This is a genomic window from Bradyrhizobium sp. LB14.3 (assembly GCF_040547985.1).
Lineage (GTDB): Bacteria > Pseudomonadota > Alphaproteobacteria > Rhizobiales > Xanthobacteraceae > Bradyrhizobium.
Genome location: NZ_JBEPQT010000003.1, coordinates 332,936 through 443,371, shown reverse-complemented (window position 1 = coordinate 443,371; position 110,436 = coordinate 332,936). Strand labels below are relative to the sequence as shown.

115 protein-coding genes, 3 tRNA genes and 4 pseudogenes (2 of these 122 only partly in view) are annotated in these 110,436 nt (G+C 61.8%); 62 read left to right on the top strand and 60 right to left on the bottom strand.

Features of this window, described 5'->3' with window-relative positions; all coding sequences use genetic code 11:
• Positions 1–659, top strand: the 3' portion of a protein-coding gene (gene argE / locus ABIB00_RS09470) for an acetylornithine deacetylase (RefSeq protein ID WP_354104138.1). Its footprint begins 514 nt before the window's first position; the window shows 659 of its 1,173 coding nt (coding positions 515–1,173); its start codon lies off the left edge, out of view; its stop codon occupies positions 657–659.
• Between the two features lie 208 nt (positions 660–867).
• Positions 868–1,170, top strand: a complete 303-nt coding sequence (locus ABIB00_RS09465; RefSeq protein ID WP_354104137.1) for a GIY-YIG nuclease family protein — start codon at positions 868–870, stop codon at positions 1,168–1,170.
• A 71-nt stretch (positions 1,171–1,241) separates the two neighbouring features.
• Here ABIB00_RS09465 and ABIB00_RS09460 read toward each other — a convergent pair whose 3' ends face one another.
• The 3 genes from ABIB00_RS09460 to ABIB00_RS09450 all read right to left on the bottom strand — a co-directional run bounded on the left by ABIB00_RS09460 (position 1,242) and on the right by ABIB00_RS09450 (position 4,450).
• Positions 1,242–1,868, bottom strand: coding sequence for a LysE family translocator (locus ABIB00_RS09460; RefSeq protein WP_354104136.1), 627 nt, complete (start codon positions 1,866–1,868; stop codon positions 1,242–1,244).
• A gap of 156 nt (positions 1,869–2,024) precedes the next feature.
• Positions 2,025–3,083, bottom strand: coding sequence for a phosphotransferase family protein (locus ABIB00_RS09455; protein ID WP_247350283.1), 1,059 nt, complete (start codon positions 3,081–3,083; stop codon positions 2,025–2,027).
• Positions 3,084–3,214: 131 nt separating this feature from the next.
• Complete coding sequence (locus ABIB00_RS09450; RefSeq protein WP_247350285.1) at positions 3,215–4,450, bottom strand: acyl-CoA dehydrogenase family protein; 1,236 nt, start codon at positions 4,448–4,450, stop codon at positions 3,215–3,217.
• Between the two features lie 215 nt (positions 4,451–4,665).
• Here ABIB00_RS09450 and ABIB00_RS09445 point away from each other — a divergent pair, with 215 nt between their 5' ends.
• Positions 4,666–5,328 (top strand): TetR/AcrR family transcriptional regulator, encoded by a 663-nt coding sequence (locus tag ABIB00_RS09445; RefSeq protein WP_354104135.1) that lies wholly within the window; start codon positions 4,666–4,668, stop codon positions 5,326–5,328.
• A gap of 4 nt (positions 5,329–5,332) precedes the next feature.
• Here ABIB00_RS09445 and ABIB00_RS09440 read toward each other — a convergent pair whose 3' ends face one another.
• The 8 genes from ABIB00_RS09440 to ABIB00_RS09405 form a co-directional block, all read right to left on the bottom strand.
• A complete protein-coding gene (locus tag ABIB00_RS09440) occupies positions 5,333–5,725 on the bottom strand; it encodes a RidA family protein (protein WP_354104134.1) in 393 nt (130 codons plus the stop codon).
• Positions 5,726–5,821: 96 nt separating this feature from the next.
• On the bottom strand, positions 5,822–6,037 hold the full coding sequence (locus tag ABIB00_RS09435; protein WP_247350289.1) for a hypothetical protein: 216 nt from the start codon (positions 6,035–6,037) through the stop codon (positions 5,822–5,824).
• Positions 6,038–6,266: 229 nt separating this feature from the next.
• Positions 6,267–7,496, bottom strand: coding sequence for a CaiB/BaiF CoA transferase family protein (locus tag ABIB00_RS09430; protein ID WP_247350291.1), 1,230 nt, complete (start codon positions 7,494–7,496; stop codon positions 6,267–6,269).
• 170 nt (positions 7,497–7,666) lie between these two features.
• A complete protein-coding gene (locus ABIB00_RS09425; RefSeq protein ID WP_354104133.1) occupies positions 7,667–8,869 on the bottom strand; it encodes an MFS transporter in 1,203 nt (400 codons plus the stop codon).
• 120 nt (positions 8,870–8,989) lie between these two features.
• Positions 8,990–9,160: a hypothetical protein gene (locus ABIB00_RS09420; protein ID WP_247350294.1), complete on the bottom strand. Its 171-nt coding sequence runs from the start codon at positions 9,158–9,160 to the stop codon at positions 8,990–8,992.
• A gap of 36 nt (positions 9,161–9,196) precedes the next feature.
• Positions 9,197–9,400: a hypothetical protein gene (locus tag ABIB00_RS09415; RefSeq protein WP_063682698.1), complete on the bottom strand. Its 204-nt coding sequence runs from the start codon at positions 9,398–9,400 to the stop codon at positions 9,197–9,199.
• Between the two features lie 25 nt (positions 9,401–9,425).
• On the bottom strand, positions 9,426–10,760 hold the full coding sequence (locus tag ABIB00_RS09410; RefSeq protein WP_354104132.1) for a PQQ-dependent sugar dehydrogenase: 1,335 nt from the start codon (positions 10,758–10,760) through the stop codon (positions 9,426–9,428).
• Positions 10,757–11,209: a DUF2231 domain-containing protein gene (locus ABIB00_RS09405; protein WP_354104131.1), complete on the bottom strand. Its 453-nt coding sequence runs from the start codon at positions 11,207–11,209 to the stop codon at positions 10,757–10,759. The genes ABIB00_RS09410 and ABIB00_RS09405 overlap by 4 nt, the downstream gene beginning before the upstream one ends.
• Before the next feature lie 276 nt (positions 11,210–11,485).
• Here ABIB00_RS09405 and ABIB00_RS09400 point away from each other — a divergent pair, with 276 nt between their 5' ends.
• Entirely contained in the window at positions 11,486–12,265 is a 780-nt protein-coding gene (locus tag ABIB00_RS09400) for a Crp/Fnr family transcriptional regulator (RefSeq protein ID WP_354104130.1), read from the top strand.
• A gap of 21 nt (positions 12,266–12,286) precedes the next feature.
• Here the strand turns inward: ABIB00_RS09400 and ABIB00_RS09395 are convergent, their stop codons facing one another.
• Together ABIB00_RS09395 and ABIB00_RS09390 are read right to left on the bottom strand one after the other, a co-directional pair.
• On the bottom strand, positions 12,287–13,177 hold the full coding sequence (locus tag ABIB00_RS09395; protein ID WP_354104129.1) for a hypothetical protein: 891 nt from the start codon (positions 13,175–13,177) through the stop codon (positions 12,287–12,289).
• Positions 13,178–13,215: 38 nt separating this feature from the next.
• Positions 13,216–13,503, bottom strand: coding sequence for a hypothetical protein (locus ABIB00_RS09390; RefSeq protein ID WP_354104128.1), 288 nt, complete (start codon positions 13,501–13,503; stop codon positions 13,216–13,218).
• Positions 13,504–13,827: 324 nt separating this feature from the next.
• Here ABIB00_RS09390 and ABIB00_RS09385 point away from each other — a divergent pair, with 324 nt between their 5' ends.
• From ABIB00_RS09385 to ABIB00_RS09315, 15 genes are all read left to right on the top strand, one after another.
• The gene (locus ABIB00_RS09385; RefSeq protein ID WP_354104127.1) at positions 13,828–14,928 is read left to right on the top strand and encodes an inositol-3-phosphate synthase; all 1,101 of its coding nucleotides are present in this window, start codon (positions 13,828–13,830) and stop codon (positions 14,926–14,928) included.
• A complete protein-coding gene (locus ABIB00_RS09380; RefSeq protein ID WP_354104126.1) occupies positions 14,928–15,524 on the top strand; it encodes a histidine phosphatase family protein in 597 nt (198 codons plus the stop codon). The genes ABIB00_RS09385 and ABIB00_RS09380 overlap by 1 nt, the downstream gene beginning before the upstream one ends.
• Positions 15,521–16,624, top strand: a complete 1,104-nt coding sequence (locus ABIB00_RS09375) for a CgeB family protein (protein WP_354104125.1) — start codon at positions 15,521–15,523, stop codon at positions 16,622–16,624. The genes ABIB00_RS09380 and ABIB00_RS09375 overlap by 4 nt, the downstream gene beginning before the upstream one ends.
• Before the next feature lie 2 nt (positions 16,625–16,626).
• Complete coding sequence (locus ABIB00_RS09370; protein ID WP_247350313.1) at positions 16,627–17,436, top strand: nucleotidyltransferase family protein; 810 nt, start codon at positions 16,627–16,629, stop codon at positions 17,434–17,436.
• Complete coding sequence (locus tag ABIB00_RS09365) at positions 17,433–18,200, top strand: TIGR04290 family methyltransferase (RefSeq protein ID WP_354104124.1); 768 nt, start codon at positions 17,433–17,435, stop codon at positions 18,198–18,200. Before ABIB00_RS09370 ends, ABIB00_RS09365 begins: the two co-directional genes overlap by 4 nt.
• Positions 18,197–19,150, top strand: a complete 954-nt coding sequence (locus ABIB00_RS09360; protein WP_354104123.1) for a glycoside hydrolase 5 family protein — start codon at positions 18,197–18,199, stop codon at positions 19,148–19,150. The genes ABIB00_RS09365 and ABIB00_RS09360 overlap by 4 nt, the downstream gene beginning before the upstream one ends.
• The gene (locus ABIB00_RS09355; RefSeq protein WP_354104122.1) at positions 19,138–20,343 is read left to right on the top strand and encodes a phosphopentomutase; all 1,206 of its coding nucleotides are present in this window, start codon (positions 19,138–19,140) and stop codon (positions 20,341–20,343) included. The genes ABIB00_RS09360 and ABIB00_RS09355 overlap by 13 nt, the downstream gene beginning before the upstream one ends.
• 210 nt (positions 20,344–20,553) lie before the next feature.
• Complete coding sequence (locus ABIB00_RS09350) at positions 20,554–21,666, top strand: NAD-dependent epimerase/dehydratase family protein (protein ID WP_354050910.1); 1,113 nt, start codon at positions 20,554–20,556, stop codon at positions 21,664–21,666.
• Positions 21,666–22,730: an NAD-dependent epimerase/dehydratase family protein gene (locus ABIB00_RS09345; RefSeq protein ID WP_354104121.1), complete on the top strand. Its 1,065-nt coding sequence runs from the start codon at positions 21,666–21,668 to the stop codon at positions 22,728–22,730. The genes ABIB00_RS09350 and ABIB00_RS09345 overlap by 1 nt, the downstream gene beginning before the upstream one ends.
• Entirely contained in the window at positions 22,727–24,013 is a 1,287-nt protein-coding gene (locus ABIB00_RS09340; RefSeq protein WP_354104120.1) for a TIGR04295 family B12-binding domain-containing radical SAM protein, read from the top strand. Before ABIB00_RS09345 ends, ABIB00_RS09340 begins: the two co-directional genes overlap by 4 nt.
• On the top strand, positions 24,010–25,122 hold the full coding sequence (locus tag ABIB00_RS09335) for a glycosyltransferase family 4 protein (protein ID WP_354104119.1): 1,113 nt from the start codon (positions 24,010–24,012) through the stop codon (positions 25,120–25,122). The genes ABIB00_RS09340 and ABIB00_RS09335 overlap by 4 nt, the downstream gene beginning before the upstream one ends.
• The gene (locus ABIB00_RS09330) at positions 25,119–26,249 is read left to right on the top strand and encodes a CgeB family protein (protein WP_354104118.1); all 1,131 of its coding nucleotides are present in this window, start codon (positions 25,119–25,121) and stop codon (positions 26,247–26,249) included. The genes ABIB00_RS09335 and ABIB00_RS09330 overlap by 4 nt, the downstream gene beginning before the upstream one ends.
• A complete protein-coding gene (locus tag ABIB00_RS09325) occupies positions 26,246–27,334 on the top strand; it encodes a CgeB family protein (RefSeq protein ID WP_354104117.1) in 1,089 nt (362 codons plus the stop codon). Before ABIB00_RS09330 ends, ABIB00_RS09325 begins: the two co-directional genes overlap by 4 nt.
• Positions 27,331–28,455: a CgeB family protein gene (locus tag ABIB00_RS09320; RefSeq protein ID WP_354104116.1), complete on the top strand. Its 1,125-nt coding sequence runs from the start codon at positions 27,331–27,333 to the stop codon at positions 28,453–28,455. The genes ABIB00_RS09325 and ABIB00_RS09320 overlap by 4 nt, the downstream gene beginning before the upstream one ends.
• An 11-nt stretch (positions 28,456–28,466) precedes the next feature.
• Complete coding sequence (locus tag ABIB00_RS09315; protein WP_354104115.1) at positions 28,467–29,534, top strand: UDP-glucuronic acid decarboxylase family protein; 1,068 nt, start codon at positions 28,467–28,469, stop codon at positions 29,532–29,534.
• 394 nt (positions 29,535–29,928) lie between these two features.
• Here ABIB00_RS09315 and ABIB00_RS09305 read toward each other — a convergent pair whose 3' ends face one another.
• Positions 29,929–30,426: a ferritin-like domain-containing protein gene (locus tag ABIB00_RS09305; RefSeq protein WP_354104202.1), complete on the bottom strand. Its 498-nt coding sequence runs from the start codon at positions 30,424–30,426 to the stop codon at positions 29,929–29,931.
• A gap of 193 nt (positions 30,427–30,619) precedes the next feature.
• On the opposite strand from ABIB00_RS09305, the pseudogene ABIB00_RS09300 reads away from it, so the two are divergent.
• The 3 genes and pseudogenes from ABIB00_RS09300 to ABIB00_RS09290 all read left to right on the top strand — a co-directional run bounded on the left by ABIB00_RS09300 (position 30,620) and on the right by ABIB00_RS09290 (position 31,642).
• Positions 30,620–31,049: pseudogene (locus tag ABIB00_RS09300) on the top strand (NADH-quinone oxidoreductase subunit B family protein).
• A gap of 110 nt (positions 31,050–31,159) precedes the next feature.
• Positions 31,160–31,441 (top strand): hypothetical protein, encoded by a 282-nt coding sequence (locus ABIB00_RS09295; protein ID WP_354104114.1) that lies wholly within the window; start codon positions 31,160–31,162, stop codon positions 31,439–31,441.
• A 51-nt stretch (positions 31,442–31,492) separates the two neighbouring features.
• The gene (locus ABIB00_RS09290) at positions 31,493–31,642 is read left to right on the top strand and encodes a hypothetical protein (RefSeq protein ID WP_354104113.1); all 150 of its coding nucleotides are present in this window, start codon (positions 31,493–31,495) and stop codon (positions 31,640–31,642) included.
• 731 nt (positions 31,643–32,373) lie between these two features.
• On the opposite strand, the gene ABIB00_RS09280 is transcribed toward ABIB00_RS09290, so the two are convergent.
• The 3 genes from ABIB00_RS09280 to ABIB00_RS09270 form a co-directional block, all read right to left on the bottom strand.
• Entirely contained in the window at positions 32,374–32,547 is a 174-nt protein-coding gene (locus tag ABIB00_RS09280) for a hypothetical protein (RefSeq protein WP_247353275.1), read from the bottom strand.
• A gap of 166 nt (positions 32,548–32,713) precedes the next feature.
• Positions 32,714–33,181, bottom strand: a complete 468-nt coding sequence (locus ABIB00_RS09275) for a metallophosphoesterase family protein (protein ID WP_354104112.1) — start codon at positions 33,179–33,181, stop codon at positions 32,714–32,716.
• 14 nt (positions 33,182–33,195) lie between these two features.
• Positions 33,196–33,414, bottom strand: coding sequence for a DUF6894 family protein (locus tag ABIB00_RS09270; protein ID WP_247443401.1), 219 nt, complete (start codon positions 33,412–33,414; stop codon positions 33,196–33,198).
• A gap of 139 nt (positions 33,415–33,553) precedes the next feature.
• Between ABIB00_RS09270 and ABIB00_RS09265 the strand changes: the two genes are divergently transcribed.
• The 12 genes from ABIB00_RS09265 to ABIB00_RS09210 all read left to right on the top strand — a co-directional run bounded on the left by ABIB00_RS09265 (position 33,554) and on the right by ABIB00_RS09210 (position 45,679).
• Positions 33,554–33,676, top strand: coding sequence for a DUF3556 domain-containing protein (locus ABIB00_RS09265; RefSeq protein WP_247443400.1), 123 nt, complete (start codon positions 33,554–33,556; stop codon positions 33,674–33,676).
• A gap of 172 nt (positions 33,677–33,848) precedes the next feature.
• Positions 33,849–34,832: a cytochrome c oxidase subunit II gene (coxB, locus tag ABIB00_RS09260; RefSeq protein ID WP_354104111.1), complete on the top strand. Its 984-nt coding sequence runs from the start codon at positions 33,849–33,851 to the stop codon at positions 34,830–34,832.
• 2 nt (positions 34,833–34,834) lie between these two features.
• Positions 34,835–36,742, top strand: coding sequence for a cytochrome c oxidase subunit I (gene ctaD, locus ABIB00_RS09255; RefSeq protein ID WP_354104110.1), 1,908 nt, complete (start codon positions 34,835–34,837; stop codon positions 36,740–36,742).
• A complete protein-coding gene (locus tag ABIB00_RS09250) occupies positions 36,739–37,338 on the top strand; it encodes a cytochrome c oxidase subunit 3 (RefSeq protein WP_354104109.1) in 600 nt (199 codons plus the stop codon). The genes ctaD and ABIB00_RS09250 overlap by 4 nt, the downstream gene beginning before the upstream one ends.
• Positions 37,335–37,688: a hypothetical protein gene (locus ABIB00_RS09245; protein ID WP_354104108.1), complete on the top strand. Its 354-nt coding sequence runs from the start codon at positions 37,335–37,337 to the stop codon at positions 37,686–37,688. Before ABIB00_RS09250 ends, ABIB00_RS09245 begins: the two co-directional genes overlap by 4 nt.
• Positions 37,676–38,599 (top strand): cytochrome c oxidase assembly protein, encoded by a 924-nt coding sequence (locus ABIB00_RS09240; RefSeq protein ID WP_354104107.1) that lies wholly within the window; start codon positions 37,676–37,678, stop codon positions 38,597–38,599. The genes ABIB00_RS09245 and ABIB00_RS09240 overlap by 13 nt, the downstream gene beginning before the upstream one ends.
• 72 nt (positions 38,600–38,671) lie before the next feature.
• Entirely contained in the window at positions 38,672–39,463 is a 792-nt protein-coding gene (locus ABIB00_RS09235) for a GlcG/HbpS family heme-binding protein (protein WP_354104106.1), read from the top strand.
• Between the two features lie 110 nt (positions 39,464–39,573).
• Complete coding sequence (locus ABIB00_RS09230; RefSeq protein WP_354104105.1) at positions 39,574–41,409, top strand: methanol/ethanol family PQQ-dependent dehydrogenase; 1,836 nt, start codon at positions 39,574–39,576, stop codon at positions 41,407–41,409.
• Positions 41,393–42,232, top strand: a complete 840-nt coding sequence (locus ABIB00_RS09225) for a substrate-binding domain-containing protein (protein ID WP_354104104.1) — start codon at positions 41,393–41,395, stop codon at positions 42,230–42,232. The genes ABIB00_RS09230 and ABIB00_RS09225 overlap by 17 nt, the downstream gene beginning before the upstream one ends.
• The gene (locus ABIB00_RS09220) at positions 42,232–42,867 is read left to right on the top strand and encodes a c-type cytochrome (RefSeq protein WP_354104103.1); all 636 of its coding nucleotides are present in this window, start codon (positions 42,232–42,234) and stop codon (positions 42,865–42,867) included. The genes ABIB00_RS09225 and ABIB00_RS09220 overlap by 1 nt, the downstream gene beginning before the upstream one ends.
• Positions 42,868–42,887: 20 nt before the next feature.
• The gene (locus tag ABIB00_RS09215) at positions 42,888–43,262 is read left to right on the top strand and encodes a c-type cytochrome (RefSeq protein WP_354104102.1); all 375 of its coding nucleotides are present in this window, start codon (positions 42,888–42,890) and stop codon (positions 43,260–43,262) included.
• A 5-nt stretch (positions 43,263–43,267) separates the two neighbouring features.
• Complete coding sequence (locus tag ABIB00_RS09210; RefSeq protein ID WP_354104101.1) at positions 43,268–45,679, top strand: glucose/quinate/shikimate family membrane-bound PQQ-dependent dehydrogenase; 2,412 nt, start codon at positions 43,268–43,270, stop codon at positions 45,677–45,679.
• Positions 45,680–45,699: 20 nt separating this feature from the next.
• Here the strand turns inward: ABIB00_RS09210 and ABIB00_RS09205 are convergent, their stop codons facing one another.
• The 3 genes from ABIB00_RS09205 to ABIB00_RS09195 are packed head-to-tail and all read right to left on the bottom strand — an operon-like array spanning position 45,700 to position 48,145.
• Positions 45,700–47,469 carry an SDR family oxidoreductase gene (locus tag ABIB00_RS09205; RefSeq protein WP_354104100.1) on the bottom strand — a complete coding sequence of 590 codons (1,770 nt, stop codon included), beginning with the start codon at positions 47,467–47,469 and terminating at the stop codon, positions 45,700–45,702.
• Between the two features lie 57 nt (positions 47,470–47,526).
• On the bottom strand, positions 47,527–47,928 hold the full coding sequence (locus tag ABIB00_RS09200) for a hypothetical protein (protein WP_502917798.1): 402 nt from the start codon (positions 47,926–47,928) through the stop codon (positions 47,527–47,529).
• Positions 47,929–47,950: 22 nt separating this feature from the next.
• Positions 47,951–48,145 (bottom strand): hypothetical protein, encoded by a 195-nt coding sequence (locus tag ABIB00_RS09195; protein ID WP_247443382.1) that lies wholly within the window; start codon positions 48,143–48,145, stop codon positions 47,951–47,953.
• 468 nt (positions 48,146–48,613) lie between these two features.
• On the opposite strand from ABIB00_RS09195, the gene ABIB00_RS09190 reads away from it, so the two are divergent.
• From ABIB00_RS09190 to ABIB00_RS09180, 3 genes are read left to right on the top strand one after another with little or no spacing between them, the layout of a single operon-like run.
• On the top strand, positions 48,614–49,306 hold the full coding sequence (locus tag ABIB00_RS09190) for a TetR/AcrR family transcriptional regulator (RefSeq protein WP_354104098.1): 693 nt from the start codon (positions 48,614–48,616) through the stop codon (positions 49,304–49,306).
• Positions 49,307–49,336: 30 nt separating this feature from the next.
• Positions 49,337–49,870, top strand: coding sequence for a carboxymuconolactone decarboxylase family protein (locus tag ABIB00_RS09185; RefSeq protein WP_247353243.1), 534 nt, complete (start codon positions 49,337–49,339; stop codon positions 49,868–49,870).
• Between the two features lie 4 nt (positions 49,871–49,874).
• Positions 49,875–50,321, top strand: a complete 447-nt coding sequence (locus ABIB00_RS09180; RefSeq protein ID WP_354104097.1) for a DUF302 domain-containing protein — start codon at positions 49,875–49,877, stop codon at positions 50,319–50,321.
• A 63-nt stretch (positions 50,322–50,384) separates the two neighbouring features.
• Here ABIB00_RS09180 and ABIB00_RS09175 read toward each other — a convergent pair whose 3' ends face one another.
• On the bottom strand, positions 50,385–51,593 hold the full coding sequence (locus ABIB00_RS09175) for an MFS transporter (RefSeq protein WP_247353240.1): 1,209 nt from the start codon (positions 51,591–51,593) through the stop codon (positions 50,385–50,387).
• Between the two features lie 91 nt (positions 51,594–51,684).
• Here ABIB00_RS09175 and ABIB00_RS09170 point away from each other — a divergent pair, with 91 nt between their 5' ends.
• The 5 genes from ABIB00_RS09170 to ABIB00_RS09150 all read left to right on the top strand — a co-directional run bounded on the left by ABIB00_RS09170 (position 51,685) and on the right by ABIB00_RS09150 (position 55,471).
• The gene (locus ABIB00_RS09170; protein WP_354104096.1) at positions 51,685–52,383 is read left to right on the top strand and encodes a TetR/AcrR family transcriptional regulator; all 699 of its coding nucleotides are present in this window, start codon (positions 51,685–51,687) and stop codon (positions 52,381–52,383) included.
• A gap of 43 nt (positions 52,384–52,426) precedes the next feature.
• On the top strand, positions 52,427–52,951 hold the full coding sequence (locus ABIB00_RS09165) for a DUF2231 domain-containing protein (RefSeq protein WP_354104095.1): 525 nt from the start codon (positions 52,427–52,429) through the stop codon (positions 52,949–52,951).
• Positions 52,908–53,957 (top strand): ketopantoate reductase family protein, encoded by a 1,050-nt coding sequence (locus ABIB00_RS09160; RefSeq protein ID WP_354104094.1) that lies wholly within the window; start codon positions 52,908–52,910, stop codon positions 53,955–53,957. Before ABIB00_RS09165 ends, ABIB00_RS09160 begins: the two co-directional genes overlap by 44 nt.
• A 740-nt stretch (positions 53,958–54,697) precedes the next feature.
• A complete protein-coding gene (locus ABIB00_RS09155) occupies positions 54,698–54,964 on the top strand; it encodes a glutathione binding-like protein (protein ID WP_354104093.1) in 267 nt (88 codons plus the stop codon).
• Between the two features lie 216 nt (positions 54,965–55,180).
• Positions 55,181–55,471 (top strand): hypothetical protein, encoded by a 291-nt coding sequence (locus tag ABIB00_RS09150; protein WP_354046546.1) that lies wholly within the window; start codon positions 55,181–55,183, stop codon positions 55,469–55,471.
• Between the two features lies 1 nt (position 55,472).
• Here ABIB00_RS09150 and ABIB00_RS09145 read toward each other — a convergent pair whose 3' ends face one another.
• From ABIB00_RS09145 to ABIB00_RS09130, 4 genes are all read right to left on the bottom strand, one after another.
• Positions 55,473–56,240 (bottom strand): hypothetical protein, encoded by a 768-nt coding sequence (locus tag ABIB00_RS09145; RefSeq protein ID WP_354104092.1) that lies wholly within the window; start codon positions 56,238–56,240, stop codon positions 55,473–55,475.
• Between the two features lie 70 nt (positions 56,241–56,310).
• A complete protein-coding gene (locus ABIB00_RS09140) occupies positions 56,311–57,399 on the bottom strand; it encodes a YncE family protein (protein ID WP_354104091.1) in 1,089 nt (362 codons plus the stop codon).
• Positions 57,400–57,609: 210 nt separating this feature from the next.
• Positions 57,610–58,512: a DUF1259 domain-containing protein gene (locus ABIB00_RS09135; protein WP_354104090.1), complete on the bottom strand. Its 903-nt coding sequence runs from the start codon at positions 58,510–58,512 to the stop codon at positions 57,610–57,612.
• A gap of 289 nt (positions 58,513–58,801) precedes the next feature.
• Positions 58,802–59,074 carry a chromate resistance protein ChrB domain-containing protein gene (locus ABIB00_RS09130; RefSeq protein WP_354104201.1) on the bottom strand — a complete coding sequence of 91 codons (273 nt, stop codon included), beginning with the start codon at positions 59,072–59,074 and terminating at the stop codon, positions 58,802–58,804.
• A 329-nt stretch (positions 59,075–59,403) separates the two neighbouring features.
• Between ABIB00_RS09130 and ABIB00_RS09125 the strand changes: the two genes are divergently transcribed.
• Genes ABIB00_RS09125 through ABIB00_RS09115 form a run of 3 tightly spaced genes read left to right on the top strand, consistent with a single transcriptional unit; the run spans position 59,404 to position 61,841 of the window.
• The gene (locus ABIB00_RS09125; RefSeq protein ID WP_354104200.1) at positions 59,404–60,438 is read left to right on the top strand and encodes a Cj0069 family protein; all 1,035 of its coding nucleotides are present in this window, start codon (positions 59,404–59,406) and stop codon (positions 60,436–60,438) included.
• A 3-nt stretch (positions 60,439–60,441) separates the two neighbouring features.
• A complete protein-coding gene (locus tag ABIB00_RS09120; protein ID WP_354104089.1) occupies positions 60,442–61,038 on the top strand; it encodes an ABC transporter ATP-binding protein in 597 nt (198 codons plus the stop codon).
• A complete protein-coding gene (locus ABIB00_RS09115) occupies positions 61,035–61,841 on the top strand; it encodes an ABC transporter permease (protein ID WP_354104088.1) in 807 nt (268 codons plus the stop codon). Before ABIB00_RS09120 ends, ABIB00_RS09115 begins: the two co-directional genes overlap by 4 nt.
• A gap of 332 nt (positions 61,842–62,173) precedes the next feature.
• On the opposite strand, the gene ABIB00_RS09110 is transcribed toward ABIB00_RS09115, so the two are convergent.
• Positions 62,174–62,247, bottom strand: a tRNA-Gly gene (locus ABIB00_RS09110).
• A 353-nt stretch (positions 62,248–62,600) separates the two neighbouring features.
• Entirely contained in the window at positions 62,601–62,783 is a 183-nt protein-coding gene (locus ABIB00_RS09105; protein ID WP_354104087.1) for a hypothetical protein, read from the bottom strand.
• A gap of 201 nt (positions 62,784–62,984) precedes the next feature.
• On the opposite strand from ABIB00_RS09105, the gene ABIB00_RS09100 reads away from it, so the two are divergent.
• Entirely contained in the window at positions 62,985–63,359 is a 375-nt protein-coding gene (locus ABIB00_RS09100; protein ID WP_354046531.1) for a YciI family protein, read from the top strand.
• A gap of 12 nt (positions 63,360–63,371) precedes the next feature.
• On the opposite strand, the gene ABIB00_RS09095 is transcribed toward ABIB00_RS09100, so the two are convergent.
• A complete protein-coding gene (locus ABIB00_RS09095; protein ID WP_354104086.1) occupies positions 63,372–63,965 on the bottom strand; it encodes a TMEM175 family protein in 594 nt (197 codons plus the stop codon).
• A 128-nt stretch (positions 63,966–64,093) separates the two neighbouring features.
• Here ABIB00_RS09095 and ABIB00_RS09090 point away from each other — a divergent pair, with 128 nt between their 5' ends.
• A complete protein-coding gene (locus ABIB00_RS09090; protein WP_354104085.1) occupies positions 64,094–66,151 on the top strand; it encodes an ATP-dependent helicase in 2,058 nt (685 codons plus the stop codon).
• A gap of 5 nt (positions 66,152–66,156) precedes the next feature.
• Positions 66,157–66,329 (top strand): annotated as a pseudogene (locus ABIB00_RS09085) (LysR family transcriptional regulator); the annotation flags it as partial.
• On the opposite strand, the gene ABIB00_RS09080 reads toward ABIB00_RS09085, so the two are convergent.
• Positions 66,320–66,448: a hypothetical protein gene (locus tag ABIB00_RS09080; RefSeq protein WP_354104204.1), complete on the bottom strand. Its 129-nt coding sequence runs from the start codon at positions 66,446–66,448 to the stop codon at positions 66,320–66,322. The pseudogene ABIB00_RS09085 and the gene ABIB00_RS09080 sit on opposite strands and share 10 nt — an antisense overlap.
• Before the next feature lie 75 nt (positions 66,449–66,523).
• On the opposite strand from ABIB00_RS09080, the gene ABIB00_RS09075 reads away from it, so the two are divergent.
• Positions 66,524–67,555, top strand: coding sequence for an LLM class flavin-dependent oxidoreductase (locus tag ABIB00_RS09075; RefSeq protein WP_354104084.1), 1,032 nt, complete (start codon positions 66,524–66,526; stop codon positions 67,553–67,555).
• 106 nt (positions 67,556–67,661) lie between these two features.
• On the opposite strand, the gene ABIB00_RS09070 is transcribed toward ABIB00_RS09075, so the two are convergent.
• Positions 67,662–67,747 (bottom strand) — tRNA-Tyr (locus ABIB00_RS09070).
• 205 nt (positions 67,748–67,952) lie between these two features.
• Between ABIB00_RS09070 and rlmB the strand changes: the two genes are divergently transcribed.
• Positions 67,953–68,783: a 23S rRNA (guanosine(2251)-2'-O)-methyltransferase RlmB gene (rlmB, locus tag ABIB00_RS09065; protein WP_354104083.1), complete on the top strand. Its 831-nt coding sequence runs from the start codon at positions 67,953–67,955 to the stop codon at positions 68,781–68,783.
• Positions 68,784–68,846: 63 nt separating this feature from the next.
• On the opposite strand, the gene ABIB00_RS09060 is transcribed toward rlmB, so the two are convergent.
• Complete coding sequence (locus ABIB00_RS09060) at positions 68,847–69,359, bottom strand: hypothetical protein (protein WP_247443364.1); 513 nt, start codon at positions 69,357–69,359, stop codon at positions 68,847–68,849.
• Between the two features lie 43 nt (positions 69,360–69,402).
• Positions 69,403–69,888 (bottom strand): hypothetical protein, encoded by a 486-nt coding sequence (locus tag ABIB00_RS09055; protein WP_247353223.1) that lies wholly within the window; start codon positions 69,886–69,888, stop codon positions 69,403–69,405.
• Positions 69,889–70,192: 304 nt separating this feature from the next.
• On the opposite strand from ABIB00_RS09055, the gene ABIB00_RS09050 reads away from it, so the two are divergent.
• Together ABIB00_RS09050 and ABIB00_RS09045 are read left to right on the top strand one after the other, a co-directional pair.
• Positions 70,193–70,684: a hypothetical protein gene (locus tag ABIB00_RS09050; RefSeq protein WP_354104082.1), complete on the top strand. Its 492-nt coding sequence runs from the start codon at positions 70,193–70,195 to the stop codon at positions 70,682–70,684.
• 164 nt (positions 70,685–70,848) lie between these two features.
• Positions 70,849–70,923, top strand: a tRNA-Thr gene (locus ABIB00_RS09045).
• Positions 70,924–71,564: 641 nt separating this feature from the next.
• Here the strand turns inward: ABIB00_RS09045 and ABIB00_RS09040 are convergent.
• The 4 genes and pseudogenes from ABIB00_RS09040 to ABIB00_RS09025 all read right to left on the bottom strand — a co-directional run bounded on the left by ABIB00_RS09040 (position 71,565) and on the right by ABIB00_RS09025 (position 74,520).
• The gene (locus tag ABIB00_RS09040; RefSeq protein ID WP_247327556.1) at positions 71,565–71,735 is read right to left on the bottom strand and encodes a hypothetical protein; all 171 of its coding nucleotides are present in this window, start codon (positions 71,733–71,735) and stop codon (positions 71,565–71,567) included.
• 1,183 nt (positions 71,736–72,918) lie between these two features.
• A pseudogene (locus tag ABIB00_RS09035) lies at positions 72,919–73,454 on the bottom strand (STAS domain-containing protein); the annotation flags it as partial.
• Between the two features lie 417 nt (positions 73,455–73,871).
• Positions 73,872–74,010: pseudogene (locus tag ABIB00_RS09030) on the bottom strand (SulP family inorganic anion transporter); the annotation flags it as partial.
• A gap of 246 nt (positions 74,011–74,256) precedes the next feature.
• A complete protein-coding gene (locus ABIB00_RS09025; RefSeq protein WP_354104081.1) occupies positions 74,257–74,520 on the bottom strand; it encodes a hypothetical protein in 264 nt (87 codons plus the stop codon).
• A gap of 102 nt (positions 74,521–74,622) precedes the next feature.
• Between ABIB00_RS09025 and ABIB00_RS09020 the strand changes: the two genes are divergently transcribed.
• The 3 genes from ABIB00_RS09020 (at position 74,623) to ABIB00_RS09010 (ending at position 77,890) form a co-directional block, all read left to right on the top strand.
• Positions 74,623–74,790 carry a hypothetical protein gene (locus ABIB00_RS09020; RefSeq protein WP_354104080.1) on the top strand — a complete coding sequence of 56 codons (168 nt, stop codon included), beginning with the start codon at positions 74,623–74,625 and terminating at the stop codon, positions 74,788–74,790.
• 274 nt (positions 74,791–75,064) lie between these two features.
• Positions 75,065–76,345: a sodium:proton antiporter NhaD gene (gene nhaD / locus ABIB00_RS09015; RefSeq protein WP_354104079.1), complete on the top strand. Its 1,281-nt coding sequence runs from the start codon at positions 75,065–75,067 to the stop codon at positions 76,343–76,345.
• 324 nt (positions 76,346–76,669) lie between these two features.
• Complete coding sequence (locus ABIB00_RS09010; protein WP_354104078.1) at positions 76,670–77,890, top strand: cytochrome P450 family protein; 1,221 nt, start codon at positions 76,670–76,672, stop codon at positions 77,888–77,890.
• 438 nt (positions 77,891–78,328) lie between these two features.
• Here the strand turns inward: ABIB00_RS09010 and ABIB00_RS09005 are convergent, their stop codons facing one another.
• The 7 genes from ABIB00_RS09005 to ABIB00_RS08975 form a co-directional block, all read right to left on the bottom strand.
• Complete coding sequence (locus tag ABIB00_RS09005) at positions 78,329–78,475, bottom strand: hypothetical protein (protein WP_247399140.1); 147 nt, start codon at positions 78,473–78,475, stop codon at positions 78,329–78,331.
• Between the two features lie 10 nt (positions 78,476–78,485).
• Positions 78,486–79,859 carry a Na+/H+ antiporter NhaA gene (gene nhaA, locus ABIB00_RS09000; protein ID WP_354104077.1) on the bottom strand — a complete coding sequence of 458 codons (1,374 nt, stop codon included), beginning with the start codon at positions 79,857–79,859 and terminating at the stop codon, positions 78,486–78,488.
• A gap of 512 nt (positions 79,860–80,371) precedes the next feature.
• A complete protein-coding gene (locus ABIB00_RS08995) occupies positions 80,372–81,577 on the bottom strand; it encodes an ABC transporter substrate-binding protein (protein ID WP_502917797.1) in 1,206 nt (401 codons plus the stop codon).
• Between the two features lie 78 nt (positions 81,578–81,655).
• The gene (locus ABIB00_RS08990; RefSeq protein WP_354104076.1) at positions 81,656–82,354 is read right to left on the bottom strand and encodes an ABC transporter ATP-binding protein; all 699 of its coding nucleotides are present in this window, start codon (positions 82,352–82,354) and stop codon (positions 81,656–81,658) included.
• Complete coding sequence (locus tag ABIB00_RS08985; RefSeq protein ID WP_247282959.1) at positions 82,351–84,198, bottom strand: branched-chain amino acid ABC transporter ATP-binding protein/permease; 1,848 nt, start codon at positions 84,196–84,198, stop codon at positions 82,351–82,353. The genes ABIB00_RS08990 and ABIB00_RS08985 overlap by 4 nt, the downstream gene beginning before the upstream one ends.
• An 11-nt stretch (positions 84,199–84,209) precedes the next feature.
• Positions 84,210–85,085, bottom strand: coding sequence for a branched-chain amino acid ABC transporter permease (locus ABIB00_RS08980; RefSeq protein WP_247282961.1), 876 nt, complete (start codon positions 85,083–85,085; stop codon positions 84,210–84,212).
• Positions 85,086–85,185: 100 nt separating this feature from the next.
• Positions 85,186–86,520, bottom strand: a complete 1,335-nt coding sequence (locus ABIB00_RS08975; protein WP_027568014.1) for a substrate-binding protein — start codon at positions 86,518–86,520, stop codon at positions 85,186–85,188.
• A 458-nt stretch (positions 86,521–86,978) separates the two neighbouring features.
• Here ABIB00_RS08975 and ABIB00_RS08970 point away from each other — a divergent pair, with 458 nt between their 5' ends.
• Positions 86,979–87,389: a hypothetical protein gene (locus tag ABIB00_RS08970; RefSeq protein WP_354104075.1), complete on the top strand. Its 411-nt coding sequence runs from the start codon at positions 86,979–86,981 to the stop codon at positions 87,387–87,389.
• 111 nt (positions 87,390–87,500) lie between these two features.
• Complete coding sequence (locus ABIB00_RS08965; RefSeq protein ID WP_247400144.1) at positions 87,501–87,995, top strand: MarR family winged helix-turn-helix transcriptional regulator; 495 nt, start codon at positions 87,501–87,503, stop codon at positions 87,993–87,995.
• Positions 87,996–88,148: 153 nt separating this feature from the next.
• Here the strand turns inward: ABIB00_RS08965 and ABIB00_RS08960 are convergent, their stop codons facing one another.
• The 7 genes from ABIB00_RS08960 to ABIB00_RS08930 all read right to left on the bottom strand — a co-directional run bounded on the left by ABIB00_RS08960 (position 88,149) and on the right by ABIB00_RS08930 (position 94,119).
• Positions 88,149–88,340 carry a hypothetical protein gene (locus tag ABIB00_RS08960; protein ID WP_247345233.1) on the bottom strand — a complete coding sequence of 64 codons (192 nt, stop codon included), beginning with the start codon at positions 88,338–88,340 and terminating at the stop codon, positions 88,149–88,151.
• A 129-nt stretch (positions 88,341–88,469) separates the two neighbouring features.
• A complete protein-coding gene (locus tag ABIB00_RS08955) occupies positions 88,470–90,704 on the bottom strand; it encodes an alpha,alpha-trehalose-phosphate synthase (UDP-forming) (RefSeq protein ID WP_247400146.1) in 2,235 nt (744 codons plus the stop codon).
• A 651-nt stretch (positions 90,705–91,355) separates the two neighbouring features.
• Positions 91,356–91,631 carry a DUF5985 family protein gene (locus tag ABIB00_RS08950; protein WP_247345243.1) on the bottom strand — a complete coding sequence of 92 codons (276 nt, stop codon included), beginning with the start codon at positions 91,629–91,631 and terminating at the stop codon, positions 91,356–91,358.
• Positions 91,631–91,888, bottom strand: coding sequence for a DUF5985 family protein (locus ABIB00_RS08945; protein ID WP_354104074.1), 258 nt, complete (start codon positions 91,886–91,888; stop codon positions 91,631–91,633). Before ABIB00_RS08945 ends, ABIB00_RS08950 begins: the two co-directional genes overlap by 1 nt.
• Before the next feature lie 2 nt (positions 91,889–91,890).
• A complete protein-coding gene (locus tag ABIB00_RS08940; protein WP_247400150.1) occupies positions 91,891–92,262 on the bottom strand; it encodes an SMC-Scp complex subunit ScpB in 372 nt (123 codons plus the stop codon).
• Between the two features lie 165 nt (positions 92,263–92,427).
• Positions 92,428–92,934, bottom strand: coding sequence for a PRC-barrel domain-containing protein (locus ABIB00_RS08935; protein ID WP_354104073.1), 507 nt, complete (start codon positions 92,932–92,934; stop codon positions 92,428–92,430).
• Positions 92,935–93,321: 387 nt separating this feature from the next.
• Entirely contained in the window at positions 93,322–94,119 is a 798-nt protein-coding gene (locus ABIB00_RS08930; RefSeq protein WP_247400153.1) for a Crp/Fnr family transcriptional regulator, read from the bottom strand.
• A 173-nt stretch (positions 94,120–94,292) separates the two neighbouring features.
• Between ABIB00_RS08930 and ABIB00_RS08925 the strand changes: the two genes are divergently transcribed.
• Together ABIB00_RS08925 and ABIB00_RS08920 are read left to right on the top strand one after the other, a co-directional pair.
• Positions 94,293–96,350, top strand: coding sequence for a sensor histidine kinase (locus ABIB00_RS08925; protein WP_354104072.1), 2,058 nt, complete (start codon positions 94,293–94,295; stop codon positions 96,348–96,350).
• Entirely contained in the window at positions 96,322–96,996 is a 675-nt protein-coding gene (locus ABIB00_RS08920; protein WP_247400157.1) for a response regulator, read from the top strand. The genes ABIB00_RS08925 and ABIB00_RS08920 overlap by 29 nt, the downstream gene beginning before the upstream one ends.
• Positions 96,997–97,675: 679 nt before the next feature.
• Here the strand turns inward: ABIB00_RS08920 and ABIB00_RS08915 are convergent.
• Complete coding sequence (locus ABIB00_RS08915) at positions 97,676–97,906, bottom strand: hypothetical protein (RefSeq protein ID WP_247400159.1); 231 nt, start codon at positions 97,904–97,906, stop codon at positions 97,676–97,678.
• A gap of 320 nt (positions 97,907–98,226) precedes the next feature.
• Here ABIB00_RS08915 and ABIB00_RS08910 point away from each other — a divergent pair, with 320 nt between their 5' ends.
• Positions 98,227–99,474 (top strand): cation:proton antiporter, encoded by a 1,248-nt coding sequence (locus tag ABIB00_RS08910; RefSeq protein WP_354104071.1) that lies wholly within the window; start codon positions 98,227–98,229, stop codon positions 99,472–99,474.
• 52 nt (positions 99,475–99,526) lie between these two features.
• Here the strand turns inward: ABIB00_RS08910 and ABIB00_RS08905 are convergent, their stop codons facing one another.
• Positions 99,527–101,344, bottom strand: a complete 1,818-nt coding sequence (locus tag ABIB00_RS08905) for a chloride channel protein (protein WP_247400162.1) — start codon at positions 101,342–101,344, stop codon at positions 99,527–99,529.
• Positions 101,345–101,475: 131 nt separating this feature from the next.
• On the bottom strand, positions 101,476–102,672 hold the full coding sequence (locus ABIB00_RS08900; protein WP_354104070.1) for an FAD-binding domain: 1,197 nt from the start codon (positions 102,670–102,672) through the stop codon (positions 101,476–101,478).
• 230 nt (positions 102,673–102,902) lie between these two features.
• Here ABIB00_RS08900 and ABIB00_RS08895 point away from each other — a divergent pair, with 230 nt between their 5' ends.
• The gene (locus tag ABIB00_RS08895) at positions 102,903–103,961 is read left to right on the top strand and encodes an AI-2E family transporter (RefSeq protein WP_354104069.1); all 1,059 of its coding nucleotides are present in this window, start codon (positions 102,903–102,905) and stop codon (positions 103,959–103,961) included.
• Positions 103,962–104,111: 150 nt separating this feature from the next.
• On the top strand, positions 104,112–104,621 hold the full coding sequence (locus tag ABIB00_RS08890; protein WP_354104068.1) for a hypothetical protein: 510 nt from the start codon (positions 104,112–104,114) through the stop codon (positions 104,619–104,621).
• Between the two features lie 215 nt (positions 104,622–104,836).
• Here ABIB00_RS08890 and ABIB00_RS08885 read toward each other — a convergent pair whose 3' ends face one another.
• The 7 genes from ABIB00_RS08885 to ABIB00_RS08855 all read right to left on the bottom strand — a co-directional run.
• Complete coding sequence (locus tag ABIB00_RS08885) at positions 104,837–104,989, bottom strand: zinc ribbon-containing protein (protein WP_083843319.1); 153 nt, start codon at positions 104,987–104,989, stop codon at positions 104,837–104,839.
• A gap of 118 nt (positions 104,990–105,107) precedes the next feature.
• Positions 105,108–105,830: a DUF4396 domain-containing protein gene (locus ABIB00_RS08880; RefSeq protein WP_247400166.1), complete on the bottom strand. Its 723-nt coding sequence runs from the start codon at positions 105,828–105,830 to the stop codon at positions 105,108–105,110.
• Between the two features lie 125 nt (positions 105,831–105,955).
• Positions 105,956–106,738, bottom strand: coding sequence for a Crp/Fnr family transcriptional regulator (locus ABIB00_RS08875; protein WP_354104067.1), 783 nt, complete (start codon positions 106,736–106,738; stop codon positions 105,956–105,958).
• 99 nt (positions 106,739–106,837) lie between these two features.
• Positions 106,838–108,619: a glycoside hydrolase family 15 protein gene (locus ABIB00_RS08870; RefSeq protein WP_354104066.1), complete on the bottom strand. Its 1,782-nt coding sequence runs from the start codon at positions 108,617–108,619 to the stop codon at positions 106,838–106,840.
• A gap of 9 nt (positions 108,620–108,628) precedes the next feature.
• A complete protein-coding gene (locus ABIB00_RS08865) occupies positions 108,629–109,690 on the bottom strand; it encodes an SDR family oxidoreductase (RefSeq protein WP_247400169.1) in 1,062 nt (353 codons plus the stop codon).
• Positions 109,691–109,722: 32 nt separating this feature from the next.
• Entirely contained in the window at positions 109,723–110,103 is a 381-nt protein-coding gene (locus ABIB00_RS08860; protein WP_247400171.1) for a sensory rhodopsin transducer, read from the bottom strand.
• A 2-nt stretch (positions 110,104–110,105) separates the two neighbouring features.
• Positions 110,106–110,436 carry the 3' portion of a PPC domain-containing DNA-binding protein gene (locus ABIB00_RS08855; protein ID WP_247400173.1) on the bottom strand. 110 nt of this gene lie beyond the right edge of the window, so the window shows 331 of its 441 coding nt (coding positions 111–441); its start codon lies beyond the right edge, outside the window; the stop codon is at positions 110,106–110,108.

Here is a 110,436-nt window from a genome sequence, read left to right as displayed (position 1 = left end):
AGGTCATCATCGGACACAAGGGCAAGCACGGCGTGCGCGCGACGTTTCGGGGGCTGGCCCGCCACTCCTCGATCGCGCCCGACGGGGTGAATGCGATCGAATATGCGGCCGAGCTGATCGTCGAAATCCGCCGCCGCGCGGTCACGCTCGCCGCCGTGCGGTCAACGGACAGCCTCTACGATGTTCCGCACTCGACGCTGCTCACCAGCATCGTCCATGGCGGCGCCGCGCTGAACATCGTGCCGGATAGTTGCACGGTGGATTTCGAATGCCGCGGCATCGGCATCACCGAGTCGCGCGAGGTCACGGATGCGATCGTCGCCTGGGCCACGGCCGAACTCGAGCCCGCGATGAAGGCGAGACATCCGGAGTGCGGCATCGATTTCGAGGAGATCCTCGACTATCCCGCGCTCGACACGGCCGCCGACGCCGCCATCGTCACGCTGGCCAAGAGCCTCGCCGGCCGCAACGACCACGCCAAGGTCGCCTTCGGCACCGAGGCGAGCCTGTTCGCCAGCATGGCGGATATCCCATCCGTGGTGATCGGCCCCGGCGGAATCGCGCAGGCGCACACGCCGGACGAATTCGTGGAAATGGCGCAGCTGGAGAAATGCGCGGCGTTCGTGGAGAAGCTCATTGCGCATTGCGCGAAGGGATGATCGGTGACTGCGACTAACTGGGTCCCGGCTCTGCGGAGCAGCGCTACGCGCTGCACCGCGTCCGGGACGCGAGAGCATGCGGAAATACGGTCTCGTGTCCCGGACGCGGTGCGGCACGAAGTGACGCTCCGCAGAGCCGGGACCCAGAGCGCTTGGCCGCGCCCAGAACTCATGCAATTATAAGTCGTGACACCTCAAGGCCGGTTGCATGGCTATGTCCTTCTTCGTTTACATCCTTGCGAGCAAACGAAACGGCACACTCTATGTCGGAGTGACGAACGACCTGGTTCGTCGAGTAAGCGAGCACAAAGCCAAGCTCATACCAGGCTTCACGCGGCAACACGATGTAACTCTGCTCGTCTACTTCGAAACCTTCGAGTCCGTGATCGAGGCACGCTCACGCGAGCATTCGTTGAAGCGTTGGCGACGGGCGTGGAAGCTCAAGCTGATCGAAGAGCTCAATCGGGATTGGCGCGATCTTACGAATGAGTTGAATACCTTGGTGACGTAACTGGGTCCCGGCTCTGCGGAGCAGCACTTCGTGCTGCACCGCGTCCGGGACACGCGAGCGGCGGATACCGCTCAGCGCTCCTGCAACGCCAGCCGCACGCCAATCGCGCAGTAGATGGTCCCGACCACCTTGCCCTGCCATTTCACGACGGCCGGATGGCGGCGTAGCAAATTGCCAAGACGGCCGGCGCCGACGGCGAACACCACCGTGCTGACGAGGCCGAGCAACACGAAGGCAGCGCCGAACAGCGCGAGCTGCAGCGTCGTCGAACCATGCTCGGGACGGACGAACTGCGGCAGGAACGCGAGGAAGAACAGCGCGGTCTTCGGATTAAGCACCTCGGTCAGCACGGCCTGCCGGAATGCTCGCGCTGCGCTGATCGCGGGCGCGCCGCCATTCACCTCGAGCGGCGCCTTGTCGAGAATGGCACGAATGCCGAGATAGATCAGGAAGCCTGCGCCCGCGTATTTGACGACGCTGAACAGGAGGGCCGAAGTTGCGATGATCGCAGAGAGGCCGACGATCGCCATGGTGGTGTGGACCACGTCACCGGCCGCAATTCCCGCGCCCGTCGCGATGCCGACCCTGGTTCCCGAGCTCGCCGCGCGCGCCATGGTGAGGAGTGTCGCCGGACCGGGAATGAAGACGAAGCCGAGGACGATGAGGATGTAGGTGATGAGCGCGGTGTGGTCGATCATGCGGCCATCTCTCTCGTCATTCTGTCCCGAACGGCTCAATACGACGTGACTGGGTCCCGGCTCTGCGGAGCAGCACTTCGTGCTGCACCGCGCCCGGGACACGAGAGCGGCGATCGAGGTAAAAAGGCGCGGCCGTCAGCCGCGCCTTCGGATTCCTTAAACCGCGCCCGCCTTCTGCGCGTATTCCCACGACGCTTTCGACAGCGGTACGGTGCGCTTGGCTGATTCCAGCGCCTTGGCATTCGCCGCGGTGCCGTCGCGGACGCGGCCGGCGATGCCCTGGGTGATGCCGGCGAGGCGGAACAGATTGTAGGCGAAGTACCAGTTGAGGTCAGGCACCGTCATCTTGGTGACGTTGCAATAGATCTGCGCGGCCTCTTCCACGCTCGGAATGTTGAGCGCCTTGAGGTCGGCGCCCTCAAGACCCGGCATGACCCACTGCATCAGGAGATAGGTGAAGTCGGCCATGGGATCGCCGAGCGTCGACAATTCCCAGTCGAGCACGGCCTGCACGCGCGGTTCCGTCGCGTGGAAAATCATGTTGTCGAGGCGATAGTCGCCGTGGACGATCGAGATCCGCGCCTGCTCCGGCACGGTTTTCGGCAACCATTCCGCGACCTTCTCGAACTCCGGAATGGTCTGGGTCTCGGACGCCCGATACTGCTTGGTCCAGCGGTCGATCTGGCGCGCGAAATAATTGCCGGGCTTGCCGAACTCGCCAAGACCGATCGCGACGGGATCGTACATGTGCAGCTTCGCCAGCGTCTCGATCTTGCTGGTGAAGATTTTTCGGCGGTCCTCCGGCGTCTGGCTCGGCAACGCCGGATCCCAGAACACCCGGCCGTCTTCCATCGACATGATGTAGAAGGCCGAACCGATGATGCTGTCGTCCTGGCACAGCGCATAGGCCTTCGCGACCGGAAAGCCCTGCTTTCCAAGCGCTGCGATCACCCGATATTCGCGATCGACCGCATGCGCCGACGGCAACAATTTGCCGAACGGCTTTCGGCGCATCACGTAGGAGCGGTTCGGCGTGTCAAGCCGGTAGGTCGGGTTGGACTGGCCGCCCTTGAACTGGAGCACGACCAGCGGTCCCTCATAACCCTCGACGTTGTCGCGCAACCAGGCCTCGAGCCGCATCTCGTCGATACGATGCCGCTCCTCGACAGGCTTGGTGCCCGAGAACTCTTCGTCTTTCCTGACGCCGTCAGCCACGATGACGCTCCCTCTTCAGTCCAAGCATGATCCTAATCGGTAACCGCTCTTGCACTTGCGTCAAGCGGTTATCCAACAAGGATCATGCCCTGTCGTTTCTTCAAGTCGGGAGCGCGCTTCCGCCCTCCCTCTTAATGACTGGAAGAGTTTGCATACTTCCGAACTTCAAGCCTGGCAATGGCGCGATTGTGCACCTCGTCCGGGCCGTCGGCGAGACGGAGCGTGCGGATGTGGGCGTAGTCCTTGGCAAGGCCCGCTTCGTCGGACACGCCTGCGCCGCCAAACGCCTGGATGGCCTCGTCGATGATCTTCAGCGCCATGTTGGGGGCTGCGACCTTGATCATGGCGATCTCGGCCTGCGCGGTCTTGTTGCCGACCTTGTCCATCATGTCGGAGGCCTTGAGGCATAGCAGCCGCGTCATCTCGATATTGGTGCGGGCTTCGCCGATGCGCTGCTCCCACACCGAATGCTCGACGATCCGCTTGCCGAAGGCGGTGCGCGAGGTGAGCCGCTTTACCATTTTCTCCAGCGCCTCCTCGGCCTTGCCGATGGTGCGCATGCAGTGATGGATACGGCCGGGACCGAGGCGGCCCTGCGCGATCTCGAAGCCGCGGCCTTCGCCGAGCAGGATGTTTTCCTTCGGCACCCGCACGTTCTCGAGCAGCACCTGGGCGTGGCCATGCGGCGCGTCGTCGAAGCCGAACACGGGCAGCATCTTCTCGACCTTGATGCCGGGGGTGTCGAGCGGAACCAGGATCTGAGACTGCTGCTGGTGCTTGGCCGCCTTGAAATCGGTCTTGCCCATCAGGATCGCGATCTTGCAGCGGGGATCGCCGACGCCGGACGACCACCATTTACGGCCGTTGATGACGTAGTGGTCGCCGTCGCGCACGATGCTGGTCTCGATGTTGGTGGCATCGGACGAGGCCACGGCCGGCTCCGTCATCAGGAAGGCGGAGCGGATTTCGCCGTCCATCAGCGGGCGCAGCCATTTACGCTTCTGCTCCTTGGAGCCGTAGCGCATGAACACTTCCATGTTGCCGGTGTCCGGCGCGGAACAATTGAAGACTTCCGAAGCCCAGGTGATGCGGCCCATCTCTTCCGACAGCAGCGCGTATTCGAGATTGGTCAGTCCCGCGCCGCGGAATTCGTCGTCCTCATGCTCGTTCGGCGGCATGAACATGTTCCAGAGGCCTTCGGCCTTCGCCTTCTTCTTGAGGTCTTCGAGCACCGGGATGACCTTCCAACGCTCGCCGCTGTGATCCTGCTCGTTGTAGACAGGCACCGCCGGGCGCACGTGCTTGGCCATGAAGGACCGCACGCGGTCGAGCCATTCCTTCTGCTTCGGCGACAGATCGAAATCCATGGGGACGCTCCTCGTTGTCTCTTTGCGAACTTGATTTGCGCCGGACTGTCCTCCCGCACCGTGCGACCTGCAAGCGCCAATGCGCGGCTTGCGGATGCTTCGGAACCGGTTCGCGCGTTTGCGAACGAGTCCCGATTGCGGATTGACTTTTCCGGCCTTCAAACGATAGTTTCATACAAGTGTTTGAATTGCAACTCCCTCCCCGAGGGGCACCCATGGCCAGTGATCATACCCGGACTGCCATTCTCGCCGCCGCCGAACGGCTCTATGCCGATCGCGGGTTCGGCGACGTGACGCTGCGCGACATCGTCGCGGAGGCCAGTGTCAATCTCGCGGCGGTGAACTATCATTTCGGTTCGAAGGACGAGTTGATCGCGGAGCTGTTCGTGACACGCTCGATCGCCACCAACCGCGAGCGCTTGCGCGAATTGAAGGCGGCGGAAGAACAAGGCGGCGGCCGCGCGTCGATCGAGGTGATCCTGCATGCCTTGGTCGGCCCGACGCTGCGCGGCTGCCTCGGCCCGGAGAACCAGCGCTCCACCGCGGCGCGCTTCATGATCCGCGCCTCGATCGAATCCGTGCCGCCGATCCGCCGCATCAAGAACCGCGAGATCGACCATTTGCGGAAATTCGCCGGCGCGATGCGCCGCGCCCTGCCCGACCGCAGCGACGTCGATATCTATTGGGGCTTGAATTTCGCGCTCGCCATGGCGCACCACACCATCCGCGAGAGCGAGCGGTTGACCAAGCTCTCGGAAGGCAAATGCGACCTGGACGACGTCGAGGACGTCGTCGCGCGCGTCGTCAGCGTGGCGACGATGGCGCTGACGGCGGGACGGACGGAGGCGAAGGCGCCGTCCAAGGTGGCGGCACGCTGAAACCTCACATCATCGCGATGCAGTCGATCTCGACGTCGAAGGGGCCAAACCATTCCGGCGTGCAGACAAAGATCCGCGCCGGCGGATCTTGCGGGAAATAGCGCGCATAGACGGCGTTGAACGCCGCGAAGTGTTTTGTCGAGGTGCAGTAGACGTTGCACTTCATGACGTTGTCCAGGCTCGCGCCCGCCGTCCGAAGGCACAGCTTCATCTGCTCCATGACGAGCTCGCTCTGCCGTTCGATCGGCACTTCCGCGATCTCGCCCGTCTCGGGCTCGAACGGCGGCAGGCCGGCGACGAAGATCATGTTGCCGGCGCGCGTGACCGGCGAGGTCGGCGCCTTCCAGCGATCGAGAAAGGCCGAGATCGGTTCGACGCGGAGCGCTTCGCGTTTCATGGGCGGCCACCTTCCGTTCAAGCGAGATGACGGCTTGCTACATCATCCTGCAGCCGCCATGCTTCGCTTCCGATCGAAGTTTGCTCGCCGAACCGCCTAGGCGTGCTGCGGCATCTCCTCGGCCTCTTCCTTGGCGAGCAGCAGCAGCATCTCGATGCCCATTTCGCCTTCCTGCGGCGAGCGAATGAACTTTATTTCGTCGGCGCTTTGCCGCAGCGCGGCAACGATCGCGACGGCCTGGTTTGCCGTGGCCGCCTCGGTCGCCAGAATGGCCTTCTGGTCCTTGGCCTGAAACCCGATCGTGTAGGACATCGTTCCCTCCCGGACTGAGTGGAAGGATCGAATCTGAGTCGCGCGCGGAACGGAAGCCTGTGTGAGTACGGACCGGGATTATCTGGGGATTGCCCGCAAGCCTCAGGCAAGCCCGAGCATCGCGCGCGCCTCGTTTGGCGGTCGCGACGCTCGCCCCCAGGCTCTTCAGGATGCCGGCGGCATGCGCGACGTTCCGCGAGCGCCGGCCCTCTTCCCTTCTCCCAAAAGCTCAGATGATACCCTGCTGCTTCAGCGTCTCGATCTTGTCCGCATCATAGCCGAGCTTGCCGCCGAGCACCTCCTGGGTGTGCTCCCCTAATAGCGGCGGGGCGCGGTAGGTCTCGATCGGGGTTTCCGAGAGCGTCAGCGCGTTGCGGATCAGCGAGAGATCCGGCTCGAAGGGATGGTCGACCTTCACCCGCATGCCGCGCGACTGGACGTGGGGATCGGAAAACACCTGCTCGAAATTGTTGATCGGACCTGACGGCACGCCGGCCTCCTCCAGCTTGTCCAGCCAGTAGGCCACCGGCTGCTTCAGGAACAGGCCGGCGAAGATCGCCATGATTTCCTTGCCGTGCACGACGCGGTCGTTGTTCTTGACAAAGCGCTTGTCGCTCGCGAGTTCGGGCTCACCGAGCACGGCGCAGGTGCGCTGGAACTGGCCGTCATTGCCGACCACCAGCATCAGTTCCCCGTCGGTGCAGCGGAACACGCCGGCCGGCATGCCGCCATTGCCCCAGGTGCCGCGGCGCGGCGGGGTCTTGCCGTTGACGAGGTAGATCTGCAGCCAGTGCGACAACGATGCAATGACGGTGTCGAACAGGCAGACGTCGATATGCTGTCCCACGCCATCATTGGCGTCGCGATGGTACAGCGCCGAGAGAATCCCGATCGATGTGTTCATGCCGGTCATGTAGTCGACGATCGACGGGCCGACCTTCATCGGGCCCTCGCCGGGCTCGCCGTCGATATGGCCGGTGACGCTCATCAGGCCGCCCATCGCCTGCAGGATGGCGTCATAGCCGGCGCGCGGCGCGTAAGGCCCCGTCTGGCCGAAGCCGGTCACCGAGCAATAGATGATGCCGGGGTTGATCGCCTTGATCGTCTCGTAGTCGAGGCCGTAGCGCTTGAGATCGCCGACCTTGTAGTTCTCCATGAAGACGTCGACGTCCTTGGCGAGCTCGCGGATGATCGCCTGCCCCTCGGGCTTGGCGATGTTGACCGTGACCGACTTCTTGTTGCGGTTGGCGCAGAGATAGAAGGAATTGTTGTTGTTGGCCTTGCCCTCGGGATCGGTCAGGTAAGGCGGCCCGAAGGCGCGCGCGTCGTCGCCGGTGCCCGGCCGCTCGATCTTGATCACCTCCGCGCCGAGATCGCCCAGCATCTGGGCCGACAAGGGTCCGGCAAGCACGCGGGTGAGGTCAAGGATCTTGATGCCTGAAAGCGGCAGGGCCGACATGTCGAAGTCCTCCGGGAACTGGATATTGGCGCGGCGGCGAGGTCGCGGGCCGCGCTTCCTGCGGATACACTATTTTGGCGGTCTGAGCACTGCACTGTGGGCATACGGCCATCCCCCCGCTCGCCCGGCGCAGGTCACCCTCGCAGCGAATTTCCGCAGTGCGAGTATTCTCAGGTCACGGTCGCCGCCACCACCTCCGGCCGCCGTCGGCCGAGCAGGACCAGGATCAGCACCGTTGCGCAGGAGAACACGAAGGTAAGCCCCAGCGCGCCGCGGCTGCCGAACTGGGTGAGCAGGCCGACCAGCAGCGGCGGAGAAAGGGCGGAGGCGAGATTGAGCGGCAGCGCGATCATCGACATCGCCTTGGCGAACTCGGCCTGATCGTAGAACACCAGCGGGATCGTCGCCCGCGCCACCGCCATCGCGCCGCTGCCGGCACCATAGAGCAGGATGAAGACCGCCACCGCCCAGGTCGCGCCCTCGCTCGACATCAGCAGCAGCATGGCGACCGGGAGCGCCGTGCCGGCGACGAGCCCGGTCGTGATTCCGTCCCACCGCCCGCCGCCGAGAAAATCGAGCCCGCGGGCGCTGACCTGGATCACGCCCAGCATCGAGCCGAACAAAAGCGCCTGCGCCGGCGCCAGCCCCTCCGCCCTCAGCAACTCGATCATGATGGCGCCGATGCCGAAATTGACAAAGGCATTGAGCGTGATCGCGGCGACGACGAGACTGAAGGTGCTCCTGGGGATCGCAGGCGGCGGCGAAGACTTCAGCGGTCCACCACCATCTCCGGCAACTTTCCGGCGCGGCGCGAGAACCGCAAAGAGCGGAAGATTGATGACGAGCATCATCGCCGCGTAGACGAGGCACATCGCGCGCCAGCCGAGCTGATCGCTGAGAAACGAGGTGGTCGGCCAGAAGATGCTGCTCGACAGGCCCGTCACCAGCATCAGCGCGCCGATCGCGTTCTTGGCCTGCCGCCCGGCGACCTCGTTCAGCATGATATAGGCGCCGGTCGAAAGCGTGGCGCTGCCGGCGACGCCGAGAACGATCCAGGCGACGAAATAGAGCATCGGCTCGCGCGCGAGGGACAGCAGTATGAAGCCCGGCACGGTGAGGACCGTGCCCGCCACCATCACGTTTCGCGCGCCGTGCCGCGCAAACGACTTGGCCAGCCAGGGCGCGCACAGCCCCATCGACACATACAGAACGGATGTCCCGGCGAACACAGCCGGCAGGCTCATGCCGAGATCGGCCGCGAGAGCGCGCCCGACGATGGCGGGAAGACCTATTGTACCCCACCCAACAAGTTGGGTAACCGCGAGCACCAGCAGGACGCCGATGAGCCTGCTGTCAGATTTCAGAAACCGCATTCCAGTCGTCGCCTGCCCGCCAGACGCAGATCACGCCTGTGACGCCAGTCTTACCCTCGGATGCGACGACCGGGAATGGCGGTTCCGAATGGCACGGCCGCGCCAGCCGCGGGGCAGCCGTCAGGCAGGATGGCCGGGATCGACCTGCTTCGGCGTCTTCTTGTCGCGTTGCGGTGTCATCTTGGCGGGATCCGGTGCATCCGGCACGCCGCGCGGCCCGAGCTGATCGCGCTGAATGTCGTCTTCGGAGCGAGAGGGCTCAATGCCGTTCGGCTCACGGGGCTTGGTCATCGCAGTCTCCTGAAGTGCTCTGCTCGGAGTGACCCGTCAAATGCCGAGCGCGTTCTCGCCGGCTTCGCGGCCAGGCACGCTGACATGGACCTCGTGTCCCTCGCGAAGCGCCAGGGATGCCGCGGCGACCGCCGATTCGAACGCGGCTTCCTTGGTAGCGTATCTACTCTTGACGTCGCCGTCGTGCAGCACACCCCATTCGTCCTGCACTGGCACGATGGCGTATTGAGCAAGGCCCATTGTCCAACTCCTCCCGTTCTCAGGTCTATCTTTGCGTGACCTGGGGATGCACAGCGGTCACACGCCACACAATGTTGCCGCTGTCGTCGGCGACCAGCAGCGCGCCGGTCTTGTCGATGGCGACGCCGACGGGCCGCCCGCGCGCGTGATTGTCGTTGTTGAGGAAGCCGGTGACGACGTCCTGCGGCGGGCCACTCGGCTTGCCATCCGTGAACGGCACGAACACCACCTTGTAGCCGTTCAAGACCTGCCTGTTCCAACTGCCATGCTCGCTGACGAAGGCGCCGCCGCGGTAGGCGGCCGGCAGACTCTCGCTTGTGTTGAAGACCATTCCGAGCGGCGCAACATGCGAGCTCAACGCGTAGTCAGGCACGATCGCCTTGGCGACGAGGTCGGGCCGCTGCGGCTTGACGCGGGGATCGACGTGCTGGCCGTAATAGCTGTAGGGCCAGCCGTAGAAGCCGCCGTCCTTCACCGATGTCATGTAGTCGGGCACGAGATCGGGACCGAGTTCGTCCCGCTCGTTCACCACCGTCCAAAGCGCGCCGGTCTGCGGCTCGAAGCTGAGGCCGTTGGGATTGCGCAGGCCGCTCGCGAAGATGCGCCAACGGCCGCTGGCACGATCGACCTCGAGGATGTTGGCGCGATTGTGCTCGGCCTCCATGCCGTTCTCGGTGATGTTGCTGTTGGAGCCGACGCCGGCATAGAGCTTTGAACCGTCGGGGCTCGCGACCAGGCTCTTGGTCCAGTGATGATCGATCGGTCCGCCCGGCAGCGGCGTCAGCACCGTGCCCGGGGCGGTGATCTTCGTATCACCCTCCGTGTAGGGATATCTGACGATCGCATCGGTGTTGGCGACGTAGAGGTCGTTGCCAACCAGCGCGACGCCGAACGGCGAATTGAGATGGTCGAGGAAGACGCTTTGCGTGTCCGGCACGCCGTCGCCGTTGCTGTCGCGCAGCAGCGTGATGCGGTTGCTCTCGCCGGTGTCGCCGCCTGATGTCGCCCAGGACTCGATGTATCCCATCACGATTTCCTTGGGCCGCTTGATCGGGGCCGCCTTCGGCGCCTTGGATTCCACCACCAGCACGTCGCCGTTGGGAAGCACGTAAAGGAATCGCGGATGCTGCAGGCCCGTCGCAAAGGCCTTGGCCTGCAAGCCCTGCGCAACGGCCGGCGTCTCGTCCTTCTTCCAGCCGACAATGCGGGCGATGTGCATCGGCGGCAGCAGGTATTGCTGGATGTCGGGAAGCGTCGGGTTGGCGCCGGTTTGCGCCTTCGGATCGCCACTACCGTCATTGCAGGCGGCGAGGCATAGCAGCGAGGAGCACAACAGGGCGCGAGCGATCGAGGATTTCATCGCGCAACTCCCACGCGGTGGCGATAGACCATGGCCCAGCCAAGCCAGCCGGTGACGGGCAGGATCAGCACGGTAATCGCCGAAAGCAAGAGCCCCGTCGGCCACACCGATGTCCAGGCATCACGCGTGTGGATCAGGGCGTTGACGGTGGCCAGGATCAGCGCCACCGCGTTGCCGATCAGGTGCGGCCAGGCCGGCGGCTGCGCCCGCACCAGGCGGTTGCCGAGGAAATCGGTCAGACCGGCGATTGCCGCCAGCACGCCGAAGATGACGCCGACGACCAGAAGCCAGGCCGAAAAATCCGCCCACATGATCTCGGCACTGACGACATAGGCGATGTCGGTCAGCAGCGCCCCGATGAAGCAAACGATCGGTATCGGCACCAGCATCGGATGAATCGGATGGCCCGCGATTTGCGCGGTGGTGTGCACGCGCACGTTGTCTTGCACGGTTGGCCTCGCTTGCACGGTTGGCCTCGTATGACTTTCGCCCTGCCCGACGGCCAACTCGTCCTTGGGGTGAAGGTTCCTACGCTTGTCTCTGGCCTTGCGCCGTCACCGGTGCGCTGGCCTGATCCGCCGCGCGCCGATGCCGAGGGCACTCGGGCGGACTGCATTCCTTCGGAATTTGGCTCGCAACACGGAGCCGACGTATCAAAGTTTAATGCGTTCTACCCTTCTCTTCGACCAGATTAGGAGACGGGTTTTGGGGCTATCGGACCACCAATGCAGGCAGGATTTGCGTTCTCCAAGCTCGCCGACCGGCTGGCGAGCCTCGCTCCAGTAACTGCCGACGATCTCCACCTGCTCGCGGACATGGCAAGCACAATTGCCCATCTAGGTTCGCGTCAGACCGTTCTGCGGCATGGCGACGATGCCACCCAGTGCTGTCTGCTGCTCCAGGGATATCTGTCCTGGCAGGACGCAGAGAGCGCGGACGGGCAGATCACGTCAATCCATGTTCCCGGTGACATCGCCAATCTACACACGCTTCATCGCCCTCGCGTTGACGGCAACCTGATCGCGCTCGGCCCGGCCATCGTCGCTCTCGTGCCACATCGCTTCTTTCACGATCTGTCCGCGCGTTCGCCCGCTATGTCCCGCGCATTGCTGCTGATGCTGCTCACCGATCACGCCATTCAGCGCAACTGGACAGTGAACCTGGGTAGCCGCGATGCATTGACGCGCGTGGCGCATCTGCTGTGCGAGATCACCGCGCGCCTGCAAAGCGTCGGCCTTGCCAGAGATTTCAGACTGCCATCACCCTTCACCCAATCGGACCTTGCCGCAGCGTGCAGCATCTCCCCTGTCCACGCCAATCGCACCATTCAGGAACTGCGACGATGCAACCTTCTGCAATGGCAGGGTAAGACGGTCATGATCACGGACTGGCCGGCACTCGTGCGGCTCGCAAGTTTCGATCCGACTTATCTGGGGATTCGACCCAGCCATGAGGATGCGTCGTCGCAGCTCAAGCCGCTTACGGCGGAGGTTGCGCTCGTTTGAGCCTTTTCAGACGACGCGTTGTCAAACGACGCCTTGAACACCTCGGGAGCGCGCAACCAATGCCTTGCGTGCTTCTGCAAGGACCAAATCCCAATCGCCCGGGGTCCTCTGATGAAACAATCGCAGGCTGGGATACCAGAAGGAGTGAGATCCAGCTGACGGCCAGCGCCAGTCGCAATCCGCATGCAACATCACCCACGCGTCACGTCCGAGCGCCCCCGCAAGGTGGGCTACCATGGTGTCGACGCAAATGAGGAGATCGAGCCGCCGGAGGTGATGACCGAGAACCGTAACGTCAGGCGTACTGACGTCCCTCGCGCCGATCTCTGCCAGTTCGCACGTCCGGGCTCCGCGCTGCAGCGAGCAGAGCGTTACGCCGGGAACGGCAAGATGCCCCAACAGCGCGGGCGGAACGGTCCTTCGCTTGTCCCAATTGCCGACTTCCCAAACCAGGCCGACGGCAAGACCTCGCTCATGCGGAAGCGTTGGCTCGACCGCCGGTGGCAGTGATATGTAAGGTGCGCGCATTTCGACGTGCTCACGCCTCGCCTTTATGGCATGCGGAACCTCCATAATCTCGATATCGACCTCGAAGTCGACGTCAGGCGCACCGTCGTGGAGCGCAAAGGCACGATCGACGCCAGCCGCTCGCTGGACCAGCGGCAGAAGCTCGCTCTGGCACCAGACCGTGACGCTGCGCGCGATATCGCAAAGCGGTCGCATGAAGCGCAGGAATTGAATGGTGTCGCCAAGCCCATGGTAGCAGCGGACCAGCACATGCTTGCCCGTCAGGTCCTCGCCGCGCCAGATCCGCTGGAGGTGACGCGGCCCGGTGTGCTTTGGTGGATACGCGAGCATCGCCAGATCGCCGTCGTTGATCGCCCAGGCGCGTTCGAAGTCGCCTGCCCGCATCGCCTCCGTCCAACCGCCCGACACTCGCGGTGATCCGATCAACGCCGCACGAATTTGTGAAAGCGGCTCGGTTTACCGTCCTTGGTCTGGTCTTGGTGGAGGAAGGCAATGCCGGCCTCGTCGAATTTGGTGAAGAATTCGTCCCAGCCGATCCGGTCGAGCCCTTCGTCGGGCGGATCGAAATCGATGCGCAGGATGCCGGCGTGTCCGCCCTCCTCCGTAGCCTTGACCGTCGCGGGCTTTCCACCGCGCTCCTCCGCCCATTTCCGGATGACGTCGTGGCTGGTGGTCTGCTGGGCTTCGCTGGTTTGTGATTTGGATGACATGTGACACCTCGATTGCTGACAAGGAGCGAGCGATGGATCGGCCCTCGCGTCAGACTGTTTCGCCGTGAACGCCGGGCGTGAGGATTTGTTCTTTCGTATGTCGGACTCTCTCGAGAGCATCATCTTCTTCATCTTCATCCTGGAAGCTCTTCGTTCCCTCCAAACTGCCCGCGATTTTATCCCAGGTTAAGCGCGCGAAATTTTTCCGGCCGGAATCTGACGTGAGGCGGACATAGTGCCGTGAGTTCAGGAACGAACATACGTTCCTCACGTTCGCCGACGTACTTACGTCAACACTGCATGTCTTCCGGAGGGCTTCGATCCATGCATTCTCGTCTTCAGGACAGGCGGCGCGTGCGCGTCGGCATCGTCGGTGTCGGCAATTGTGCGAGCTCCTTCGTTCAGGGGCTCTCCTACTACCGGGAGGCCAAATCGAACGAGCCGGTGCCCGGGCTGATGAACGCCGATCTCGGTGGCTATCATATCAGCGACATCCAGGTGGCGTCGGCCTTCGACGTCCATGCCGGCAAGGTCGGACGAGACGTCGCCGAGGCAATCTTCGCAGCACCGAACAACACGCATCGCTTTTCCGACGTTGCGCAGACCGGCGTCGTCGTTCAGCGCGGCCCGGTCATGGACGGAATCGGTCAGTATTTGAAGGAGGACATTCCGATTGCGGATGTTCCGGAAGCCGACGTCTCCGAAGTGCTCGCGACGTCGCGCACGGACGTGCTGGTGTCCTATCTTCCCGTCGGCTCGCAGCACGCAAGCGAATTTTATGCCGCGCGCGCGATCGAGGCCGGCTGCGGCTACGTCAATTGCATCCCGGTCTTCATTGCCTCGAATACCGACTGGCGGCGGCGTTTCGAGGATGCAGGCCTGCCGATCGTCGGCGACGACATCAAGAGCCAGGTCGGCGCCACGATTCTGCACCGCGTGCTCGCCAATCTCTTCCGCGACCGCGGCGTGCGGCTCGATCGCACCTACCAGCTCAATGTCGGCGGCAACACCGATTTCAAGAACATGCTCGAGCGCGAGCGGCTGACCTCGAAGAAAATCTCCAAGACCCAGGCCGTGACCAGCCAGTTCGACGTGCCCATGGATGCTGACAATATTCATGTCGGCCCGAGCGACCATGTGCCGTGGCTGACCGACCGCAAGCTGGCCTTCATCCGCCTGGAGGGCACGACGTTCGGCGGTGTGCCCTTGAGCGCGGAAGTCAAGCTCGAAGTCTGGGACTCCCCGAATTCGGCAGGTGTCGTGATCGACGTGGTCCGCTGCGCCAAGCTCGCCATGGACCGCGGGCAGGCCGGCGCGCTGACGGGCCCATCGAGCTATTTCATGAAGTCGCCGCCGCAGCAGTTCACGGACGATGAAGCCGGACGGCGAACGCGCGCGTTCATCGACGACAAGGCGTATACCTGATGGCGAAGATCATTCATCTGATCCGCCACGGGCATCACGCCCTCCTCGGCCTGACGCTATGTGGCCGGATGAAGGGCGTAGAGCTCGATGATCCCGGTTGCGAAGAAATGGCGCGATGCGCCGAAAGCATCTCACCGCGACCAACATTGATACAGTCGAGCCCGCAACGGCGCTGCATGCAGTCGGCCTGTATCCTTGCCGCGCATTTCGGCTTGCCGGTCGAGATCGTGCCCGCGCTCAACGAGCTCGACTATGGCGAATGGACTGGACGATCCTTCGAGGCGCTCGCCCCGGATCCCCGATGGTCGCTCTGGAACGAACAACGCGGAACGATCCGTCCGCCGGGCGGCGAAAGCATGCGGGCGCTCCAGAAGCGCGTTGTCGCCCATCTGGAGCAGGTGAGCAGCGACCGCGATCCCGGCACCGTCGTCGCCGTCAGCCATGCCGAGCCGATCCGCGCGGCGCTGCTGTATTATTCCCGGAAAGAGCTCGACGACTTTCTCTCGATCGAGATCGACCCCGGCAGCGTCAGCACCCTCAGCGTGGATAATCGCGGAATCAAGATCACCGGGATCAATCAGCGGGTGCCAGCGTGAAGATCGTCATCTTCGGCCTGACAATTTCCTCTTCCTGGGGCAACGGTCACGCGACCTTGTGGCGTGGGCTTTGCAAGCATCTCGCGCGATCCGGGCACAGCGTCGTCTTTTTCGAGCGCGACGTGCCCTATTACGCCAGCGCGCGGGATTTGCACGAACTGGCGGGCGGCCAGCTGCGACTGTTCTCGAATTGGGACGATGTGCTTCCTTTGGCGCGCAGCGACCTTCGCGATGCCGATGTCGCGATCGTGACCTCCTATTGTCCCGACGCGATCGCCGCGACCGAGCTTACCCTGTCTGAGGGTCGCGCGCTGCCCGTGTTCTACGATCTCGACACACCGGTCACGCTGGCGAAGCTCTTGGCCGGCGGCGCCGTTCCCTATATCGGGCCGCGCGGCCTGCGAGATTTCGCCTTGGTCCTGAGCTTCACCGGCGGTCCCCGCATCTGCAACGAATTTCGCGACCGGCTCGGCGCCTGCAACGTCCGTCCGCTCTACGGCCATGTCGACACTGACATCCATCGACCGGTCCCGTCTCAGTCGCACTACCGTGCGCATCTGTCCTATCTCGGCACATATTCGCAGGATCGTCAGCGCGCGCTCGAGGCTCTCTTCGTCGAACCCGCACGGGCACGGCAGGATCTGCGCTTCCTGATCGGGGGTGCGCAATACCCGGAAGATTTTCCCTGGTCGCCAAACATCTATTTCGTGCAGCACTTGCCGCCGTCAGAGCACGCGTCGTTCTTTGCGTCGTCCCGGCTGACGCTCAACGTCACGCGCCGGGCCATGGCGGAGATGGGCTGGTGCCCGTCCGGGCGTCTGTTCGAAGCTGCTGCCTGCAAGGCCCCACTGCTCAGCGACGATTGGCCGGGGATCGATGAATTCTTTGCGCCCGGGCACGAGATCCTGATCGCGCGCGATGAAAAGGACGCGCTTCCTGCATTGACGACGGCCGACGCCGAGCTTCAGCACATTGCCGCGCGCGCATATGAACGGACCATGGATCAGCACACCTCCGACAAGCGCGCGGGCGAACTGATCTCGCTGCTCGAGCAGGCGGCATCCCTCGGCGCGCGCCGGCAACAACCCGAGGAGGCCTGATCATGTGGGGCATCGTTCCGGCCGCAGGCCGCGGCAGCCGCATCCAGCCGCTCGCCTTCTCCAAGGAACTGCTTCCGGTCGGAAGCCGACGGGACGACGGCATGGACCGTCCGTGCGCCGTCTCGGAATATCTGCTGGAGCGGCTGATCCTTGGGGGGGCTGACAAGATCTGCTTCGTGATCTCCCCCGGCAAATCCGACATCCTCGAATATTTCGGCGATCACTATGGCGGCGCCCAGCTCGCTTACGTCGTGCAGCCCGACGCGTCGGGGCTGTGCGATGCCGTGTTCAGGGCGGGCACGGTCGTCGGCCATGACGAAGACGTCATCGTCGGACTTCCGGATACAGTCTGGTTCCCCAAGGCGGCCTTGCAGGCATTGCCGGCCGCCGACCTGTCGTTTCTGCTGTTTCCGGTCGAACATCCCGAGTTCTTCGATGCGGTCGTGCTCGACGGCGATCGCGTGACGGAGATCCAGGTCAAGCAGCCGGACGCAGCGTCGAAATGGATATGGGGCGCCTTCAAGATGTCTGCCAACGGATTTCGCGAACTCCAATCGCTGTGGACAAAGCGCGACCACCGGGATGAATATTTCGGGACACTCGTCAACGCCTACATCGCGGCCGGCGGCCAGGGGCTCGGCGTCAAAGCTGGCGAATCCTATGTCGATGTAGGCACCATCGATGGCTATCGGACGGCAATGGCGTTGCTCGCGGAAAGCTCCACCGGGAACGGACGCTCTCGATTGCTGGCCGGCGGTTCGCCCGAGCCAGCCCGCTCAGCCCCCGCAATGAACAATGGAGTGACCGCATGAGCAGAGGCGCCCTCTCCCGCGAGGAAATCCGCCAGCGTGTCGATGCGCTCGGGCCATGGTTTCACAATCTGGACCTGAAGGGTGTACCGACAGCGCCTTCACACTTTCTCGGCGACTATCCCAACGTGAAATGGCGACGCTTCTCCGGGATCATCCCGGACCGTCTCGACGGCAAGACCGTACTCGATATCGGCTGCAATGCCGGCTTCTACGCCATGGAGATGAAGCGGCGCGGCGCCGAGCGCGTCCTCGGCCTGGACACCGACGACGAATATCTCGAGCAAGCCCGCTTCGCGGCCGAGGTGAACGGGCTCAGGATCGAATTCTGCAAGATGTCAGCCTATGACGTCGGACAGCTGCGCGAAAAGTTCGACCTCGTGATCTTCATGGGGGTGCTCTACCATCTGCGGCACCCTCTGCTGGCGCTCGACCTGATCCATGAGCACGTGGCCGGCGATCTCCTGCTGTTCCAATCGATGCAGCGCGGCGACAGCCGCGTGAATCCGGTCGACAAGAACTACGACTTCTGGACCACCGATCAGTTCGATTCGCCGGGCTATCCAAAGCTGCACTTCATCGAGAACAAATATGCCGACGACCCCACCAATTGGTGGGTGCCGAACCGTGCCTGCGCCGAAGCCATGCTGCGCAGCGCCGGCTTTGCGATCGCAGCGCATCCGGAAGACGAAGTCTATCTTTGCAAGCGGGTAACAAGGCCGCAGGCGGAAGGTCCTGTCTATCCATCGCGGGAGGCCGGCCAATGATCGAAGCCGCCAAGATCTGGAACGAGCCCAACAACAAGTCGCACTGGGACATCCTGATTGATCCGGACTGGACCATGTTCGCCAACCTGGCGCTAGCGGCCGGAAAGGCGATCCGCAGCGCCCATCCCACACTCCCGCGTGTGCTCGGCGGCATATCGCCGATCGATCCGTCGTTCATCCGCAATATGCAGGCGCGTGGCGTACTCGATCATGTCGATGCGGTAGCCGTGCACGGCTTTCCGCTCGACTGGAACCTGTGGCAGATTGCGGAATGGCCGGCCAAGCTCGAGGAGATCAAGGCGGTCACTTCGCTGCCGGTCTGGGTGACGGAGGTGGGAGTCTCGTCTTTCGGCGCCGAAGAGGTGCAGGCTTGGGGACTGAGCCGAACCGCGGAGCTCTTGATCGGCCGCGCTCCGCGCATCCACTGGTACAGCCTCTACGATCTGCCTTCGAGCTGGGAGGCCACGACCCGGCATAAGGAGGCTGAAGGCTCCTCCTACTACCGGCATTTCCACATGGGCCTGCTGCGCGAGGACGGGACACCGAAAGCCTCGGCGGAGCTGTTCCGCAACTTTGCACCTGCGATGGGCCTGTGCCAGTGGTTTCATTTCGAGGACCACCGCCTCGATGACGCCGTGGGCTGGATGCGCCGGCTGGGCGTGCAGCATCTCAGGACCGGCCTGTCCTGGGCCGACAGCTTTCGTCCCAACGCGCTCGACTGGTTCGACCGCCAGATGGACGCGCTGGCGGAGTTTCAGGTCGCGGTGACCTTCTGCTTCACGCCGGAGCACCGGGGTATCGAGCCTCATCACACCAGCTCGCCGCTCGACGTGAACGAGTTCGCGGATTTCTGCGCGCAGATGGTCGAGCGCTATTGCGCGAAAACAGGGGTCGCGCCTTCCGCGGCGTCTTCGCGTCCGACCGTCCGAGAACCGACATGCGTGCCCTGATCCTGGTGTTGGACTCCGTCGGAATCGGCGCCGCGCCCGATGCCGAAAATTACGGCGACGAGGGCGCCGATACCATCGGTCACATCGCTGAGATGTGCAGGGTCGGCAATGCCGACGGTCCACGGCGGGAGGGACCGCTTCAGCTTCCCAATCTGGTTGGGCTGGGCCTTGGCCAGGCTTGCCGTCTCGCAACCGGGCGCGTGCCGCCCGGGTTGGAGGGCCGTCCGGAGCATTCGCGCTTTGGCTGCGCAAGCGAGATATCGAAGGGGAAGGACACGCCATCCGGTCATTGGGAGATTGCCGGTGTGCCGGTGCCGTTCGACTGGGGCTATTTTCCAAGAACCGAACCGTGCTTCCCGCGCGACCTGATGGAGCGCCTGTGCGAACAGGCGCGATTGCCCGGCATCCTCGGAAACTGTCACGCCTCCGGCACCGAGATCATCGACGAATTCGGCGAGCGTCACATCAGAACCGGCGAACCGATCGGTTATACGTCGGCCGACAGCGTGTTTCAGATTGCTGCACATGAGGAGACATTCGGGCTCGAACGCCTCTATGAGGTCTGCCGCGTTGCCCGCCGACTGGTCGATCCCCTGAACATCGGGCGCGTCATCGCCCGGCCGTTCATCGGCACGTCAGCAGGTCACTTCAAGCGAACCGCGCACCGGAAGGATTATTCCGTCCCGCCGCCCGAGCGAACGATCCTCGATCTCGCCGAAAGCGCAGGCCGTGACATCGTGACGATCGGCAAGATCGACGACATCTTCGCCCATCGCGCGACCGGGAGGAACATGCGCGGCGATGGCAACGAAGCGCTGATCGATGCCACGCTTGATGGGCTGGCCTCTCTTGCAGAGGGTGGGATGTTGTTCGCCAACTTCATCGATTTCGACACGTTGTACGGCCATCGCCGAGACGTCGCGGGATATGCAGCGGCGCTCGAAGCCTTCGATGCCCGCGTTCCCGAGCTGCTTAACCGCGTGCGCGACGATGATCTCCTCATCGTCACGGCCGATCACGGTTGCGACCCAACCTGGAGCGGCACCGATCACACCCGCGAACAAGTGCCAATTCTGGCGGTGCGCGGGCGGTCGTCTTCTCCGATCGGCAGACGCACCGGCTTTGCCGATATAGGGGCAACGGTCGCAAGACATCTCGAGCTGCAAGCGCCGATTCGTGGCGTGCATTTTTAGCCGCAGCGCCGGCCGATTCACTTGGGTTATTGATCCAGGTTAGAGAAATGTTTGTTTGTAGGTTTCGCAGGAACGAACATTCCTTGCACCGCTTCTACTTCCAAATGTGACTGGCGCGCCGGTCGCCCCGACCAGAACAGCAGCGCGCGCTTTCATTCTCATCACGGATTGATCCCGCAGGATCGGTCTCACGGCGGCACGGAGCGGTGAATGACGCGAGTATTGATCACTGGAGGCGCCGGATTCATCGGATCGCATGCGGCCGACGTGCTGCTGGCGGCCGGCTATGAAGTCCGCCTGCTCGACAATCTCTCGCCGCAGGTCCACGGAGGCAACCGCCAGCGTCCCGCCTATCTTGCCGAAGAGGCGGAGCTCGTCGTCGGCGACGTCACCGACGCTCCCGCAGTCGAGCACGCGTTGCGCGGCACCGACATGGTCCTGCATCTCGCATCCGCGGTAGGCGTCGGCCAGAGCATGTACGACATCGAACCCTATGTCAGGACCAACGAGCTCGGCACTGCCGTGCTGTTACAGGCGCTGTCCAAGCGTCCGGTCGAGCGGCTGGTGGTGGCCTCGTCCATGAGCATTTATGGCGAGGGCCTTTACCGGAGCGCCGATCAGAGCGTCATCGCATGCGACGAACGGCCGATCGAGCAGCTTCGCCGCGGCGATTGGGAGCTGCGCGATATCACCGGGCGCCCGCTTGATCCCGTTGCCACCCCGGAGACAAAGCAGCCCTCGCTGAGTTCGATCTACGCACTCAACAAATATGCCCAGGAACGCATGTGCCTGATCACCGGCAAGGCCTATGGCATTCCGACGGTGGCGCTACGCTTCTTCAATGCGTTCGGTCCGCGCCAGGCGCTGTCCAATCCCTATACCGGCGTGCTCGCCATCTTTGCCGCGCGGCTGCTCAACGGCCGGCCCCCCCTCGTCTTCGAGGATGGTCTGCAGCGGCGCGACTTCGTCCATGTACATGACGTCGCCCGCGCCTGCCGCATGGCGCTCGAAGCCGATCGCACCCAGGAGGTCTTCAACGTCGGCTCGGGGCAGTGCCGCACCATTCTCTCCGTCGCGCAGGATCTCGCCGATGTCATGGGACGCGGCAACATCGAGCCCGAGTTAACGCGGAAATATCGTGCCGGCGATATCCGGCACTGCTTCGCCGACATCGGAAAATCGCGCGACCTGCTCGGCTTCGAGCCGCACGTCGCCTTCAAGGACGGTCTCCGGGAGCTCGCGGAGTATCTCGCCGACCAAATCGCTGACGATCAGGCGGAGCGAGCCACCAAGGAGCTGCAGCAACGAGGATTGGTCGCGTGATGAGTGAACGAGATAACAGACCCGTCCTGATCACCGGCGGCTGCGGATTTATCGGCTGCAACCTCGCCGACCGGCTCGCGGAACGCGGCGATCCCGTGCTGATACTGGACAATCTCGCCCGCGCCGGCGTGCGTGAGAACGCGCAATGGCTGAAGTCCCGGCATGGCGACCGGGTCACAATTACCGTGGCCGACATCCGCGAACCGATCCCGGTGATCGACGCAGTACGTGAAGCCCGCGCCGTGCTGCACTTGGCCGCTCAGGTCGCGGTCACCGACAGCGTGAGCGATCCGGCTTCCGATTTCGAGATCAACGCGCGGGGCACATTGAATGTGCTCGAAGCCGTGCGGCTCCACAACAGCGCCGCGCCGGTCGTGTTCGCCTCGACCAACAAGGTCTACGGACGCCTGATCGACGACGGCGACATCGCGCTCACCGGCCGCCGCTACACGCCGACAAGCGGTCTGCTGACCGGCGGCATCTCGGAAAATGCACCGCTCGACTTCTACAGCCCCTATGGATGCTCCAAGGGAACGGCGGATCAATACGTTCACGACTATGCGCGGGTCTACGGCCTCCAGACTGTGGTGATGCGCATGAGCTGCATCTATGGGCCCCGGCAATTCGGCACCGAAGATCAGGGCTGGATCGCGCATTTCCTGCTGAGCGCCATCCGCAGCAAAGAGCTGACGATCTATGGCGACGGCCATCAGGTCCGCGATGCGCTTCATGTGTCGGACGCGGCCTCGGCCTGGCTCGCCGTGCTCGATCGCATCGCGCTCGCCCGTGGACGCGTGTTCAATCTCGGCGGCGGCCCGGCCAATGCGATCAGTCTGCTGGAATTGATCGACCGCATCACCGATCTGACCGGCCGCAAGGTGGCATATCGCTTTGCCGATTGGAGGCCCGGCGATCAGCCCTGGTACGTGACCGACACGCGCGCCCTCTCCAGCGCGCTCGGCTGGGCGCCTCAGACATCTCTCGCAGACGGCCTCCGATCCATTCACACCTGGCTGGATGGCCGCTTCGGATCGGCACAGGGCAACCGCGAGGCGCTGGCATGACGCGTGTTGCCCTCATCAACCCAAACTGGGATTTTGGCGGCAGCATCTATTTCGGCTGCCGATCTCCTCACCTTCCGCTCGAACTCGGGATCTCCGAGCACTACCTGAAGGCGGCCGGGCACAAGACGCTGCTGCTCGATGCCCACATGTTCGACCTCTCGCTCGCCGATATCGAAGCCGAGCTGCGCGCGTTCGGCCCCGACCAGATCGTCATCACGACGGCACCGACTTATCTGTTCTGGCGCTGCGCCCCTCCCGAGCTCCGCGTCCCGCAGGAGCTTGCAATTGCGATGCGCGACCTGGCTCCGATCCTCGTGGCAGTGGGCCCCCATGGCTCGACCGTGCCAAAAGCGGCGCTTCGAAAGCTCGGCACCGACGTCGTCGTAATGGGCGAGTGCGAGGCATCCTTGCTGCGTCTTGCCAATGGCGAGCGGGACTTTCCCGGCTTGTGCTTCGCCGATGGCGCATCGCTCCGCGTCAATGGCGGCCCGCAGGCCGTCGCGTTCAGGGATCAACCGCCGCTTGATTGGCCGGAGGAGATGATCCGGCGGCATCACCATCACCATCACCGCTTCGAAGCCGAACCGCAGGCGCCAGGCGCCGAGGTCGAGTCTTCCAGGGGTTGTCCGTACAACTGCACGTTCTGCGCCAAGGAGAATTTCCGCAACGCTTACCGCAAACGGCCCCCCTCCGTCGTTCTCGAAGAGATCGACGGCCTGCGCCATCAGGGCATCGAATATGTCTACTTCATCGACGAGATATTTCTTCCGAACGCGGAACTGCTGGAAGGGCTGGCCACACGCGGGCTGAAGTTCGGTGTGCAGACCCGCATCGATCTCTGGAAGCCGGACATGCTGGCTCTGCTCGGTGGGGCCGGCTGCGTCTCGATAGAGGCGGGGATCGAGAGCCTGACCGTCGGGGGCCGTGCTGCGCTTGCCAAGAACTGCAAGATGACGACAGACCAGCTTGCCGAACGTCTGGTCGAAGCGCGCCGTCACGTTCCTTTCGTGCAGGCCAACCTGATCGAAGTCCCCGAGGACGATGATCCCATCGTGCAGCGCTGGCGCCACACGATGCAGGATGCCGGCATCTGGGCCAACGATCCGGTCCCGCTCTATCCCTATCCGGGCTCGCCGGATTATCAAAAGCTGTGGGGCGAGCCCGACGATTTCGCCTGGGAGCGCGCGCACCGGCACTATCTCGCGATGTTCGACCAGTTCAGCGACGTGCAGAACGATCGCCCGGTTCCGCTCGAGGCTCTCGAACTGCAGGTGGCATCATGAGCCGTAGCTCGGACATCAGGATCCTGATGACGACCGACACGGTCGGGGGTGTCTGGACCTATTCCTGCGCTCTCGCATCGCAGCTTGCGGCGTCGGGGGCCGATGTCGGCCTCGTGACCATGGGTCGGCGCGCACGAGCCGAGCAGCGCGAGATGCTGCGCGGTTCCCGAGTGCGCCTGATCGAAACGGACCTCGCGCTGGAATGGCAGGATCCGGAAGGGCAGGACCTCGCCCGAGCGCGGCGCATCCTCACGAAGCTCGAAGCACAATTCAGGCCGGACGTTATTCACCTCAACAGCTTTCGCGAAGCAACCTTCGACTGGCACGCGCCGGTGGTACTCGTCGCGCATTCCTGCGTCGGCTCCTGGGCGCTGGCCTGCCGTGATACGGCTTGGCTGGGCGAGCCGAGATGGCGCAGCTACGCCGAACGCGTCGCGGCAGCCCTCGACAAGGCGCAGGCCTGGGTATGCCCAACCCAGTCCTTTCACGACGTGATCGCGCAGATTTACCATCCTCAATCGCCGGGCGCCGTGATCTGGAATGGGATCACACCCCGAGGCGCCCTCGGACGTAAGCAGGAGCTGATCCTTGCAGCCGGGCGGCTGTGGGACCGCGCCAAGAACATCGAGGTTCTTGCCGCCGCGGCGCCGGGGCTGGATTGGCCGGTCCAGGTGGCGGGTGCGGCGACCGTCAGCCCATCGCATTGTATCACCTGGCTTGGGCAATTGCCGTACGACGCCATGCGCGCGCGGATGGAGCACGCGGCGATCTTCGCAAGTCCCGCCTTCTATGAACCGTTTGGGCTCGCGGTCCTGGAAGCCGCGGCGGCGGGATGCGCGCTCGTCCTGTCCGACATCCCAACGTTCCGGGAATTGTGGACCGGAGCCGCGCTGTTCGTCGATCCCACCGACGGCAAGGCGCTGCATCGAACGCTTGCAGGTCTGTGCGCCGACGATCGCGAGCGGATGCGGCTGCAACGGGCAGCTTTTGAGCATTCCCTCACCTATTCCCTGACCCGGACGACGAGTGCCTATCTCAGGCTTTACGAGGACCTGCTCGCTTCCCATCGCGAGACCGCGCCGGTCAGCCAGATCGAGGTGCGTGCATGAAATGCGTCCTGTTCTACCACGCCTTCACCTCCTGCTGGAACAACGGCAACGCCCACTTCCTGCGCGGCTATGCCCGCGAACTTCATGCGCTCGGTCATGAGGTCGTCGTGTTCGAGCCGGTCGACGGCTGGAGCCGATTGAACGCGATCCGCGAGGGTGGCAGTCAGACCATGGAGGACATTCCGGTGCTGTTTCCCGGCATCGGCATCCGCCGCTATGACGCCTGCCTCGATCTGGATGAGGCGCTCCACGGCGCCGATCTCGTCGTCGTCCACGAATGGAATTCGCCGGATCTGATCGCAGACATCGGCCACAGGCGGGCGCATGGCGCTCCCTTCACGCTGCTGTTCCACGACACCCATCACCGCGCCGTCAGCGCACCTGACGAGCTTGCGCAATTCGACCTCGACGGGTTCGACGGTGTGCTCGCCTTCGGCGAGGTGCTTCGTCAGATCTATCTGAAGCTCGGCTGGGCCGACCGGGCCTTCACCTGGCACGAGGCCGCGGACATCGCCCTGTATCATCCGCTGCCGCATGTCGAGCGCACCGATGATGTCGTCTGGATCGGCAATTGGGGCGACGGCGAACGCAGCGCCGAGCTCAACGAATTTCTGGTCGAACCGGTGGCCGAACTGAAGCTGCGCGCGGAGGTCTATGGCGTCCGCTATTCGGACGCGGCGCTCGACACCATTCGGGCGGCAGGTATCCGGCATGGCGGGTGGCTGCCCGCGCACTGGGCTCCCATCGCTTTCGCCGGCGCACGCGCCACTGTCCATGTGCCGCGCGGCCCCTACGTCCGCTTGCTTCCGGGCATTCCGACCATTCGCGTCTTCGAGGCGATGGCGTGCGGCATTCCACTGGTCTCGGCCCCCTGGTCAGACGCGGAAGGCCTGTTCCCGGAAGGCGCCTATCTCGGCGCCGCCGACGGTACCGAAATGAAGCGCGCGCTTCGTGCGCTCCTCGGCGACCACGAGTTATGGACCGCCACAGTGGAGGCCGGCCTGCGGACGATCAAGGAGCGTCACACCTGCCGTCACCGCGCGGAGCAGCTTGTCAGCATCGTGCAGGATCTCCGGGCCTCAGGCCGCTCGTCACAGCCCTCACGATACATCGGAGCCTCCGCATGAAGATCTGCTTCTTCGGATCCAGCCTCGTCTCATCCTACTGGAACGGTGCCGCCACCTATTATCGCGGCATGCTGAAGGAGATTGCGGCGCTCGGCCACGACATCACGTTCTTCGAGCCCGACGCTTTCGAGCGCCAGGCCCACCGCGACATCGACGACCCGCACTGGGCGAGGGTGGTCGTCTACGCCGCGACGCCGGACGGCTGGCGAAGCTCGATCGAGGGAGCTGCCCGCTCGGCTGACATGCTGATCAAGGCCAGCGGGGTTGGCGTTTTCGATCAGGAGCTGGAGAACGCCCTCACCGACATTCCGTCGAATGCGACGCGCATCTATTGGGACGTCGACGCACCCGCCACGCTGGAGACGATGGCGGACGATCCGGAACATCATCTGCGCCGCGCGATCCGGTCCTACGACATGGTTTTGACTTATGGCGGCGGCGATGCAGTCGTGTCCGCTTATCGCTCCATGGGCGCGCGGGGCTGCGTGCCGATCTACAATGCGCTCGACCCGGCCACGCACTTTCCGGCACTTCCAAATCCACGTTTCACCTGCGATCTCAGCCTTTTGGCAAACCGCCTTCCCGATCGCGAGCAGCGCGTCGAGAGGTTCTTCCTCGACGTTGCGCGCCAACTGCCCAACAAGAGATTTGTCCTCGGCGGCTCCGGCTGGGAGACCAAGGAAACGCCGGCCAATCTACAGCAGGTCGGACATGTCGGGACCGGCGACCACAACGCGTTCTTCGGCTCCGGTCTGGCTACGCTGAACGTCAATCGCGACAGCATGGCACGTTACGGCTTCTCGCCGCCGACACGCGTGTTCGAAGCCATCGGCGCCGGAGCCTGCCTCATCACCGACCAGTGGGACGGCATCGATCATTTTCTCGAGCCGGATCGCGAGGTCCTGGTGGCCGCAAGCGGAGCGGAGGTCGCAGAGCATCTTGCCGCACTGCGCCCCGATCGGGCTCAGGCGATCGCAGGACGCGCTCGTGCGCGCATTCTGAGCCACCACACCTACCGGCAGCGCGCGCGCCAGTTCAACGATCTCTTTGCCGCAAGCAATTCGCGAATCGAGGCAGCAGAATGAACCTCACCATCGTCGTCATTGGTCTTTCGGTCACTTCGTCCTGGGGCAACGGCCATGCCACGACCTACCGCGCCCTGATCGAAGCCCTGGCACGACGAGGTCACCACGTCACGTTTCTGGAACGCGACGTCCCCTGGTATCGTGAGCATCGCGATCTTACCAAGCCTTCTGCGTGGACCGTCGAGCTTTATCAATCCTTGAAGGACATCCCGCTGCGTTTCGGCAAGATGATCCGAGACGCTGATCTGGTGGTCATCGGCTCCTATGTGCCCGATGGGATCGCGATCTCCGAATGGGTCACGACCCACACCGGAGGGCTTACCGCCTTCTACGACATCGACACGCCGGTCACGCTTGCGAAGCTCGATCAGGGCCTGGACTATCTTTCCGCGGCGATGATCCCGCGTTTCGACCTTTATCTGTCCTTTGCCGGCGGCCCAGTACCCGACATGATCGAGGAGAGCTATGGCAGTCCGCTGGCGCGGGTTCTGTATTGCAGTGCGGACACCGATATCTACGCGCCGCAACGCGCGGAGAAGAAATGGGCACTGGGCTATCTCGGAACCTACAGCGAGGACCGGCAACCGGTTCTGAAGCAGTTGCTGCTCTCCCCCGCTCGCACTCTGTCATCCGAGCAGTTCGTGGTGGCCGGCGCGCAATATCCCGAGGATGTGGTGTGGCCAGCCAATGTGGCCCGCATCGAGCATCTCACACCCAAGCATCATCCGACATTCTACGCGGAGCAGCGTTTCACGCTAAACGCCACCCGCGCCGACATGCGCGCACTCGGCTTTTCGCCGAGTGTCAGGCTGTTCGAAGCCGCGGCGTGCGGCACGCCCGTCATCTCGGACCGGTGGCCTGGAATCGAAACTGTCTTTGAACCCTCGCGGGAAATCCTGCTCGCGTCGAATCCACGCGACGTTGTTGAAATCCTGCGCGACATGCCGGAGGACCACCGGCGCTCGATCGCAGACAACGCGCGGCGGCGGGTCATCGCCGATCACACCTCCGACCACCGCGCCCGGCAGCTCGAGACGTACTACGCCGAGGCGTCCGATCGGCGGTGCCGCAGAACAGCGCGGCGTCCCGTATCGCGTCCCTTTCAGGTCGCAGAACTCTGAAAGGCAGCGCCATGACACTTCAGACCCGCATCCAGGCGTCCCGCCGCTCACCGACTGTGCTGATCGCCGGCGGCGCCGGCTTCATCGGATCCCACCTCTGCGACGCGCTTTTGCAACGCGGCCACACGGTAATCTGCCTCGACAATTTGTTCACGGGAACGATCGGCAATATCCGGCCGCTGCTCAATCATCCGAATTTTCGCTTCATCGAACATGACGTACGCGATCCCGTCGAGATCGAGGGCGATATCGACGGGATCTACAGCCTCGCCTGCCCGGCGTCGCCCCGTCATTACCAGAAAGATCCGGTCGGCACGATGAAGACCTGCGTGCTTGGCACCATCAACATGCTGGAGCTCGCGCGTCGGAAGGGCGCCCGAGTGCTGCAGGCATCGACAAGCGAGGTCTACGGCGATCCCGAGGTGCATCCCCAGCCGGAATCCTATCTCGGCAACGTCAACGCGATCGGACCCCGAGCCTGCTACGACGAAGGCAAGCGGGCCGCGGAAACGCTGATGTTCGATTACCATCGCATGTACGGGGTCGAGATCAAGATCGCGCGCATCTTCAACACCTACGGCCCGCGAATGCTGGAGAACGACGGGCGTGTCGTCTCCAACTTCATCGTGCAGGCACTGCGCGGAGAGCCGATCACGATCTATGGCGGTGGTACGCAGACCAGAAGCTTCTGCTTCGTCGACGATCTCGTGCGCGGCCTCCAGCTGCTCATGGAGAGTCCATCATCAGTCACCGGGCCCTGCAATTTGGGTAATCCGCACGAGGTTACAATCGAGGCGATTGCCCGCGACGTGCTGGCGTATACAGAATCAGGCTCCCCGCTTCGGTTCGAGGAGCTGCCTAAAGACGATCCGAAGCGGCGCAAGCCTGTCATTGACACAGCCGTGAAGGTGTTGGGGTGGCGCCCGCGCGTGGCGCTCAAGGATGGTCTCCGGGCGACCATCGCGTATTTCGCCATGCGCATAGCCGGCGAAGCGCCGACGCTTGTTCCGGCCGCTGCACCTCGCAGGAGCGGACGTACCAATGCACGCGGCCGGTTGACGATTGCCGATCAGGGGTGATCCACGAGCGCGAATTGGCCGCGCGACGGATGGGCTTGTCGAGGTCCTCAACGTCGCGCTCGTATTCGGAGATGGCGCGATTGGCCATCCGAATCCGGTTGGTCTGGCCTTCGTCGACCATCATGGTGATACGCTGCGCCAGGAACACGCACGTCTCGAATTCATCGCTGATAGCCCCGCCACGGGCGAGAAAGTCCCACGCGATCTCGTAAGCCTGCTCGGCGGCGGGATTGCGATAGTCGCTGAAGATAATTTTCGTCATCACAGCCCAGCTAAAATGGTGTGTATCGTTCCTGCAGGTCTCTGCACAAACAGCCGAGTTCAGCAACCGCCAAGCCGCCGGTCTCGCGGCAAGCGGGACCGGCGGCTTGCCTGTAGCGGCGACCGGATGGCGTCACGCCGCCTGACGCTGATGCGCCAGATATTCCATCGTCACCTTCTCGACGTTTGAGTCGATCCAGGCGGCCATGCGCTGCTCTTCCTGCAAGGACGTCTCGAGCAGATCCTTTGCTTCAGCCACCCCGGCGGCGCCGCAGAGGGCGAGCAGAGACTTGTAGGCAGCGATCTCGAAATTCTCGAACGCGTTGTTGGCGAAGGTGTTCTTGAGAATCTCGTCGCCGGCGACAGAGTGCGCCATGGCCTGCATGTTCGCCATCACGGATTGGGTCGTATCCTTGAGGCTGGAGGAGTTTTCGCCGCAAGCTTCCAGACATCTCTCGAGCCGCTTGAGCTGTTCGTTGGTCTCCTGAAGGTGAGCGACGACTTTCGCCTTCACCTCAGGATATTCATCCAGCCGTTCCGACTGACGTTCCATCAGCTCCCTTGCCTGCACTTCCATCGCGTGCGCATTGCTTAGTCCGACCACGAATGTATCGCGTGCTACGTTAGCCATTTTCCTGTTCTCCTTCTCATTGGCCTTGCTGCGGCCCAACCGCAATTTTCGCGGATCGTTCCTATCGGATATCTGGGTAACCGTGCAGGCTCTGGTCTTTCGCCTAAGGCTAACCTGCGATAACAGAACACAAATACAGTTCGTCGCCGCAGGAACGCCGCCGACGAGCTGCGGTTTCCCAGCGTGTGGTCGCATCCCAACTAGCCACAGCGCTCAGGGACAGCCGGCCAACGCCTCCGATCCCTATTTCATGAGCATCCGCGACAATCTTGCCGACAAGGGTTTCTTCGGCAACAGCGGAGGAGTTCGGGCTTGCCTGCTGCGCGGTCGAGATGATGCAGATGTCAATGCCGCGCTATGACGCGGAACGCTTCGGATTCGCGCCGCGAGCATCGCCACGCCAATCCGACGTGATCATCGTGGCCGGCACCCTGACCAACCAGATGGCCACCCCGGATTGGGAAAGTGCGAAGACGTCGCTGCGTGCTCTTGCGCCACTTGCTGCCGAGATCGTCATCACCGGACACGGCGCGGCCATGCAAGGTCCGGAGATGCGCGCCGCTCTCGAGGCCCTTGCTGAACGGTTCGATGAAGTTGCCGTGCCTTCGCAATACCGGCGTTGAGACAGCGTGTGCCGTCGATGACGACGGCAACGCCGAATGAATTTGCGTGGGTAGGAACGGTCGATGCCGCTCATGATTGGTTCGACATTGAAAGCTCAAGGAGAAACAGCATGCGTACGACAATCTTGATGATCTTGACGGCCGCGATGCTCGCAGGCACTTCAGTCGGCGCAGCGTTCGCGCAAGGTGCCGGTGGCGCGGGCGGCGCCGGCGGTGGCGCTGGCGGCGGAGCCGGCGGCGCGGGCGCCGGTGCTGGAGCCGGCGGATCCGCCTCCGGCGGCGGCGGTGGCGGCATTACGCATGTCGAGCGGGGCGGCCAAGGTGCCTCCAGTCCTCCCGGCATGCGCAACGAGACGACTCCGCCGTCCAACGGCACCATGCCGCGTCGTTAGCATTCGCGGTCCGGGGTCTCGAAGCCGCACTTTCCGACCAAAGAGGAAACGTTGAAAAGGGACGACGAAGCCGGGCTGGTCGAAGATTGCGAAGGCCAGCCCGCTCTTGAGGACGAGCTCAAGATCAAGCCGTGCTCGCCGGATTCTGAAAGTCAAAACGACGAAGACTTTGATTGGACGCCGGCGAAGCCGGCGTCCTGATCCCGGTCAGCATCCTTTGCAGATGCTTTTGATCTTTCGATCCACGGTGGAGCCCTGGGAATTTTCAGACCGGATTTCCGCGTCGCCTTGCATCGACGGACCTGGTGTCGCCGTTCCATCGATCCGTCCGCTGCTGGTTCCGCCCGCGAGGTTGCCGGGTCGGCCGACGGTGGTCGATCCTTGCGGGCCCCCGCTCGATTGAGCCGTTCCTGCTGCATTTGTCCCGCTGGCCGCTGTGCCCCGGGACGCGTCGCCGGCGTTCCCCCTGTCAGACGGCAAACTGCCGGTTTGGCTGGTTGTCGCCGAAGTCCCCCCGCCCAAAGCGCCCCCGGCGCCGACGCCACTGGTGCTGCTCGCGCTTCCGCCCCCGCCCGAACTGCCGCCGCCGCCTCCTCCGCCACCCTGCCCCCAAGCGGCGCCTGTCGAGCCGCAGGCCAACAGGGCGACCAGCATCATGGCAGAACTGATCTTGCGCATCATTTTTCTCCATCGTCTTCTGGAACGGGTCGCACGTTCCTGTGGGCCAATGTCTCAGCTCCTGTGACGATCGTCGTGCGTGTGATGCTCATCGCGCTCACCACCGCCTCCTGAGACGTGCGATTTCCGGTCATTTGTGGGAGCCCCCGGCGTCGGGGCTTCATGTTCGCGCCCTCCCTTTTCAGGATGCTTGCGATCCTGCTGGGAGGACCCGGGTCCACCGAACCGTTCGGTTTCAGAGTTCTTGTGGGGCATCATCGATCCTGCTGGTAGCCTTGGTTTGTGGTGTTCTGCTTGATGTTGCCTTGACGTCCCTGGGTGTCGAAGTTCTCGCGGCTGGGGATTTTTTCGTTGGTCTCGGTCTTTGGATCTGAACCGGGTCCCTTGTCGCTGCGCTGCTCTGCCGGTACGGGGGGCATTTTTGACATTGCGTGCTCCTTTTTCGGGTCTTCACGACCATCATGCAGACCAATGAGATGCGGCTACGGTCGTTCCTCGCGCTTGTACTGACGTCTGTCCTTAGCAACGAACGAATCCGGCCCGGGTTGCCCAAGGTGATGATGACGGGAGCTGGTAGGTGGCACCTCCACGTTTTCACCTGCCGAGCTCGTGAACGATGGGCCGCAGTTCGCCGCTCTTATCCAGATCGAGCGTTGCCAGCGTAATCGGCAGCTTGAAGCGCCTCGGTCCGGCACTCCCCGGATTTAGAAACAGTATTCCGCCGATTGTGTCGATTTTCACCCGATGCGAGTGGCCGGAAACTACAATGTCGATTCCTCGTTGGGCGGGGTTTGCCTTCAGCTCCCTGAGATCGTGCAAGATGTAGAAGAAGCGCCCCGCAAGGCGCACCGTTTCAGTTGCGGAGTAGCATTTTGCCCACTCGCCCTTGTCGACATTGCCTTTGATGGCTGTAACAGGCGCAATCCGGCGAAGGTGTTCCACAACATCGGGAGCGCCGATATCGCCCGCATGGATAATGTGCGACACGCCCGTGAGGCAGCGCTCCACCTCCGGCCTCAGTAGTCCATGCGTGTCGGAGATCACTCCAAGCTTGAACGTCATGTCATGTCGCAACTTCAGTGCAGGACATCCAGTGGTACCCGGCCGATCTCGTCGCCGTCCCGATTGGTGACGAGGATCGAGAAGTGACGGCCCTCAAGCTCGGGACGCTCCTTCAGGAGCCGCTTGGCGATCTCCTCGGCGACATCGAGAGCCTGGATGTCATCCGGCAAGTCGGCGCCCTCTTCGTCAGCTACGGTTTTCGAATCCACCAGGTCAAAATGATAGTGCGGCACGTCGCCCCCTCGCATCTGTCGGAAAAACGCGCGATCCCAAACCTTCGTTCCGGCGCGGACGCGTGGACTTCTGGCACGTTCAGGAACCTGCGGGTCACCGGGACATTGCTGCTGAGGACGTTCGGAACTGGATAGACCCATGCTCGACGAACTGCGCGTGTTAGTCCAGCCCGGAGCGGTCATCGCCGTCCTCGCCGTCTTGCTGCTCATGGCCGCGGGTGATGCGGTTATCTTCATCGCCGCCAGGGGATGGCCATTCTAAATTCGCGGTCTGACGAGCAACGTTGGACATATCTTCTTTCTTCTAAGCTCTCTTGCAAAGGCTGCGCGCGGCTCGCTCCAACAGCAGATAGGAACCTTTGTAGGATCGGCCAGTTCCCGCCTGTGAAGGGGAACCGCGAGCGTCTATGCCAGTCTGGGTGCGAATTGTCTTGGTGCTGTGCACGACTTGGCCGCTTGCTGCGTGTGCCGGCCGGCAGTCGACGCTCGACCCGCAAGGGCTGCAATCCGAGCAGATCCTGCATACGCTATTCATCTTTCTCGCGGTCGCTGCGATCGTCTGGATCGCAGTCGTAATCGTGCTCGCCCTCGGAATGTTGCGCCGGAAGCGCTTGGCCGATCAGCCGCTCGATCTCCATCAAGCCTTCGAAGAACGCACGGGCCGAGTCATCATTGGGCTGGGCGTTGCAACCACGGTGATCGTGCTCGGCCTCTCCTTCGTCAGCTATGCCGGACAGCGCATCGTCTTCGCCAAGGGCGAGAACGCCCTCACGCTCAAGATCATCGGACACCAATGGTGGTGGGAGGTTCGCTATGAGGATGACAGTCCGCATCGGAGTTTCGTAACCGCGAACGAGATCCGGATCCCGACCGGCCAGCCAGTGAAGGTCGAGCTGGAATCCGCAGATGTGATCCACAGCTTCTGGGTGCCGAGCCTGACCGGGAAGATGGACCTCATCACCGGGCAAAAGAACGAGTTGCAATTCACCGCGAAAAACGCCGGCGTCTATCGCGGACAATGCGCCGAGTTCTGCGGACTTCAGCACGCGCACATGGCCTTCGCGGTGATCGCGCTACCGCCGGACGAGTTCGGCCGGTGGCGCGATCGTGAGAATCAGAGCGCGAACAGCCCCGCGGATCAGCTCGGCAAGCAGGGCGAGGCTCTCTTCCGGGCCCGCGGCTGTGCCTTGTGTCACAACATCAGCGGCACACTGGCCGGCGGGCAGCTCGGCCCGGATCTCACGCATATCGGCAGCCGCACGACCATCACGGCGGGAACGCTGCCGAATACCCCGGCGACGCTCGGCGCCTGGATCGCCGATCCTCAGCACGTCAAGCCGGGCAACCTCATGCCGAAGATGCCGCTGCAATCGGGCGAGCTCATCGCGATCCTTCATTATCTGGAGCAGCTCAAGTGAGCATGGCCGCTGAACCGAATGAGTTGCGGGACGACGTCCTGAATGGCCTTCAGCTTTCCACGCAACTGGAGAAAGTGTGGCGCACGCCGTCCGGACTGGTCGGCGCGCTCATGTCGGTCGACCACAAGGTCGTGGGACGTCGCTACATCGTGACTGCATTCGCATTCCTGCTTCTCGGCGGCATTCTTGCGATCCTGATGCGCGTTCAGCTTGCGGGGCCGGAGAAGACTTTTCTCTCGGCGGACAAGTACAATCAGATCTTCACGATGCACGGCTCGACGATGATGTTTCTGTTCGCCGTGCCGGTCATGGAGGCGTTCGCCGTCTATCTGGTGCCGCTGATGGTCGGTACGCGGAACATCGCCTTTCCGCGACTGAACGCCTTCAGCTATTGGATGTTTCTGTTCGGCGGTTGCTTTCTGTGGATCTCCTTCCTGTTCAACGCCGGCCCCGATGTCGGCTGGTTTTCGTACGTTCCCCTCTCCAGCCTGCAGTTCACACCGACCAAGCGGGCCGATGTCTGGGCGCAGATGATCACCTTTACCGAGGTCGCGGCGCTCGCGGTCGCCGTCGAGATCGTCGTGACTGTGTTCAAGCTCCGCGCGCCGGGCATGACCCTGGACCGCATTCCCCTGTTCGTCTGGGCCATGCTGGTCACAAGCTTTCTGGTGATGTTCGCGATGCCGTCGATCATGGTCGCGTCCACGTCATTGATCCTGGATCGCCTGGTCAACACCCGCTTCTATGATTCCTCCTCGGGTGGCCACCCCCTGCTCTGGCAGCACCTGTTCTGGTTTTTCGGCCACCCCGAAGTCTACATCATATTCATTCCGGGAACGGGGATGGTCTCGGCGATCCTCGCGACGTTCGTGCGCCGGCCGGTGATCGGCTATCCCATCGTCATTCTCTCCTTGATCGCGACCGGCTTCCTGTCGTTTGGCCTGTGGGTCCACCACATGTTCGTCACGGGCCTGCCCCAACTCGGCGCTGGCCTGTTCACGGCGTCCAGCATGCTGATCGCGGTGCCGAGCGGGCTGCAGATCTTCTGCTGGCTGGCGACGCTCTGGGATGGACGCCCGGTTTACCGGACGCCGCTATTGTTCGTGATCGGATTCATGGTGATCTTCGTGCTCGGCGGGCTATCCGGCGTGATGGTCGCTTCGGTCCCGATCGACACCCAGGTGCACGACACCTATTTCGTCGTAGCCCACTTCCACTATGTTCTGATCGGTGGCGCTGTGTTCCCGCTGGTCGGCGCCGTCTACTACTGGTTTCCCAAGATCGCCGGCCGCATGCTGAGCGAAAGACTCGGGCGCTGGAATTTCTGGCTGGCCTTCATCGGCTTCAACGTCGCGTTCTTTCCGATGCACATCCTCGGGCTGATCGGAATGCCGCGCCGGGTCTACACCTACACGGCCGACATGGACTGGGCGCATTTGAACCTCTTGTCCAGCGGCGGTGCCCTCATTTTCGCGATCAGCTTCGCGCTGCTTCTGGTCAATGTGATCTACAGCCTGCGCAAGGGTGAGCTCGCGGGCGACAACCCCTGGAATGCCTCGACGCTGGAATGGGCGACCTCCTCGCCGCCTCCGCCGCAGAATTTCGACCGCATTCCGGTGGTCAAGCACCGCGATCCGCTGTGGGCCGACAGCGAGAGCCTGCCCGTGGTCGCGGGTCTGAGTGCCGAGCGGCGCGAAATCCTGTTGACCTCGCTCGCAGAAGCGGAGCCGCAGATCCGCGAGGCTTCGCCCGAGCCGAGCATCTGGCCGCTGCTCGCCGCCATCGCGACGACGGTGTTCTTCATCGGCTCGATCTTTACACCCTGGGCGGTGCTCTGGGGCACGCCGCCGATGGCCGTCACCTTGATCGGCTGGTTCTGGCCGGCCGGCAGCAAGGAGGACGAGGAGTGAGACAGACCATTGTCCGCAATGTCGCTGAACTGCCGACTTACGGCTACGGCCCACGCAGCGGACCGTGGTGGGGCGCCATGGGCTTCATGGCGCTCGAAGGCATGGGCTTTGCCATTGCCATCGGCGCCTATCTCTACCTCTACGCCGTCAACCCAACTTGGCCGATCGGCGCCTCGCCGCCCGATCTCTGGCCGGGCACGGCCGAGACCGTGATCTATCTGCTCAGCATCATACCCAACGAATATACCAGCCGTGTGGCGCATCGGCAGGATCTCGCAAAGGTCCGCATTTGCCTGATCGTGATGGCCGCGATCGGCATCGCGCTTCTGGTGCTGCGCGGCTTCGAATTCGCACATCTCAACACCCGTTGGGATAATTCCGCCTACGGCTCGATCGTGTGGCTCATTCTGGGACTGCACACGACCCACCTTGCCACCGATGTGGGCGACACGGTCGTGCTGGCCGTGCTGATGTTCACGCGCCATGCGAAACCGCGCCGCCTCAGCGACGTGACCGACAACGTGTTCTACTGGAATTTCGTCGTGCTCGCCTGGCTGCCGCTTTACGTCCTGCTCGATTGGGTGCCGCGCCTATGACCGACGCTGACGGACATTCCAGGTTGCTTTACTGGGCCGGCGTTGCGCTCGGGCCCATCGCGTGGGCCATCAATTTGCAAGGCGTCTACGTCCTCGCGCATTTCTCCTGCGAAAAGACCAGGACGAGCGGCGCGATTGTGAGCGCGGTTCTCGCTATCGTCTCGCTTGCAGGCGCGCTGATTTCGGCCCGTGCGGTTCGGCGCAGCGCGGAGGCTGGATGGACGGATGCGCGGGGTGGCGGGCCCAGAACGTTCATGGCCTGGCTCGGCGTCGGCTCCGGCGTGCTGTTCGCGCTGGTGATTGCGAACCAGCTCGCAGCGTCGCTCATGATCAGCCCATGCCTGCGCTGAGCTTTGCAGCACTGCTGCTTGCCCTGCTCGCGGGTCGGGCCGATGCGCACGGACTATCGGATGTCGATCCCGGCTCGCTGTGGAGCTACGACCCTTGGCTGATGGCCCCGCTCTATGCGGTGGGGATCGGCTTCTATGTTGGAACGCAGCGGCTCTGGCACCATGCGGGAGGTGGCCGCGGCGTCAGCTTCCGCCAGGTCGCGGCGTTCTGGACCGGATGGCTGGTCGCAGCTCTTGCCGTGACCTCCCCCCTGCACTGGCTCGGCGAGCGCCTGTTCACTGCGCATATGGTCGAGCACGAACTGCTCATGGTCGTCGCGGCACCGCTGATGGCGTTCGCCCGGATCAATGGCCCGCTGCTGTGGAGCCTGCCAGCCCGGCTTCGCCCGGCGGCGGGTCGCATGTTCAATCTGCCGGTGCTGGCGTGGCCGTGGCGTTTTGTGAGCCACCCCATGAGCGCGACCATTCTCCACGGCGCAGCGCTGTGGATCTGGCATGCACCACCCCTCTACGCCTGGGCACTGGAGAATTCCGCGGTCCATCGCCTCCAGCACATCAGCTTTTTTGCGACCGCGCTCTTGTTCTGGTGGGTGCTGCTGCACAGTCGGGGCCAGGGCCGCAGCATCCGAATTCGCGACGGCATCGCGGTCGCCTGCCTGTTCATCACCATCCTGCATTCCGGCGTGCTCGGGGCCTTGCTGACTGTGTCGACGCGGCTCTGGATCCCGGGCCAAGGCGCCCTCGCGGGCGAATTCGGCCTCTCGCCGCTGGAAGACCAACAGCTCGCCGGCATCCTCATGTGGGTGCCGATGGGCATACTCTACACAGGAGCGGCGTTGTTCTTTGCTCACCGGTGGCTGACTGCGAACCATGGCCACTCCCACCTGCCGCTCGTTCAACATCCGGGCTGAGCGACGCTGCATAGGAACCGCCACTTCTCCTCGAACGTTCGCCTGCCGATTGCGACACTCCACGGAGGCCACATGGAAAAACGATCCGTCATGGCGGCAACGGCTATCTTTACCGCGGCATTCTTGTTGCCTGCAGTTTTGAACGCGCAGGACCAACCCCAGCCAGGCATGTCGTGCCCGGTCGACCATGACAAGCTCGCAGATATCCTCAAGAAGAGCGTCAAGCCGGGCGGCGGCCCGAGCAACGGAGGCCTCGACAACAACGAATGGGCAGCTGTCGTCAATCGACAGGGTGTTGTCTGCGCAGTCGCCTACAGCGGCCGCAAGGCCGATGATCAGTGGCTTGGCAGCCGGGCGATCGCAGCCGAAAAGGCCAATACTGCCAATGCGTTCAGCCTGAAGGACAAGGCGATGGCCACGGCCAATCTCTACGCGGGCGCGCAACCTGGAGGATTCCTGTTCGGCGCGGCTCTCAGCAACCCTCCATCCCCGGAGGTTCTGTACGCCGGCACTCCGGACGAATTCGGGACGCCCCACGATCCGATGGTCGGCAGGCCTGTCGGCGGCGTGATCGTCTTCGGAGGCGGGCTGGCACTCTACGACGGCAACGGCGTCGCCGGTGCGCTAGGCGTCAGCGGTGACAGCTCCTGCGCCGATCACAACGTCGCCTGGCGCGTGCGTCACCTGCTCGGACTTGACCGCGTGCCGGCCGGCGTCAGCCCGAACATGAAAGACGCGATCATCTATGACATCGGGCCTGACGGCAAAAGTCCGTCGGGATTTGGTCACCCCAAGTGCAACGGCAAGGAGGATCAGATCGCGGTAGATCTCGGCGCGGGCGTTTCGGGCAATGTCGTGAGATAGCGCTCCGTCAACGTCGGACTTTGGAACCAAGCGGAGGCGCAACGTTTGTACGTTCGCAAGCCGACCTGCAACGCGGCACGGTCCCATCACCGCCGTGGAGATCTTGACAAATGTTAGTGCGTGGCCTTACGCGGTCGCTGAGTGTGGTTTGCGCGTCCTGCGCATTGCTGTCCTCCGCCTCGGCACAAACCGATCTGGCCAGCCGCATGAAGGACCCGGGCCAATGGCCCATGGCGGCGCGCGACTACGCCAACACTCGCTACAGCGAACTCGACCAGATCAACGCCACCAATGCTTCGCGCCTCCAGCTTGCGTGGACGTTCTCGGTCGGCGCCGATCGAGGCCAGGAGGCGGCGCCGCTCGTGGTGGACGGCACCATGTATGTGGTCGGCCCCTATGCAGGCCCCTATCCCAACCGTGTGTTCGCACTCGATGCCACGACCGGTGAATTGAAATGGTCCTACGCACCGAAGCCGGAGCCCGCTGCCGCGGGCGTTGCCTGTTGCGATGTCGTCAATCGCGGACTCGCCTTCGACAATGGCAAGGTCTTCCTCAACACGCTCGATAACCACACCGTAGCCATCGATGCCAAGACCGGCAAAGAGCTTTGGCACACGAAGCTCGGCGAGATCAACAAGGGCGAAACGATCACGATGGCTCCCATCGTGGTGAAAGGAAAGATTCTCGTCGGCAACAGCGGCGGCGAACTGGGCGTGCGCGGCTGGGTGACCGCGCTCGACGAGAACACCGGCGCTATCGCTTGGCGCGCTTATTCAACAGGCCCGGATAAGGACGTGCTGATCGGGGACGATTTCAAGCCGTTCTACGACAATCTCAAAGGCCAGGATCTCGGCGTGAAGACCTGGCCCGCCGACCGCTGGCAGGTCGGCGGCGGCACGGTCTGGGGCTGGATCTCCTACGATCCCGATCTGAACCTGATCTACTACGGTACTGCCAATCCAAGTCCCTGGAACGCGAACCAGCGCAGCGGCGACAATCTCTGGAGCACCACAATCTTTGCCCGCGACCCCGACACTGGGCGCGCCAAATGGGCCTACCAGGTCAACCCGCACGACCTGTTCGACCACGACGAGATCAACGAGAACGTGCTCGTCGACCTTGAACTGAATGGCCAGCCGCGCAAGGTGCTGATCCATCCCGGCCGCAACGGCTACATGTACGTTATGGACCGCGCCACCGGCGAAGTGATCTCGGCGGACGCGTATGACTTCGTCAACACCTACAAGGGCGTCGATCTGAAGACCGGCAAGATCATCGCGAACGAGGAGAAGACGCCACTTATCGGCAAGACGGTCGAGAACATCTGCCCGAGCGCGCCCGGCGCCAAGGATTGGCAGCCGACGGCGTGGTCACCGCGCACAAAACTCCTCTACGTGCCGCACCAGCACCTCTGTATGAGCTTCAAGGCTTCTCAAGTCGGCTACATCGCCGGCACGCCCTATGTCGGCGCCGACGTCGACATGTATGCCGGCCCCGGCGGGTATCGCGGCGAGTTCATGGCGTGGGATCCCGTCGCGCGCAAGAAGGTCTGGGAGATCCACGAAAAGCTGCCGGTCTGGAGCGGCGCGCTGGTGACAGCCGGGGATGTCGCGTTCTACGGCACCATGGATCGCTTGTTCAAAGTGGTGGATGCGAAGGATGGGCGCGTGCTCTGGCAATTCCGTGCCGGCTCCGGGTTCATCGGCCAGCCGATCTCCTATCGCGGGTCCGACGGACAGCAATACATCGCGATCCTTTCGGGCGTCGGCGGCTGGCCGGGGGTGGTGGCGAACGCCGAGGTCGATCCGCGGGTGCGCAACAGCGCCCTTGGCTTTACCGGTGCGACGCAGGATTTGCCGTTCTATACCGCCGGCGGGAGCGAGCTGCTGGTGTTCAAGCTCGGCGGCGCGAATGGTGAGGGCACCAGCCATGCGCCTGCGAAATAGTTATTCCGTCATCCCCCTCGTCATCCTGCTCGGGCTCTCAACCGCTGCGGCCGCAACGGCGGATGGTGAATTTCGCGTCTGTGCCGATCCGAACAATCTGCCATTCTCGAACAGCGCCGAGGCTGGATTTGAAAATAAGCTTGCAGCGATGGTGGCCGAAGACCTCGGCAAGCAGGTGCAATACACCTGGTGGGCGCAGCGCCGCGGCTTCATCCGCAACACACTGAAAGCCGGCAAATGCGACGTCGTCATGGGTGTGCCGTCCGGCTATGATCTCGCCGAGACGACCAAGCCCTATTATCGATCGAGTTACGTGTTCGTCACGCGGCAGGACCAGCACCTCGATCTTTCGTCGCTGCTCGACCCGCGCTTGCATCGCCTCGTGATCGGCGTGCATCTGATCGGCGACGACGGCAACAATCCACCGCCCGCGCAGGCGCTCGGCGAACAGGGCATTGTCGACAATGTCCGCGGCTACTCGATTTACGGCGACTATCGCCAGGCCGATCCGCCGGCGCGCCTGATCGAAGCGGTCGAAAGCGGCGGGATCGATGTCGCCGCCGTCTGGGGGCCGCTGGCCGGCTATTTCGCGCAGCGCTCAGCCGTGCCGCTGACTGTCACGCCGATCCAGGACTACAAGCGCTTTGCGCCCCAGCAGTTCCAGTTCGCCATCTCCATGGGCGTGCGCAAAGGCGACGACGCCCTGCGCGACCGGCTGAATGCGTTCATCGACGGCCATCGACCCGAGATCACCTCGCTGCTGCGAAGTTACGGGGTGCCGCTGGTTGACAGGCCGGTCACGGCGTCCGGAGGACATGAGTGATGTCTGCTCCAGCCCTGCGCGCGAGCGCCCTATCGTTGCTGCTGGCCGCCGTGCCGAACGGCGCCGGACTTGCCCAACAGACTCTGCCGCAGTCGCAGGAGGCGCAGATGCCGACGCTGGCTCCGCGCCCAAATTTCGGTGGCAGTGTCGGCAACGGGAGGCCAGGCGTGTTCATGCAAGTCCCGGTCACCACCCTCTTCCCGGGCGCGCAACCCGATCCACCGCAAATCAAGAACCCCGTGCAAGGCGATCCCAATGCGGAGCAGCGCGGCATGACCTACTACGTCAACTTCAACTGCGTCGGCTGCCACGCGCCCAATGGCGGCGGCGGCATGGGGCCGGCGCTGAGCAACAACACCTTTACCTACGGCTCGCAGCCCGAAAACATCTATCTCTCGATCTATCAGGGACGGCCGAACGGAATGCCGGCCTGGGGCAGCGTGCTGCCTGACAGCGTGATCTGGGACCTCGTCACCTATATCGGCAAGATCAGCAACGAGCCGAGCCATCAATGGGGCCGGACTTTCTCGGCGAACCCACTGTCGCCTGAAATGGAGCAAGTCCCGACCGAGCAGGTCTCGACGACAGATCCCTGGTCCGCCACCAAGACTTTCAATTTCGGCCAAAAGCCCTGACCGGTAAAGCGGAGCAGCCGATGGTGAGTTCGGGCACACGGTTGTTAGCCGCCTCGCTGCTGGCCATGACAACCGCCGCCTGCGAAGGCAAGGCTGCGGGCCCGGACAATTTCACAGGCGATGCGCGCCGTGGCACTGACCTCGTCAAGCAATACAAATGCGGCGCCTGTCACGATATTCCCGGCATTGCCGGTGCGGACGGTAACGTCGGCCCGCCCTTGCATCGGATCGGCACGCGGACCTACATCGCCGGCTACATCCAGAACTCGCCGGACAACATGGCTGACTGGATCGAGGATCCACAGAGGGCATTGCCGGGCAATGCCATGCCGGGGATGGGTATCCCGCAGAAGGACGCGCGGGACATCGCGGCCTTTCTCTATACGCTGAAGTGACCATCATGACTCCGACACATCGTTCGACGAACTGGTTCCGTGACGCGCCATTGCTGGCCATCACCAGTGTGGTCGTGGCTATCATGGGACTGGGCCTCCTCGCCGGCGGTGCCTGGCTGGCGGCCCTCGGTGGCTCCGTCTACTATCTGATCGCGGGCATCATGCTTCTGCTCACGAGCTGGCTGCTCGCGCGCCGCCGTGCCGAGGCGCTCTGGATTTATGCCGCGCTGCTGGCCGGAACAATGGCGTGGGCGATCTGGGAAGTCGGCCTCGATTTCTGGTCGTTGGCGCCGCGCGGCGACGTGCTCGCGCCGCTGGGCCTATGGCTGATGCTGCCCTTCATCGCGTCCCGTCTGGCGCCTCGCTTGCGCGGCGCGCGATGGGCGCTTGGCCTTGTGTTGGTCGCTGCGGCCGTCATTGTCGGCATTTCCCTGACGAGCGATCGCCACGATCTTGCCGGCACCATACCAGAGAGCGACACAACGGGCGCCATTGCCTCGTCCGCGCCGGCACCGGCCGCTGCCGGCCAGAACTGGACGGCCTATGGCGGCAGCGGCTTCGGCACGCGCTTCTCGTCGCTGAGCCAGATCACCAAAGACAACGTCAAGGACCTCAAGCTCGCCTGGGAATTCCGCACCGGCGACCACAAGGGCCCGGACGATCCCGACGAGATCACCAACCAGTCGACCCCGCTCAAGATCGGTGATCTCCTCTACACCTGTTCGCCGCACCAGATCGTGTTCGCGCTCGAAGCCGCGACCGGAAAACTGCGCTGGAAGTTCGACCCGCAGGTTCAGCACAACAAGGCTTTCCAGCACATGACCTGCCGCGGCGTGTCCTATCACGCCACCAAGCCCGGCGCGCTGACTGCCGACGGCACGCCGGCGCCGAGCAATTGTGCGGAGCGCATTTTCATACCGACGAACGACGGACGGATGTTCGCGCTGGATGCGCAGAGCGGCGTGCCTTGCGAGAGCTTCGGCAACAAAGGACAGATCGACCTCAAGCAAGGCAGCGAGATCCAGACGCTCGGCTTCTACGAGGGCACCTCGCCGCCCGTCGTCACGGACAAGGTGCTGATCGTCGGCGGAGCGGTGATCGACAACTATTCCGATCGCGTGCCGTCGGGCGTGATCCGTGGCTTCGACATCTACTCAGGGCGGTTGATCTGGGCGTTCGATGCCGGCAATCCCGACCCGAACGAGATGCCATCGGCCTCGCATCATTTTACAGCCGGCTCACCAAATTCGTGGAGCATTTCCGCGGTCGACGAAAATCTCGGACTCGTCTACGTGCCGCTCGGCTCGAGCTCTCCGGATATCTGGGGCGGCGGCCGTTCGCCCGAAAACGAGCGTTACGATTCGGCCTTGATAGCGCTCGATGTCATGACCGGGAAACTGCGTTGGTCGTTCCAGAACGTGCACCACGATCTCTGGGACATGGATATGCCCTCGCAGCCGAGTCTGGTCGACTTGCGCTCTAACGGCGGCGTGAGGCCTGCGATCTACATCCCGGCAAAGACTGGCGACATCTTCGTGCTCGACCGCCGCGACGGGCGTCAGTTGGTGCCCGCGCCGGAAAAGCCGGTGCCGCAGGGCGCCGCGAATGGAGACCGGCTGTCGCCAACCCAGCCCTTTTCGGAGCTGAGCTTCCGCCCCTCCGGCATGCTGACCGACGCGCAGATGTGGGGCAGCACGATGTTCGACCAACTCGCCTGCCGCATCAAGTTCAAGCGCCTGCGCTATGAGGGGCCGTTCACCCCGCCGTCGGAACAAGGGACGCTGGTGTTTCCCGGAGACTTCGGCATGTTCGAATGGGGCGGCATTGCCGTCGATCCGCAGCGCCAGATCGCCATCGCGAACCCTCAATCCATTCCCTTCATCTCGCGCCTGGTGCCGCGCGGAAAGGACAACCCGGCCGCGCCGAACGCTGCGCATCCGCCGGGCACCGAGCTCGGCGTGCAGCCGATGTACGGTGCCCCCTATGGCGTCGACCTCGGCATTTTCCTGTCGCCGCTCGGCATCCCCTGCCTTGCCCCGCCATGGGGCAAGATCGCAGCGATCGATCTCAAGACGCACAAGGTGGTCTGGCAGCACCGCATCGGCACGATCCGCGATCAGGCCCCGCTGCCCCTGCCGTTCAAGCTTGGCGTACCCATGCTGGGTGGTCCGCTCGTGACCGCGGGCGGCATCGTCTTCATCACGGGAACGATGGATGACTACATCCGCGCGTTTGACGTTCGCGATGGCAGACAGCTTTGGCAGGACCACCTTCCCGCCGGCGGCCAGTCGACGCCAATGACCTATGACGCCGGTGGCAAGCAATACGTCGTCACGGTCGATGGCGGCCACGGCTCGTTCGGCACGAAGCTCGGCGATTACGTGCGCGCCTATGCGCTGCCGGAACGATCGAAATAGCAGAAGGCAGCACGCGGCGCTCATGCTCGGCCGCGCCTCGTTCTCGCGTGTGGTCTGGGCGCACAACCAACCCTCGAGGCGGCGAAGGCCAGGCAAGCAGCGATCCCAAATACCGCGAAGCCCTTGCTGATCACCCCGGCGGGTGGAAGTTGCCTCCGTGACAGCCAACCGCCATCAATCGATGTGCCCTGCGGACCAGCTTCGATCATGGTGCCCTCGCTGCCCTTTGCGGGGTGCGCGCGCGACAGCAGGAAGCGGAAGGCAGCTCCCAGGATATTCTCGGTGATCTGCGGAGCCATCGCGTAGGCAAATTGGCCTGCGCGAGCTGGCCAGCCCACGGCGACCTCGTCACGGGGTGCGCGGACAAGGCTCACAAACGTTTCCGCAACGTCCTCCGACTGATACAGCAGCGGACCGGGATCAAGCGTTCGGCCGGACATATTGGCGCCGTGGACGAAGCCCGGCGTATCGACCATGGCCGGGAAGACGCCGCAGACATGAATCTTGCGGTGAGTACTGAGCTCCTGACGCAGGCTCGCGGTGAAGCCGCGCAGGCCGAACTTGCTCGCCGTATAGGCCGCAGCAAAAGGTGTCGGCGCCCAGCCGCCCAGCGAGATGTTATTGATCAGGATGCCGCGGTTCTGGCGCAGGAAGATCGGGAGCACCGCGAAGGCGCCATGCATCGCGCCGAGGAGATTGACCTCGATCGTTCGGCGATGAAGCGCAATATCCGCATCCTGATAGGCCCCGAAAACGCCCGTGCCGGCGTTGTTGATCCAGACGTCGATGCCACCGAACGCGTCTTCGGCCTCTCTGGCCAGTCGCTGCACCGCCTCTGCATCAGTGACATCGGTCGGGATCGCCAATGCGCGGCCTCCGAGCGCCTCGCATTCCGCCGCGAGGCTCGTCAGGACTTCGCCGCGGCGTGCCGCCAGGACCACGCTTGCGCCTCTACCGGCGAAGGCCAGCGCCGTGGCACGCCCGATTCCGCTCGAGGCGCCGGTTATGACGACGCGCGTGCCGATCATTTGCTGCGGCTCAGATCCGGAGGCGCTCGCGGGAAGCAGCCAGCGCAGGGATCGCCGGAGGCGCTCGGTCCCTTCCGTTTCGAACCAGTCGCCATGCGCGAAGATCACCCGCTCCGGAGACAGCCGTACGAGCCGCTCGGACGCGCCTCGCGCGGAACGGCCGCCGAGGCGCAGCAGAAGTCGTAGATAGACCGGCGCCATGCCATTCGGTTTGGAGACGCCGAGGAGGTTTGCCGCAGCCTCGTTTGGCGCGCTGAGATCATTGGAATCGAGGTTTTGCACGAGATCAGTCAGGATCAATGTACGGCTGCGCTTGTCGAACAGCTCGATCTCGGAAAACATCGGCGCATTTATAGAGACGGCTTCGATGTCGGCCTTCCATTCCTGAGGCGTCGTATCTCCGAGCTCGCGATCGATGCGGATGCGTGCTGCTCGAACTTGCCTGCGCGCCGAAAGGCCGCGCGCCGCGAACGTCGTCACCTGCGGCAGCTCCCTCTGCCAGTCGGACAGGAACATCCAGTGCGCGATATTCGGCGCCAGCAGGTACCTTATCGCGCCTAGACGCTCCAACTCACCGCGGAGAGCCGGCGAATATCTCACCGGCGAATGCAGCACGAGATCGCCGTTCGACAGGCGAATGACCGTCATGCGAACGGGGAGTTTCAGACCGGCGGCGCTGATCGGCGCGTCGTCCACGACCCAGATATCGTCCGTCACGCGTGACAGACAGGCGGTCGACAAGGCGGCGTCGGAACTTTGCATGAGTGTTTTCCATCACGAGGCGTTTGCTCAAGCTACAGGAGCGACGCTCGTTCCTCGCTAGGACCCCCGAGCCTGTTTGCGGGCGTTGCGCCCGCGACGGCGCGCAGCAAGCCGGTCTCTATCCCTCTCCGCCGGAAAGTGCCGCGAGATCGCCGGGGCGAGCTCCGGCTCTGACTGGAGTTCTTGGGCGGCGATCGGCGCTTGGTGCGGACGAGCCTCCAAGAGATCGAGCACGGCGCGGCCCTTGGCCGTGATGCGCCACCCGCCATTTGTCCGGTCGATCAGCCCTTGCGAAAAGATGTCGAGCCCCGGCATCCGCCCGCCGAGCCGTCTGGTGCGCTCCGTCCAGTCGCGACCGCTGGTCGCCAGGATGGCCATATCCCGCTTGAGATCCTCCATGTCAGCGAACCCATCCGGGTAGCTCACCAGGATCTTGAGGACCGTAACGTGGAAATTCACCCCCGCCCCCACATGGCCATCGTCACATCGTCGGAACTTCAGAGAGGGCATTGCGGGCAGCCTGTTTGAGGCAATCCGCAGAGATGTCGCCCCTGCTTGCAGTCTCCAGAAGCTTCGACGCCACGTGGGTACGGGCGCCGATCTCATAGCGGGAAACACCTTCACACACCTCGTCAAGAACGGTGCGCAACAACGCTTTGGTCGCGGTATTGATCATGGAAAGCCCCAGCGGAAAGGTTCACGCTAGGGCAATCGCTTCGCCCTGTGATTCAACATTGTTAATGATCTGAAGAATTTGCACGTTGCCTACGGCGTCCGTCCGGTCCCGGAGCGACGCCGATCACACCGAAGCGAGCGTCCCAAGCAAGCTGCGACGACGTCGCCTGCAGGCGGAACAAACGGGAGCCGGCGCGTCGAGCCTGAACACGGCGGATCAAGCGCCGCGGCGAAATCTGCCCCTGTCCCGCCCGACGGCACTGACACCAACACCCCGGGGAGCACGGCGCCAAAGACTAACTCTCCCCAGCGACGGTCATAGCGGCGCTTGCCCGAAACCATCGAGCGAACGCGGTCGCACCAGATGATCGCAGATTAGTGCAGAAACTCGGGCGATGGAGCGGGTGAAGGTATCGAACCCTCGTCTTCAGCTTGGAAGTCTCCGAATACAGAATTTCTCTTTGCCGGAATGGCCTTGCGAGTCACGAGCAGAGACAGGACGGGTCCCCAAGGCTTCTCATTGCTGGCGACGTCATTCGAGAAGGTGGTTGACATAGACAGACCTGTCTGTCTATGTCAACTAATGGTCACCTCATCGCCTCGTCAACGCATCTTAGAAACGGCGTCGGAAATGTTTTACGCCCAGGGCGTTCGGGCCGTCGGTGTCGACGCAATCATCGCGCGCGCCGCGGTCGCAAAGGCGAGCTTTTACAAACATTTCCAGTCAAAGGATGATCTCATCGTCGCCTATCTGATGCGACGCGACGAACTCTGGCGACGGTGGCTCGAGGAATCGGTCGGGAGACTGGCAAAGTCCGCGGACAAGCGTCCTCTGGCCGTGTTCGACGCACTCGCGGAGCGTTTTGCTACTAACGATTTTCGCGGGTGTGCGTTTATCAATTCGATGGCCGAACTCGCAGATCGCAGCCACGCAGCGCACGTCGCCGCTGCTCATCACAAGCAGCAACTGACCGCATTTCTTCGCAAGCTGCTTGCGGAAGCGGGAGTAGCGGCTAACCCGCTTGCTGAGCAGTTCATGATCCTGATCGACGGATCGATCGTCACCGCTTTGCGTAAGGGCGATTCGGCTCCCGCGAAAACAGCTAAGCAGATCGCCGCAATGCTTTTGCACGAAGCACGCGAACGAAAGTTCGAATCGTGACATCGCTCATGTCAGATAATGGAGTCATCTATGTCAAGAATGCCCCTGGTTGTCGCTGCGGAAGCGAAAAGTGAGGCCAAAGAACTCCTGGAGCGCACTCAAGCCCAGTTGGGCCGGGTTCCTAACCTCTATCGCGCGATGGCCAATTCGCCGGCAGCGCTTGACGGATACCTGTCGTTCCGAGCCGCGTTGGTCCGTGGCCGTCTAGATAGTCGCCTTCGCGAACAGCTTGCGCTGTTGATCGCCCAAGCCAACGGCTGCGAATATTGCGTGTCTGCTCACAGCCTGCGTGGCAGCAAAATTGGAATTGCGGAAGCTGAGTTAGCGGCCAACCGGCAGGCTCAATCGGACGATCCAAGGGTGGCCGCCGCACTTGCGTTTGCGAAGACGCTTATCGAAACGCGCGGCCGAGTCGATGACCGCGCGCTTGCGGCAGTCCGGGAAGCACATTGGAGCGATGAGGAAATCACTGAAGTCGTTGCGCATGTCGCGCTAAATTTGTTCTCGAATTACTTCAATCACGTCGCGCAACCTGCTCTCGATTTTCCCCGCGTGGAGGTCTAATTTCGTGCATAAGACCGCCGTCGATTATGGGCCTGCTTCGGGGCTCTCTGGGGACCATGGCGTTACGGCTTCATTATACCCATTCGAAGAAACGATCAGCCGACTGAAGCGCGCGATCACCGATGCAGACCTCTGGCTCATTCACGAAATAGATCCACAAATGTTGTTGCGTAGAGGCGGATACGAGATTCGCGCTACGCGTCAGCTGCTGTTCTTTCATCCTCGTTTTATGCTGCGGCTTCTCCATGGCGATCCCAGCGCGTTGATCGAGGCGCCGCTGAAACTGGTCGTCATGGAAATGCCGACGGGGGCGGTCATCGTGCGTAGTTCTGATCCGACGGATGCCTTCGCGCGCTATGTCGGTCTTGGAGAACTTGGTCGCGAGCTTTCCGAGCTTTGCGACACGCTCACTGCCGCTGTGACTCAGACCGGCCCCGGCAAGGAAAGTTAGGCGCCTGAAAACGCCATCCTGCGCTTTTTCGTGCAGTTCAATGTGAGGAGAGGAGACCGCGATTCATTCCAGCGTCTTTACCGAACCGGACATTCCGACGCGATCTTGCCAAGACGGCAGCGCAGTCGCCATGAGAACGACCAACGGCAGAGGCAACGACCACAGGGCCATGGCGGGCCACCCAACCTTTTGCAGCAGCCAGCCGGAGCCGACGGAGGAGAGCGCGGTTGCGAGGAACACGAACTGATCGTGGGTGGCTTGGGCCTTGGCGCGTTCGGACGGCGCATAGGTTTCGGTGAGCAGTGTCGACCCGCCGACATACAGAAAATTCCAGCCGACGCCGAGCAGCACCAGTGAGATCCAAAAGGCGGCGACACTCAGTCCGCCGTAGGTCGCGACCGCGATACAAAGAAGGATCAACCCCGCCCCGATTTGCAGAATCGGAATATTGCCGAACCGCTTGATCAAGGAGCCTGTCACGAACGAGGGCGCGAACATCGCCAATGCGTGCCATTCGATAACGAATGCGGCGTCCGAATAGGCATGATGATGCTGGACCATCGCGATCGGAGCCGCCGTCATGAGGAAGTTCATGCTGGCGTAACCGAACATGCTGCTCATGACAGCCAGGATGAAGTTGCCTTGTCGCGCAATGACGGCAAGCGGCCGTGCTTCTCTCTTATGCTCGTCCTCCGGAACTGCCGGGATGACAACGAATGCCTGTAAGATCAGGGCTACCAGTGCAAGGCCTACCAGGAAAAGGTAAGTGCCGGTGAACGGGGCCGACAGCAGATCCTTGGTCAGCTTGCTTGTCTCAGGACCCGCAACGGCCCCGACGACGCCTCCTGCGAGCACCAATGAGATTGCCCGGCTTCTGAATGCGGCTCCGGCGATCTCAGCCGCGGCAAATCGATAATATTGTCCAAAGGCGTTGTAACCGCCCATCAGTAGTGTGCCGACGCACAGAAGCCAAAAGCTGCCCGCGAAGACAGCAAACGCGCCGACCAGCGCGCCGATCACGCCAATCATGGCTCCGGTAATAAAGCCGGCACGCCGCCCTGCCCTCTTCATCCATAATGAAGCCGGCACGGTTAAGCACGCGGTGCCGAGGACATAGGCCGTGACCGGAAGCGTCGCCAAGGATTTGTCCGTCCCCAGCAATGAATAACCGACCAACCCGTTCAGCCCGACGAGGATGATGTTGTTGGTCAGCAATGCTGCTTGGCACGCTGCCAGAAGCGCCACCACTCGTGATCGTTTTTCCATGGGCATCAGGTGCCTCTCCTGGCAAATCGCCTTGACATCCGGCGTTCGCGCGGTAGATAGTGAGTACATGCTATCTAGTCAAGACAGGACATCGCGCATGGCCAGTGCCGCAGCCAAACAAGAGCCCCGAGAGCGTTTTTTGGCGGAGGATCGCAAGAGTCAGATCGTGCAGACGGTCTTGCATCTTGTGAACGAACGAGGGGTCGATGCAGTGAGCACCCAACTCGTCGCCGACACCATCGGGCGTTCCCAAGGCATCGTTTTCCGTCACTTCCCAACGAAAGAAGCGTTGTGGACCTCGGTGATCGAGTGGCTTCGGAAGCGGCTGGAAACAGTCTGGGCGGAGGCTCGCGAGTTTCATGACAGCGACAAGTCGCTGAAAACACTTGAGCGCATGTTTTTGGGTCACATCAAACTGATCGATAAATATCCGGGCCTCGCCAAACTCGTGATGTCCGATCACCTTCGTCATCAGTATCCGAGCATCAACGAGAGCTTCCGCGATCTTCATCGCCGCTACGAGAGTCAGGTTATCGCATTACTTGAGGAGGCCGTTCGCTGCGGGATCATCTCGTCGACCATCAACATCCCCGACGCCGCAACCCTGTATTTTTGCACGATCCAGGGCTTGGGGTTCCAATTCGCCATCGCATGTCTGCGTCGAACCCAGCTCAATGCAGATGCTGCCCGGCTATTCGAACTGTTGATGCAGGCGTTCCTCGCGAGCGGAGTCGCCGGAACTCGTCCAACATCGGGCAGGCCGCAACGCGCTTCCAAAGCGCAGCACAGACATTGAGCCGGCATTACCCTTAAATCCACCACCGAAACGCAGGACCAACATGTTTGAAGTACTTCCAAACTGGCATCCGATATTCGTACATTTCTCAATAGCTCTCTTTGTGATCGCCGCGATGTTGTATGTCGTCCATCTCGTTCTCCCGCAAAGCAGTTGGGCCGCACCGATCTTGACGGCAGCTCGGATCAATCTGTGGCTGGGTGCCGTTCTTTCGATCGCCACCGTCGCGGCTGGCATGCAGGCCTTTCTTACGGTTCAACATGGGGCGGAACAGCAGCCGGTGATTAACGACCACCGCAACTGGGCGCTCGCAACGGCTGTATTGTGGTGGTCGATTGCGTTGTGGGAGGGGTGGAGAAGCCGGCATTCAAAGCCGTCGAGCTATTTCTTCCTTGCAGCCGTTCTCTGCGCTTTGGCGCCGCTGGCAGCCACGGGCTGGAAGGGAGCCGAACTTGTTTACCGTCACGGCATCGGCGTGAACAGGCTAGCCTTGGTCGAGCGCATTAGCCGTCTGTTGCCTAACGATGCGACACATAAGCGACTGCTCGATCGAATCGACAGCGAGTAAACCGGCGATGAGATCCGGCCGTCATATTCTCGTCGTGGGAAACGGTTCGATCGCTGGATATCTCTTGGGGGCATTGTCCAGCCAGTCTACGCGAGAGAATCTTCGTGTCACGGCTCTTGCGACAGAACGTTCGGCGCCCGAGTTACGCCTGCACGGTCTCAGGATCGAAGCAAAGGACTTCTCTCTGCGGTGCAGGCCAAACATTTTGGTTAATCCGAACGATGTTTCCGACGTGGACATCATCGTCATCGCTGCGAGGGCCGAGCGCACCCGCTCTGCATTGTGTGATTTGAAAACTGTGATAACGCAGGGGGCCATTGTTGTTCTCGTCGCCAGCGGTTTTCCGTGGTGGCTGCCAGCCGCAAACAGCGTCTTGAACGGTATTCCGATTGAAGCGGTCGATCCAGATGGAATACTTCTATCCACCACTCCAATTGGTAACATTGTCAGCGGGATTTCGGATCTGGCGTGCGATCGGCCGGCGCCAGGCGTTGTTCGTCATTATCGCGGGCGCACATTGACAATCGGGTCGGCGATGCCTGGCTCGCCCGTGCCGGCCGAAGTGCAGCAATTGTTATCGAGCCCGTGGCTTGATTGCGTTGTTGACAGGGACATTCGCTCGAAACTCTGGTCAAAATTGATTAATACGGGATCGATCAACCCGATTCGCATTTTGACAGGCGTGTCGCCCAACAATATCGCATCTTCAGGTCTGGGTCAGTCGCTCTCAATCTCCGCGATGAGAGAAATTGAGAAAGTCGGAATGGCTCTCGGATTTGGACCATTTGCCGATCCAGAGCGACGCCTGAGATACCAGAGAGACGCTGGACGCGAAAAAACTTCGTTGATGCACGAGATTGAATATGGTCTCGATCTCGAACTCGATGCCACGATTGCAGCGATTATCGAGATTGGTCTCCGCATCGGAATTCCGACCCCGACATTGTCTAATCTTCGCGAAATTGCGCGCCATAAGGCCATGCCGTTCCAGCACGTCACACATTGAAGTGGCTGAACATTGCGCTAACAATTTGCCGGTTTATAGTTGAGGTACCTTGCGCTCTGCCGCGAGATTGTGAAAAAGGCGCGACGTGTTCCGGCAGATCTTCTTTGGATGACGTCTGCCGAGTCCTTCGGGTCCGGCTGAATGATTTCGCCGAGCGGGCTGCTCTTATGCGTGAGACGCTCGCAGCGCACCTGCACTGGGCTCGGCGTACACCCTTCTTCGTCGCGTTCCGCGAAATCTGTCCTCCGAACCCACGGTCAAAAGTTACGGTTTGCGCGTGCCGCTCGAACGTCGTTCTGCACTACGGAAACCCATGAAGTATTGGCGGTAACGCCTGTATTTAGCAAAACGGCGCTTCCGCCCAACACGCCGGCTCCCACGACGAGCAAGGACAAGACACGCTTGCGAAGTATCGCGTGCTCGCGACGTCGTTCGAATTTTGCATCCGTGCACCCGCTTTTTTCGTGCGCCGAAGACGTCATTGACTGAGTCGCCGGATAGCCAAGCGGCAAAATTTTCCCGGAAAATTAACGCACGATTCACCGACTCGGACACCCTGCCCGGTTGGTGTTGGTATCGGTTTGGACCTTTCAAAGGTGCGTCGAGTGACTTCCGAGATTAACCTCCAGCGACGCGATCAGCGCACTGACGGTCGTCATCTGTCATTCGGCCTGGAATATTGCCCCCTAAGCCGGGGGATCGGCGTCCAAAATTGACGAGGCGTCAAATTTGCAGGCCGATTGACAGCTGAACGCCAGCTTTCGCATGGCAAGCACTTCCTGTTAGGGGACGAACTCTCGATAGCGGATTTCTATCTGCTGCCGAGTACGTTCGCCTTCAGCATGACCGCCGAGGGGCAATCGATGTATCCAAAGTTCCCGGCATTCTGCCGCTGGCGGGAAGGCATAGATAATCAGCCCGCAACGCAAAAAGTTCGCGCGGCCGTGCAGCGCCTGCCGATCGAACACGCACGCGAATGGGCCAATGCACACAGGCCGAAATATTGACGATTTCGCCGCCTAAAATATCTTCAGCCATCCTTCATTCACGGGAAACATGGCTGCCCCACAAACGGCTGCCCCACAAACGGCTGCACCGTCCAAACCCTCGCAACCCTCGCATTTTACGAGACGGAGTCGCGGCGTAGGTGAAGACGTGCTCGTTTACGAACAATGCGCGTTCCGGCGAGTTGATGCACAGTTCTGATGAAGAAGGGAGTTACCATGAAAAGCTCTACATCGCTTGCTGCGTTATCCGCTTTCGCGCTGACCTTCGCATTCGGCGGAGCCGCCGCCCGAGCGCAGTCCACCTCTGTCCAGGAGGCACCGCCGCCCCAGCAGTCGGAGCAATCGCGCGCGCAGGATCGCAGCCGCGCAGAAGACGTCAAGATCGGACGCGACTGGAAGGCCCAAGGCGGCGACGATGAGCACGCCAATCAGGCAACACCCGACGACAACCATCAAACGGTCGGCCGAGACTGGCGCGCCCATCCAGAGAAATCGGATCGCCGGTAGCCTATCTCGGCGGCGTCGGCGACGACTGTCGCGCGGCGTGACCTTCGAAGAAGGAAAGCGGAAAGCCGAAGGTCAGGCCGGCGCGAATTTCGTTCACCGGGTGCCTGCCGGTGAGTGCATGACGGACTGCGACGTCGAAGCTCAGATCGTCCCGCACCCGGTAGATCAAGCCGACCAAACCGGAAAACGTCTCCTCCTTCCCAAACTCGTTCTCGTAGAAGACTTCTGCGACAGGGCGAACTGTCCACGTCGACGGCCCCTCGATAATAGCGCCAAGAAAGACATCGCCATGATGGTCGCGGGTAAGGGCCGTCTCAGCGTTCAGATGGATGGTGCCCCAATCCCAGCGCTGCGAGACAATGCCGGCCAAGCTTAAGCCGGCGCCTGAATTGCCGGTACTATCCGGGAGAAGAACGCCAAATTCCGTCGCAATGCTCGGGCCGGTCTTGTCCTGCAGGCTCCCGGGCACAATCACATGCTTGAGAAAGGCTCCGGCCGCGGTCAGGCTGGTTGGCCCGGATGGAGAGAGCGGTGTTTGTCCCTGGCCCTCGAAGACGGCTTCCCAATCATCCCTCAAACCATAGTTGATGACCCAGGCTGGCGCGATCAGGCTTGTGCCGCTCTCATCGCGCAAACGCCCCACCGGCTGCAGTTCGATCTCCATTTCGCCCTTCTTTGCGACGGCGGCGTCGGTGCCGTCGAATGGGCGATAGGCGGAAGCTGGAACAGACCAGGCGACCAGCGCCAAAGTGACCGCGACCCGTGGCACAAGGTATCTCGTGGAGCTGCGAAAGCCTCGGCTACGTCTGCACATGGGCCGCCTCCCTACGAAATCGATCTCACGGCATTGGTTTGAACACCCAGATCGCGGCCGGCCCAGCGGGCCCGACCCGGACGGCCACAAGCAGACGGTCCAACTCCGGCACAAAGAGGGACGTTCGCGCCCCCGTTGCTGTGGGCAGGCGCGCGATCCTCCGATAGGCTGCCTCATCGATCTCGAAGACGTCGAGGTATCCTGCGCCGCAGCTCACATAGACACGATTGCGCTTCCCATCGACGAAGATATCATCGACGTCGTCGCAGGTTTCCGCACTCGTGATCGGTTTGCCATCTGTCGAGAGGACGGCAAGTTCGGCGGGACTGCGGTACGCCAGAAGGATGCGGCCACGGTCGCGATCGATCGCCATCGCGAAATTGCCGCCCTTGTCTAAGGGCCAGTTGGCAAGCTGTTTCCCGGAAGCGCCATCAACCACCGCGACCGCGCGTGCGTCCGGCAAGTTGACGAAGATGCGCCCACTGTCGGGCTCAAGCTGGAAGCTTTCCGGATGTGCCTTCAGCGGTGCGCTTCGAACCTTGGCGCGAGTGGACGGGTCGAGGATCGCGAGACCACCATCACCATAGCCCACGACAACGCGCTTGGCCGCAGCATCAATCCGGATATTGTCTGCATCGCTGCCGAGCTCGATCCGTCCGGTCGCCTTGTACTCATTGGCTTCGAAGAGCCGCACCGATCCATCGCGGGCATTGGCGACATAAAGGGTGTCGGTCGTCGGCTCATAGCCGACGCCTTGGGGCTCGTTTAGCCCGGTAACGGTTCGAAGCAAGCTGTGAGCAGCCATATCGACGACGCCAACGCTGTCGTTGCCAAGCTCGGCCACAAACAATCGCTGCCGCTTCAGGTCGACGGCCAGATGATCGATCCGGCCCCGCACGTCGCCAAGCAAGATCTTTGCTTCGAGTTCAAGGGGGGCGTTGTGCTCTGCCGGTTGAGCTGCCGCCGTCAACGTCGGAATAAGCGCGTCGGCCGCGACAAAGCCGGCATCGAGGGTGACCAGGCCCCCGATGCCGGCAGCGAGTGCCGCGATGAGGCACGTCGCAGTCGAGCTCCTCGGACCGGTCTCCTTCACTTCTTGCAGGACTTGAGACACATCTGATACTCGGTCTTGCATGCCGGTCCGGCATAATTCTTCATACACGCGGCCCGCTGCTCGGAGCAGATCTTGCAGGTTTGCGCCCAAACAGGCTGTTCGCTCGAAAGGAGAGCAGCCCAAACAACCAGCCAAGCAGCCAAGTTTCTCATCGTTCGATTTCTCCTCGCTCGTCCTGTCATTAGGCAAACTCCTCGCTCTAACTTCGGCTCAACTCTTCGTGCTGGGCGTCTTGTCGAGCGCGGCGCGCAAGCCCTCGGCCAGCTTAACAGCGTCGTCGTTCGCCCAGAAATGCATGAAGAATAACCGCGGCTGTTCGTCCAGCATGTGGCTATGAAGCGCCGTCACCTCGATGCCGTGTGTCCGCAGCGCCAAAATGACCGGGTTGACTTCGTTGCCGGTCAGCACGAAGTCGCCCGTAATAGCCGCCTTCCCGTTCCCGGTCGGCTGGAAATTGATGCCGATCGCGACGCCCATCGGACCGACTGGGGTCAACGGCATATCCTCTTGCGTGATCGGGTCGCGCCGTTTGACGTTGAACTGGTAGACGCCGCCGTTGGCTTGCCCTTTGACGCCGATGATGTGGTCGAGCTTTGCCGTATCGAGATCGACGGCAGGCGGCGGGCTCGTCGGCGCCGCGGCGGTCAGCGGCGTCTTGCTCTCGGCCAGCGCATCGTGGATCGCCGAGGCCAGCTTGACGGGGTCGCCGTGGCCGGCGACGTGCATATAGAACGTCGCCGGGCTCGCGCGGAGCAGATGATTGTGCACAGCGGTGATTTCGAGGCCGCTCGCAATCATCTTCGCCATCACGGGATTGATCTCGGTCTCGAGCAGCACAAGGTCACCCATGACCATGGCGCCGCCGTGCATTGGCTTGAACGCCACCCAGCCGCCCAGCGCCAGTGCCGGCTTGATCGTCACGCCGTCCAGGGTCACCGAAAGATCGCTGCGCGGGAAGCCGTAGCGGTGGACGTCGTCGGAGACGGCTGCCTTCCTACCGAGGGTATCGTCGACTTTTTGCCAATCGATCGCTTGCGCGCGTGCCGCGTAGACGAATGGCAAGTAGGCGAGAGCGAGGCTGACGGCCGTCAGGGTCCAGACTGTGCGTTTCATCGTACATCTCCTCCACCTCAGTTTCGTTCTTTGATCTGCCCGCTGCTGTCGACGACGAGCGTGACCGGCTTGCCGTCCTTCACCGCCTTGGCCGTAGTGTCTTCGGCGGTCGATTTGACATCGGTCACCTGCGAGTAGCCGGCCGCCTGGATCTTGGCGACGAGTCAGGGCGTGGACGGGCGGGTGTCCCGCCGCAAGCGCCACGAAGAGCGCTCCCCGATAGAACATCGATGTTCGCATTTCCGATCTCCTGGTTGTCTCTGCCCCAGAAGTAGTCTTGCCTCCGCCCTCACTTGTTGGTCGGCCAGTTGTGCGTCTCCTTGGTCGCAACGCGGCACCATCGGTAGAACGCGTCATAGAGCAGGAAGCCCGCTTCAACTGCTCGAGGTCGTCGTCGAACATGCGCGACAAGCCGAGCGAGGCTGCGAGCAGGCCCGGCGCCTCCGGAGGCAGATCGAGGCCCCGCATCAGCGGCGCGGACCATCGTGGCCAACCGCGCCAGGACGGGCGACGACAAACCGAGTTCCTTGACTGGTGAAATGGAGGTGTACGATGCTGACATGCTGCGCCCTTGGTGATCAGGACGCGATTCTTGGGCATGACGCCTCGCGGGGAGATCGCAGACCCCCGTGGCCCGAATAAAAAGCCCAGATGGCTGGGCTGTCAACCCGCGTTCGCTTAGGTGCCAAACCAATCGCCGGAACGTCACGAAGATTTCACCGATCGAATGGAACGCAATCGATTCCGCCACCAGAGGGACCCGGTAGGCCGAAAAACGGCGGCTTGAAGGATCCACGCGACCTCACGTAGACTGCCCGAGCGGGATCAAGCAGACTCCCGCCGAGACTTCGGTCCAAGCTCTGCGCAGCACGCAACACGTGGAGCTTGCGCATGGATACCCAAAGACGACCCTCTCCCCGATGTACCGTCGCCATCCTCTCGCGAGGAGATGCCGTCGCGCGTCGAGATGCGTCCCCGAAAAACGGCCGCTTCGTTGACGTTTTCGAAGCGCTCGCCGCCGTCGGCGTCGAAGCGCGCCCCGCGATCTACGACGAAAGCTTCGCCGACGCCGTCCGCGAACAATTGCTCGCAATGGACGGCGTGCTCGTCTGGGTGAACCCAATTCAAGACGGTCGAAATCGCGCCGGCCTCGACGCCATGCTGCGCGACGTCGCCGCGCAGGGCGTGTGGGTGAGCGCTCATCCGGACGTCATCCTCAAGATGGGCACCAAGGAGGTACTCTACCGCACCCGCTCGATGGCGTGGGGAAGCGACACAGCGCTGTATCAAACCGCCGAAGCGATGCGCGCCGAGTTGCCGACACGGCTTGCAGCCGGTCCGCGCGTGATCAAGCGCAACCGGGGTAACGGTGGTCAAGGCGTCTGGAAGGTCGAGAGGCTGCCGACTTCCCCCATGATCAGGGTGCTGGACGCGACCAAAGACACTCCCAAGGAACTGTCGCTGGATGATTTTCTCCGTCGCTGCGCGGAGTATTTCGAAGGCGGCAGCGTGATCGACCAACCGTTCCAGTCTCGCCTGAGCGAAGGCGTGGTGCGCTGCTACATGGCTGGCGATCGCTGCGACGGCTTCGGCCATCACAAGGTCAAGGCCCTGGTCGACTCGCCGGCCGCACGCGCCGGGGCCGGGCCGCGGCTCTACACGTCCAACGCCGACCCGCGCTTCCAGCGGCTGCGCCGGCTGATGGAAGACGAGTGGACGCCGCAGCTAACCTCGCTGCTGGATATCGCGCGAGGTGACCTGCCAGCCATCTGGGATGCCGACTTCATGCTCGGCCCCGTCCAGGCCGACGGGAGCGACAGCTACGTGCTCGGCGAGATCAACGTCAGCTCGGTGCATCCCTACCCGGGCGAGGCGCCGGCGGAGATCGCCAGGCGCGTTGCCGATCGGCTGCAGCTTAAGCTTTGACGCATGCTGACGGTCAGCGGCCTCAAGCGCTTGCACATCTCCGTGTCCTTCGACTTGCAGGACGGCGAATGCGTCGCCCTGCAAGGGCCTTCTGGGGTCGGGAAGACTCTGCTGCTTCGCTCCATCGCGGACCTCGATCCCAACGAAGGAACGGTCAAGCTCGACGGAACGCTGAGAGAGGCGATGTCCGGTCCCGCCTGGCGAAAGCGAGTGACCTATCTCGCCGCCGAGCCCGGCTGGTGGTCCGACACTGTGCACGAGCACTTCACGACCTGGGATGATGCCCTGCCGCTGGTCACGCGCCTGGGGCTTCCGGACGGCTGCGGACCTTGGCCGATCCAAAGGCTTTCGACCGGTGAGAGACAACGTCTGGGGCTTGTGCGGGCGCTCATGCTGCGATCGCGGGTGCTTCTGCTGGACGAGCCAACCTCGGCGCTCGACTCGGCATCCGCCGCGGCCGTGGAATCCCTGATCGCCGAACGCATTGCGAATGGAACGAGCGTCATCTGGAGCACGCACGACAACGCTCAAGCCCGCCGCGTCGGGTCAAGGACATTCGCGATGGACCCCGATGGCTGCATCGAGGAAAACCGGCCGTGACTTACATCCAGCTTTCGTACGGTGATCTGGCCCTCCCCGCGCTCCTCGTCGTCATGGACGGCGTTCTCTCGCTTGCTCTCCGCCTCAAGCTTGAGAAGCAATTGGCCATCGCGACGGTGCGCATGGTGGTTCAGCTCGTCCTCGTTGGATACGTGCTGACGTTCCTGTTTGCCGCGGTGTCGCCCCTTTGGACCGCCCTTGCAGCCGTCATCATGGTTCTCTTCGCATCTCGGGAAATCGTCGCGCGGCAGAAGCGGCGCCTTCCGGGCGTTTGGAAGTATGGCCTGGGCGCCGGATGCACGCTGCTCGCCGCCGGTACCGTCACGATGTTCGCCCTTCTGACGGAACTACGCCCCGATCCTTGGTATCATCCGCGCTACGCGCTGCCTTTGCTGGGCATGATCCTGGGCAACACCATGACTGGAATAAGCCTGGGCTTGGACGTGCTGACAAATAGCCTGGTGCGCGAACGAGCCGCCGTAGAAGCTTGCCTTGCACTCGGCGGCACCCGACACCAAGCCCTGCTGCCGATCATACGGGACGCGTTGAGAAGCGGCTTCATGCCGATCATGAACAGCATGGCGGCAATCGGCCTCGTTTCCTTGCCGGGGATGATGACTGGCCAGATTCTTGCGGGCGTCGAACCCATAGACGCGGTCAAATATCAGCTGTTGATCATGTTCTTGATCGCTGGCGGGACAGGCTTGGGCACTCTCGTTGCTGTCGTGGGAGGCGCTCGCCTGCTCACTGATCATCGACATCGATTGCGCCTCGATCGAATTACCTCAGATACATCCAGTTGAAAGCTTCGGTCGTCCGAAGATCAAGTCCGGCTTGTAGGGTCCAGCCGGAAGAATCCGCCCGGGGATGAATAATGAAAGCACGCCTATTGCCGGTGCACCAATCACCTTCCCATGCAATTCAAGTACGCAAATAGCTGTCGATCCTCAGTGGAACAGCGACCATCTACCCGCCGATATCGGGCGGCGGTCTTGGCGAAGTGCGCGACAAAACCGAGCGCAGGCCACTAGTGACCGACTATCGATACGATGCGCGTAAGCGCAACCATCAGGTGGGCGCGATCGCACAGGATCGCAGGCCATCGCGCAAAATCGCGCCGTGGCGCAGAAAATCGTGGAGCGGGTGAAGGGAATCGAACCCTCGTATTCAGCTTGGAAGGCTGCTGCTCTACCATTGAGCTACACCCGCGACAGGGGCTCCCTAACACGGCCGGGCCGCGGTCTCAACTGCTCAGGAAACGGCTTGGCCGGCGCCTGCCGGCCTTGCGAACAGCCCTCGGTTCCTCCCGACCCGGCTCCCCTTAACAACGGCAGCATTGCCGCCTATATTAAGCTCTTCCGAAACCAACGAAAGGAGGTGATCCAGTGTGTCTTACCAAACGCTGTCACCTCGCTGGGATCGCCCGCTAAGCTTTGAATAAAGGCTTGGCATCGGGGCGCTCTCAGCCCTGGACCAGCGAGCAAGAAATCGGGCGCGACGGGGCTTCGCCGCCGCGCCTTTTTCGTAGGCGGGCGCCGCTCAGGCCGGTTTCGCCGAAGCCTTCAAAAACCGCAGACATTGAGGGCGCGCGGGCGTTTGCCCCGGCGGCTCTCAACGATGCGTTCGCCGCCATTCTCGACCGAGCTGCCGTAATAGCGATGGTGACCGCTCTGGTCGTGCAAATCGGCAGGCTCCGATTGCGCCGCCCGCGCGTCGCAAATGATCTTGATGGTGTGACCCGACATTGCCGCCTCCGATGGGCTTCCGTGTTCTTGTGGCCATCAGTCGTCCTGGCTTGGGGCAGCGTTCACCGCGGGCCCGCAATCGGGTTTCAGAACGGCTTCATCGAGGCCGGCACGACGCAATATTTTCCTCACCGCCATTGTCGGCCGCAGCCATCGTGGTACGTCCTTTGAGCTGCGCGCAGCAAAATCAACGAGGAAACAATGCTTTACGCTATCCTGGCCTATCACGTGGAAGACGAGATCTTGTCGTGGACGCCCGAGAAGGACACCGCGGTCGTAACCAAGGTCCTGGAGGTTCAGGCGACCTTGAGGGCGAGCGGACATTTCGGGCCGGCCGCCCGTCTGGATGAGACCCGCAAGGCCCGCACCTTGCGTGGCCCCGGCGCGGGCGTGGTGCTGGACGGCCCGTTTGCCGAGACCAAGGAGCAGCTCCTGGGCTTCCACCTCATGGAGTTCGACACTGACGAGGAGGCGATCGCAGCGGCGCGGACGCTGCGCCAGGTCAATCCGACGGCGGTCTACGAAATCCGCCCGGTCAAGCTCTACGTGCCGGCCGATGGGTTCGGTGCGACATAAGGGTGAGCCGCCTTACGCGTCCGGCTTGGACGGCGGCCCGACATAGAAGCGCTGGATCAGAAGGCCTCCGAAGGCGATGAACCACAGGAAGGGCGCGACATGCGGCGCGAACGCCGCAACGATCGTGCCCGGGATGAATACCAGCAGCGGAAACATCGAGGCCATGATCTCCTGGCGCCAGCCGCCAAGAATCCTCCACCACAGCCAGGCATTGAGACCGGCGATCGCAGTCAGGTGCAGGCCGTAGAGCACGGCGACCGCGCTGCTCAAGGGGAAGTTGGTGTAGAGACCGTTGGTCACCGGCAGCAGTACGATCGAGAGCAGGAAGAACAGATTGAGGATCACCGCGCCGCGGCTGCCGACGGGCTGGCGCACCAATCGCCGGTGATGGCTGATCCAGAACACGCCGGCGATGATGAAGCTGAGCGCGAGGCCGGCGAGCTTGCCGGAATAGACCCGGGCGAGATCGTTCCAGTCGGGCGCGCTGGTGAAGACGGCGGCTTTCGGCAGGTCGTAGGCCAACAGCGTCATGGCGACACCGAAAATGGTGTTGCTGAGTGATTCCAGCCGCCGCATCTCGAACTGTTCGGGCTTGGGCTCGGTCATGCCGGGTGCGCGCTTTTCGGGCTGGAACTTAAGGCGGTCTTGTCCCTAGGTCTTAACATCGGTTCCGTCCAGCCGCATTGCGATTCGCAGCGGGATGGCCGACTCTGGCTGTTTCACCGGGGCGATTCGTGGCGACATATCTGGACACGCTCAATGCGGAGCAGCGCCGCGCCGTGGAGCATGGCGTGGCCGATGGTGCGACCGTGGGCGCCCCTCTGCTGGTCATTGCCGGCGCCGGGTCCGGCAAGACCAACACGCTGGCCCACCGCGTCGCGCATCTGATCGTCGCCGGCGCCGATCCGCGCCGCATCCTCTTGATGACGTTCTCGCGCCGCGCCGCGGCCGAGATGGCCGGCCGGGTCGAGCGCATCTCGCGAAAAGTGCTCGGCGAGAACAATGCCGCGATCATGCGCGATGCTCTCACCTGGGCCGGCACGTTTCACGGCATCGGCGCACGGTTGCTGCGCGAATATGCCGAGCGGATCGGCGTCGATCCTTCCTTCACCATCCACGACCGCGAGGATTCCGCCGACCTGATGAACCTGGTCCGGCACGAGCGCGGATTGTCGAAGACCGAGAGCCGCTTTCCGGCCAAGGGCACGTGCCTGTCGATCTACTCGCGCTGCGTCAATGCCGAGATGGAGATCGAGAAGGTGCTGGGCCAGCACTATCCCTGGTGCGCAGGCTGGGCGGCCGAGCTGAAGGGCCTGTTCGCGGCCTATGTCGAGGCCAAGCAGGCCCAGCACGTGCTCGATTACGACGACCTGCTGCTCTACTGGTCGCAGATGATGAGCGATGCGCTGATCGCGGACGAAATCGGTGGCCGCTTCGATCATGTGCTGGTCGACGAATACCAAGACACCAACCGCCTGCAGTCCTCGATCCTACTGGCGCTGAAGCCGGACGGACGCGGCCTCACCGTCGTCGGCGATGACGCCCAGTCGATCTACTCGTTCCGCGCCGCGACTGTCCGCAACATCCTGGACTTCCCGCAAAGCTTCTCGCCGCGCGCCGAGATGATCACGCTCGACCGCAATTACCGCTCGACGCAGACCGTGCTGGCGGCGGCCAACGGCGTCATCGGCCTCGCCCGCGAGCGCTTCACGAAAAACCTCTGGACCGACCGCGCCTCCACGCAAAAACCCCAGCTCGTCACCGTGCATGACGAGGCCGACCAAGCCCGTTACATCGTCGAGGAGGTGCTGGCCAACCGCGAGCAAGGCGCGCTCCTGAAGCATCAGGCGGTGCTGTTCCGGACGTCCTCGCATTCGGGTCCGCTGGAGATCGAGCTCACCCGCCGCAACATTCCCTTCGTCAAGTTCGGCGGGCTGAAATTCCTCGATGCAGCCCACGTCAAGGACGTGCTGGCGCTGCTGCGCTTCACAGAGAATCCGCGCGACCGCGTCGCCGGCTTTCGCATTCTGCATCTGTTGCCGGGCATCGGTCCTGCGACGGCGCAGCGCGTGCTCGACCAGATGGCGGAGAGCACCGATCCGCTTGCCGCGCTCGGCCAGCTTCCGGTGCCAGCTCGCACCGGCGCCGACTGGACCGACTTCGTCCGCACCATCGAAAATTTGCGTTACTCGGAATGGCCGACGGATCTCGAACGCGTGCGGCTCTGGTACGAACCGCATCTCGATCGCCTCCACGAGGATTCCGAGACGCGCCGCGCCGATTTGATGCAGCTCGAGCAGATCGCGAGCGGCTATGCCTCGCGCGAGAAATTCCTGACCGAGCTCACGCTCGATCCGCCGGATGCGACCAGCGACAAATCCGGGCCTCCTCTTCGTGACGAGGACTATCTGATCCTCTCCACCATCCATTCGGCCAAGGGCCAGGAGTGGAAGTCGGTGTTCGTGCTCAACGTCGTCGACGGCTGCATGCCGTCCGATCTCGGCGCCGGCACCAGCGCCGAGCTCGAGGAGGAGCGCCGTCTGCTCTATGTCGCGATGACGCGCGCCAAGGACGATCTGCACCTCGTGGTGCCGCAGCGCTTCTTCACCCACGGCCAGGCCGCCAAGGGCGACCGCCACGTCTACGCCTCGCGCACCCGCTTCATCCCGGAGCAGCTGGTCCATCTGTTCGAACGCACCGCCTGGCCAAAGGCCGCAGCGGGCGCGGCCCGCACAGCGGCGCAGGGCCCGAAGGTCGACATCGGCGCCCGGATGCGCGGGATGTGGCGGTAGCGCCGGTGCGGCGCGGCCATCCGCTCTCGGCGATGAAGCGGCTAAGCTCGCGCAGCTTCCTGAATGCGGGGCATGTCGATGTGAGCCTCGCCGGCAAGACCCGCCGTCCTACGACCTCTTCCTCGCCTCGCGCGGGCCGTCGCGCAATCTGGTCGCGACCGTCAATCACTACAGCGCTGGCTGCGCGAGACCCTGGTCGATACGTTCGCCCGGTCCGGCTGAAGGCGCGGGCGAGCCCGACACGATGAAAAAGCGGAAACGCTGCGTTTCGCGAAGCAGCATTGTTGCGCCGGTCACTGCCGCCTAGCTCCACCCCAAAGCTATTCCCTCCCACAGTAACAGGCGCCAGTTGCGCCCGCAGAGACCTCATCAATGACCGCACCGCTCGAATTCGGACTGGATACCTTCGGCGACGTCACCAGGGACGCTTCAGGCGCGATGCTTCCGCACGCGCAGGTGATCCGCAACGTCGTCGACGAGGCGGTGCTGGCCGACGAGCTCGGCCTCGACTTCATCGGCCTCGGCGAACATCACCGTGCCGACTTCGCGATCTCCTCACCGGAGACCGTGCTGGCAGCGATCGCGTCGCGTACCAAGCGGATCCATCTCGGCTCGGCCGTGACGGTGCTGAGCTCGGACGATCCGATCCGCGTCTTCCAGCGCTTTGCGGCGCTGGACGCGCTCTCGAACGGGCGCGCCGAGGTGATCCTCGGCCGCGGCTCGTTCACGGAGTCCTTTCCGCTGTTCGGCTTTGATTTGCGGGCTTACGAGGCTTTGTTCGAGGAGAAGCTCGACCTGTTCACGGCCCTGCTGTCGCAAGAGCCGGTGACCTGGGAAGGCAAGCTGCGTCCGCCGCTCAAGGGTCAGCTCGTCTATCCTCCGGTCGAGAACGGCACGCTAAAGACCTGGATCGGCGTCGGCGGCAGCCCGCAATCGGTGGTGCGCGCCGCGCATTACGACCTGCCCTTGATGCTCGCGATCATCGGCGGCGATCCCGCGCGTTTCGCACCCTTCGTCGATCTCTATCACCGCGCGTTCAGGGAGTTTGGCCGCCCGGCAAAGCCGATCGGCGTGCACTCGCCCGGCTATGTCGCCGAGACCGACGAGCAAGCGCGCGAAGATCTCTGGCCCGACTACAAGGCGATGCGCGACCGCATCGGCAAGGAGCGCGGCTGGCCGCCGATGGGCCGCGACGAGTTCGTGAACGAGGCCGAGCACGGTTCGCTCTATGTCGGCTCGCCGGAGACGGTCGCGCGCAAGATCGCGAAGACCGCAAAGGCGCTGGGCGTTGCGCGGTTTCAGCTGAAGTATTCGGCGGGCCCGCTGCCGCATGAGAAGCTGATGACGAGCATCGAGCTTTACGGGCGGAAGGTGATGCCGATGGTGCGAGAGATGATGGGGTGAGAAAGCAGTCCGTCTTCGCTTTCGCTATGCTCCAGCTTCGCCGGACATGCTTCGCCCTGACGGGCTACGCTCGGCTGCGCCATGCGTAGCCCGTCAGGGCGAAGCATGGTGGGGGAAGAAGGACTCGAACCTTCGAAGTCATAAGACGGCTGATTTACAGTCAGCTCCCTTTGCCACTCGGGACACTCCCCCGCTCGACGGCAGCACAATCGGGCCGGACCTTTCCGGCGACCGAAGACGGCCATGGAACATGAAGCCGCAAGAGCCCGGATAGGGACGCGACCGGCCGCGTTTATGGGCGAAGCGGTGGGGCAAAGTCAACCAAGCCGACCAGCTAAAATGGCCATCGAAGGCACCCAAATTGCCATATTCCGGGACCCATGACACAAGCAGACCTATGAACGATCGAAAATTCGGCCCGAAAGGTCGCCGCGGCGGCGGTAAGCCCTTCAAAAAACCCGGAAAATCGGCCGGCCGGCCGGCCTGGCGCGAGCGTGATTCGGACACCGACGGGCCAGTCATCCTCTATGGCTGGCACACCGTCACCATGGCGCTCGCCAACCCTGAGCGGCAGATCCGCAAGCTGACGCTGACCGAGAACGCCGCAAAGCGGCTCGCGGACGAAAATATCGAGACCGGCGTCACGCCCGAGATCGTCCGGCCCCAGGAGATCGACCGGCTGCTGTCGCCCGACGCCGTGCACCAGGGCCTGCTCGCCGAGGCCGATCCCCTGCCCTCGCCCGACATCGAGGACCTGGTGCAGGACGGCATGGTGCTGGTGCTCGACCAGATCACCGACCCGCACAATGTCGGCGCCATCCTGCGCTCGGCGGCGGCGTTCGCGGTGAAGGCGATCGTCACCACCGCACGCCACAGTCCGGAAGCGACCGGCGTGCTGGCCAAGGCCGCCTCCGGCGCGCTGGAGCTGGTACCGATGGTGACGGTACAAAACCTCGCTCGCGCACTGACCACGCTGAACGAGCTCGGCTTCCAGACCGTCGGGCTGGACAGTGAAGGCAGCGCGGATCTCTCCGAGGTCACGCTGCGCGAGCCGCTCGCGCTGGTGCTGGGCGCGGAAGGCAAGGGCCTGCGGCAATTGACCCGCGACACCTGCAGCGTCGTGGCGCGGCTGGACATGCCCGGCGAGATCAAGAGCCTCAACGTGTCGAACGCCGCCGTGCTCTCGCTCTATATCGGCGCAAGCCGGCTGGGGCTGATGAAGCCCTAAAAAAACAAAACGCCCGTCCGCATCGCGCGGACGGGCGCTTCGTTGGCTCAGCCGATCAGGCGATCAGTAATACCGGCGCAGCACGCGATGGCCGCCGTAATACGGCGCATGGCGAGGAGCATAGCCGTAACGCGGGCCGTAGCCGTAGTGCGTGCGCGGCAGATAGCCGGCGCGCGGGCCGTAGCCGTAGCGATACGGACGATAGTACGGCCGATGATAGGGATAGGCGCCGGCTGCGACTGCGGCGGCACGATAGCCATAGCCGTTTCCATAGCCATAGCCACGGCCGTAGCCATAGTTGGCTGGCGCAACGACCGCGTCCTCACGATAGGTCGGATACGGCGCGAAGGCGCCCGGGCCGGTATAGGTCGGGCCCTGGTTGACGTAATAATACTGCGTGGTCGGCTCGGCGAGACGCTCATAGGCACCATAGCCATAGCCGCCGCAGCCGGTGTTGCAGCCGGAATAGACCGGCGCAACCGGCTGGCACGGATTGAAGCCGCAGGCCGCGGCCGGCGCGGCCCCGATGAACATCACCGCAGCCGCCGCGACCAGTCCCGAAATCATCTGACGCATTACTCTCTCCTGTTGATTTTCGTTTGTTGGATTTTGTCGTTTCTTAACCCGGCCGCCTGCCGGGCATCTCCGCACGTGGCCGCGGCCGAGGACGCCGCGGCTGCTCGTTGATCTCAGGCGCGAGGATCACCGGCGGGGGATCGACGGGCACGTCCATCTGCGCCGGCAGCGGCGCCGATTGCGCGCCCCAGCTCTGGTGATAGCTCTCCGCCGGCTTCGGCAATTTGCGGTTCGCGGACGGCTCGACCTCGAGCCGCCCATAGCCGGGCCGCAGGCCCAGAGTCGGGTAGTAATGGCCGACGTCGGCAGGCTGCCGCTCGGCGACATAGCGCCCGCCATAGATCGTGGGCTGCACCTGGACGTTCTTCCCCAGGCCCCAGGTACCCTCGATCACGGTATAGGACGCGTCGATGTTGTTGATGATGATGGGCACGCCCGGGCGGCCGGGAACGACGATATCGAAGCCGCCGCCGGCAAAAGCGGTTACGGGCAGTCCGATCAGAAGCGCTGCGAGCGCCAGGGCGCGCATGGAAAGGATCCCGGTTATCCAGTCCACAACCTATCGGATCGTCGGGCCGAGTGGGTTAAGGGATGCCAGCAAAATTCCGGTAAGCCTAACGTGTAGGGATCGGAAAGCACTTCAATGCAAGCGAGCGCGCTGTCAAAGCATTAACGTGCCCACCGCGCGGCTTACGCCTCGAAGGACGGGTTGCATGCCACAAAATACACATCCCCTGCGGGTTCACGCCGATGTGACCGCACTTGCGCCAAATTGCGGAACGAGCTGCCGACGGTCGCACTTAGCAACGGTCTAACAACATGGAGAGAATGCCATGATGAGCCTGAAACTGATCGGCGCGGCCGCGATCGCTGCGACCGCGTTGGCAAGCCCCGCACTTGGTCAAGCGGCCTTCTCCAATCCCGCCGCTTGCCAATCCATGTTCCCCAGCGCGAATTGCCAGAATATGGGACGGGGCAGCCCCTACGCCACCAGCCGTCAAGAACGACAATATCGGCGAACGGCCTACCACGACCAGAACCGCTACAATGATGTGAACAGGGCGAACAACGGCTTCGGGCCGGTGGCTACTGCGGGCGCGGTTGCAGGCGCCGCCGTCGGGACCGCGGCAGCCGTTGCCTCGGCGCCGTTCCGCAACTGGGACAACTCGTACGCCTATGACAATTCCGGCGGCTACGGCAGCTACAACCGCAGCGAACAAGGTTGGTATGGCAATTGGGATACCTACGCGGCTCGCAACGGCATCGTTTGTCGGCCCGGCACCCGGGTCAAGGGCGACGACGGCCGCCAGCACATCTGCCAATAAGGTGGCATAAGTCGAGCAAATCAGAACAGGCGGCCTTCGGGCCGCCTGTTTCATGCCCGCGACGATCTTTGCGGGTTCTGGCACTTTCCAACCAAGTCTGATATTGCGGCGCGCACGGGGACAAACTCGGCGCATTGCCGAGCCCTGCCCGCTTTCCAGGCGTCGCCGGCTTAGCTCAGCGGTAGAGCAGCGGTTTTGTAAACCGAAGGTCGGGGGTTCAATCCCCTCAGCCGGCACCAGTGTTTACAATGACTTTGCCAACAAATGTAGCCCGGATTTTCCAGGTCGTAGGCCGCGAATGATGTTGGGGGATACAAGGGGCTACACTCGGAAACTTGCAACAACCGGATTTGCCCGCCAAAATTCGGGGGGAGTACCGTGGTGAGGACCGGGACGGCAAGCATTTAGCCAAACGCATAACCACTCCCCCTTCCGGCCGCCTTGCGCTGCGCTGAGGTGTCAAGCCAGCGTGAGATGCTGCCAGAACCGCGGGTTAGCGCGACATGCGCAATAGCTTGGCGACCTGCCCAAGGAGATCACTTCGATCAGCCGCCACTCGATAAGTATCGGATGCTCCCTGCCTTGTTCGGGATCGCTGTGACACCTCAATCAACCCCGATGGCATGGGACCCATTGTGACCTCTCTGCTGAACAGCAGACATCCTTGCGCACCCCCGGGCTCACTTTCCGGCGTTAAAACGTACGGCCTCTGCTCGAGCTACATTAACCTTTGACCGCGAGATTGGCGCTCTCGGCACTGTGACGCCGCGCGCCGTCGGCACCTGCACGGTGTGAAGGATGAAAGGCGCGAAGGAGAGGTCTTCGCGGCGCCGCACTCGATCCGTCGCCAGCATTCACAGAACGGGGCGCGAGACGGCCCTTACTGGTCCTCCTGCTCTAGTTGTTCGGCAAGTCCGTCATATTCTTCAGTCAGATCCTTGAGCTTTTCAGCGAACTGCGGGTGAGCCGTCCCTTCGGCTAGTTGACGCAACCACACCGCCCTCTTGCGCGACCTTTCCGTGTCACGATCGATAGGAGCTTTCAGATGCATTTGCTTTTCCTCCTTGCTCACAGAAAAGCCGCCCCGAAGAGCGGCCTTTCCATCGTTGGACGTAATTTTGTGCGGCGTTCGAGCGCCGTCTTTGGCAGACGTTGAAGCATACTCTCACTCTTCGATTACCATCGTGTAGCGCACCCAACGCTCGAGCTGCCGCACATCCACCGGCAGTGTTGCACTAGGCCTCGCGGAGACGCCGTCCTTCCCTGGCCCGATCACCGGAGGAAATTACGAATGTGCCAATCCATGGATCGCGGCATAGGCAAGTAGAGCAGTGCAGATGCCCCTTGCCGGTCGAGGCTTTGACACAGAGCCACATTCACGACCAAACCTTCCCGCCCGAACGGATGTCTTGATAGTCAGGATTTTCCCGACGGGGGAGAAGCGATCTCCTGACTGCCTGGCGAGTTGCCGATCACTATATTCCGTTCGGACTAGAGTGATCGTCCGTGGAGACCCGTGAGAAATGTATGTTTTTGAGGACCTCGGCCGGCAAATTTTTGCGCAACATCAGAGACTACCCGGCCGTAGAGCCGAGAGAGTTCTCGTGTAGATGCCGGCAAGTCTCGGACTGCAGTCATAGGCCTTGCGTGTACACTCACCTGCCTGCTTCTGTCCGCATATGCAATTGCTTGATCGACAACTTCAGTCTACCCGCAACGTCAACCTCGCACGTTGTCGAACCACGCGCTCCTCACAGGAACAGTTCGGCAGGAGTCATCTGAATGTACGGCAGCCTGCTGCTACTCGTGGTTCTAATCGCTCTCTCCGCCTTCGGCCTGGTGGCCTTGGAGGTCGCGGCGCGTCGATCGCCTGGTGGTAAACATCAAGCGACCAGGCCGAAGCGGCCTGTGAGATAATCCACGTTTCTCGCTCCATTCTGCTGGAGATTGCTCAGTCGATACGTCCTTGCCGCCATTGTCAGGTTAAAGAAATCCATAGCCTTTTGTTAGGTTAAAACCATTTCACAACACCGGTCGCCACGTCTGCCCCCTGCTTGAGCAATGAACCGAGCTTAAATCAAGCATGCCGACAAGAAAAACCGTCATCCCGATCCGAGCAGTGCGGCCGCGACAGCCGGACATGGGCAGCCAGTTCTCGTGAGACAAACCAAGTAGCCCCACGTCATCATACAACGTATCGCCGGACGCCACGCATCAACTGCACGACGGTCGCACTAGTGCGCCGGCCTCTGATGCGCATTCGGCTTGTGGTGAGTGCCGAACCGTTCCACCATTGTCGCACTCGCCTCATTCAGACCGATCAGCTCGACATGGGCACCATGGCGTCGGAGCTTTAGGACGATGTCGTCCAACGCGCCAATTGCGGTGATGTCCCAGAAATGTGCGTCGCTCACATCGATGCGAACGCGCTCGGGCACATCCTGATAGTCAAATGCATCGACGAGGCTGTTGGATGACGCGAAGAACACCTGCCCAGTGACAAAATAGGTGATCTGCCGCCCGTCTTCCGATAGCTCGGTTACGATGCCGAGCAGCCGGGCAACCTTGGCGGCAAAGAAGACGCCGCTCAGAACGACGCCGGTGAGCACGCCCATCGACAGGTCGCCGGTGGCCACGACGACGACGACGGTCGCCAGCATCACGACGCTTGAGCTTAGAGGGTGCGAGCGCAGGTTGATGTGGACGACCAGTTGAACGTGCTGATCGAGACCATGATCATAACCGCGACCAGCGCCGCCATCGGGATTTGTTCATGATCACCCTGGTGCGAGACCACGGCCTGCAATATCTGTTCGCGCCCAAAAATCGGGTCCGACGATGCGCAGACAATGCCTTCGCTGCGACGCAACATCAAGCGGAATTTTCGACCGAAGGGGCCCGAGCCACAGCCGGACCGCAGGGAGGAGCAATCCGTCGGCACAAAGATTGCCAATTCGTCTCGCGCTAAGTTGCCTTGTTTTTCCACTGTCGCCGGCGTCGATCCCAAAGTGGGTCTCTATGCCTCGTTCTCGATTGCCTGCGTCAGCGCCATTGTAGGTGGCCGACCGGCCATGATCTCGGCGGCCACAGCCTCCACCGCCGTCCGCTGGAAAGTCTCCTGACCGCCTCGATCGTGGACGACATGTTGTCCTCATGGATGTTCTCGCGCGTCCCTTTCGTATGGTTGTCTCACCCAATCACCAAGCACGACGATCAGAAACAGCAGGAAACGCGCCGGCAAAGAACGTCGAAAGCCTCGTTCGGGCGCCAGCAGTGACATTGATCACCGACTGCCCGATCATCGCGCAACCACCCATCGCGCCCAGGAAGCCGGTGACGAAATTGGCGAAGCCCTAGCTTCTCGGCTATCGGCCGTTGATCGTCAATCTGCTCTTGGACGACCTCCCGGGCCTGCTCGGCTCACTCTAACTCTTCAAGCCTCCCTTCCAGCTCAGCGGCGAGCTGTCCTAAGTTTTGAGCAGTGACCCCATCCATGAACTCCGCAGCCAACCGCCGGCATGTGGCAAGCTGCTCCTTGATTTTCCTTTTCTCGTCGTCTCTGTCCATCATTGTTAGACGGCGTAGTTGGGGATTGGTTTCAACTGTCTTTGTCCTAGTTCTGGCGCGCGTTCGCAGTCTGAGTGACTGAGCTGGGAGTCCCCATGCTCGACGATCGGCGCCGCCTCGCCCGGGAAGAGGCCAGAGAAGTTATCCGAAAGATAGAGCGAGAAGCAGCGCTTCTTACGTCCGTGGTGGCCGAAACGTAGCAGACAAACGACTTCAAAACCGAGCTCCGCGACCTTCACCGGCTTCGAGCCGTTGAACGAGATCAGCATCTCTGCCGTACGACGAACGGCTCGCTTGCGCTTTTATAAACGAGGCTGTCTGCTGGCCGCAGACGGAGGAGACACGGAAATGAATGTTTGGATGGAGCTGCGATGCTCGCGATCGCGGCGATCCTGATCGTCATAGGTCGTCCGAACAGAGCGGGCGAGCACCCACGCTTCCTGCGATTTGGAGCGGCGCTCGTTCTTTATCCGCCCGTCATCCTAACTTTTGTGGCGCTCGGCGCTGCGGCCGTCATTTCAGGATTATTCGCCAAATAGCGCCTCCATAGCGATGGATGGTGGGCTGGCCCTAGCTTACCGCGTACAAGTACAGAGCCGCGAACAGCATCAGTATCGAAACGATGCTGACGATCCACCCCACCGGGCCGTTTGCGCGGGAGCCCCATAATGTCGGCCCATTGTCTTTTGGGAGTGTCATTCTCTCTCTCTCCTTGAGCGAAGAGTACCAGAGCGCGGCCTTTCAGCACATGAGGCTTCTTAGCGCAGTCCGGTTCGGGCATGATGCCCACGAATTCGGATTCGGAGGCTCGTTTTGCTGGTCGCACTCGTCGTTGTTTTCGTCGTGGTTTATGCCGCTATAGCGCTTGAGCACCCGATCCAAATAGAGAAATCAGCTTCCGCCCTTTTTGGCGCCGGCCTGCTCTGGACGATCTATGCCGTGGGAGCAACTGACCACGACGCTATCGTCGATCAGCTCCGCGAGACCATCGGCTCGACTGCAGGGATCATATTTTTCCTGATGGGCGCCATGACCATTGTCGAGGTCATCGACGCGCACGACGGATTCGAGATCATCACTTCGCAGATCAACACAAAGAAGTTGACGACCCTGCTGTGGCTCATCTGCGCCGTGACGTTCTTTCTGAGCGCGGTGTTGGACAACCTCACCACCACGATCGTCATGGTCTCTCTGATCAGAAAACTGCTCGACAAGCAAAGTGATCGGCTGTTGTTCGTCGCGATGATCGTGATCGCTGCCAACGCTGGCGGCGCGTGGTCCCCCATTGGAGACGTCACCACAACCATGCTGTGGATCGGTGGCCAGATCACCGCTCTCGCCATAGTCAAGACGCTATTCCTCGCGTCCCTCACGAACATGCTGATCCCGCTGCTCATCGTGAATTACCAGCTGCGGGGGCGAACTTTCGCTTCTCCCAAGATCGATGGCCGCGACGATGCGTTCACGCCCGCCTTCGAACGAAACGTCATGTTCACCCTCGGGATTGCCATCCTGGTCCTGGTGCCAGCGTTCAAAACCGTTACGCACCTGCCGCCTTTCATGGGCATCCTCTTCGGCTTGGGAACATTGTGGCTCGTCGGCGAGATCATTCATCGCCGGAAGCAACCGCTGGAGAGAAGGCCGTTGACCGTGGCGCACGCTCTCACCCAGATCGACCTCAGCTCAATCGTCTTCTTCCTGGGCATTCTGCTGGCCGTTGCCACGCTGGAGCACACCCATATCCTGGCCGCCCTTGCAGCTTGGCTGGATCAAAGCATCGGCCGCACCGACGCAATCGTGCTCGCGTTGGGGCTGCTCAGCGCCATCGTCGACAACGTTCCATTGGTCGCAGCATCGATGGGCATGTATGGAATGGGCCAGTATCCACCAGACAGTTTCCTTTGGGAATTCATCGCCTACTGCGCCGGCACGGGCGGATCGATACTGATCATCGGCTCCGCTGCGGGCGTTGCCGCGATGGGAATCGAGAAGATCCAGTTCATTTGGTACATGCGAAAAATCAGCGTACTCGCGCTTCTCGGATACTTCGCCGGAGCGGCGGTATACATTGTGCAGTTCCGGTACTTTCACTGAACGCAAGACGCGCACGCGCCGAGGCAGCTTGAATGGATCCGCTTGCTCTTCCGATCCAACGCTCCCCTTCAGCCTTGCAGTCTGCAGGCCTGCGCGGCCGCAGTCCGGTCGCGCGTGCTATCCTTGCCGAACATCCAGACGACGCCTGGGATGCGCGGGGATTTACGCTGCTGTACTTTTCAGTGTGTCCAACCCTCGGCCGGGCCGCGAAACGCACCACCCGCGCCGGCGTGACGTGAAGGATTGAAGGCCTGAAGTAGGCTGTCTTCGAGACGCAGCACCGCTCAATTTCCAACCACAACAAGCAGAAGCGCGGAAGCAGACATGTCCGACGAGCGACGGTTCGACATCTTGTCCCCGGATTTTCACGCGAACCCTTTTACGACGCTCGACCGCATGCGAACCGAAGGCCCGGTGGTGCGCTTGAGATTGCCGATCGTCGGCCGCACCTGGCTCGCGGCGAGCCATGAGAGCTGCGCAGAACTGTTGAAAAACAGCCAGGACTTCGCGCGCGATCCCGCCAACGCCGGAAGCAGAACGCAAGAGCGGATATTGAAAGTTCTCCCGGGGACGCTCGGGCTTCTTGCGTCGAACATGCTCGGCCACGACGATCCGGAGCACCGTCGCCTGCGTGCCCTCGTCGACCACGCCTTCCAGAGGCGCACGATCGCAGCTCTCAAGCCGACGATCGTTGAGACGGCCGATCGGCTGCTCGACAAGCTGGACGGCAAGCCCGAGACCGATCTCATGGCAGAGTTCTGCCGATATCTGCCCCTTTCGGTAATCTGCGCGATGCTAGGGTTGCCGGAGAAGGATCACGAGCGGTTCAAGAACTGGTTGGGTGGGTTGAAGGACACTGCGAATGTCTTTGCGGTGATCCGCGCCATCCCCGGTGTGATCAGCGTCGTGCGCTACCTTCGACGCGTTTCGAGACCCGGTGGCGGGGCGCGGCCTGAGGGTCTGATCGCTGCGCTACGCGAGGCGGAGATCGAAGGCCACACGCTCAGCGAGGACGAAATCGTCTCCATGATCTTCCTGCTCTTCGGTGCGGGACAGGAAACCACTACACATCTGATATCGGGCGGTCTCTACGCGCTGCTCATGAATAGGGACCAGTTGAGCCGGTTGCGCCAAGACCCGGGCCTGATGCCCACATGCATCGAGGAATGTCTTCGTTACGTCTCCCCCGTGCAGATGACCAAGCCTCGTTTCGCAACCCGGGATTTGATCTGGCAAGGACGCCAGGTCCGGCGCGGCGAGATGTTTGCGGCATTCCTTGCCGCAGCGAACTGCGACCCGGCAAGGTTCGAGCAGCCCCACACGTTCGACATTACGCGCCACCCAAATCCGCACCTTTCGTTCGGCACCGGCGTACACTTTTGCCTCGGCTTCCAGCTCGCGCGCGCAGAGGCGTCGATAGGAATTCAGCGCATCCTGGATCGCTTTCCCGACTTGCGGCTTGCCCGTGGGCCCGAAGACATCAGGTGGCACAAGCGGCTTGGCATCCGCGCGCTGGCGCGATTGCCGGTGCGACTAGCGGCCTGAGCGCCGGCATCTCCGAGGGTCCGAGACCTGGGTCATCGGCTGCTCGGCGCCTTGGCCGCCTCTCTCGATCACCGAAGGATGTTGCGGATATGCCAAACCATAGTGGCGGCATAAACGAGGAGAGCGATGCAAATGCCACCTGCCAGTTGAGGCGTCGAAAGAGACGCTCTCGTCAGGAAGAAGACGATGCAAAACAGGACGACCACGCCCAGCAAAGACGGCACATGTTTCATATTCGCCTACCAATTCTTCTCGCCTCCGGAGCAATGCTACCCTTCCGCACTCAAATACCTCGCCTCGGTCACCCGGCCTCCAGCTCACGAGTCGTAGCAGGGCCGCGGCTGATGAAACCGTAGATTTCCCCGCTGCGGGTCGAAATGAGCCGAATGGAAGAAGGACGTTCCACATTGGCGCTCGTGTACGCCTCTGCCGCTGTGATCAGTGCGTCACGGCCAAGCGGTCGTAGGCGGGATGCCGTGGATTCAGATGCAGGTCCGTCTCGACGATCATCACCTGGGTCACTCCGGAGGATTGGACCTCGACGGCAAACGACACGAACGAGACATGCGGGGCTCTAAAGGGCAAGGGTCACACCTCACAAGAGCCGGACTTGGCTGAAGCCCCAGCCGAGGCCGAGCATCGCTGCAACAAGCGAGCCGAGAAGGACGCCCAGTTTCGCCGCCGTCAGGAGTCCTTCATCCGCGAAGGCGAGAATCGAAATGAAGATCGACATGGTGAAACCGATCCCGGCCAGCAGCCCGACCAAGCAGACCCCAGCCCAGGAAACTCCCGGAGCCAACCGACACCAGCTCAGTCGTACGGCCGCCCAAGTCGCGCCGACGACGCCAAGCGGCTTGCCGGCGACCAAGGCGAGCGCTGTGCCCAGCATCACCAAACGTCCACCGGCGGGTAGATCGACGCTCGTCAGGCCGACGCCGGCGTTCGCCAGCGCGAAGATCGGCATGATGACGTATGCCACCCACGGATGCAGCGCCGTCTGCACCCGAGAGACCGGCGGCAGTAGCTCCCGTTGGGCCACGCGCAGGTCCCGCAGGGGTTGGGCCAACCTGTGCGGATCCTTCGCCCTGACCGCATCGCTGCTTCGCAACTGCTTGAGAGCGCGAGAGACCATCTCCAGTGGTGGTTCCCGCATCGGGATGGCGCGCGCGGGAGTCATCACCCCGAGCAGCACACCCGCTAGGGTGGGATGGATCCCAGCCGCCATGAACCCGATCCAAACCAGAGAACCAGGTAGGACGTAGAAAAGCGCAGAGCCGACCCCGATCCGGCGAAAGCCCAGGACGGCGACAACGCCGATCATCGACACGACGAAACCGCCAGGCTGAAGGCCTGCGGTGTAGAAGAGCGCGATGATCAGCACTGCAATGATGTCGTCGATGATAGCCAGAGCAAGGAGGAAGACCCGCAAATTGACCGGGATTCTTCGTCCGAGCAGGGCGAGCACTCCGACTGCGAAGGCGATGTCCGTCGCCGTAGGCACGGCCCAGCCCTGCCCTCGATCCGGACCGCCGTTAAGACTCAGATAGATCAGTGCCGGGACGACGACGCCACCAATCGCCGCGACCAGCGGCAGCATGGCCTGGTCCAGCCTGCTCAGCGCGCCTTCGTGGACTTCCCGCCGAATCTCCATGCCCACGACGAGGAAGAACACGGTCATCAGCACGTCGTTGACGCAGAAATGCAGCGAGCGTGAAAAGACGAATTCTCCCAGGGCGATCGTCACCGGAAGGTGCCAGAAATCGTGATAGCTGTGAGCCACTGGGGAATTCGCCCAGATCAGTGCAGCGGCGGCGGCAGCGAGCAGGACCGCACCGCTGACAGCCTCGACATGCAGGAACCGCTGAAGGGTGTTGAGGGCCTGTTCGGCCAGCCGCCGGGCTTTCGGCAGATCGTCAAACGGAGGATTGTGGTTCACGGGCGCAGGATCTCCGCGTGGCGGCCCGACCATCGCTTTCCTGTCGCTGTCGATACAGCGAACACCCGAACCCCGGTTATACATCGCATGGGCGTCATTTCAACCTTCCACGACGGAACACGGCGTCCGGAAAGTCGGCCGTGGAGAGGATCAGGCGGCAGCAGCTGCATCATCCGCCCTCTCGGGCGGCACTCATTCCGGGTGTGTGTGCTCGCAGGCGCTCGGAATCCTTTCAGGCTCTGGAGCGGTACCGGCGCGCTAAAACGCCTGGCAGGCTCCGCCCTTGCGCTTGACGGGTCGTCCCCGGCGTACTGAAATCCCCGCTCCGGCTGGTGTTGCGGGGAGTTCTACAGGGGCTTTGCGCAGCGCTGAGCAACACGACACCATAGGTTGCCGCCAGGATCGGAGTTTTGGTCCGGCTGTCCGGCAGCGAGAGAGCAAGCGCCGCGGATGTGCCGCCGCGCACGCCCGCTGTTACGTACTCCAAGAGGAGCGCACTTGCGGGTGCGCTCCTCTTGTGCGACGACGCGGTTGGAACACGACTATCAGTGTGTAACCAGCGGACACGCCGAGTCGGTCAACTTTCCGAATGCTTCTTCGCCCGACATCGTGTGAACCAGTTTGTAATAGTCCCAAGGTTGTTTGGACTCATCGGGTTTCTTGACCTGCATGATATACATCTCATGCTCCATCAGGCCGTCGGCACGGATCTTGCCGTTGCTAGTGAACATGTCGTCGATCTTCATCTTCTTGAGCTCCGCCATGACCTTCTCTGAATTGGTGGAGCCGGCAGCCTTGACCGCGTTGAGGTAGCTCATGGTCGCCGAATAGTAGCCCGCCTGATTCATGGTGGGCTCGCGCTTCGTCTTCTCATAGTAGCGTTTGGCGAAGGCGCGGGTCTTCTCGTTAAGATCCCAATACCAGCCGGTGGTGAGGTACAGGCCCTGTGCGGTCTTGAGGCCGAGGCTGTGAATGTCGCTGATGAAGGCGAGCAATGCGGCCGGCTTCATTGTCTTGGCGATGCCGAACTCGTCGGCAGCCTTGATCGAATTGGTGAAGTCGTTGCCGGCATTGGCGAGTCCAAGCACCTGCGCACCTGCGTTTTGGGCCTGGAGCAGATAGCTTGAGAAGTCCGACGTGGAGAGCGGAACGCGCACGGCGCCGATCACCTTGCCGCCATTGGCCTCAACCACCTTCGAGGCGGACTCCTGCAACTGGGTGCCGAAGGCGTAGTCGGCGGTGAGGAAGAACCAGGTTTTACCGCCCTGCTTGACCATGGTCTTGGCGGTACCGTTGCCGAGCGCCGTCGTGTCGTAGACGTAGTGGACCGTATAGGGTGTGCAGTCCTTGCCGGTCAGTGATGCGCCGGCTGCGCCGATAGCGATGAACGGAATTTTCTTCTCCTTGGCGACATTGTTCATCGCCAGGCTGACTCCCGTGTTCGATCCGCCGAGAATCATCGTAACGCCATCCCGATCGGCCCATTCGCGCAATTTTTGGGCTCCAACGTCGGGCTTGTTCTGGTGATCGGACACCATGAACTCGATCTTGTTCCCGAGCACGCTGCCGCCAAAATCCTCGATCGCCATCTTGGCCGCCTCGACGCCGCCGGGGCCGATCACGTCGGCATACAGGCCGGACATATCGTCGATATCGCCGATCACGACCTTGTTTTCGGCCGCGTGTGCAGTCGTCACCGACATTGACGCCGCCAGCAACAGTTGAACCGTTCTTACCGCAATGCATTTCATTTGACGTGTTCCTCTTTTTCGATTTCAGCGCGAGGTCGTCAAGACTCCGCGTCGTCGCGTCGCGCTCGGTGAAATCAACTAGACGCCGAGATAGCGCTGGAGCAGCTCCGGTTGTGCCTTGAGCTCCCGCGCCGGCCCCTCGTGCACGATGTGTCCGTTGTTGATGATGTAGATCCGGCTCGCCAGCGCCAGCGTCGCCGCCAAATTCTGCTCGACCAGCACGATGGTCTGGCCGGCGGCGGCGAGCTCGCGGCAGGCCTTGACGAGATCGTGAACGATGACGGGCGCGAGCCCCTCGAACGGCTCGTCCAGCAGCACGATCTTGGGGTCGCGCACCAACGCCCGTGCGATCGCGAGCATCTGCTGCTCGCCGCCGGAGAGCTCGGTGCCGCGGTTGTTGCGCCGCTCCTTCAGCCGCGGAAACATTTCGTAGATGCGCTGGAGCGGCCAGCGTTTCGGCGCAGTGATCCCGGCGAGGATGATGTTCTCCTCCACCGACAGGCCGCCGAAGATGCGGCGTTCCTCGTGCACGAGCTGCATGCCGGCCTGCGCGATTCTGTGGCTCTTGCGCCCGGCGATGTCGATGCCATCGAACTTCACGCTGCCGCTACGCGGCGTCACGACGCCCATCAGGCTCTTCAGCGTGGTGCTCTTGCCGGCGCCGTTGCGACCGAGCAGCGCCACCACTTCGTGACGCGCGACGTGCATGGCGACGTCGAACAGGATGTGGGAGTCACCGTAATAGCTGTTCAGGCCGTTGACCTCGATCAGGCTCATGCGGCGATCTCCCCGTGAACTCCGCCGAGATAGGCTTCCTGCACGGCGGCGTTGGCCTTGATTTCCTCCGGCGTGCCGTCGAGCAGAACCTTGCCTTCCTGGAGCACCGTTACGCGTTCGACCAGCTCGAACAGCGAATCCATGTCGTGGTCGATGATGATCATGGTGCGCCCTCGCGCGATCGATTTGAGCAGCTTGACGGTCTCGACGCGCTCGCGTGGGCTCATGCCCGCAAGCGGTTCGTCGAGCAGCAGCAGGCGCGGCGAGGTGGCGAGCGCGAGGCCGATTTCGAGCCTGCGCTTCTCGCCATAGGCGAGCTCGGATACCGGCGTATCGGCCCGGCGGCTCAAATTGACGAGGGCAAGCGTGTGCTCCACCTGCTCGGTCAGGCCCTTGACGCTGGAGAGCTTGCGGAACAGGTCGAGCCGGAATTTTCCACGTAGCTCGGCCAGCGCGGCGATCGTCAGGTTCTGCCGCACCGTCAACCCGGTGAAGAGCTGGTTGACCTGATAGCTCTTGGTGAGGCCGAGCTGGCAGACCTCGGTCACCTTCAATCCCGTGATGTCTCGCCCCTCGAATACGATCTGGCCGGAGCTCGGCGCGATCTCGCAGGTCAGCATCTTGAAGAAGGTCGATTTGCCGGCGCCGTTGGGGCCGATGATCCCGCGCAGCTCGCCCTGATTGACGCTGAAATCGATGTCGCTGTTGGCGACGAGGCCGCCATAGCGTTTGGTCAGGCCGGTGGCTTTCAGGATCGGCCCGGAATAGGCGGGATGCGCGACCTCCTTGGCCTGCATCGGCGCCGGTGGGGGTTGCAGTGTGGCCTCGGCGTCAGCGGCCTCCTGCTCCATCTCCGCATCCGTTCGCTTTCGCTTGCCGGAGACGAGGCGGTAGAGATCGGCAAGACCGCCGATGATGCCGCCGCGCAGGAAGCAGACCAGCAGCACGAAGACGACACCCAGCACCAGCTTCCAGGCCGCGCCGAGGCCCAGCGCGGACTGAAGGAAGTCCTGAAGGAAGAGCCAAACGGTTGCGCCGACCAGCGGTCCGAACAGCGTGCCCCTGCCGCCGATGGCCGTCTGCATCACGAGCTGGCCCGAGGTGTCGAAGGTGAAGGCGTCGGGCGGCATGAAGGCCTGGAGCACGCCGAGCAGTCCGCCGGCGAAGCCCGCGTAAGCGGCTGCGATCACGAAGGCGGTCAGCTTGTAGCCATGGATGTTGTGTCCGACGGCCGTGGCGCGCAACGGATTGTCGCGGATCGCACTCAGAATCGCGCCGACCGGCGAGCGCACGATCCTGAGGGCGATGACGACGCCGACGAAGTAGCACAGCGCGATGAACTGATAGAGCGACCAGCCATTGGTGAAGTGGATGGAGGTGAAGCCGAGATCGAAGCTCGGCGTCGGTACCCCCGGCAGGCCGTTCTCGCCGCCGGTGAAATCGGAAAGTGGATTGAACTCGACGAAGAAGAACACCTCCGCGATCGCCACGGTGATCATCGCGAAATAGATGCCGGTGCGGCGCAACGCGATCAGGCCGATCAGGTAGCCGGTCGCGGCCGCCGCGATCATGCCGATGATCAGCGCGCCCAGCACGTTGCCGAAGCCCGCGCGGGTCAGCAGGTAGGCGGCGACGAAGCCGCCGGTGCCGTAGAAGGCGGATTGGCCGAACGAGAGCAGGCCGGTGAAGCCGAACAGGATGTCGAAGCCGAGGCCGAACAGGCCCCAGACCAGGATCCTGTTCACGGTGTTCGGCGCGAAGCCGAGATGAGGCAGCACGAAGGGGGCTGCGATCAAGCCGATCGCGGTCAGGGCTTCGATCAGGAAGGGGCGTTGCTTGAGCATCAGGAGATCGCTTACTCGCGGCCCTGGACGCCGAGCAGGCCATGCGGTCGTACCACGAGCACGAGCGTCATCGCCGCAAACAGCATCACATAGGCGTAGCCGGGGTTGAACATGGAGGTGACGCTGATGATCTCGCCGGCGATCAGGCCGCCGAGAATTGCGCCGGGGAACGAGCCGACGCCGCCGATCACCACCACCACGAAGGTCTGGACCAGGATGTCGTCACCGATGCCCGGTGTCAGCGACACCACCGGCGCGTTGACGATGCCGGCAAAGCCGGCGGCCATTGCGCCGATGCCGAACACCACCATGAAGACGCGATAGACATTGATGCCGAGCGAATCGACCATCACCGAATCCTCGATGCCGGCGCGCACAATCATGCCCAGCCGGGTCCGGTAGAGGACGATGAACAGTGCGCCGAGGGCGACCGCGACGATGCCGACGACGGCGAGGCGGTAGGTCGGATAGAACATGAAGCCGAGATTGGTGATGCCCCGGAACAGGGCCGGCGGCGGCACCAGCTGCGACTGGCTCGAGAAGATCAGGCGCACGAGCTCGACGAAACAGATGCCTAGCCCGAAGGTCACGAGCAGCTGATCCTCGTGCGGGCGGTGATAGAAATGGCGGATGATGACGCGTTCCATGAGAACGCCGAGCAGCATCACGAACAGCGAGCCCGCGATCACGGCGAGGATGAACGACTCCGTGTACTGGTAGGCGACGAAGCCGGCATAGCCGCCGATCATGAACATCGCGCCGTGCGCGAGGTTGAGCACGCCGAGCGTGCCGTAGATGATGGTCAGGCCGGAGCTGATCAGCGCGAGCAGGGCGCCGAGCGCGAGCCCGTTGAAAAGCTGCGAAACGAGGTTGGGCCAACTTATCATGCGACAATCGCTGTTGTGGCGCGCGATGGTGCGCGTCCAAAAAAGGGTGACGCCGCAGGACCGGAGTGCAGTCCGCGGCGCCACAGGGGTTAGCGAGGTCTCAGCTGTAGTCGCCGAGATGGCAGCCGAAGGCGTCCGGCTTCTGCATCAGGCTTTCCCCCGGGACGATCTCGACGACGTCGTACCAGTCTTCCTTGTTCTTCATGTCCTTTTGCTGCTTGCCCTTGACGATGATCACCGGCCGGACGCACTGATGGTCCTCGGGACGGTAATGCACTTCGCCCACCAGGGAGGGGATCGTCTCGCCCTTCTCGTAGGCCTTGATCACGTCGGGCGGGCTGAAGCTGCCGGCCTGCTCGCACATGTGCGCCCAATGCGCGAAGCTGACATAGGCGTTCTCCGCGCCCCATTCGGGCTTGTAGCCGTACTTCTTCTCGAATGCTTCGTTGAACATCTTGGCGAGCGGGAATTTGTCTTCGATGGTCCACCAATAATCGGTGGCGGCGTAGACGCCCTGCATCAGGCCGCCGGTCTCGCGCGCGATGAAAGGCACCTGGTAGGGGACGACCAGCTTCATCTTGTCGAGCACGCCGAACTGCTTGGCCTGTTGTGTCGACAGCACGGCGTCGTGTCCCCAATTGACGTTGATGAGCACATCGGCGCCTGAATTCGCGACGTTCAGCAGATAGGAGGAGTAGTCGGGTGCGCCGAGGGGCGCCACCTGGTTGGTGGTCGTCGTCCAGCCCGCTGTTGCGAGGAAATCCTGCATGGATTTGGTGACGGTGTGGCCGTAGGTGTAATCAGGCGTGAGATACGCGGCCTTCTTGCCCTTGCCGAACTCACGTACCATCACCGGGCCGATCGCTGCAGCCGCAGTCTGGCCGTAGAAGTTCTGGCGAAAGCCGTAGCGGACGCAATCCTTGCCGGTGGTATCGTTCGAGCCGGAAATGCCACACACGAAAATGACGTGTTCGCGCTGGGCGAGTTTGTTCAGCGCCACTGCAACGGCGCTCGACGTGCCGCCGGTGATCATGATCGCCTTGTTCTCGCTGATGAAGCGCTGCTGCGCCTGCACCGCCTCGTTCGGCTTGGCCGCGGAATCGGCGACGCCGAACTTCAGCTCCTTACCGAGCACGCCCTTGCTGGTCTTCGGCGATATCTTCTTGATCAGGTCGTGCCCGCTGTTGATGTGCTCGATCGCGAGCTGATAGCCCTTGAGCTCGTCTTCACCCTGTACGGCATAGGTGCCGGTGCGCGGCACGGAGATGCCGATGAAGGCGGTGGAGCCCGAGACCCCGGCGGGGTAGGAGCCGATCGCCAGCTTGTCCTCGGCAAACGCCGGCATCCCGGGCAGAACCGCGCCGCCGATGAGGCCCGCGGTGGTCTGAAGCAGGCCACGGCGCGAGAGGCCGCGGCGGATGAGATTGTCAGTCATGATCGTTTCCTCCGAACATCGTTCTTGTTTGCAGGCAAAGCACGACCTGTCCGGCGGCAGTCGGCCTCAAGGGCCTGCCCGCGCCGGGCACGTCACATCCGCGTGTAGCTCTTGGACGCAAGCATTGCTTGTGAACGCCTTCTGTCAATTTCGTCTTTGGTCGAACGACTAAAATTATGTCGTGAAACCAGATCGTATCCCGACATATATTAGCCTTTGTGAGTACGAGACTGGCGGGTTCGGCGAGAGAAATGGCGCGGCGAACGAGAGTGGCGGGTACCCGGAAGCGACGGTCATGGCCGCAAGGTTCGGAGCGGCAGGACGCGGCGTGGTCCGTGGAAGAGGTGAACGGACAGGGGGCGACACCACAGTCCGGCGATGCCTCGCGCATGCCCGAGCCTCGCAATCGAACGACAGGTGAGCGGGGACCGGCAGTCGGCTCTGTTCAGGCGAAGCGTGTGCCCGGGCCGATGAAGCGGCTGAGCGTGCGTGCCCAGAACGTTCTGAAGGAGCTCGCAGTCGAGCTCAAGGGCGAGCAGCCGCCGAAAGGGAACTGGTCGCCATCGCGCGAGTTGCTGCGGGCGCTCACGGCTGAACGTCTCGCGACGGCGCGCAATTGCGGGCCGCATACGATGCGGGAGATCGTGGAATGGGCGCAGGGCTGCGGCGTGACTATCAAGCCGGTAATCCCGCCCGGCGGTTCGCTGTCGCAGATGTGGAGCGAGCTGATCGCCAATGCCTCGGCAGGCAGCCTGACCAGCGCCGAGATCGCCGGTGCGCTGCAGCGCTCGATCCGGCGGAAAAGCGTCCGCATCCCGATCGCGTTTCAAATCATCCTGGTGAAGATCCTGCTGTCGAGCTTCGAGTAGGGGCGCAATAGCTGTGCATCCGGAATTCCCGCTGCTTGGTCCGGGCGCTCCTGCTTGCTACTTTGGCTAACGGCTCGCGTTGCCGGGTAGGAAGCACGGAGGCGGCACGGCATGGTTCAGATGAAGAGGACGCAACGGGCGACTGCGGCCAGGTCCGGGCGGTCCTCAGCCACCGAGCCGATGCGTGACTCCGACTATGCTGCGCTTGCGCAGTTCCGGTACGAGATCCGGAGCTTTCTGGCCTTCAGCGAGGCAGCCGCGGCAAAGCAGGGATTGACGCCGACGCAGCATCAGGCGCTGCTTGGGATCAAGGGCTTCGTGCGCCCGGGTCCTGCGACAGTCGGTGATGTTGCGCGCTTTCTGCTGATTCGGCCTCACTCGGCGGTTGAATTGATCAATCGTTTGGCCAAGCTTGGGCTAGTAGGCCGGGTTGCCGACCCGCAGGATGCCAGACGTGTGCACCTCAAACTGACCGGGAGAGGTGAACAGAAACTGCGGGCACTATCGCAGAGAAATCTTCAGGAGCTCCGCCGCGCCGCGAGCCCGGCACTGAATCGCCTGCTGAGGTCGTTTCGGCACTCTGGCGGGCCGAATTCCAACGGCTAAGCCCGCGAGGCCAACTCTACTCCGTCTTGACTGATGCCTGGGATTGCCGGCATGGGCCACGCATCCGCCTCCTGGACGATGGCTTCCAAGCCACGCCGTGACTGATTGCATTTTGGGCCGTTTGGAGGGCCGTCTCTATGTCTCGAAAGGCGACTATCTGGTGAGCATGCCTGAAATCAGGGCCGCAGCGCCGAGGCCAATGAACGACAAGATCATTGGAGGATACAGAACCAGCGCTGCTTCAAAGCGCAGGAACTTCGGTTGCTCGCCGGTCCGATTGGGAAGCCCAATGAAGATCAGGATGCCTGCTACCGCAAGCATAGCAGCTCCAATCAGGATGTTCATATTCGCCTTCCACATCACGGAGCAAAAAGTCGCAAGCACGAGAGTGCGACCGAGCTATTCGTTTTGGAAAGAGCGGACAGTACGCTTTCGTACCGATTTTCTTGGAAGACCGCTTTTAAAGAGACTCGCTCAGATCGGCTTCACGCCGTGAGGGGCCTTAGCGGCCAGACCAAGAACCCGCTCGCGGGTGCGACTTCTCGCTGCGTCCACTAGCATCGCGCCCGCCCAGCGATAGACGTTATGTTCCTTCACCTGCTGCCGCATGAGCTTCATGCGCTCGGCCTGCTCCTCCGCCGGCATAGTAAGTGCAAGCTTGATCGCCGATGCCATTTCTCCAATGTCATAGGGATTGACAATGAGAGCCTCGGACAATTCTCGTGACGCCCCAGTGAAGCTCGATAAGATAAGGACCCCAGCATCGTCCTCTCGCGAGCTAACGAACTCCTTTGCGACAAGGTTCATTCCATCGTGCAGGCTGCTGACGATGCAGACATCGGCTCCTCTAAACAGCTGGAACACATCTGACGGCTCGTAGTGCCGCGCGACCAAGTGCATCACGGGTTGGCGACCGTGGTGCCGCTCGTTTATTTCGGCAGCAAGCACTTCCGCTTCCGCCTGGAGCTTCGAATATGAGCTGAGTTTGCTGCGTGTCGGCGCTGCAACCTGGATGAATGCAAGCCGATCTGTCCAGGCCGGATCTCGCGCCAAAAGCGCGTCTACGGCCCGCATGCGATCAAGAATGCCTTTGGTGTAATCGAAGCGTTCAACGCCTACGATCAGCCTCGTATTCTCCGCCAATCCGAACTGGGCAAGGATGCTAGATCGGCATTCCCCGGGAGGTGGTAGCTTTTCCAGTTCTCTTGGCGGCCACTCGATAGAGATTGGATAAGCACGTATTCTGGTCTCATGTCCTCCAAGGCTGACCGCTTGCACTTCGCGATCGATCCTGCTCTCCACGAAGCGATCCACACCCTCGATGAAGTTGTTGCAGTGAAACTGGGTATGAAATCCAACAATGGTGCTGCCGAGCAATCCTTCGATAATCTCCGCCTTCCATGGGCAGATGCTGAATGTTTCCGCATTCGGCCATGGAATGTGCCAGAAGGTTATGATCGTCGCCCTCGGCAGGCGCTCACGGATCATTCTTGGAGCAAGCGCGAAGTGATAGTCCTGGACCAGCACGATGGGGTCCGCGGTCCGCGCCTCGGCAACGACTGCATCGGCAAAGCGCTGGTTGATCTGCCGATACATCTGCCAGTCGCTGGACCTGAACGTAGGGCGCACGAAAACGATATGGCACACGGGCCAGAGCCCTTCGTTGGCAAAACCGTAATAATATCCGTCCTGTTCCTCCTCGGAGATCCAGATGCGCCGAAGCGTGTAGGCCGGACTTGCCTCGGGCACGCGGATCCTATCGTTGTCGTCGACCGTCTCCCGATCGGCGCTGCCGCTGCCGTGTGCGATCCAAGTGCCACCGCAGGCACGCATGATCGGCTCCAGGGCCGAGACCAATCCACTCGCCGGCCGCTGCACCACAGTCCCCGCTTCCGAAGTGTTGTGAATGTAGGGCTCCCGATTGGAAAGGACGAGAACTTCGGCCCCCGGGAGGACGCTTTGCAGCACCTCCTGAAGCGATTTTGGCGTCCACTCGATCTGGCGTGTAAACGTAACTTGTTCGGCGCTACGCAACAGCTTGTGAATTTCTCGATCAATAGACGAGCCACCGAATCGGAGTGGCACTCCCTGAGCACCTCGACGGACCTCTTCGACCGCGCGTCGCAACGCCTTCATCCAGCCGCGCATCATGAGGACGGCGAAAATGATCGTGCCAACGGTCAGGACCAGAACGACGCCGGCAAGCGCTGCAAGCAGATACGCCAGCACCTGGCTAGACCTGGCCGCCGCGAAGCTGAGGTCGGTTAGAATGACGAGGTAGGAACGACCTCGGCTACTCGAGATCGGAAACGCAGCTACAAGAATTCGTCGCCCCCCGCTGGTGATGCTTGCGAAACTGTCGTTCTCGGATTTGGCCGACTTTTCGCAGGAGAAGCTCGCCGGCATCTCCGGTGTTGGCGCGAGCAACGAGCCTCCCGGATCACAAAATCCAACCGCGAGAATCTTCTTGTCAAGCGCCACTCTCTTGAAAAGGTCCGAGAGCCGGTCCCACGCCTGGTCTTCCACATCACGACTAAGCAACGGCTGGATGGCGTTGAAGACCAGCTTGGATCTGGCTTCAACATCGCTGCGCGACCATTGCTGTACGATTCCTCCGGTAAATGGTGAGATACCGAACGCCACGACTGCGGCTACCGCCAGGCCGAAAATGCCATAGCGGAAGAACTCCTTGTACGATATCGGGGTCACTCTGGAGCTACGCCGGCTGGATGGAGATGATTGTTCGAGCCGTCGAGCAGACGCAGCCCTCGCAGCGAATTTGGAAACTCTGCCGATTTCGTAAGCAATAATACGCGAACATGCACCAAAGGACGGCGGCTCCTAGGTCGGATTGGCGAGCCGCTTCCCCTTCTCAAAGCCCGTACGCTGGTTGTTGCAGGCGAGACAAATCGCGCGTGCCACTTGCGTGCCGTGGATTGCCAGCCGTTCATGCCGATGCGGCGTCTTTTCCTCGCAAGACAGGCAGTATGCTTGCGGAAACACATTGAGTGTCGTTTGACTCGAATTTCTGATCATGAAAGCCCCCTTGCGCAATATCCTTCCGAGGTCGCCCGCGAGCAAGCGGCAGCGGGGCAGATCGGCTGTCTAATGTACGGAAGTGTACCGTGTTTCGTCAGGTAGCAAGCTGTGCGCGCTCCGCTCAAGATCACTCCTGTCCCACACAGCAGCCCACCAAGGTCCGGGTGAATTGGCGCGCGGCGGAGCTGGGACCCCATCGTTCCTCGGCTGGGGTCCGCCTCTCCTGACGGCATGACCTGTCCAAGGTATCTTCGTTCAAAGCGCGAAAGCGGTTGTTCGTGCACAGCATTTTTGCAAGTCAGCGCCTCTTGAATTCGTGCGTCACTTGCGATTCTTCGGCAGCGCGTTCTTCCCGACAATCGAAAGTGCGATCAGACCGAATGTGATCAGGCGCGGGATGAAGTAGACCGGCTCGCTCGCATTCGTCACTTGCACCACCGCCAGGACAAATCTCGCAACGGCGTCGATCACAAAAGCAGCGGCAAAGAACAGGAAAAAGGTGTCGCCCGTCTTACGCCAAAACTTCAGGAAATATATGCTCGCCAGGAGCGATGCGAATGCCGTCGCACCTGAAAGAACGGGATTCAAATGGTCCATCACTCGGCCTCCCAGATCATGCCTATAAGCAGGACCGTCATGGCGAGCAGGCCGATCGACAGACGCACGGCGGAGAGATCAATTTGAGGAAACACGATCTTATCGATCCACAGAGCAGCATTTTCGAAAGTCAGACCCGCGAAGCAGACCGCGCTCCAGAGGAGCAATCTCGACCTGTTATCGATATATGCCCGAACGAGCAGCCAGGCACAAAAGCCGCTCGTGATCGCGCAAAGCGTGTAAATCACCGCAGCCATGACTAATCCTTTCGAATCCTGAAGGCGTCTGAAAATGCCTGGATACGGTGTGGGCTGTTGTGGATGATATGTGTGATCGGGATCAGATGCCGCGAATACGCCAAGGCCAAGCGATCGATCACAGCCCGCAATTCGGGCCGCGGCGCAAACGCATAGATCCCTGCCGCGCCGTCCAGGAAGCCATCCCTCGCGAGGGACGCGAGAGCATCGGCCGTCTCGGTCTTGCCCGCGTAAAGGCGTGCAGCGAGCGTTTCTGCGTCAAAACGCTCGCCCGGCCGCTTATGGAAGAACAAAAGGGCTTCGAGCTGCGCCACAGAGCGAATGTAGCGCCGGACAAGCTCCTCTACCTGTTCCGGCAGTGCTTCATCGGACATCGTCGACCTCAGCCAGCGGCACGCAAGCTGATCGATTCAATGCGGAAATTCAAGGCTGCTTTTCCTGCTACTAAATCTAAGCCGACCGGATCCAAGACAACTGCGGCGGCGTCATCTCCGATGACACCGCCGATAAGCATGCTGGAAATACAGACCGAAATCGGCTCAGTACTTGAATTCGGGCATCTTCTTCAGCTGATCCTTGTTGGCGTTCAGCACCACGTGGTCCGGATACCAATTGTCGCTTCGCCGGGCCGACGTTGATGCACTTCCCGTTGTGCTCGTAGAACTTGTAGTGCCGGCCTTTCCAGCGCCATCGTTGGACGCCGTCTTTACCGGTTCCTTGGCGAATTTGAGCTGATCGAACGCCACGGCGACGTTGTGCTCACCCATCCCAAGAAATCCTCCCACTCCGATCACCACGTTGGCAACCCGCCCGCTGGCATCCAGAATCAGATCGTTGATATCCCCGATCTTCTCGTTGCTGTTGTTATAGACGTTCACACCAACGAGTTTCGATGCACGCCATTCGCCTTCCTTGGGCATGGAGGCGGTCGAGGCAGCCGGCTGCATGTTGGGCGCGGCGGTCGTCGCGTTGTTGTGGGGTGACTGCGCCATGGCCGGCGTAGCCAGCAGCATCGCAGAGGCAAGAATGCAAATTGATGTCTTCATGACGATTGCTCCTAGTTCTGTTGATCATCGTCAACTCATCGCACGCCCGCAAGTTTCGTTTCCTGCATGCGAAGGTACGCTGCCGCACGAGACTTATCCCACCAGCTTGAGACGGCCGCGCATCTTCTGACGAAGCATTGCACGTGTCACGGAAGGGTTACATATGATGAACTCGACCATAGCGATAATGTCGTCCCTGGTACGATTGCAGCAAGGGTTCTCGTAAACGGCAAGAAGCCTTTGGGCCTCCTCCAAGGCTCCCACCAGAACTTCGGTATCGGTTCGGATCCGGCTTTCTTGCGATGACATCTCCGCCTCTATCGCTTCAAGAATATCTGGACTCTGTTCGCTGCCGGACACTTGACTTAACGCAGTCGGGAATCGCGTTCACGAATATGCAATGCGGAGGGGCGGCACCGCACAAGGACGGTTGTGGGCCGCCAGGATGATACCCTGACAATCGCAAGACATCGCTTTCAGCCTGGCTTCGTCCGTGACAACGATCCCTGCCCTGCGACATCCAATCACCCCGTCGCGCACCATACTGCCGAGAGCGACCGTAACGCCGGCGCGCCGGACCGCGAGAGCGTTGGCTATGTAACTATGCGTGAAAGGTACCTCGCGAGATCCGAGCCTGTCGCTGGCAACTAGGAGCCACCGCGCGAGGCGCTGGTGCAGCGTGTGCCTGGAGTTGCAGGCTGATAGTTGCGAACTGTGAATTAGGATCGCCTGAACATAGCCTAAAAGCATCTTTTCAAGCTCGACGTCGCTCTTGATCAAAGCAATCAGCTGATCGGACTGGATCCGACTCGCTTGACCCGGCACTCTCACGCTGCAGCGGTGCGGCGACACTTGCATGCCCAGGACCAACGGCACGCCGACGAAATCCTTCATCCCGAGCGTATGGATCTCTACCGGCAGGCAGTCGCCCGCACGGGTCGTGACAGAACACCCGCCGGACTCGATGAAGTACGCGTAGCGAAGAGGAGTGCCGCGATCGTAGAGAATTTGTCCTTTGTTCAGAGACACTGTCTCGCAGCTTTCGAGCAACCGGCACTGCGATGAGGCCGACAGTCGGGAGACGAGTTCGTTGCGGCTAGTGCCGCAGAAGGGCTCGTCAAGGCCGAGCCGCTTCGGGTTGAATTGGTTTTCGATCAACCGCAGCGGCGATGAAGAATGTTCCATGTCAAGCCCAATTCTAGACCGCTACAATGATTGCCTGTACGATGGGATGTATCGAGCGATCCTGGGAGTCAGGGTGACCGATAGTAACCGTCGGGAAAAACCTGACAAGAACCAGAAACATCGAGAAAGTGCCAGACGTGGGCGTTTTGCTGTCTCATTTGATACCCACCCGCATGGAGGCGCCCACCTCAATCTCCCGGCGCGCAGCCCGCCGCCCCTTGATCCTCGTCTTCATCGCGGCAGCGATGCCTCTTGCGCTTTTCGCGGGTTGGGTCGTTTTCCTGAACGCCCAGCAGCAGCGCAGGGGTTCTCAGGCCGCCGCCGTGGAGACGCTCGATAGCGTCGTCAACCGGCTTGCCTCCGAGATCAGTCTCCAGCTCGAGATCGCCGAGACCGTCGCGGCTTCCGCAACACTCGACAAGCCGGACCTCGACGCGTTCTATCGAGAAGCGACGCGTATCAACGAAGCACGTCCTCTTTGGCAGACGATTCAGCTCGTCGATCCCGAGGGAAATCAGGTGCTTGATGTCAGCCGTCCACTCGGAGATGGGATGCGCGCCACCGCCGACCGAGAGAATTTCGAACAGATCCTGAAAACGAGAAAGCCGGCGATCGGCGGAATTGGGCCACGTGGTCCCATCACCGGCAAACGCGTGGTGGCCGTCAGGGCCCCCGTTGAGCGCGATGGGCAACTGAAGTTTGTACTCACGGTGGCCCTGGTGCCCGATGCAATAAGCCAGATTTTGAAGAGCGCAGGAGCCCCGGCCGGCTGGGTGGGTTTCGTGGTCGATGCCAAGGGGAACATCGTCGCCCGCACCTTCGGTGAACAATCCGAACTCGGACAATCTGCCAGCGCTACGGTCCGCCAGGCGATAGCCTCAGCGCCAGAAGGAGGCTACCTCAAAACCACGCCCGCCGGCGAACAAGTCGACTCGATCTACAAAGTCATCCCCGGAACCAGCGGATGGTCGGTCCATTTCGGAATACCGACGCAGGAACTGAATGGTCCCGTCCAGCGCTCAGCCATTTTCCTTGCCGGGGGTGGGGTATTGAGCTTCATCTTGGCTCTGACTTTGGCCTGGTACACCATACGCGACATTTCGCTTCGCCGGCGCGAGCAAGAGGCGCAGGCTGCATTGGCACTCAGCGCAAGTGAAGAGCGACGGAGGCTGACGATCGATGCCGCAGATCTCGGCGTGTTCAGCTGTGATTTTGCGAGCAGAGAAGCGATCGTGTCGCCCCGCGCCCGGGAGATGCTCCGGATAGACGGTTCGCGCTCCGAAGGAGATACGATCCTTCCGATAGATCGGATACTGAGTTGTATTGATCCCGCCGACCAGCGGAACTTTGAGGCTTCCTTGCTGAGTTGCCGTTCGGGAAACGTGGCGATTGCTGATTTCCGGACCGCTCCCCCTCACAGCCGATGGCTGCGGGCCAGCGGACGGCTGTCTCGCATCGATGATAAGAACTTGGACGTCGTATATGGCGTCATTCTGGATATCGACGAGACCAAGCGAGCTGAGCTGGAGCGACAACAACTGCTTCGACGCCTTTCCGAAGCGGAAGAAAATGAACGCCGTAGAATCGCAAGAGAGCTTCACGATCAGATCGGCCAGACGGTCACAGGTCTACTTCTCGGTCTGAAGAACCTGGAGCCGCTTCTGGGCACGAGCGCCAAACGCAAGCTCGGATTGGAGAGGCTCAATTGGCTGCAAGGACTCGCGAGAGGGATTGGGCGCGATATCCATCAAATCGCCTCTGACCTGCGCCCGACCGCCCTTGATGACCTGGGACTTTACAAGGCGCTGGAGGCATTCTGCGCGGAGATCCGGCGCCGGTTCGGGATCAGCGTTGATTTTCAGCCTCTGGGCAGAAGAGATCGTCTCGGCCAGGACGTCGAAATCGCGGTTTACCGCGCCGTCCAGGAGGCCGTAAACAACGTGGTCAAACACGCGCAAGCTCGAAACGTCAGCGTGGTCATCGACCGACGCACAACTGAGCTTAGGATCGTCGTCGAAGACGACGGGAACGGCTTCGACTTTCAGGAATTCTCGCAGGGCGAGAGCCGCCACGCAAAATTGGGCCTGTCCGTCATCGAGGAGCGCCTCACGCTGCTCGGTGGATCTTTGGCGATTGAATCTGAACCCGGCCACGGCACCTCTCTTTTCATGAGAATACCGGTGCCAATAGAGGAGATGGGCTATGTGCCCGATCCGGATCACGTTGACTGACGATCATCCGCTTGTTCTGGCCGGAATGAAGGCGTTGCTTCAGGACGTGCATGACATTGAGATCGTCGGGGAAGCAACGGATGGACAGGCCGCCCTAGACATCATTCGCCAGGCCACACCGGACATTGCCATCCTGGACATTTCACTTCCCGGTATCAGTGGCCTCGAAGTTGCTCGCACCCTAGCGACGCAGCTTCCTCAAGTTCGTCTTCTGGCGCTGACCGTGCACGAGGATCACGCCTACGTTCAGCCGATGCTGCAAGCGGGAGCTCGCGGCTATCTGCTGAAGCGCTCTGCGGCCGACGAGCTCGAGCGCGCAGTTCGCGCGATCGCTGGAGGTGGTTTGTATCTGGATCCAGCAATAGCGGAGAAAGCACTACCATCCGCGCAGGGCGCCCACTCGTCTTCCGGCGCTTCCACAGCCGGCGAGCTGACACCGCGCGAGAGTGAGGTTCTCAGATTCATCGCACAAGGCTTCAGCAACAAGGAAATTGCCAATCAGCTAAGCATCAGCATCAAGACCGTCGAAACTTACAAGGCCAGGGCGGTCGAAAAGCTCGGGCTGTTCACGCGTGCCGACATAGTGCGCTACGGCGTGGCCCTTGGCTGGTTGGGCCATTCGGGAAAGAGTGCCGATCAAGTTTGAGCGGGCAGTAGGTGGGCCAAACGGCCCTGCGCCCGGCATACCGACGTCAGGATTATCCCGACAAGCCCCGCTCATCTCCTGACTGCCCGATGGGACGCCGTCCACTATCTTCGGTGAAGCGGACGAGAGAACCAATGCGGATCGCCAGCCGGAACACCGTTCTTTGCGGCTTCTGCACTCCGCACCTTGTTGGATCGGATCAGGTTTGTGTGGAGGCACACATGAGAAATGTACTTTTTCGAGGACGTGCCGGTCGCCAGCTCTTTGCACAGTATGAGAAACTGCCCGGGCTCGCCACTCGGACGAGCTCGCGGCTAGATGCCCGCACGGCGAGAACCGCGGGCATTTGCCTCGCTTGCATCTATCTCACTTGCCTTCTGTTCTCGGCATACGCGATTGCTTGACCTAGGCGTGTGGCAACCGACATCGAGAAATGGCGAAGTCGGATTCATCGTCCCGATCCTTTGCAGGAACTCGCTCGATCATGGATACAGTCGTTGTGCTCCTGGTCCTCGGTATGTTGTTCACGGCTCTTTGTGTCGCGGCGCTGGAGATCGCGGCACGTCGATTTTCCCGGACTGTTGAGCGTCAGCTTCCGATGTAAAGTGCGGCGCACCCATCTCACTGCGCAAAGACTGCTCTTGGTGAGAGCCGCCTCGATCGACGGCCCTCCAAGCGCTTATCGGCAGACACGCACGTGCTTGACGATACGCCGACCATGATAGCCGCGCTTGACTACGGTCCGCACGGTGCAGACCCTCCGATGATGATGATAGTGATAGCCAGCCTGCCTCGTCTCGGATGTTGCCGCGGCGCCGACCGGTGGCGCCATCATCGCATTGGCAGGAACCAAGAACTGAGTGCCAGCAAGCAGAGCAGCGGCCGCAAATCCATAGGCGATTTTCTTCATAGTTTTTCCTTGTCGTACGCCCCCTCCGCACTTCTAGATCGGTCCAATGAATGCGGAGTGAACGATGATACTGACAAACGTCGTCGCGATCTTTCGCCGCAGATGCAGAAAATGGATAGCTGCCCCCGCCGCTGAGAGGAGCCTGGAATTGAGGCTTATCCCAATCCGCTTAGATGTCCCGCAGGAACTGCCGAAGTTGCTTTTGCTTATTCACGTCTCAAAGTCGCTATCTCGAACGCTCTACCGTCACCGGTTAGAGCGAACAGCGGCATCGGAAGGGAGTGAACAGGCACTCTCGCCAGAGCACAAGGGAGCCTGTCGTGCTTTCGCTGATGGATATTGCTGCCGTTCTACTCACATTGTCTGCCGCCTTTGGCTGGCTGAATCACAAGTTCCTGCCGCTCTCCCGCAGCGTAGGTCTTCTTTTGATGAGTGTCCTGACGTCGCTGTTGATGATCGGTTTGGATGCAGCGGTTCCCACAGTTCATCTGCTAAACCAACTTGCCGACGGACTCCGACAGATCGACTTTGCCGAAGTCGTCGTCAACGGAATGCTTGCATTTCTGCTGTTCGCCGGCGCGTTGCACGTAGATCTGGACACACTCAGAAGCCGCGCCATTCCGGTATTTATTCTGGCCGTTCTCGGCACCTCAATTTCAACCGTCCTCGTAGGCCTGATGTTCTGGTTCATCTGCGGCCTTGTGAACTTACCCGTATCATTGGGTTGGGCATTCGTGTTCGGCGCATTGATCAGCCCGACTGACCCCGTTGCTGTCCTGAGTACGCTTCGCAACACCAAAGTGCCGAAAGAGCTGCAGATCGAGACGGAAGGCGAGGCATTGTTCAACGACGGCGTCGGGATTGTTCTGTTCACGATCATGCTTCGCTTTGCGAGCACCGGAGACGGCGCTCAAGTTTCGGCTGCCGATGTCACTGAGTTGCTCGTTCGCGAAGCTGGTGGTGGAATAGTGCTGGGCTTGTTGACTGGCTATATCGCGTATCGCGCGATGCGACTCATCGACGACTACGCCATAGAGGTACTGATCTCTCTCGCGCTCGTCACCGGAACATACGCACTTGCGTTACATCTGCACGTCAGCGGACCGCTCTCCATGGTCGCCGCAGGCCTCCTCATCGGCGACCGAGGACCGCGATATGCGATGAGCGAGCGGACACAAGGATATCTCTTCGCACTCTGGAGCCTCATCGACGAAATCCTCAACTCGGTCCTTTTTCTGCTTATCGGGCTCGAGACCTTGATACTGCGCTTTGATCTTCGCAGCCTTGGCCTGGCAGCAGCGTCGATTCCACTCGTTCTCTTCGCCCGGTTTGTCTCTGTTTCAGTCCAACCGTTTTTGTTCGGATGGACTCAACTGCTTTCCCTGCGCAACGCGCCCTTTCTCACCTGGGCGGGCGTTCGAGGCGGGATTTCAGTTGCACTCGCCCTATCAATGCCGGATAGCCCGGCCAAGGCCGCCATGCTCGCGTCAACCTATGGGGTCGTCCTGTTCAGCATCATCATTCAAGGCTCGACCCTAGGCTGGGTGGCAAGGCGGACTGTCGGATAATAAGTCTCGTCTCGAGTTGTCGTTCAAGCGACAAGCCCTCACTTTATCCGTTTCAATCCTCGTAGCTGTCGATGACGGCATCTGCGATAACGCGTTTGGTGAGGACGCCGACGACATCGTTCACGCGCGGGCGGGAGGCAGAGCGGACAACGATTGCCGCGCCGGCCCGATGACGCTTCAACCTGGCAAACACCAAACTCAAGAGGTCCTGATCGCGGCAAATCACCATCCGCCGCTCGACGAATTGCTCGACCGCGACAACTGGGTTGGATTGCGACTCCGCCCATAAGCCGGAACGTGGCGGGATCAGCCCAACAATCCGGCCTTCGCGCTCAACCACGATAGGAAGTGCATCATTGATATCTTCCGCAGCCATAGCCTGTCTTAGTGTCGTACCTACCCCGGCGACGATAAAGCGCCTTTCCATGATGTCCTGGGCCTGCTTCACCAGATAGAGGTTGATATGCCGTTCCTTTGGAATGCGGTGCCCGCGGTGGCGCAACTTGACCGTGTAAATCGTTTCGTTGACGAGTGCACGCCTCACGCCTGCAGCCAACGCTACCGCAACGATAACTGGAACGATGATTGCGTAATCGCGCGTCATTTCGAACACCATCACGATCGCCGTCATGACGCCGCCCGTACCTGCACCAACAATGGCCGCCATTCCAATGATCGCGGCCGAAGATGGCGTCAGCCCTGAGTAAGGCAGGATTGAATTGGTTGCAGCGGCAAAGGCGGCCCCCAAGCTGGCCCCAAGGTAAAGCGATGGCGAGAATATTCCGCCCGACGCCCCGCAACCGAGGCTGACCGTCGTTGCCAACAGCTTCAGCACGAACAGCAGCGCCAGGAGCCCCGCCGCTGTCATCTTTTGGTCCAGTATCTCCTGAATGACGGAGTAGCCCACTCCGTCGACGTAGGAGTGACCAAAGGCATGCGTGAGCATCACCATCAGCAGGCCGATGGACGACATGCCAATGATGTTCTGAACATACTCGTTACCAGACAGCTTCGGAAAGCCATCTTCCATAAAGACGAGCAGACGGATGAACGCCCAAGCTGCCGCTCCAGACACCAGGCCGAGCAGGACGAATGCGACAGCTTCCTGCGCATTGAAGGATGCAACCATGCTGAACTGCATATCCGGAACCGAAAAGGCCGGATCCGGACCGATCAGGATGCGCCCGATCGTCGTCGCAGCGCCCGTGGCCACGACGACTGGAAGGAATGTTCGATTTGAAACTTCCGGCAGAAGAATTTCCAGAGCAAACAGCACGCCGCCCAGCGGAGTATTGAAGGTTGCGGCAATGCCTGCGCCGGCGCCCGCGGAGAGCAGCGTGATCCTCTGCCGGGTCGAAAGCCCGATGAATTGGGCAAAGGCAGAGCCGAGAGCTGAGCCTATCTGAATGATAGGCCCTTCGCGCCCGACCGCGGCGCCGCTCCCGATCGATACTGCGGATGCCAGCGCCTTTACCAAGGCCACCGCGCCGCGAATTTTGCCGCGCTTGTAAAATATCGAGTCCATCACTTCAGGGACGCCATGACCCTTGGCCTCGGGAGCGAAGCGCCGAACGAGGAAGACGACAATGAGGCCGCCGATCACAGGTGCGAGTAGAATAAAGTCCCCAAAAGGGCTGGGACCCTCACTGATGTTCGCGTCATAAGCGACACTCAGCGTGCCCCTGTAAAACAAATTGTGCACTAGCGCGATCAGAACGCGAAAGACGACGGCACCAAGCCCGGTCAGGACACCGATCATCAACGCAAGCGCGCAAAGCACGAGAAGGCTAACCTTCCGCTCTTCAGCAAACCGCTCAACGCTGCTGCCGATCAGGGCTTTTCTTGTGCCGTAAGACAGGACTGAGGCCATTTGGTCACCCGGGCGTACGATACGAGGATACGAACTCCCGGTTCCGAAAAGTGGTTCCTGCGACAGGTTGGGGACAACCGCGTCAATCGAGCGTCCACATCCCCACGATCGCACCTCCCTTCTGGTGGGCGTTACTTCATGGCACCCGGCGCCAAGTAGTCAGGAAGTTCCAATTCGTCGGCGATGTCCCGCCCAATTGCGAGCCTCGCCACGCCTGGTATCGAGAAACTTCTGACCACGACGTTGCGGAAGAGCATTCCCCAGCGCGTTCTCGGCGCCAGCGCCCCAGCAAAGCGCTCGGCACCCCGCTGTTTCCGGCCTATATAACTCTTCAACCGCGCCTCGTACGTGGCAAACGCCTCGGAATATCGTCCACCGGCCATGGCAAGCTCGCCGGCCAAAACATAGGCTGAAATCATCGCCAGCGCCGCCCCCTGACCTGCCAGGAGCGAGACGCAGAAGGCGGCATCACCAATGAGTGCTATCCGCCCTCGTGACCAGTTGGGCATCCTGATCTGACTGACGGTGTCGAAGTAGAGTTCACCAGTGCGCTCCAGTTCGGCGAGCATCTGATCGCACTCCCAGCCATCTCCGCCATAGATTTCACGAAGGAGCGCCTTTTGCGAGGCCGGCGTTTCCGGCAACACTGAGTGATGCTCAGCAAATATCAAGAGAAACAACGTACGATCATCACGCAGCGTAAAGCGGCCTACCATGCGGCCCGGTTGACCGTAGATCAAATACACATCCTCGTCACGCGGCCGATAGCCCGGAGCTTCGAACGCGGCCACGATATACCCCAGATGTCGCTCGAACTGCGGCGGCGGTCCAAAAGCCAACTTCCGAACGGCCGAATGCAGGCCGTCTGCCCCAATGAGAAGGTCAAACCTGCGCCTGCCGCCGTGCTTCAGTTGGACTTCGACGCCATCCGGTTTCTCTTCGACGAGAATGATCTCGTCTCCGAAAATGGCTTCAACGCAGCCGCTGATCCGTTCGAACAGCATGCGCGAGAGGTCACTGCGCTGAAGAGTAACGTATTTTCCATTCGTCAACTCGGCGAAAACGTCGATACCGAAGCCGGCCAGCCGGTGGCCAGCTTCATCTACGATCCGAAATTCCTGAGCGTGGTAGCCGTCGCGGTTGATCGCCGGGATCAATCCCATCCGTTCGGCGATGGTGTAGCCCAGCCCCCAGAAGTCGATGACATAGCCTCCGCTCCGCAGCGTGGAGGCGCGCTCGACGAGCGTCGGTTGAAAGCCGGCTGCTTTCAGCCAATAGGCAAGCGTGGGCCCGGCAATTCCAACCCCGGAGATTAGAACGCTGTTCATGCCATCTCCTCAAAAACGAACGACGATCGGCACACGATCCCCGAGCTCGCTCTGGTGCTTCGGTGGTCTTGGGACGAGAATTATTCGCTTGCGTACAAGAACATTTGAGGCCGCGACAGAGTATTACATTCATCGCGACGGGATCGCCGCGATGATGTTCCGAGCACTCTCGCCTGCGCAACTTCAATCTCGAGCTTCGGAGACTGGACTGCTCCGACAAAGGAGACGACTTGGAAAACAAGTTGACTGTTCATGTCCGGCATATCGAGCGCACCCTTCGTGTAAGCGCAATCGCTCTATTCTTCGCTCTTTCGGTCTGGCTGCTTCGCGACATACTGTTGCTCTTGTTCAGCGCCGTGGTCATCGCTTGCGTCTTGCGGGGCGCCAGCGACGCGGTCCGTCGCGTAACGCGCCTCGGGCCATACACGGCATTGATTTCCGTCATTCTCGTGACAGGCCTCGCACTCGGTGCGCTGCTGTGGTGGAGGGGCAGCGCCATTTTCAATCAAGCCGACGAAATCAGCCGGCAACTGAGAACCCAACTATCGCGGATATGGCACGAACTGCAAAACAGCTCGTGGGGCTCGATCTTAGCTCAACAGTTGCAGATCGCCGGAAAGTCTCTGCGCACTGGCCTGACCGGCTACGTCACAGGCGTCGTTGGCTCCGTTCTCGGCATAGGTGGCACTCTCGTCGTTACGGCGGCGACAGCCGTATTTCTCGCTGCCTCGCCCCAACTCTATCTTGAAGGCTCGCTTCGTTTGCTTCCAATGGCTTGGCGACCACGCGGCCGCCACGTCGCCGGAGAGCTCGGTGCTACGCTTAGGCTCTGGTTTCTCGGCCAACTCGTCGACATGCTGATCGTGGGCGTGCTGCTCGGATTGGGCCTTCTCCTCATTGGCTCGCCTTTGCCACTATCACTGGCCCTACTGGCGGCCCTTCTGAACTTCGTACCATACATCGGGGCACTTGCAGGAGCAGTGCCGGCGATCCTTGTCGCTCTGGCACAGTCTCCTGTCCTTGCCGCTTGGGTCGCTCTCTTGTTTTTGACGGTCCAGCTGTTGGAGGGAAATGTCATCGCACCATGGATTCAGAAACGAACCGTCTCGCTGCCGCCCGCACTTACGATACTTTCCCAAACCGTTCTCGGCACTCTCTTCGGTTTGATCGGATTGATCGTTGCCACGCCTTTGATCGCTGTCCTGCTCGTTGCCGTCCGCATGATCTATGTTGAAGCGTTCCTGGAGCGCGAGAGTAGACCGGCTTCCCTCGTTGAAGAACACCACTAAAAGAGCGGAGGCTGTGTAGTTTGTACGGTGTCGTACACTCGCGACTCCGGCCGGGCACTCGGCGCGACAAAGTGTCCCGAACTCTTGACGCGAGAAACCAACATAGCAGGCTCAAGTTGAGACCGCATTCTGAAGCTAGAGGAGCCACAGATGCGGAGACTTACACTTGCCCTTTCTCTCACCGGCCTCATCGCGATTTCTCCCGTCGGCAGTACCCAAGCTGCACCTTTGACCGCGCTCTCGGCTGCCGCGAGCCCGACGCAGCACACGTCGGCGGTGCAGGATAATCTCACCCAGATTCGCTGGCATGGCGGCTGGGGGATCGGCGCCGGCCTGCTGGCAGGAGCCTTGATCGGCTCCGCCATTGCGACCCCGTACTATGAGGAATATCCGCCATACTATGGTTACAGATACCCCTACGGCTACCGTGGGTACTATCCGGCTTACGCCTATACACCTTACTGGGGTGGCTATGGTTGGGGGCCGCGACCATACGCCTGGGGCCCGCGCCCCTTGCGCTATAGCTACGGCTGGTCCGCGCCGAGGCCGTGGGGATATACGGTCCGGCGCGCGCACCCCTGGCGTCATAGCTACGGCTGGGCGCCGCGGCACTATCGGCACCACCATCACGGCGTGATCCGTGCGCACCATCGGTGGTGACGCTGCGCCTGTAGCAAAGTGCCCGGCCGCATTCAGTCAGTGGAGAAGCGCGCCGGGCGACGACGAACATTTCGTTGGAGAGGCTGCTGTCGACGTCGGGACAGAACCACCGATCGCAGAACAGGATGTCCGTCAGCCATTCGAAAGACTTCGAGAGGGCAATCACGGTGCAAGATTGGCTGTGTTGACGTCCTGCTTCCGAGTGACGTGCGTACCTACGGCTCGTTCCGCCGAGTATCAAAGCTCGTGCTTCCACAATGCGGGCATTTCGGAATCTTGTGTCCTTTTGTGACGTGAGTGGCCTGATGACATCGCTCACACCTGAAGTCTCCAGTCTCTTGGGCTGTCTCACCTGCATGCGCCGCCATGATACTTCTCCCTGTTGAGCGCGGGCGCCCCGTTTGGTCAAAGGGTCGCGAGCGGAAAGAGTTGCTAATTGTGTTCGGGGTCGTCAAAGCAACACCCTCAACCGATCGGAGCTTGCCCCTACATGCGTTCTTTGACGCCTGCCTCTACAAGCCACCAATTCACCGGGTAGCTCGTGAAAAATCCCGCGATCATCGCAATCTGCATCATGAACCAAAACTCCGGCATCGACGGCTCGAGCCTCACCCCGAAGAGATTCCTGAAGATCGCGAACTGCGCGATCGCCATAAAGCCGTACATGCCGATCTGCCAAGCAGTTAGGGAGAGAGTGTCTGCCTTCACAGCCTGGACGATTCCTGCGCCGGGTGACAAGTCGCGCATCGGTTTGATCGTGAAGTACTGAAATGCGACGCCGAGCACGAACGCGAACAGGTAATCCACAACCCAGATCGCGAACATCTTCTCTGAAAAAACGCTTTTCCATCCGGCCCAGATCGCAATCACCGGAAATGCAAGCGCAAGGCTTTCAGCGATGATGTCCCCGAGAGTACATCCGGCTCCGCAGTGCATGGCACCTTTTGCCACCATGACAGGAAAAGGAGTGCCCTTCTTGCTATCGGAGTGCTCATTTATCTCAGTCGCATCACGCGCTGCAAGCCGCCCAAACTGGTAGTACATCCACAAGGTCAGTACGGTGCCGAACAGACCGTTGACTGGCCAGACGACGTTCATGATCCACATGCGCTGTGGATGGCGGATCAGGTCGATCGCGATTACGATCGCGCAGACAAGTCCGACAGCCAAACTAGCCAGCGCCATATCTCTAAGCCAAACTGGAATCATGGCTCCTCCGTTGCTCGGAGAAGGAAACGTTCTGAAGATCGCTTTCGTTCAACTCGCGCCTTGGAGTTGGCCAAGATCAAGAGCTTTATCGCGGGCGAGCTCTCTGCAGAACTCGTATTCGACGTTCAATTATCACCACGCAGACGGCGGCCGATCTGCCGATCATACTCGCGCTGTATCAATCCAGAGCACGAACAAGCCGAGTGCTCGAGCTGATCCCGGTCGTGCAGTGTTATCGCGGCCCGGCTGTTGCGGATGATGCCGGCCCGTTCGAAAACTTCGAGACACTCGCTGACGCTTGCTCGACGAATCCCGAGCAATTGAGCCAAGACGGCATGCGTGATCGGCAGCTCGCTGGAACCCATTGCGTTCGCCGCAACGAGAAGCCACCGAGCAAGTCGCTGCTTGACGGAATGGAGCGAATTGCAGGCTCCCGCCTGTGACGTCTGAAACAGGACAAGATTGATGTAAGAGAGGATCACTCCGCGGAGCACCCCAAGATCGTCGAGCGCGGCGAGAAAGGCCCGCGCCGGAATTCGCAGTGCCGTTCCGCCCACCTGAACGACCCGCCGGTGCGGCGGCATCGGATCCTCTGGCGCCAATACGCAAGGCGCCCCGATCATTCCCTCCGAGCCGACCAGCCAAGCCTCCACGAAGCGCCCAGCCTCGACCTTGGCTGAGACGGATACGAGGCCGCTGCCAAGAAAGTAGACGTACTCCATCGGCAAGCGCCAATGGTGGAGGACCTGACGCGGCTTGAGCTCGACATCCGTCCCCATCGACTGAAGCACTGCCAGTTCCGTCTCTGGAATGCAGCGCAACAGCTTGTTACGTGAACCCAGGGGCCGAACGGTGTCTTTAAGCACAATCGACGCCAAATCCGGGCCTGTCGCCTGACCATCCCGCATTGCGCTGCTCCCCTAGTCCGGAGACTGATTAGAAAGCGTCCGCCAGTCTTGAGAGAGTACGCACTCCGGTCGGCAGCGGTTCCCTTTTCGTGCGTGCTACTATTTTCCCTGTGCCTCGCCCCTGTTTAAGGCGCTTCCCTCGAAGCGAAGGGCGGCGCGTACCAAAGCCAAATGGCTCAATCCTTGGGGGAAGTTGCCAGCAAGGCGTCGATCACGAACGTTGAACTCCTCAGCTAGAAGCCCCAGTTCATTTCGCGCATGCAACAGGTGCTCGAAGGTTCTCTCCGCTTCAGCCCGCCTCCCCTGCATAAGCTGGCATTCCGCGAGCCACCCGCTGCACGCCAGGAAAGCTCCTTGACGGATCGCCCCTGATGACCTGCGGTGAACGTAGCCTTCGTGCACGAGGTCGCGCTCGATCGCTTTGATGGTGTTGCGGATGCGTTCGTCGGCTACGGGCAAAAAGCCCAGGAGAGGAAGGTTCAGAAGGCTGGCGTCAACCCCATCAGCTCCATAGTACTCCACGAACGTTTCACGCCTGCTGTCGAAAGCTTTTTCGCATATTTCGCGATGCATCCGGTCGCGCAACGCGGCCATCTGCTGGAGAAACGGGCGATCGGCTGCCCGATGCAGATCTGTGCAACTGACGAAACGATCCACTGCAGCCCAGGCTGAGACCTTGGAATAGGTGTAGTGACGCGAATCCCCCCTCAGCTCCCATAAACCGTGGTCAGGTTGCTCCCATACGCGCTCAACGTGATCGACGACAGCTGTGATCAGCTCGCTTTCCCGTTCCGTAGGCGCAATCCCGGCCTTGGCTGCGCCAGCTATGGAGTTCAGAAGTTCGCCATACACGTCAAGCTGACGCTGGGAAGCGGCCGCATTTCCGATCCGCACGGGTCCAACGCCCGCATATCCGGGCAACCAGGACGCGGTCCATTCCTCCAACCGGCGCGAGCCGTCGACCCGGTACATGATCCTGATCTTCTCCGGTTCGGCGCCGGCGGCCCTGAGAAGCCAGTCCCGGAACGCCTTGGCTTCATCACGATAGCCAGCCCCCAGCAGAGCGCTGAGTGTAAAGGTCGCATCGCGCAGCCAGCAATAACGGTAGTCCCAATTCAGGTGCGAACCCTGCGCTTCCGGAAGCGAGGTGGTGGGAGCGGCGATGATGGCGCCTGAAGCTCGAAAGATCATAGCCTTGAGCGTCAAGAGCGAGCGCCTGACAGCCTCAGGCCACCGCGTCTCGATGTCGAACTTCGCAATCCAACCGCGCCAATAGTCTTCTGTCGCATGCAGCGCGGCGCCCGGCGCCAGCGGCGGGGGCGGCAGCGCTGTGGCGCTGCCATAGCGAAGGCAAAAGGCGACCTGCTCGCCTTCTCGCACTTCCACTTCGCCAAGGATGCACGATCCCTGGCGAGAAAGCTTCGCGGGAGAATGCAGCACCACGAGATCCGGTCCCACGAACGCAACCGCCCGATCGTCGCCGACTTCCAGCGCGGGTCTCAAGGACCCATAGTCGAAGCGCAGATCCAGCTCGCTCCGCAGCTCGACTGTTCCAGCGAGGCCCAGCACGATCCGAATCACAGCGCATGCGCCGTCATGAATGGGCATGAAGTCGATCAGCCGGACGCGGCCCGTCGGCACCTCGAAATCGGTCTCCAGAATGAGCGTATCGGCGCGATAGCGCCGGCTGCAGGAAGTGCTGCCACCGGCCGGTGCGAGCTTCCAATAGCCGTGTGACCTCGTGCCGAGCAAAGCCGCAAAACATGCATCCGAATCGAAGCGCGGCCAGCACAGCCAATTAATTGAACCGTTGCGGTGAACCAGGGCGGCTGTCTGGCCGTCCGCGATCATCCCATAATCTTCGATGAGCTTTTCCGCCACCGCCCGTGCTCACCTGGATCGCTGGTTCCGTGCACGGTGTCGTTCGATCCCAGTGTGTCTGCGTTCAGAAGCGCTCGCTTGGGCGGCCAGCGCGACCGCGACGATCCCGATCAATGCCGCAACAGGCCCAAGCCGCAGCAGGCTCGCAGGCGCGACGAAGGCCTGATCGACCGCTTCCGAACCGAAGCTGCCTCGGGTGCGATGCAGGCCGTGCAGTGGCTTAACAAGATTGTCCGGGCGGATGGCATCGATGGCGTGCTCGGTCTGTTGGCCGGCGATACAGGTTCGGGCGAGATAGCGATCCAGCAAAGCCGGCGCGAGCATATTCCCGAAAATGACCTTGAGCGTGCTGAGACCGATCCAGTACTCCCTGGCAGGCTTTTGCACGGCCTTGTAGACCGCATTCGCGATCACCTCGGGCTCCACGACGGGGGCGACCGGCCGGGGCGAATGGGGCATATGCGCTCGTGCCCAATCGAATTGCGGCGTGTTCACCGCCGGCAGCTGAAGCATGGACAGATTGATCCTGCTCCGCTCGTGAATGAGCTCGCTTCGTAGCGAATCCGTGAAGCCGCGAATGGCGTGCTTGGCGCCGCAATAGGCCGACTGCAGCGGGATCCCGCGATAGGCCAAGGCCGATCCGATCTGGATGATGGTTCCCCGGTTGACCGGCCGCATGTGACGGAGAGCAGCCATCGTTCCATGCACGAACCCGAGATAGGTCACCTCGGTGACGCGACGGAATTCGTCCGGCGTCACGCGCCAAACCGGCGAGAACACCGTCACCATCGCATCATTGACCCACACGTCGATCCGTCCGAACGCCCCGGCGATGCGGTCAGCAGCGGCGAACATCGCGGCGGCATCTGCCACGTCGAGCGGCATGGCGATGGCTCGTCCACCCAGATCCTCGACCTCTCGCCTCACCTCCTCGAGCGCTTCGGCGTCGCGCGCGATGAGACCGATCGAGCAGCCCGCGCGCGCGAAACGGTGAGCCGTCGCCCGTCCGACGCCGGCGGATGCCCCGGTGATCACGGCAACAAGAGGCGAGGGTGCAGGCTTCTCGGGCACGTTCCTACTCCGTGGACTCGGTGTTATGCTTTTCATGGCTGCGCAGCCGGGTAGGCGATGGTCGACAGCAGCGCCATCGCCGGCTGCCGTGAGTCGAGCCTGGTGTGCTGGACGACAACCGGAGCGCTTGCTTCGATCAAAGACGCGTAGCTGGTGTCGCGCGGAACCGGTGCAGGGTCGCTCAGATCGTTGAAGCGCAGGTGAAGGGTGCGGCGAGCCGGCACTTTCAGGCGATATGGACCGACCGGCTCCCTGTTCTCGAAAAACAGCGTGATCTCGACCTGCACCTCGCGATCCCCGGCGTTCAGGAAGCAGGCCGCCTCGTGAGAGACAAGGTCGTGAGCATCGCTAACGCTGTCGCTTGGGATGTAACCTTCGGGGATCGCCCATACCGTCGAACCGAGACTTGTCATCGTCATTGCTCCAGTTTGATCAGCGCCAGCCCGGTGTCGGGATCGTGCATCTTGTGGAGATGCGCCGGGCTTTCGGTGACGATCATTTCAAGCGTCGGGCGCACCACTCCCGAGCCCAAGTGCCCTGCGAGCGCTGTGCCATCGCGCCGGCCAACGACCAGATGAATGTGAACGGAAGGATCGCCTGAAGGCGCAAGCGCGACATCCCCGACGAGTGATGCAACCTCGACCTGTTCATCGACCCGGTTTTCCAGGTAGGCCTTCTTCTCCCAATCGAAATATTTCAGCGTGAGACTGCTGAATGCCCCAATACCGGTGATTTGAGCTGCAGCA

Bases quoted from the DNA above. Each gene is read 5' to 3' on its own strand.
- ABIB00_RS09465 (WP_354104137.1), top strand. From the start codon at position 868: ATGGCTATGTCCTTCTTCGTTTACATCCTTGCGAGCAAACGAAACGGC.
- ABIB00_RS09460 (WP_354104136.1), bottom strand. From the start codon at position 1,868: ATGATCGACCACACCGCGCTCATCACCTACATCCTCATCGTCCTCGGC.
- ABIB00_RS09450 (WP_247350285.1), bottom strand. From the start codon at position 4,450: ATGGATTTCGATCTGTCGCCGAAGCAGAAGGAATGGCTCGACCGCGTG.
- ABIB00_RS09445 (WP_354104135.1), top strand. From the start codon at position 4,666: ATGGCCAGTGATCATACCCGGACTGCCATTCTCGCCGCCGCCGAACGG.
- ABIB00_RS09440 (WP_354104134.1), bottom strand. From the start codon at position 5,725: ATGAAACGCGAAGCGCTCCGCGTCGAACCGATCTCGGCCTTTCTCGAT.
- ABIB00_RS09435 (WP_247350289.1), bottom strand. From the start codon at position 6,037: ATGTCCTACACGATCGGGTTTCAGGCCAAGGACCAGAAGGCCATTCTG.
- ABIB00_RS09430 (WP_247350291.1), bottom strand. From the start codon at position 7,496: ATGTCGGCCCTGCCGCTTTCAGGCATCAAGATCCTTGACCTCACCCGC.
- ABIB00_RS09425 (WP_354104133.1), bottom strand. From the start codon at position 8,869: ATGCGGTTTCTGAAATCTGACAGCAGGCTCATCGGCGTCCTGCTGGTG.
- ABIB00_RS09420 (WP_247350294.1), bottom strand. From the start codon at position 9,160: ATGACCAAGCCCCGTGAGCCGAACGGCATTGAGCCCTCTCGCTCCGAA.
- ABIB00_RS09415 (WP_063682698.1), bottom strand. From the start codon at position 9,400: ATGGGCCTTGCTCAATACGCCATCGTGCCAGTGCAGGACGAATGGGGT.
- ABIB00_RS09410 (WP_354104132.1), bottom strand. From the start codon at position 10,760: ATGAAATCCTCGATCGCTCGCGCCCTGTTGTGCTCCTCGCTGCTATGC.
- ABIB00_RS09400 (WP_354104130.1), top strand. From the start codon at position 11,486: ATGCAGGCAGGATTTGCGTTCTCCAAGCTCGCCGACCGGCTGGCGAGC.
- ABIB00_RS09395 (WP_354104129.1), bottom strand. From the start codon at position 13,177: ATGCGGGCAGGCGACTTCGAACGCGCCTGGGCGATCAACGACGGCGAT.
- ABIB00_RS09390 (WP_354104128.1), bottom strand. From the start codon at position 13,503: ATGTCATCCAAATCACAAACCAGCGAAGCCCAGCAGACCACCAGCCAC.
- ABIB00_RS09385 (WP_354104127.1), top strand. From the start codon at position 13,828: ATGCATTCTCGTCTTCAGGACAGGCGGCGCGTGCGCGTCGGCATCGTC.
- ABIB00_RS09380 (WP_354104126.1), top strand. From the start codon at position 14,928: ATGGCGAAGATCATTCATCTGATCCGCCACGGGCATCACGCCCTCCTC.
- ABIB00_RS09370 (WP_247350313.1), top strand. From the start codon at position 16,627: ATGTGGGGCATCGTTCCGGCCGCAGGCCGCGGCAGCCGCATCCAGCCG.
- ABIB00_RS09365 (WP_354104124.1), top strand. From the start codon at position 17,433: ATGAGCAGAGGCGCCCTCTCCCGCGAGGAAATCCGCCAGCGTGTCGAT.
- ABIB00_RS09360 (WP_354104123.1), top strand. From the start codon at position 18,197: ATGATCGAAGCCGCCAAGATCTGGAACGAGCCCAACAACAAGTCGCAC.
- ABIB00_RS09355 (WP_354104122.1), top strand. From the start codon at position 19,138: ATGCGTGCCCTGATCCTGGTGTTGGACTCCGTCGGAATCGGCGCCGCG.
- ABIB00_RS09350 (WP_354050910.1), top strand. From the start codon at position 20,554: ATGACGCGAGTATTGATCACTGGAGGCGCCGGATTCATCGGATCGCAT.
- ABIB00_RS09345 (WP_354104121.1), top strand. From the start codon at position 21,666: ATGAGTGAACGAGATAACAGACCCGTCCTGATCACCGGCGGCTGCGGA.
- ABIB00_RS09340 (WP_354104120.1), top strand. From the start codon at position 22,727: ATGACGCGTGTTGCCCTCATCAACCCAAACTGGGATTTTGGCGGCAGC.
- ABIB00_RS09335 (WP_354104119.1), top strand. From the start codon at position 24,010: ATGAGCCGTAGCTCGGACATCAGGATCCTGATGACGACCGACACGGTC.
- ABIB00_RS09330 (WP_354104118.1), top strand. From the start codon at position 25,119: ATGAAATGCGTCCTGTTCTACCACGCCTTCACCTCCTGCTGGAACAAC.
- ABIB00_RS09325 (WP_354104117.1), top strand. From the start codon at position 26,246: ATGAAGATCTGCTTCTTCGGATCCAGCCTCGTCTCATCCTACTGGAAC.
- ABIB00_RS09320 (WP_354104116.1), top strand. From the start codon at position 27,331: ATGAACCTCACCATCGTCGTCATTGGTCTTTCGGTCACTTCGTCCTGG.
- ABIB00_RS09315 (WP_354104115.1), top strand. From the start codon at position 28,467: ATGACACTTCAGACCCGCATCCAGGCGTCCCGCCGCTCACCGACTGTG.
- ABIB00_RS09305 (WP_354104202.1), bottom strand. From the start codon at position 30,426: ATGGCTAACGTAGCACGCGATACATTCGTGGTCGGACTAAGCAATGCG.
- ABIB00_RS09295 (WP_354104114.1), top strand. From the start codon at position 31,160: ATGCGTACGACAATCTTGATGATCTTGACGGCCGCGATGCTCGCAGGC.
- ABIB00_RS09280 (WP_247353275.1), bottom strand. From the start codon at position 32,547: ATGTCAAAAATGCCCCCCGTACCGGCAGAGCAGCGCAGCGACAAGGGA.
- ABIB00_RS09275 (WP_354104112.1), bottom strand. From the start codon at position 33,181: ATGACGTTCAAGCTTGGAGTGATCTCCGACACGCATGGACTACTGAGG.
- ABIB00_RS09265 (WP_247443400.1), top strand. From the start codon at position 33,554: ATGCTCGACGAACTGCGCGTGTTAGTCCAGCCCGGAGCGGTCATCGCC.
- ctaD (WP_354104110.1), top strand. From the start codon at position 34,835: ATGGCCGCTGAACCGAATGAGTTGCGGGACGACGTCCTGAATGGCCTT.
- ABIB00_RS09245 (WP_354104108.1), top strand. From the start codon at position 37,335: ATGACCGACGCTGACGGACATTCCAGGTTGCTTTACTGGGCCGGCGTT.
- ABIB00_RS09240 (WP_354104107.1), top strand. From the start codon at position 37,676: ATGCCTGCGCTGAGCTTTGCAGCACTGCTGCTTGCCCTGCTCGCGGGT.
- ABIB00_RS09235 (WP_354104106.1), top strand. From the start codon at position 38,672: ATGGAAAAACGATCCGTCATGGCGGCAACGGCTATCTTTACCGCGGCA.
- ABIB00_RS09230 (WP_354104105.1), top strand. From the start codon at position 39,574: ATGTTAGTGCGTGGCCTTACGCGGTCGCTGAGTGTGGTTTGCGCGTCC.
- ABIB00_RS09225 (WP_354104104.1), top strand. From the start codon at position 41,393: ATGCGCCTGCGAAATAGTTATTCCGTCATCCCCCTCGTCATCCTGCTC.
- ABIB00_RS09220 (WP_354104103.1), top strand. From the start codon at position 42,232: ATGTCTGCTCCAGCCCTGCGCGCGAGCGCCCTATCGTTGCTGCTGGCC.
- ABIB00_RS09215 (WP_354104102.1), top strand. From the start codon at position 42,888: ATGGTGAGTTCGGGCACACGGTTGTTAGCCGCCTCGCTGCTGGCCATG.
- ABIB00_RS09210 (WP_354104101.1), top strand. From the start codon at position 43,268: ATGACTCCGACACATCGTTCGACGAACTGGTTCCGTGACGCGCCATTG.
- ABIB00_RS09205 (WP_354104100.1), bottom strand. From the start codon at position 47,469: ATGCAAAGTTCCGACGCCGCCTTGTCGACCGCCTGTCTGTCACGCGTG.
- ABIB00_RS09195 (WP_247443382.1), bottom strand. From the start codon at position 48,145: ATGATCAATACCGCGACCAAAGCGTTGTTGCGCACCGTTCTTGACGAG.
- ABIB00_RS09190 (WP_354104098.1), top strand. From the start codon at position 48,614: ATGGCCTTGCGAGTCACGAGCAGAGACAGGACGGGTCCCCAAGGCTTC.
- ABIB00_RS09185 (WP_247353243.1), top strand. From the start codon at position 49,337: ATGTCAAGAATGCCCCTGGTTGTCGCTGCGGAAGCGAAAAGTGAGGCC.
- ABIB00_RS09175 (WP_247353240.1), bottom strand. From the start codon at position 51,593: ATGCCCATGGAAAAACGATCACGAGTGGTGGCGCTTCTGGCAGCGTGC.
- ABIB00_RS09170 (WP_354104096.1), top strand. From the start codon at position 51,685: ATGGCCAGTGCCGCAGCCAAACAAGAGCCCCGAGAGCGTTTTTTGGCG.
- ABIB00_RS09165 (WP_354104095.1), top strand. From the start codon at position 52,427: ATGTTTGAAGTACTTCCAAACTGGCATCCGATATTCGTACATTTCTCA.
- ABIB00_RS09160 (WP_354104094.1), top strand. From the start codon at position 52,908: ATGCGACACATAAGCGACTGCTCGATCGAATCGACAGCGAGTAAACCG.
- ABIB00_RS09150 (WP_354046546.1), top strand. From the start codon at position 55,181: ATGAAAAGCTCTACATCGCTTGCTGCGTTATCCGCTTTCGCGCTGACC.
- ABIB00_RS09135 (WP_354104090.1), bottom strand. From the start codon at position 58,512: ATGAAACGCACAGTCTGGACCCTGACGGCCGTCAGCCTCGCTCTCGCC.
- ABIB00_RS09130 (WP_354104201.1), bottom strand. From the start codon at position 59,074: ATGTCAGCATCGTACACCTCCATTTCACCAGTCAAGGAACTCGGTTTG.
- ABIB00_RS09125 (WP_354104200.1), top strand. From the start codon at position 59,404: ATGGATACCCAAAGACGACCCTCTCCCCGATGTACCGTCGCCATCCTC.
- ABIB00_RS09120 (WP_354104089.1), top strand. From the start codon at position 60,442: ATGCTGACGGTCAGCGGCCTCAAGCGCTTGCACATCTCCGTGTCCTTC.
- ABIB00_RS09105 (WP_354104087.1), bottom strand. From the start codon at position 62,783: ATGTCGGGTCACACCATCAAGATCATTTGCGACGCGCGGGCGGCGCAA.
- ABIB00_RS09100 (WP_354046531.1), top strand. From the start codon at position 62,985: ATGCTTTACGCTATCCTGGCCTATCACGTGGAAGACGAGATCTTGTCG.
- ABIB00_RS09095 (WP_354104086.1), bottom strand. From the start codon at position 63,965: ATGACCGAGCCCAAGCCCGAACAGTTCGAGATGCGGCGGCTGGAATCA.
- ABIB00_RS09075 (WP_354104084.1), top strand. From the start codon at position 66,524: ATGACCGCACCGCTCGAATTCGGACTGGATACCTTCGGCGACGTCACC.
- rlmB (WP_354104083.1), top strand. From the start codon at position 67,953: ATGAACGATCGAAAATTCGGCCCGAAAGGTCGCCGCGGCGGCGGTAAG.
- ABIB00_RS09060 (WP_247443364.1), bottom strand. From the start codon at position 69,359: ATGCGTCAGATGATTTCGGGACTGGTCGCGGCGGCTGCGGTGATGTTC.
- ABIB00_RS09055 (WP_247353223.1), bottom strand. From the start codon at position 69,888: ATGCGCGCCCTGGCGCTCGCAGCGCTTCTGATCGGACTGCCCGTAACC.
- ABIB00_RS09050 (WP_354104082.1), top strand. From the start codon at position 70,193: ATGATGAGCCTGAAACTGATCGGCGCGGCCGCGATCGCTGCGACCGCG.
- ABIB00_RS09040 (WP_247327556.1), bottom strand. From the start codon at position 71,735: ATGCATCTGAAAGCTCCTATCGATCGTGACACGGAAAGGTCGCGCAAG.
- ABIB00_RS09025 (WP_354104081.1), bottom strand. From the start codon at position 74,520: ATGCTGATCTCGTTCAACGGCTCGAAGCCGGTGAAGGTCGCGGAGCTC.
- ABIB00_RS09020 (WP_354104080.1), top strand. From the start codon at position 74,623: ATGCTCGCGATCGCGGCGATCCTGATCGTCATAGGTCGTCCGAACAGA.
- ABIB00_RS09010 (WP_354104078.1), top strand. From the start codon at position 76,670: ATGTCCGACGAGCGACGGTTCGACATCTTGTCCCCGGATTTTCACGCG.
- nhaA (WP_354104077.1), bottom strand. From the start codon at position 79,859: ATGGTCGGGCCGCCACGCGGAGATCCTGCGCCCGTGAACCACAATCCT.
- ABIB00_RS08995 (WP_502917797.1), bottom strand. From the start codon at position 81,577: ATGAAATGCATTGCGGTAAGAACGGTTCAACTGTTGCTGGCGGCGTCA.
- ABIB00_RS08990 (WP_354104076.1), bottom strand. From the start codon at position 82,354: ATGAGCCTGATCGAGGTCAACGGCCTGAACAGCTATTACGGTGACTCC.
- ABIB00_RS08985 (WP_247282959.1), bottom strand. From the start codon at position 84,198: ATGCTCAAGCAACGCCCCTTCCTGATCGAAGCCCTGACCGCGATCGGC.
- ABIB00_RS08980 (WP_247282961.1), bottom strand. From the start codon at position 85,085: ATGATAAGTTGGCCCAACCTCGTTTCGCAGCTTTTCAACGGGCTCGCG.
- ABIB00_RS08975 (WP_027568014.1), bottom strand. From the start codon at position 86,520: ATGACTGACAATCTCATCCGCCGCGGCCTCTCGCGCCGTGGCCTGCTT.
- ABIB00_RS08965 (WP_247400144.1), top strand. From the start codon at position 87,501: ATGGTTCAGATGAAGAGGACGCAACGGGCGACTGCGGCCAGGTCCGGG.
- ABIB00_RS08960 (WP_247345233.1), bottom strand. From the start codon at position 88,340: ATGAACATCCTGATTGGAGCTGCTATGCTTGCGGTAGCAGGCATCCTG.
- ABIB00_RS08950 (WP_247345243.1), bottom strand. From the start codon at position 91,631: ATGGACCATTTGAATCCCGTTCTTTCAGGTGCGACGGCATTCGCATCG.
- ABIB00_RS08945 (WP_354104074.1), bottom strand. From the start codon at position 91,888: ATGGCTGCGGTGATTTACACGCTTTGCGCGATCACGAGCGGCTTTTGT.
- ABIB00_RS08940 (WP_247400150.1), bottom strand. From the start codon at position 92,262: ATGTCCGATGAAGCACTGCCGGAACAGGTAGAGGAGCTTGTCCGGCGC.
- ABIB00_RS08935 (WP_354104073.1), bottom strand. From the start codon at position 92,934: ATGAAGACATCAATTTGCATTCTTGCCTCTGCGATGCTGCTGGCTACG.
- ABIB00_RS08930 (WP_247400153.1), bottom strand. From the start codon at position 94,119: ATGGAACATTCTTCATCGCCGCTGCGGTTGATCGAAAACCAATTCAAC.
- ABIB00_RS08925 (WP_354104072.1), top strand. From the start codon at position 94,293: ATGGAGGCGCCCACCTCAATCTCCCGGCGCGCAGCCCGCCGCCCCTTG.
- ABIB00_RS08920 (WP_247400157.1), top strand. From the start codon at position 96,322: ATGTGCCCGATCCGGATCACGTTGACTGACGATCATCCGCTTGTTCTG.
- ABIB00_RS08915 (WP_247400159.1), bottom strand. From the start codon at position 97,906: ATGAAGAAAATCGCCTATGGATTTGCGGCCGCTGCTCTGCTTGCTGGC.
- ABIB00_RS08905 (WP_247400162.1), bottom strand. From the start codon at position 101,344: ATGGCCTCAGTCCTGTCTTACGGCACAAGAAAAGCCCTGATCGGCAGC.
- ABIB00_RS08900 (WP_354104070.1), bottom strand. From the start codon at position 102,672: ATGAACAGCGTTCTAATCTCCGGGGTTGGAATTGCCGGGCCCACGCTT.
- ABIB00_RS08890 (WP_354104068.1), top strand. From the start codon at position 104,112: ATGCGGAGACTTACACTTGCCCTTTCTCTCACCGGCCTCATCGCGATT.
- ABIB00_RS08885 (WP_083843319.1), bottom strand. From the start codon at position 104,989: ATGGCGGCGCATGCAGGTGAGACAGCCCAAGAGACTGGAGACTTCAGG.
- ABIB00_RS08880 (WP_247400166.1), bottom strand. From the start codon at position 105,830: ATGATTCCAGTTTGGCTTAGAGATATGGCGCTGGCTAGTTTGGCTGTC.
- ABIB00_RS08875 (WP_354104067.1), bottom strand. From the start codon at position 106,738: ATGCGGGATGGTCAGGCGACAGGCCCGGATTTGGCGTCGATTGTGCTT.
- ABIB00_RS08860 (WP_247400171.1), bottom strand. From the start codon at position 110,103: ATGACAAGTCTCGGTTCGACGGTATGGGCGATCCCCGAAGGTTACATC.